This window comes from Pseudomonas fluorescens (assembly GCF_902497745.1).
Lineage (GTDB): Bacteria > Pseudomonadota > Gammaproteobacteria > Pseudomonadales > Pseudomonadaceae > Aquipseudomonas > Aquipseudomonas fluorescens_BM.
This window is the reverse complement of sequence record NZ_CABVHJ010000007.1, coordinates 2,501-107,772: the sequence shown is the minus strand read 5'-3', so window position 1 is coordinate 107,772 and position 105,272 is coordinate 2,501. Positions and strand designations below refer to the sequence as shown.

General features: G+C 58.7%; 99 protein-coding genes, 6 tRNA genes and 1 pseudogene (1 of these 106 cut by a window edge). 56 read left to right on the top strand and 50 right to left on the bottom strand.

The features are described 5' to 3' along the window. Positions 1 to 265, top strand: a 265-nt coding sequence (locus tag F8N44_RS31705; protein ID WP_224794760.1) for a hypothetical protein, incomplete at its 5' end; no start/stop codon positions are given. Positions 266 to 457: 192 nt separating this feature from the next. Here F8N44_RS31705 and F8N44_RS12910 read toward each other — a convergent pair. The 4 genes from F8N44_RS12910 to F8N44_RS12895 are packed head-to-tail and all read right to left on the bottom strand — an operon-like array spanning position 458 to position 5,937. Then, entirely contained in the window at positions 458 to 856 is a 399-nt protein-coding gene (locus tag F8N44_RS12910; protein ID WP_150650565.1) for a hypothetical protein, read from the bottom strand. A 2-nt stretch (positions 857 to 858) separates the two neighbouring features. After that, entirely contained in the window at positions 859 to 3,093 is a 2,235-nt protein-coding gene (locus F8N44_RS12905) for a hypothetical protein (RefSeq protein ID WP_054997657.1), read from the bottom strand. After that, positions 3,086 to 4,675 (bottom strand): site-specific integrase, encoded by a 1,590-nt coding sequence (locus F8N44_RS12900; RefSeq protein ID WP_054997656.1) that lies wholly within the window; start codon positions 4,673 to 4,675, stop codon positions 3,086 to 3,088. The genes F8N44_RS12905 and F8N44_RS12900 overlap by 8 nt, the downstream gene beginning before the upstream one ends. Next, on the bottom strand, positions 4,675 to 5,937 hold the full coding sequence (locus F8N44_RS12895) for a site-specific integrase (RefSeq protein WP_054997655.1): 1,263 nt from the start codon (positions 5,935 to 5,937) through the stop codon (positions 4,675 to 4,677). Before F8N44_RS12895 ends, F8N44_RS12900 begins: the two co-directional genes overlap by 1 nt. Positions 5,938 to 6,084: 147 nt before the next feature. On the opposite strand from F8N44_RS12895, the gene ettA reads away from it, so the two are divergent. Further along, a complete protein-coding gene (ettA, locus tag F8N44_RS12890; RefSeq protein ID WP_150650564.1) occupies positions 6,085 to 7,776 on the top strand; it encodes an energy-dependent translational throttle protein EttA in 1,692 nt (563 codons plus the stop codon). 349 nt (positions 7,777 to 8,125) lie between these two features. After that, positions 8,126 to 9,463, top strand: coding sequence for an NADP-specific glutamate dehydrogenase (gene gdhA / locus F8N44_RS12885; RefSeq protein WP_150650563.1), 1,338 nt, complete (start codon positions 8,126 to 8,128; stop codon positions 9,461 to 9,463). Here gdhA and F8N44_RS12880 read toward each other — a convergent pair. The 4 genes from F8N44_RS12880 to F8N44_RS12865 form a co-directional block, all read right to left on the bottom strand. Continuing rightward, positions 9,460 to 9,954, bottom strand: coding sequence for a GreA/GreB family elongation factor (locus F8N44_RS12880; RefSeq protein ID WP_150650562.1), 495 nt, complete (start codon positions 9,952 to 9,954; stop codon positions 9,460 to 9,462). The genes gdhA and F8N44_RS12880 overlap by 4 nt on opposite strands. Before the next feature lie 70 nt (positions 9,955 to 10,024). After that, complete coding sequence (locus F8N44_RS12875) at positions 10,025 to 10,381, bottom strand: hypothetical protein (protein WP_016986195.1); 357 nt, start codon at positions 10,379 to 10,381, stop codon at positions 10,025 to 10,027. 157 nt (positions 10,382 to 10,538) lie between these two features. Further along, positions 10,539 to 12,392 carry a DUF4105 domain-containing protein gene (locus F8N44_RS12870; protein ID WP_150650561.1) on the bottom strand — a complete coding sequence of 618 codons (1,854 nt, stop codon included), beginning with the start codon at positions 12,390 to 12,392 and terminating at the stop codon, positions 10,539 to 10,541. Between the two features lie 94 nt (positions 12,393 to 12,486). Next, the gene (locus F8N44_RS12865) at positions 12,487 to 12,975 is read right to left on the bottom strand and encodes a DUF3015 domain-containing protein (RefSeq protein WP_007909797.1); all 489 of its coding nucleotides are present in this window, start codon (positions 12,973 to 12,975) and stop codon (positions 12,487 to 12,489) included. Positions 12,976 to 13,252: 277 nt separating this feature from the next. On the opposite strand from F8N44_RS12865, the gene F8N44_RS12860 reads away from it, so the two are divergent. Both F8N44_RS12860 and F8N44_RS12855 read left to right on the top strand, forming a co-directional pair. After that, complete coding sequence (locus F8N44_RS12860) at positions 13,253 to 15,691, top strand: Lon protease family protein (protein ID WP_150650560.1); 2,439 nt, start codon at positions 13,253 to 13,255, stop codon at positions 15,689 to 15,691. Positions 15,692 to 16,002: 311 nt separating this feature from the next. Then, positions 16,003 to 16,317, top strand: a complete 315-nt coding sequence (locus tag F8N44_RS12855; protein ID WP_007909799.1) for a hypothetical protein — start codon at positions 16,003 to 16,005, stop codon at positions 16,315 to 16,317. Positions 16,318 to 16,353: 36 nt separating this feature from the next. Here F8N44_RS12855 and F8N44_RS12850 read toward each other — a convergent pair whose 3' ends face one another. Continuing rightward, positions 16,354 to 18,183, bottom strand: a complete 1,830-nt coding sequence (locus F8N44_RS12850; RefSeq protein WP_150650559.1) for a hypothetical protein — start codon at positions 18,181 to 18,183, stop codon at positions 16,354 to 16,356. Between the two features lie 161 nt (positions 18,184 to 18,344). Between F8N44_RS12850 and F8N44_RS12845 the strand changes: the two genes are divergently transcribed. The 3 genes from F8N44_RS12845 (at position 18,345) to F8N44_RS12835 (ending at position 20,014) form a co-directional block, all read left to right on the top strand. Continuing rightward, positions 18,345 to 18,833 carry a TIGR00645 family protein gene (locus tag F8N44_RS12845; RefSeq protein ID WP_007909801.1) on the top strand — a complete coding sequence of 163 codons (489 nt, stop codon included), beginning with the start codon at positions 18,345 to 18,347 and terminating at the stop codon, positions 18,831 to 18,833. Positions 18,834 to 18,968: 135 nt separating this feature from the next. After that, positions 18,969 to 19,274, top strand: coding sequence for a DUF6482 family protein (locus F8N44_RS12840; protein WP_077574605.1), 306 nt, complete (start codon positions 18,969 to 18,971; stop codon positions 19,272 to 19,274). A gap of 122 nt (positions 19,275 to 19,396) precedes the next feature. Beyond that, the gene (locus F8N44_RS12835; RefSeq protein WP_008078561.1) at positions 19,397 to 20,014 is read left to right on the top strand and encodes an FKBP-type peptidyl-prolyl cis-trans isomerase; all 618 of its coding nucleotides are present in this window, start codon (positions 19,397 to 19,399) and stop codon (positions 20,012 to 20,014) included. A gap of 110 nt (positions 20,015 to 20,124) precedes the next feature. Here the strand turns inward: F8N44_RS12835 and F8N44_RS12830 are convergent, their stop codons facing one another. From F8N44_RS12830 to F8N44_RS12820, 3 genes are all read right to left on the bottom strand, one after another. Further along, a complete protein-coding gene (locus F8N44_RS12830) occupies positions 20,125 to 20,382 on the bottom strand; it encodes a hypothetical protein (RefSeq protein WP_034153845.1) in 258 nt (85 codons plus the stop codon). A gap of 205 nt (positions 20,383 to 20,587) precedes the next feature. Continuing rightward, the gene (locus tag F8N44_RS12825; protein ID WP_016986200.1) at positions 20,588 to 20,929 is read right to left on the bottom strand and encodes a zinc ribbon domain-containing protein YjdM; all 342 of its coding nucleotides are present in this window, start codon (positions 20,927 to 20,929) and stop codon (positions 20,588 to 20,590) included. 196 nt (positions 20,930 to 21,125) lie between these two features. Next, positions 21,126 to 22,094, bottom strand: a complete 969-nt coding sequence (locus tag F8N44_RS12820; protein ID WP_150650558.1) for a polyprenyl synthetase family protein — start codon at positions 22,092 to 22,094, stop codon at positions 21,126 to 21,128. A gap of 239 nt (positions 22,095 to 22,333) precedes the next feature. Here F8N44_RS12820 and rplU point away from each other — a divergent pair, with 239 nt between their 5' ends. The 5 genes from rplU to F8N44_RS12795 all read left to right on the top strand — a co-directional run bounded on the left by rplU (position 22,334) and on the right by F8N44_RS12795 (position 26,174). After that, entirely contained in the window at positions 22,334 to 22,648 is a 315-nt protein-coding gene (rplU, locus tag F8N44_RS12815; RefSeq protein WP_003176051.1) for a 50S ribosomal protein L21, read from the top strand. A gap of 34 nt (positions 22,649 to 22,682) precedes the next feature. After that, entirely contained in the window at positions 22,683 to 22,940 is a 258-nt protein-coding gene (gene rpmA / locus F8N44_RS12810; protein WP_003176049.1) for a 50S ribosomal protein L27, read from the top strand. 193 nt (positions 22,941 to 23,133) lie between these two features. Continuing rightward, positions 23,134 to 24,357 carry an Obg family GTPase CgtA gene (gene cgtA / locus F8N44_RS12805; RefSeq protein ID WP_150650557.1) on the top strand — a complete coding sequence of 408 codons (1,224 nt, stop codon included), beginning with the start codon at positions 23,134 to 23,136 and terminating at the stop codon, positions 24,355 to 24,357. Positions 24,358 to 24,577: 220 nt separating this feature from the next. After that, the gene (gene proB, locus F8N44_RS12800) at positions 24,578 to 25,696 is read left to right on the top strand and encodes a glutamate 5-kinase (RefSeq protein WP_141126409.1); all 1,119 of its coding nucleotides are present in this window, start codon (positions 24,578 to 24,580) and stop codon (positions 25,694 to 25,696) included. Between the two features lie 10 nt (positions 25,697 to 25,706). Continuing rightward, a complete protein-coding gene (locus tag F8N44_RS12795; protein WP_150650556.1) occupies positions 25,707 to 26,174 on the top strand; it encodes a CreA family protein in 468 nt (155 codons plus the stop codon). Between the two features lie 183 nt (positions 26,175 to 26,357). Here F8N44_RS12795 and rpsT read toward each other — a convergent pair whose 3' ends face one another. After that, positions 26,358 to 26,630 (bottom strand): 30S ribosomal protein S20, encoded by a 273-nt coding sequence (gene rpsT, locus F8N44_RS12790; protein ID WP_003228351.1) that lies wholly within the window; start codon positions 26,628 to 26,630, stop codon positions 26,358 to 26,360. 252 nt (positions 26,631 to 26,882) lie between these two features. Between rpsT and murJ the strand changes: the two genes are divergently transcribed. The 6 genes from murJ (at position 26,883) to ispH (ending at position 34,396) form a co-directional block, all read left to right on the top strand. Next, positions 26,883 to 28,421: a murein biosynthesis integral membrane protein MurJ gene (gene murJ / locus F8N44_RS12780; RefSeq protein ID WP_150650555.1), complete on the top strand. Its 1,539-nt coding sequence runs from the start codon at positions 26,883 to 26,885 to the stop codon at positions 28,419 to 28,421. A gap of 129 nt (positions 28,422 to 28,550) precedes the next feature. Further along, positions 28,551 to 29,489: a bifunctional riboflavin kinase/FAD synthetase gene (gene ribF / locus F8N44_RS12775; RefSeq protein ID WP_008078544.1), complete on the top strand. Its 939-nt coding sequence runs from the start codon at positions 28,551 to 28,553 to the stop codon at positions 29,487 to 29,489. 13 nt (positions 29,490 to 29,502) lie between these two features. Further along, entirely contained in the window at positions 29,503 to 32,334 is a 2,832-nt protein-coding gene (gene ileS / locus F8N44_RS12770) for an isoleucine--tRNA ligase (RefSeq protein ID WP_150650554.1), read from the top strand. Then, positions 32,327 to 32,839 carry a signal peptidase II gene (lspA, locus tag F8N44_RS12765; protein ID WP_007909836.1) on the top strand — a complete coding sequence of 171 codons (513 nt, stop codon included), beginning with the start codon at positions 32,327 to 32,329 and terminating at the stop codon, positions 32,837 to 32,839. The genes ileS and lspA overlap by 8 nt, the downstream gene beginning before the upstream one ends. 7 nt (positions 32,840 to 32,846) lie before the next feature. Next, positions 32,847 to 33,284 carry an FKBP-type peptidyl-prolyl cis-trans isomerase gene (fkpB, locus tag F8N44_RS12760; RefSeq protein WP_177325639.1) on the top strand — a complete coding sequence of 146 codons (438 nt, stop codon included), beginning with the start codon at positions 32,847 to 32,849 and terminating at the stop codon, positions 33,282 to 33,284. Between the two features lie 167 nt (positions 33,285 to 33,451). Next, on the top strand, positions 33,452 to 34,396 hold the full coding sequence (gene ispH / locus F8N44_RS12755; protein ID WP_007909838.1) for a 4-hydroxy-3-methylbut-2-enyl diphosphate reductase: 945 nt from the start codon (positions 33,452 to 33,454) through the stop codon (positions 34,394 to 34,396). Here ispH and F8N44_RS12750 read toward each other — a convergent pair. Next, positions 34,368 to 34,922, bottom strand: coding sequence for a GspH/FimT family pseudopilin (locus tag F8N44_RS12750; RefSeq protein WP_150650553.1), 555 nt, complete (start codon positions 34,920 to 34,922; stop codon positions 34,368 to 34,370). The genes ispH and F8N44_RS12750 overlap by 29 nt on opposite strands. Before the next feature lie 130 nt (positions 34,923 to 35,052). Between F8N44_RS12750 and F8N44_RS12745 the strand changes: the two genes are divergently transcribed. From F8N44_RS12745 to thiO, 7 genes are read left to right on the top strand one after another with little or no spacing between them, the layout of a single operon-like run. Continuing rightward, entirely contained in the window at positions 35,053 to 35,526 is a 474-nt protein-coding gene (locus F8N44_RS12745) for a GspH/FimT family pseudopilin (protein WP_150650552.1), read from the top strand. Further along, positions 35,523 to 35,972 carry a type IV pilus modification protein PilV gene (gene pilV, locus F8N44_RS12740; protein ID WP_150650551.1) on the top strand — a complete coding sequence of 150 codons (450 nt, stop codon included), beginning with the start codon at positions 35,523 to 35,525 and terminating at the stop codon, positions 35,970 to 35,972. Before F8N44_RS12745 ends, pilV begins: the two co-directional genes overlap by 4 nt. Beyond that, positions 35,969 to 36,682: a PilW family protein gene (locus F8N44_RS12735; RefSeq protein WP_150650550.1), complete on the top strand. Its 714-nt coding sequence runs from the start codon at positions 35,969 to 35,971 to the stop codon at positions 36,680 to 36,682. Before pilV ends, F8N44_RS12735 begins: the two co-directional genes overlap by 4 nt. 10 nt (positions 36,683 to 36,692) lie before the next feature. Beyond that, positions 36,693 to 37,172, top strand: coding sequence for a PilX N-terminal domain-containing pilus assembly protein (locus tag F8N44_RS12730; RefSeq protein ID WP_150650549.1), 480 nt, complete (start codon positions 36,693 to 36,695; stop codon positions 37,170 to 37,172). Further along, a complete protein-coding gene (locus tag F8N44_RS12725) occupies positions 37,159 to 40,248 on the top strand; it encodes a pilus assembly protein (RefSeq protein WP_150650548.1) in 3,090 nt (1,029 codons plus the stop codon). The genes F8N44_RS12730 and F8N44_RS12725 overlap by 14 nt, the downstream gene beginning before the upstream one ends. A 15-nt stretch (positions 40,249 to 40,263) precedes the next feature. Beyond that, on the top strand, positions 40,264 to 40,665 hold the full coding sequence (locus tag F8N44_RS12720; RefSeq protein ID WP_150650547.1) for a type IV pilin protein: 402 nt from the start codon (positions 40,264 to 40,266) through the stop codon (positions 40,663 to 40,665). A gap of 57 nt (positions 40,666 to 40,722) precedes the next feature. Then, positions 40,723 to 41,823, top strand: a complete 1,101-nt coding sequence (gene thiO, locus F8N44_RS12715) for a glycine oxidase ThiO (protein WP_150650546.1) — start codon at positions 40,723 to 40,725, stop codon at positions 41,821 to 41,823. 89 nt (positions 41,824 to 41,912) lie between these two features. On the opposite strand, the gene F8N44_RS12710 is transcribed toward thiO, so the two are convergent. From F8N44_RS12710 to F8N44_RS12695, 4 genes are all read right to left on the bottom strand, one after another. Then, the gene (locus F8N44_RS12710; protein ID WP_150650545.1) at positions 41,913 to 43,259 is read right to left on the bottom strand and encodes a sigma-54-dependent transcriptional regulator; all 1,347 of its coding nucleotides are present in this window, start codon (positions 43,257 to 43,259) and stop codon (positions 41,913 to 41,915) included. Next, positions 43,256 to 44,845: a sensor histidine kinase gene (locus F8N44_RS12705; protein ID WP_150650689.1), complete on the bottom strand. Its 1,590-nt coding sequence runs from the start codon at positions 44,843 to 44,845 to the stop codon at positions 43,256 to 43,258. The genes F8N44_RS12710 and F8N44_RS12705 overlap by 4 nt, the downstream gene beginning before the upstream one ends. Continuing rightward, the gene (locus F8N44_RS12700; protein ID WP_150650544.1) at positions 44,835 to 45,077 is read right to left on the bottom strand and encodes a PP0621 family protein; all 243 of its coding nucleotides are present in this window, start codon (positions 45,075 to 45,077) and stop codon (positions 44,835 to 44,837) included. The genes F8N44_RS12705 and F8N44_RS12700 overlap by 11 nt, the downstream gene beginning before the upstream one ends. A 126-nt stretch (positions 45,078 to 45,203) precedes the next feature. Next, the gene (locus tag F8N44_RS12695) at positions 45,204 to 46,220 is read right to left on the bottom strand and encodes an outer membrane protein assembly factor BamD (RefSeq protein ID WP_122592796.1); all 1,017 of its coding nucleotides are present in this window, start codon (positions 46,218 to 46,220) and stop codon (positions 45,204 to 45,206) included. A gap of 151 nt (positions 46,221 to 46,371) precedes the next feature. Here F8N44_RS12695 and rluD point away from each other — a divergent pair, with 151 nt between their 5' ends. The 11 genes and pseudogenes from rluD (at position 46,372) to F8N44_RS32180 (ending at position 53,508) form a co-directional block, all read left to right on the top strand. Then, positions 46,372 to 47,334 carry a 23S rRNA pseudouridine(1911/1915/1917) synthase RluD gene (gene rluD / locus F8N44_RS12690; RefSeq protein WP_016986220.1) on the top strand — a complete coding sequence of 321 codons (963 nt, stop codon included), beginning with the start codon at positions 46,372 to 46,374 and terminating at the stop codon, positions 47,332 to 47,334. Further along, complete coding sequence (pgeF, locus tag F8N44_RS12685) at positions 47,331 to 48,053, top strand: peptidoglycan editing factor PgeF (RefSeq protein WP_150650543.1); 723 nt, start codon at positions 47,331 to 47,333, stop codon at positions 48,051 to 48,053. The genes rluD and pgeF overlap by 4 nt, the downstream gene beginning before the upstream one ends. 130 nt (positions 48,054 to 48,183) lie before the next feature. Next, positions 48,184 to 50,748: an ATP-dependent chaperone ClpB gene (gene clpB / locus F8N44_RS12680; protein WP_064118713.1), complete on the top strand. Its 2,565-nt coding sequence runs from the start codon at positions 48,184 to 48,186 to the stop codon at positions 50,746 to 50,748. Between the two features lie 298 nt (positions 50,749 to 51,046). Then, positions 51,047 to 51,122, top strand: a tRNA-Asn gene (locus tag F8N44_RS12675). 9 nt (positions 51,123 to 51,131) lie between these two features. Beyond that, positions 51,132 to 51,208: transfer RNA gene (locus tag F8N44_RS12670), tRNA-Pro, on the top strand. 5 nt (positions 51,209 to 51,213) lie between these two features. After that, a tRNA-Lys gene (locus F8N44_RS12665) sits at positions 51,214 to 51,289 on the top strand. Between the two features lie 97 nt (positions 51,290 to 51,386). After that, a tRNA-Pro gene (locus tag F8N44_RS12660) sits at positions 51,387 to 51,463 on the top strand. 5 nt (positions 51,464 to 51,468) lie between these two features. Then, positions 51,469 to 51,544: transfer RNA gene (locus F8N44_RS12655), tRNA-Lys, on the top strand. A 97-nt stretch (positions 51,545 to 51,641) separates the two neighbouring features. Continuing rightward, positions 51,642 to 51,718 (top strand) — tRNA-Pro (locus F8N44_RS12650). Positions 51,719 to 51,882: 164 nt separating this feature from the next. Continuing rightward, positions 51,883 to 52,653: pseudogene (locus tag F8N44_RS32185) on the top strand (MCP four helix bundle domain-containing protein); the annotation flags it as partial. Beyond that, entirely contained in the window at positions 52,645 to 53,508 is an 864-nt protein-coding gene (locus F8N44_RS32180; protein ID WP_412071513.1) for a methyl-accepting chemotaxis protein, read from the top strand. The pseudogene F8N44_RS32185 and the gene F8N44_RS32180, both read left to right, overlap by 9 nt. Before the next feature lie 62 nt (positions 53,509 to 53,570). Here F8N44_RS32180 and F8N44_RS12640 read toward each other — a convergent pair whose 3' ends face one another. The 5 genes from F8N44_RS12640 to F8N44_RS12615 form a co-directional block, all read right to left on the bottom strand. Beyond that, entirely contained in the window at positions 53,571 to 53,978 is a 408-nt protein-coding gene (locus tag F8N44_RS12640) for an EF-hand domain-containing protein (protein WP_127929823.1), read from the bottom strand. A gap of 286 nt (positions 53,979 to 54,264) precedes the next feature. Next, positions 54,265 to 55,563 (bottom strand): NAD(P)/FAD-dependent oxidoreductase, encoded by a 1,299-nt coding sequence (locus F8N44_RS12630; protein ID WP_016986237.1) that lies wholly within the window; start codon positions 55,561 to 55,563, stop codon positions 54,265 to 54,267. A 63-nt stretch (positions 55,564 to 55,626) separates the two neighbouring features. Then, positions 55,627 to 55,800: a DUF3094 domain-containing protein gene (locus F8N44_RS12625; RefSeq protein WP_007909875.1), complete on the bottom strand. Its 174-nt coding sequence runs from the start codon at positions 55,798 to 55,800 to the stop codon at positions 55,627 to 55,629. Positions 55,801 to 55,851: 51 nt separating this feature from the next. Then, entirely contained in the window at positions 55,852 to 56,379 is a 528-nt protein-coding gene (locus F8N44_RS12620; RefSeq protein ID WP_150650541.1) for an MOSC domain-containing protein, read from the bottom strand. Further along, complete coding sequence (locus F8N44_RS12615) at positions 56,376 to 57,002, bottom strand: DUF1780 domain-containing protein (RefSeq protein WP_007909887.1); 627 nt, start codon at positions 57,000 to 57,002, stop codon at positions 56,376 to 56,378. The genes F8N44_RS12620 and F8N44_RS12615 overlap by 4 nt, the downstream gene beginning before the upstream one ends. 117 nt (positions 57,003 to 57,119) lie before the next feature. Between F8N44_RS12615 and F8N44_RS12610 the strand changes: the two genes are divergently transcribed. Together F8N44_RS12610 and F8N44_RS12605 are read left to right on the top strand one after the other, a co-directional pair. Beyond that, positions 57,120 to 57,809, top strand: coding sequence for an energy-coupling factor ABC transporter permease (locus tag F8N44_RS12610; RefSeq protein ID WP_150650540.1), 690 nt, complete (start codon positions 57,120 to 57,122; stop codon positions 57,807 to 57,809). A 65-nt stretch (positions 57,810 to 57,874) separates the two neighbouring features. Then, positions 57,875 to 58,090: a hypothetical protein gene (locus F8N44_RS12605; protein ID WP_007909901.1), complete on the top strand. Its 216-nt coding sequence runs from the start codon at positions 57,875 to 57,877 to the stop codon at positions 58,088 to 58,090. Positions 58,091 to 58,095: 5 nt separating this feature from the next. On the opposite strand, the gene yacG is transcribed toward F8N44_RS12605, so the two are convergent. From yacG to pilB, 5 genes are read right to left on the bottom strand one after another with little or no spacing between them, the layout of a single operon-like run. Beyond that, positions 58,096 to 58,296 carry a DNA gyrase inhibitor YacG gene (gene yacG, locus F8N44_RS12600; RefSeq protein ID WP_150650539.1) on the bottom strand — a complete coding sequence of 67 codons (201 nt, stop codon included), beginning with the start codon at positions 58,294 to 58,296 and terminating at the stop codon, positions 58,096 to 58,098. After that, positions 58,293 to 58,916 (bottom strand): dephospho-CoA kinase, encoded by a 624-nt coding sequence (gene coaE / locus F8N44_RS12595; protein ID WP_150650538.1) that lies wholly within the window; start codon positions 58,914 to 58,916, stop codon positions 58,293 to 58,295. The genes yacG and coaE overlap by 4 nt, the downstream gene beginning before the upstream one ends. Continuing rightward, positions 58,913 to 59,785, bottom strand: a complete 873-nt coding sequence (locus F8N44_RS12590; RefSeq protein WP_150650537.1) for a prepilin peptidase — start codon at positions 59,783 to 59,785, stop codon at positions 58,913 to 58,915. The genes coaE and F8N44_RS12590 overlap by 4 nt, the downstream gene beginning before the upstream one ends. A gap of 1 nt (position 59,786) precedes the next feature. Further along, a complete protein-coding gene (locus F8N44_RS12585) occupies positions 59,787 to 61,004 on the bottom strand; it encodes a type II secretion system F family protein (RefSeq protein WP_016986242.1) in 1,218 nt (405 codons plus the stop codon). 2 nt (positions 61,005 to 61,006) lie between these two features. After that, positions 61,007 to 62,707, bottom strand: a complete 1,701-nt coding sequence (pilB, locus tag F8N44_RS12580; RefSeq protein WP_150650536.1) for a type IV-A pilus assembly ATPase PilB — start codon at positions 62,705 to 62,707, stop codon at positions 61,007 to 61,009. Positions 62,708 to 62,933: 226 nt separating this feature from the next. Between pilB and F8N44_RS12575 the strand changes: the two genes are divergently transcribed. Further along, positions 62,934 to 63,365: a pilin gene (locus tag F8N44_RS12575; RefSeq protein WP_038369043.1), complete on the top strand. Its 432-nt coding sequence runs from the start codon at positions 62,934 to 62,936 to the stop codon at positions 63,363 to 63,365. Positions 63,366 to 63,662: 297 nt separating this feature from the next. Beyond that, complete coding sequence (locus F8N44_RS12570; protein WP_150650535.1) at positions 63,663 to 64,016, top strand: BON domain-containing protein; 354 nt, start codon at positions 63,663 to 63,665, stop codon at positions 64,014 to 64,016. A 271-nt stretch (positions 64,017 to 64,287) separates the two neighbouring features. Here the strand turns inward: F8N44_RS12570 and F8N44_RS12565 are convergent, their stop codons facing one another. The 16 genes from F8N44_RS12565 to dksA form a co-directional block, all read right to left on the bottom strand. Then, a complete protein-coding gene (locus tag F8N44_RS12565; RefSeq protein WP_150650534.1) occupies positions 64,288 to 64,584 on the bottom strand; it encodes a DUF2845 domain-containing protein in 297 nt (98 codons plus the stop codon). Continuing rightward, the gene (locus tag F8N44_RS12560) at positions 64,584 to 67,535 is read right to left on the bottom strand and encodes a DUF748 domain-containing protein (RefSeq protein ID WP_150650533.1); all 2,952 of its coding nucleotides are present in this window, start codon (positions 67,533 to 67,535) and stop codon (positions 64,584 to 64,586) included. Before F8N44_RS12560 ends, F8N44_RS12565 begins: the two co-directional genes overlap by 1 nt. Before the next feature lie 219 nt (positions 67,536 to 67,754). Continuing rightward, on the bottom strand, positions 67,755 to 68,771 hold the full coding sequence (locus F8N44_RS12550; protein ID WP_150650532.1) for a class I SAM-dependent rRNA methyltransferase: 1,017 nt from the start codon (positions 68,769 to 68,771) through the stop codon (positions 67,755 to 67,757). Positions 68,772 to 68,933: 162 nt separating this feature from the next. Next, positions 68,934 to 69,803, bottom strand: coding sequence for an oxygenase MpaB family protein (locus F8N44_RS12545; RefSeq protein ID WP_150650531.1), 870 nt, complete (start codon positions 69,801 to 69,803; stop codon positions 68,934 to 68,936). A gap of 51 nt (positions 69,804 to 69,854) precedes the next feature. Beyond that, the gene (gene acs, locus F8N44_RS12540; protein ID WP_150650530.1) at positions 69,855 to 71,792 is read right to left on the bottom strand and encodes an acetate--CoA ligase; all 1,938 of its coding nucleotides are present in this window, start codon (positions 71,790 to 71,792) and stop codon (positions 69,855 to 69,857) included. Between the two features lie 229 nt (positions 71,793 to 72,021). Next, the gene (pgi, locus tag F8N44_RS12535; RefSeq protein ID WP_102900508.1) at positions 72,022 to 73,686 is read right to left on the bottom strand and encodes a glucose-6-phosphate isomerase; all 1,665 of its coding nucleotides are present in this window, start codon (positions 73,684 to 73,686) and stop codon (positions 72,022 to 72,024) included. 231 nt (positions 73,687 to 73,917) lie between these two features. Further along, entirely contained in the window at positions 73,918 to 74,298 is a 381-nt protein-coding gene (gene panD / locus F8N44_RS12530; protein WP_003205654.1) for an aspartate 1-decarboxylase, read from the bottom strand. Between the two features lie 210 nt (positions 74,299 to 74,508). Further along, on the bottom strand, positions 74,509 to 75,369 hold the full coding sequence (panC, locus tag F8N44_RS12525; RefSeq protein ID WP_150650529.1) for a pantoate--beta-alanine ligase: 861 nt from the start codon (positions 75,367 to 75,369) through the stop codon (positions 74,509 to 74,511). Further along, the gene (gene panB, locus F8N44_RS12520) at positions 75,366 to 76,166 is read right to left on the bottom strand and encodes a 3-methyl-2-oxobutanoate hydroxymethyltransferase (protein ID WP_127929806.1); all 801 of its coding nucleotides are present in this window, start codon (positions 76,164 to 76,166) and stop codon (positions 75,366 to 75,368) included. The genes panC and panB overlap by 4 nt, the downstream gene beginning before the upstream one ends. Before the next feature lie 397 nt (positions 76,167 to 76,563). Beyond that, positions 76,564 to 77,049: a 2-amino-4-hydroxy-6-hydroxymethyldihydropteridine diphosphokinase gene (folK, locus tag F8N44_RS12510; RefSeq protein WP_150650527.1), complete on the bottom strand. Its 486-nt coding sequence runs from the start codon at positions 77,047 to 77,049 to the stop codon at positions 76,564 to 76,566. Between the two features lie 4 nt (positions 77,050 to 77,053). Further along, positions 77,054 to 78,457, bottom strand: coding sequence for a polynucleotide adenylyltransferase PcnB (locus tag F8N44_RS12505; RefSeq protein WP_038369032.1), 1,404 nt, complete (start codon positions 78,455 to 78,457; stop codon positions 77,054 to 77,056). 733 nt (positions 78,458 to 79,190) lie between these two features. After that, positions 79,191 to 80,627, bottom strand: coding sequence for a sigma-54-dependent transcriptional regulator (locus F8N44_RS12500; RefSeq protein WP_150650526.1), 1,437 nt, complete (start codon positions 80,625 to 80,627; stop codon positions 79,191 to 79,193). Positions 80,628 to 80,649: 22 nt separating this feature from the next. Further along, positions 80,650 to 83,604 carry a sensor histidine kinase gene (locus F8N44_RS12495; protein ID WP_161986513.1) on the bottom strand — a complete coding sequence of 985 codons (2,955 nt, stop codon included), beginning with the start codon at positions 83,602 to 83,604 and terminating at the stop codon, positions 80,650 to 80,652. Further along, positions 83,588 to 83,764, bottom strand: a complete 177-nt coding sequence (locus tag F8N44_RS12490) for a hypothetical protein (RefSeq protein WP_003176118.1) — start codon at positions 83,762 to 83,764, stop codon at positions 83,588 to 83,590. Before F8N44_RS12490 ends, F8N44_RS12495 begins: the two co-directional genes overlap by 17 nt. 77 nt (positions 83,765 to 83,841) lie before the next feature. Then, the gene (gene gluQRS / locus F8N44_RS12485; RefSeq protein WP_150650525.1) at positions 83,842 to 84,738 is read right to left on the bottom strand and encodes a tRNA glutamyl-Q(34) synthetase GluQRS; all 897 of its coding nucleotides are present in this window, start codon (positions 84,736 to 84,738) and stop codon (positions 83,842 to 83,844) included. 188 nt (positions 84,739 to 84,926) lie between these two features. Then, complete coding sequence (gene dksA, locus F8N44_RS12480; protein WP_064118688.1) at positions 84,927 to 85,370, bottom strand: RNA polymerase-binding protein DksA; 444 nt, start codon at positions 85,368 to 85,370, stop codon at positions 84,927 to 84,929. Between the two features lie 334 nt (positions 85,371 to 85,704). Here dksA and F8N44_RS12475 point away from each other — a divergent pair, with 334 nt between their 5' ends. Further along, positions 85,705 to 86,877 (top strand): pyridoxal phosphate-dependent aminotransferase, encoded by a 1,173-nt coding sequence (locus F8N44_RS12475; RefSeq protein WP_123593234.1) that lies wholly within the window; start codon positions 85,705 to 85,707, stop codon positions 86,875 to 86,877. Continuing rightward, on the top strand, positions 86,877 to 87,590 hold the full coding sequence (sfsA, locus tag F8N44_RS12470; protein ID WP_150650524.1) for a DNA/RNA nuclease SfsA: 714 nt from the start codon (positions 86,877 to 86,879) through the stop codon (positions 87,588 to 87,590). Before F8N44_RS12475 ends, sfsA begins: the two co-directional genes overlap by 1 nt. Here sfsA and F8N44_RS12465 read toward each other — a convergent pair. Continuing rightward, positions 87,587 to 87,904, bottom strand: a complete 318-nt coding sequence (locus tag F8N44_RS12465; protein WP_150650523.1) for a Rieske (2Fe-2S) protein — start codon at positions 87,902 to 87,904, stop codon at positions 87,587 to 87,589. The genes sfsA and F8N44_RS12465 overlap by 4 nt on opposite strands. A gap of 165 nt (positions 87,905 to 88,069) precedes the next feature. Between F8N44_RS12465 and F8N44_RS12460 the strand changes: the two genes are divergently transcribed. Genes F8N44_RS12460 through F8N44_RS12445 form a run of 4 tightly spaced genes read left to right on the top strand, consistent with a single transcriptional unit; the run spans position 88,070 to position 91,615 of the window. Further along, positions 88,070 to 88,942, top strand: coding sequence for a heme/hemin ABC transporter substrate-binding protein (locus tag F8N44_RS12460; RefSeq protein WP_150650522.1), 873 nt, complete (start codon positions 88,070 to 88,072; stop codon positions 88,940 to 88,942). Then, a complete protein-coding gene (locus tag F8N44_RS12455) occupies positions 88,939 to 89,976 on the top strand; it encodes a FecCD family ABC transporter permease (protein WP_095121802.1) in 1,038 nt (345 codons plus the stop codon). The genes F8N44_RS12460 and F8N44_RS12455 overlap by 4 nt, the downstream gene beginning before the upstream one ends. After that, positions 89,976 to 90,743, top strand: coding sequence for a heme ABC transporter ATP-binding protein (locus tag F8N44_RS12450; RefSeq protein WP_150650521.1), 768 nt, complete (start codon positions 89,976 to 89,978; stop codon positions 90,741 to 90,743). The genes F8N44_RS12455 and F8N44_RS12450 overlap by 1 nt, the downstream gene beginning before the upstream one ends. Positions 90,744 to 90,763: 20 nt before the next feature. Next, positions 90,764 to 91,615, top strand: a complete 852-nt coding sequence (locus tag F8N44_RS12445) for a ChaN family lipoprotein (protein WP_150650520.1) — start codon at positions 90,764 to 90,766, stop codon at positions 91,613 to 91,615. A gap of 234 nt (positions 91,616 to 91,849) precedes the next feature. Here the strand turns inward: F8N44_RS12445 and F8N44_RS12440 are convergent, their stop codons facing one another. From F8N44_RS12440 to F8N44_RS12425, 4 genes are all read right to left on the bottom strand, one after another. Continuing rightward, on the bottom strand, positions 91,850 to 92,644 hold the full coding sequence (locus tag F8N44_RS12440) for a Crp/Fnr family transcriptional regulator (protein WP_150650519.1): 795 nt from the start codon (positions 92,642 to 92,644) through the stop codon (positions 91,850 to 91,852). Positions 92,645 to 92,660: 16 nt separating this feature from the next. After that, positions 92,661 to 92,933, bottom strand: coding sequence for a TfoX/Sxy family protein (locus F8N44_RS12435; RefSeq protein ID WP_003228231.1), 273 nt, complete (start codon positions 92,931 to 92,933; stop codon positions 92,661 to 92,663). Positions 92,934 to 93,227: 294 nt separating this feature from the next. Next, positions 93,228 to 93,575: a pentapeptide repeat-containing protein gene (locus F8N44_RS12430; protein ID WP_150650518.1), complete on the bottom strand. Its 348-nt coding sequence runs from the start codon at positions 93,573 to 93,575 to the stop codon at positions 93,228 to 93,230. Between the two features lie 90 nt (positions 93,576 to 93,665). Continuing rightward, positions 93,666 to 95,222: an AAA family ATPase gene (locus F8N44_RS12425; RefSeq protein WP_150650517.1), complete on the bottom strand. Its 1,557-nt coding sequence runs from the start codon at positions 95,220 to 95,222 to the stop codon at positions 93,666 to 93,668. A 118-nt stretch (positions 95,223 to 95,340) separates the two neighbouring features. On the opposite strand from F8N44_RS12425, the gene mrcB reads away from it, so the two are divergent. Genes mrcB through F8N44_RS12410 form a run of 3 tightly spaced genes read left to right on the top strand, consistent with a single transcriptional unit; the run spans position 95,341 to position 98,766 of the window. Beyond that, positions 95,341 to 97,665, top strand: a complete 2,325-nt coding sequence (gene mrcB / locus F8N44_RS12420) for a penicillin-binding protein 1B (protein ID WP_150650516.1) — start codon at positions 95,341 to 95,343, stop codon at positions 97,663 to 97,665. A gap of 16 nt (positions 97,666 to 97,681) precedes the next feature. After that, complete coding sequence (locus F8N44_RS12415) at positions 97,682 to 98,431, top strand: tetratricopeptide repeat protein (RefSeq protein WP_150650515.1); 750 nt, start codon at positions 97,682 to 97,684, stop codon at positions 98,429 to 98,431. Then, on the top strand, positions 98,431 to 98,766 hold the full coding sequence (locus F8N44_RS12410) for a YqcC family protein (RefSeq protein ID WP_053123861.1): 336 nt from the start codon (positions 98,431 to 98,433) through the stop codon (positions 98,764 to 98,766). The genes F8N44_RS12415 and F8N44_RS12410 overlap by 1 nt, the downstream gene beginning before the upstream one ends. Positions 98,767 to 98,871: 105 nt before the next feature. On the opposite strand, the gene F8N44_RS12405 is transcribed toward F8N44_RS12410, so the two are convergent. Continuing rightward, a complete protein-coding gene (locus tag F8N44_RS12405; RefSeq protein ID WP_150650514.1) occupies positions 98,872 to 99,288 on the bottom strand; it encodes a DUF4124 domain-containing protein in 417 nt (138 codons plus the stop codon). 399 nt (positions 99,289 to 99,687) lie between these two features. Here F8N44_RS12405 and F8N44_RS12400 point away from each other — a divergent pair, with 399 nt between their 5' ends. The 6 genes from F8N44_RS12400 to msrQ all read left to right on the top strand — a co-directional run. Beyond that, positions 99,688 to 101,412, top strand: coding sequence for an acetolactate synthase 3 large subunit (locus F8N44_RS12400; RefSeq protein ID WP_093434972.1), 1,725 nt, complete (start codon positions 99,688 to 99,690; stop codon positions 101,410 to 101,412). A gap of 2 nt (positions 101,413 to 101,414) precedes the next feature. Further along, positions 101,415 to 101,906 (top strand): acetolactate synthase small subunit, encoded by a 492-nt coding sequence (gene ilvN / locus F8N44_RS12395; protein ID WP_003176102.1) that lies wholly within the window; start codon positions 101,415 to 101,417, stop codon positions 101,904 to 101,906. Positions 101,907 to 101,954: 48 nt separating this feature from the next. Further along, positions 101,955 to 102,971: a ketol-acid reductoisomerase gene (ilvC, locus tag F8N44_RS12390; RefSeq protein WP_007909969.1), complete on the top strand. Its 1,017-nt coding sequence runs from the start codon at positions 101,955 to 101,957 to the stop codon at positions 102,969 to 102,971. A gap of 148 nt (positions 102,972 to 103,119) precedes the next feature. Then, complete coding sequence (pssA, locus tag F8N44_RS12385) at positions 103,120 to 103,977, top strand: CDP-diacylglycerol--serine O-phosphatidyltransferase (protein ID WP_016983477.1); 858 nt, start codon at positions 103,120 to 103,122, stop codon at positions 103,975 to 103,977. Between the two features lie 63 nt (positions 103,978 to 104,040). Beyond that, on the top strand, positions 104,041 to 105,054 hold the full coding sequence (msrP, locus tag F8N44_RS12380; RefSeq protein ID WP_150650513.1) for a protein-methionine-sulfoxide reductase catalytic subunit MsrP: 1,014 nt from the start codon (positions 104,041 to 104,043) through the stop codon (positions 105,052 to 105,054). After that, positions 105,054 to 105,272: the beginning of a protein-methionine-sulfoxide reductase heme-binding subunit MsrQ gene (gene msrQ / locus F8N44_RS12375; protein ID WP_150650512.1), read on the top strand. The gene runs 405 nt beyond the window's last position; the window shows 219 of its 624 coding nt (coding positions 1–219); it begins with the start codon at positions 105,054 to 105,056; the stop codon falls past the right edge of the window. Before msrP ends, msrQ begins: the two co-directional genes overlap by 1 nt.

Below are 105,272 nucleotides of genomic sequence, written 5' to 3'. Positions count from 1 at the left end.
AATAAAGAACGTAACCGATATTTCTGCAGCTCTGAAAAGCGTTGAGTCATTCAGTACTCTTGTAAAGTTTAAAGAGGGCATGATAGACGGCTTTTCGAGAGAACCAATTACGGAGTTGGGGGAGGACAAGGTTCAATCAATTCCAAATGGCGTACTGATAGTTTTGAAAGATCTGCCTCGTGTAGAAAAAAATATTCCATCTCCTAGAGTGCAGATTACATTTTTACCATCTATACAGTTCCATAAAGATAATGTTGATATTTGAAATTATATTCTATGAAGCTTAAGTGGAAGAGTATGATTAGCTCGATAAAAAAGGCTGCTCAGCGGCGCTTATTTTTGTTGGGCTAAAATTCTGGTTGCGGCACGAATAGCAGTCATCCCCCGCACAAATCCGTACGTGCGGAACCGCGCATAGGCGCCTGCATTGGGTAAGGTAGTTATCTTTCAAATGAGATCAGGTCCTCTTCTGAAGCTGTGAAACCGGCCGCTCCAACATTGATTGCGTTAGCCCGTGCATATCTGCATTGGCTTGCCAGATCAAAAATCGGCTATGCATATCTCGAACAGCGGCTAACAGCTTCTGGTTGGACGCTGTCACTTTCTCAATGTGCTCGTTGGCTGCGTGAATATCGCTAATCCAGCCAGGCTTAAGCTTCTGAGCCTTCAATGCCGCCTTGCAGTTCTTCATCGCTAAATCCACGGCAGGTAGATTCATCAGCGACTGGCGAGCACGACTGATACCCAGTTTTTGTTTGCAGGCCTCAACGAGCAAAGGCCAGGTCAGCTTCGGCTCTGACCATTCCTCAATCAGCTTTATGATGCGCTTCTCATCCTTTGGCGTTAAATGCCCCATCTTTAACCCTCAATCTCATTCAGCAAAGCCAAGACGTCATCTAACGATGATAACGCCTCTTGCGCTGGGTGCTCTTCAATGACTTTGACTGCGATCAGACCTGACATTGCGACGGCGTTCTTGGTCAGCGTCCAACCGTTATCAGCGTTCCACACAATGGCACCCTTTTCGAGTCCGGGGTTTTCCAGCATTTGGATGAGCTCCTCGCACTTAAAGAGCTTCTCACCCAGTTTCTTGGCCCACTCCGATGCCCCAAACACGTCCCGAGACTGCGCATCCAGGGCTTTATCGAGGCGTCGTTTAAGATCGTCGCGTTCTTCCTTAAGGTTGCCAAGCTTCACGTCATCCCCTTTGACGCATCCGAGCCGCCCGCAGTCCAAGCAGGCGCCCATTTTCGGGCAGGGCTCGGAAGCAAAGTTGTGCACACAAACGCCGAGATGGGTTTGATGGATAATGCGATCCTGCTCACCCTCGCGCAGTTCCCTTACATCTGCAAGACTCAGAGGCTGATTGGTTTTAACCTTGTCCAGACGCAGGGCAGCGGTGCCGTGCTTCGTTTTGGGGTGATAATCCGCAACCCCTTGGGTGCGTTCCTCGACTGTTTCATGGTTGTAGACCGATCCCATCGACGAGCGCCCGGAGAAAGCATCAATCAAGAGCTGCGACAGACCGGCCTTGCGCATCTGCGTGTTCAATTCGTGCCGAAACGCATGCGTGTTGACCTTGACGCCGGGGTAACCATAGCGTTCGAACAGGCTTTTCACTGCTGGGTTGTTACTACCTCCTAACTGCGCATTCATTCGGCCAGTGCTCGCCGCGATCTCCACGCCAAACCCGTGTTGCGCACCAGATGTACCTGAGTCTCCAGCCAGTGCTCCCGTGCGCATGGTGAACAACGCATCACGGTACTTCAACCGAGCTTTGCCCTCCGTGTACGGCGTGGTGTATGGAAAATCCTTTGGAAGATACTTCTCCCGCAACAGCATATTGAGTCTGCGTAGCGTGATCACACATCGGTCGTCGAACTCCCAACCCTGGACCCCAAGCTTTCCCTTAACATGTATTCTCTTCCCTTTGCTGGAATCCCACCCGTCACGGATCTCTGCCAAGAGCGCTCGGACGGCGGGGCTCAACGCCTTTTGCTTCTCAAGGCTTTTCAGTAACTTGACATTGAATACTGATCGCGCGTGCCCCTTATGAGCGGCGAGTTTCAGCGCGGCACAAGCTTCGACGTATGTGAGCGGTTCATCAGCTCCCTTGGGTGGCACTCCTGCGTGGGGGGGGAACTCATCGGGATGGTCTTCCAGCCAGGCGGCGTAAGCCCGCGCTTCATCGGTGATCGGTTTCAGTAACATGATGACCCGCTCGACGACCGGCTCCATCTCAGGGATAACGACGGGCTTCGCCGTCATCTGGTTCATCTTTTCCGCGTACCAGCGCAGGAACATGCGCCGATTGCCCTGGGCATCCTCTTTGAATAGCAGGAAATTCAATGGAAGATCCGCCAATTCACCCACGCGACTGGGTACACTCAGTAACAGCGCACAGGCGGATGTCACTACGATGTCGAGGTGGCTGGTCAATTCGTTTGTGAACACTTCCCCGAGGGCTCTGATCGCTTCAGGGTTAGGCAGCTTCTTTTCCCGATCCTCTCTTTGCTGCTTGAGCGTGCCTCTCTGGCTCTGCCTCAGCGGAGATGTCCACCGGAAATCCGACTTGAGCAGTTTTTTGGCCAGCATCAGGGCGATGATGGCCTCAAGTGACTTACTGTAAACGTATGCGGTGTTTCCTTTCGTCCAGTGACGTCTCATGTGCTCGCACGCATTATTACAGACAGCGGCGGACACCCGCGTCACATCCAGCGTGCCGGTCAACTCGAACAGGGCGACTTCCAGCCCCCTAAGAGCGTTCATCCAGTCACTCATCCCCTTTTTCTGCAAATACACCCTTCGGTACACCAGTATGGCTTTGGTAAATTCCGTGAAGGGTGCCTGCATCGTCTTTCGGGCAGATAAGGTCGATCCGAGCGCCGTGAAGCTACAGCTTGAGAGGCCATGCGGGTGCCAACTGCCGTCTTCCCAGCGAATACTCGCGTTCACTCGATTGGGAATGCCTTTGGGCAGAGTGTTTTTTGCCCATTCGATAAACGCCACGAGGTGAGCCTCCGCATCCAGCTGGCTCTTGGGATTAAAATCAACAATGTTATTCGGCGGTTCAGAATCAAACGCTTCAGTCATTCTTCTGTGCCCTTGAGTCCGATGATCGGCGCATGGCCTCGCAATCCAGAATAACCTTTCGGCAAGCGAGAATGGCCCGATCCCATAGCACGCCGGTCGTTTTATCCGTGGCAATGGTTTGCTCCCGGCGACGCTCCAATCGCTCAAGGACCTCGCGGTGATTGGCGTGCAAAAGGGGCTGGAATTTTCCGCATGCATAACAGGTATACGGCGCATCGAGAAGGCAGGCGGTCGTGGCACCGCACACTGCCACATCCTCGATTAGGCGATCCGCTCGATCCCCGTTTATGGCTGAGGTGAGATCTGTGACGATGATCCCGGTGAACGCATTCACAATCAAGGCCATATGGTTGTTCATCTTCGCGTCGATCAACGCCAGCAACTCCGTCGACACGGCGCGGTACTTTCGCACTGTTCGAGTATCGCTATGCATCAATGCGCGGGCTATCGCAAACTCACTCAGCCCCGCATTGGAAAGGTCCGTGCCGAGGGTGTGCCTGAACCGGTGCCCCGTCACTTTCAGCGGCTGATGGGTGCGAGGCGAAATTGGAAAACTCTCCATCCGCTCGATGTGACGAAGCCATTGCTTGACCGTGCCTGATCCGACATGAAAGAGGGGCTGCGGCGCGTCTTCGAGGGCTTTTTGAAGGGGGCTATCGAGCAACACAGGGGGATTCCACCGCCGTTTCCAAGCTTCTGCTGCATCACGATCCAGCTTCTTACGAAAGAGCGGCACATTCTGGATGGCTACATTCCAATCGACACCGCTTGGGTACGTTTGCCAAAGTTGCGCCAGAATCATTGCCTTGTAGGCCTGCACTGTGTTGTAGAGGTCCTCATCCAGCCTAAATCTTTCGGATTTTTTTCGCCAACCCGCCTCGTCGCCTTTTTGCTTTGCCCAATGAAACTTGACCTCGCTCTCCGTGAAGTCACCAAAAACCATCATTCGCACCTGATAGCCACGCTGTCCGTAAATCATCAACATGCGCAGGTAAATGTACTGCTCGAAATCTAACTGCCCGTGACAAAACTGCTCATGTATCCATTGATGCAGCGCGTCCTGCTCGACCTGTGTGAGCGGGCCTTCTTCGGGGTCTAGGCTAAGGATCACATCGTTGCTGGAATTCTTTTTCCTGGGCAATTCCTTGTAGGCATCGATCAGGGATTGCGACGGGCGCTGTTCCAGGGATTCGCAATCGTGCCAAAACGCTATGAAGGAGGCCATGACACTAAACTCTTTATCGCTAAAGCGCTCCCGCAGTGCGATCAGTTGATCCTCGTTGAGCGGGTCAAGCCCAGCCTGAGCAGCCCGCGACAACACACTGGCAGTGTTAGCAACCGTGCGCGCTGCCACATCGCCCATTCGGTACACCAGGGCGGCGTGCAACCAAGGCCGCCAGTCCGGCGAGACGCAGGCAATAGCCGCTTTCCAGTTAACTGAATCACTAGTCGACTTATCCGGTTTCCACATGGGGTCAGCGGGCGTGAACACCTCCCCACATTTCGCCAGGCGAGGCGTGTTCAGCCACGCATCTAGGGTGCTCTGCTTTGGTGCCTGAAGTGCTTCGACGGGAATGTTCACTATGAACCTCCTCGTGTCGTGTCGGCTTTCTGACGGCTGGCCGTAAACCGCTCGGCCCGTTTCTGAATTGCTTTGTCTGCCTCTTCCTTCCAGAATTTCGCGCCGTAGTGGCCGGGCATGTTCGAGTCGGGACTCCAGCCGAACATCCAGGTTAGGGTCTTTTGGACTTGCGTGATGCGGTCCTCCGGCGTGAGCAGTGCAAGTTCCTCACGCATGCTTTCCAGCATCGTGCAAACCGCGTCATGCCTCAGAATATGCGGGTGCACATGAGCCAGTTCCGGCGCTATTTCGCGGACTCTGGACAGAACGCCATCCACTGCCTTGATGGTCAGAGGTCCGCCCTCATTTCGCTTGTGCGCCACCAGCAAAAACGGATGCCTTCTCGCTAGCGATGCACCGCTACGGAGCTTTCTGTGGCGATATTTCGATTCGTACTCAGTTATTGCGTCATACAAGTCATCGGTCATCACCAGCATGCGCTCGTTGGTTTTGAATTGCGGGGCCATCGTTCGTGGATCGAGGCTCTCATCCTCAAGGTTGACCACCGCTAGTTGACGACTGTGCCAGTGAATATCGCTAGTCTTGATCAGCAGCATCTCGGAGCGTCGCAGCCCCATGTCGAGGCCCAGCAGCAAAATGATGTAGTTACGCAGTCTGATGGCTTCATCTGAAAAGGGGTTCTCGGCGTGATCTGGATGCATGATTTCCAGCAATCGAGTTCGCTCTTGACTCGTAAGCCCCTTCATTTCTTTCGTTCGCGTTTTTTTCCACGCAGGTCTGGCCGCTTTGATCTTGCGGTTGATGCGCTTCTTCAGATCGTCAACCGCCTCATATCGTGTTGAGTGATCACCCAGCTTGTCATAGAGAAAGGCTAGATAGTCGCGTACAGCCTCGATTCGCTGCTGTGCGTGGACCTTGCCAACGGATTTGTAGGCAGTCGGATGCAAACGCATCCCCGCATATTTCATGGCCAAGGTTTGCTTGCTGAACCCCGCGTCCGACACAAATCTGGAAAGCTCACTGTCTGTCAGGTACCTGCTGTGAGGGCGCTGTTCGAGGTGAGAAATCAGATCAATGGAGGAAAACGCCAGAAACTCCTCAAACACAGCCAGATGCTCAAGGTACTTCTTGGTTGTTTCGAGGGCTCTGCCCGAGTGCTCCATGGTGATGTATAGGTTGGGGTAGTACGCAGGAATGTAGTCTTGCACCAACAGCTTTCTTCGAGCAGCATTCACCACCTGCTCTATGACCTGGAAACCCATGTAGCTCCCTCATAAAACATAACTTTTCTAAGTATAGTCAGGGGTATCGGACGGTCAGCGCAAAACTTAACGTTTTATTTCCAGAGTTTAAGCGCCTGTCTCTACCCTCAAAGCACTGAAAATACAGGATTAAAGGCGAATCAAACCATGTCCAAAACTGACAAAGCAGGAAAAACAGGCTCTTACGTCTTCACCATGCATCGGCTGGGCAAAGTTGTTCCGCCGAAGCGGGAAATTCTCAAAAACATTTCGCTGTCGTTCTTCCCCGGCGCCAAGATCGGCGTACTCGGCCTCAACGGTTCGGGTAAATCCACGCTGCTGAAAATCATGGCCGGCGTCGACACCGAGTTCGAGGGCGAAGCCCGTCCGATGCCGGACCTGAACATCGGTTATCTGCCGCAAGAGCCGCAACTTGATCCGACCAAAACCGTGCGTGAAGTGGTCGAGGAAGCGGTCAGCGTGATCAAGGATGCGCAAGCGCGTCTGGACGAGGTCTACGCGGCCTACGCCGATCCGGATGCCGACTTCGACAAGCTCGCTGCCGAGCAAGCCAAACTCGAAGCGATCCTGCAGGCCAGCGATGGTCACAACCTTGAGCGCCAGCTGGAAGTCGCCGCCGATGCGCTGCGTCTGCCGGCCTGGGACGCGAAAGTTGAACACCTGTCCGGTGGTGAAAAACGTCGTGTGGCCCTGTGCCGTTTGCTGCTGTCCGCCCCGGACATGCTGCTGCTCGACGAACCGACCAACCACTTGGACGCTGATTCGGTGGCGTGGCTGGAGCATTTCCTGCACGACTTCCCGGGCACCGTGGTAGCGATCACGCACGACCGTTACTTCCTCGACAACGTCGCTGGCTGGATTCTGGAACTCGACCGCGGCGCAGGCATTCCGTACGAAGGCAACTACTCGGGTTGGCTCGAAGCCAAGTCCGATCGTCTGGCTGCCGAATCCAAGCAGCAGTCGGCTCACGAAAAAGCCATGAAAGAAGAACTGGAGTGGGTGCGCAAAGGCGCCAAGGCCCGCCAGTCGAAATCCAAGGCTCGTCTGCAACGCTTCGAAGAAATGCAATCGCAGGAATTCCAGAAGCGTTCGGAAACCAACGAGATCTACATCCCGGCCGGCCCACGTCTGGGCGACAAGGTCATCGAGTTCAAGAACGTCAGCAAGGGTTACGGCGATCGCGTGCTGATCGACAACCTGTCGTTCTCGATGCCGAAGGGCGCCATCGTTGGCGTGATCGGTGGTAACGGTGCCGGTAAGTCGACCCTGTTCCGCATGCTTATGGGCAAGGAAACACCGGATTCGGGCAGCATCGAAGTCGGCGAAACCGTGCAACTGGCCTGCGTCGATCAGAGCCGCGAAGACCTCGACGGCAGCAAGACTGTGTTCCAGCAGATCTCCGAAGGTTCCGACCAGATCCGCATCGGCAACTACGAGATCCCGTCGCGTACCTACGTCGGTCGCTTCAACTTCAAGGGCGGCGATCAGCAGAAGTTCGTCAAGGATCTGTCCGGTGGTGAGCGCGGTCGTCTGCACCTGGCGCTGACCCTGAAGGAGGGCGGCAACGTCCTGCTGCTCGACGAACCGTCCAACGACCTCGACGTTGAAACCCTGCGTTCCCTGGAAGAGGCCCTGCTGGACTTCCCGGGCGCCGCCATTGTGATCTCTCACGATCGGTGGTTCCTTGACCGCGTGGCGACTCACATCCTGGCGTACGAAGACGACTCGCAAGCGGTGTTCTTCGAAGGCAACTACACCGAGTACGAAGCCGATCGCAAAAAGCGTCTCGGCGAAGCGGCTGCCCAGCCACACCGGGTACGTCACAAGAAACTGGCCTGATATCGGGTTGGTTGCATAAAAAGAACGGAGCCTTCGGGCTCCGTTTTTTTTTGCCTGGTTTTTCGGGAGTGCCGAGATGACCACTTCGCGAGCAGGCTCGCTCCCACCTTTGAAATGCATTCCCCTGTGGGAGCGAGCCTGCTCGCGAAAGCGGTATAGCTTTTGGTGCAGATCTCAAATTTGGTCTCACCATTCAGGTGCAAAACTGGCTAAAAAACCTTCTGATTTATATCCTGTGCACCATTTAATTTCATAACTGCGACATTTTGCTCTGTTCCTGTGCGCATTTCGTTTGTTACAGTCCGGCCCAATCTCCTCCAACGACAATAAATTTGCCGAGACTTTTCCCATGATCGAATCCGTCGAATCCTTCCTTGCCCGTCTGAAAAAACGCGACCCGGATCAACCTGAATTCCACCAGGCTGTCGAAGAAGTGCTGCGCAGTCTGTGGCCATTTCTCGAAGCCAATCCGCATTACCTGACTTCGGGGATTCTGGAACGTATCTGCGAACCAGAACGCGCGGTGGTGTTTCGCGTGTCATGGGTCGACGATCAGGGCAAAGTCCAGGTCAATCGCGGTTTCCGTATCCAGATGAACAGCGCCATCGGCCCGTACAAGGGCGGCTTGCGGTTCCATCCTTCGGTGAACCTGGGCGTGTTGAAATTCCTCGCCTTCGAACAGACCTTCAAAAACTCGCTGACCTCGCTGCCCATGGGTGGCGGCAAGGGCGGTTCCGACTTCGATCCGAAGGGCAAGAGCGACGCTGAAGTCATGCGTTTCTGCCAGGCGTTCATGAGCGAGCTGTATCGCCACATTGGCGCCGACGTTGACGTACCGGCCGGTGATATTGGCGTCGGTGCGCGCGAGATCGGCTTCCTGTTCGGCCAGTACAAACGCCTGAGCAACCAGTTCACCAGCGTCCTCACCGGCAAAGGCATGACCTACGGTGGCAGCCTGATTCGTCCGGAAGCCACGGGTTTCGGTTGCGTGTACTTCGCTGAAGAAATGCTCAAACGCCGCGAGCAGACCGTCGAAGGTAAACGCGTGGCGATCTCCGGTTCCGGCAACGTGGCGCAATACGCGGCGCGCAAGGTCATGGATCTGGGCGGCAAGGTGATTTCCTTGTCCGACTCCGAAGGCACGCTGTATTGCGAAGCTGGCTTGAGCGAAGAACAATGGCTGGCGCTGCTGGAACTGAAAAACGTCAAGCGTGGGCGCATCAGCGAACTCGCCACAGCCTTCGGTCTGGAATTCCGCGCCGGTCAGTTGCCGTGGTCGTTGCCGTGCGACATCGCGCTGCCGTGCGCCACGCAGAACGAACTCGACGCCGAATCCGCACGCACGCTGCTGCGCAATGGCTGCGTATGCGTGGCTGAAGGCGCGAACATGCCGACCACGCTGGAGGCTGTGGATATCTTTATCGAGGCCGGCATTCTGTTTGCCCCGGGCAAAGCGTCCAATGCTGGGGGCGTGGCGGTGAGTGGTCTGGAGATGTCGCAGAACGCCATGCGCCTGCTGTGGACGGCGGGAGAGGTGGACAGCAAGCTGCACGCGATCATGCAGTCGATCCACCACGCGTGCGTGCATTACGGCGAAGAGAACGGGCGGATCAACTACGTCAAAGGCGCGAACATCGCCGGCTTCGTCAAAGTCGCCGACGCAATGCTCGCGCAGGGCGTGGTTTAAGCCGGTTCGATGCGGATCACTTCAATCATTTGATCACCGGCGGGGCGCTGCCACAGCACCTCGTCGTTGAGTCGGGCACCGAGTAGAGCGCGGCCCAGCGGTGAACCCCAATTGATCAGGCCTTTGCTGGCATCGGCCTGATCTTCGCCGACCAGTTGCACTCGGCGTTCGGTGTCGTGCTCATCGGCGTAGGTCACCCAACTGCCGATCTGCACTTTGTCGGTGGAGGTCGCGGCAACCGCGACTTGTGCGCTGCTCAGGCGTTGATTGAAATAACGCAAATCACGTTGCAGATCTGCCAGCCGCTGCTTGTCGGCCTGCTCGCCTTTGGCTGATTGTTCGGCGTGCAGGGTTTGCAGTTCGGTGACTTTCGCCTGCAACTGCGCCAAGCCTTGCGCCGTGACGTAATTGGGCTGATCACTGACCTGTCGTTCAACCGGCTGATCGGCTTGCGCGGCGGCGTTGTCTTCGTTGACGAAAGCACGGCTCATGGTGTCCTCCTCGTATGAGGTTTGGGCCATGCTCGCAGGCATTTGGTTTCACTGGATGTCTGGGAGCGACCTATTGCGAGCGATAAGCCCGCCCGGCGTCCTGATCTTTCTGTTGCTGCCAGGCGCGCTCGCGTTCGTCCCAGTGTTCGTTGCGGTACTCTTCGCGTCCCTTGTTTTCGAGCATTGCCTGACACTGGCGGAAGCCGTCGGTCCAGCCTTCGGCGTATTGCTTGTCTTTAAGATAACGCGGCACGTTCTTGCGGAATTCGCCGCTGATCGAACCGGCCGCCTGGCGGCCGCTGATGCAGCCGTCATCGAAGCCGTCGGCGAAGGCCGGTGGATAACCCTTGGCGATCAGATCTTCGTGGGTGGTCTGGCAACCGCCCAGCAACAGCACAACACCCAGCAATCCCGCACACCGCCACATCGCACTCTCCCGCGCCGGTTGTCCGGCTTATGGGGAAAGTCTAGAAGGGGATTCATGAGGCGGCTGTCGAAGCCCTGTGAAAAAACCATTAACACCACAAATCCAATGTGGGAGCGAGCAGGCTCGCTCCCACAGGGGGAATTTGTCGGGCTTCAGCTCAGTAGTGATACCACTTCACTTCAAGCATGACTTCCGTTTCCGGCGTAGCAAGGTGGCTGAACTCACGCTGCGCACTCAGGCGCAAACCCAGATTGCGCGACAACTCCCACTGCTGATTCAAACTCAGGCTCCGGCGCACTTCGCCATTGAAAAAGTAATCGCCCTTGGCTTCCAGGCTCAGGTTGCCCAGCGGGTTTTTCCACAACACGCCGGTATTGAACCCGCCGGCGGGGGACACGAACTCGGCGAAATCATTGTTGTGCTCAACGCGCACGGTGCCGAGGGCAAAACCCAGCACATCGTCACCCAGCGCCCACGTGCCGCCACCGCCACCGTTGACGTGGCTGACCAGCGTTTCGTCATCATGCTTGCCCGGCACTCGCTCCAGGCCGCCAGTGACCTGCCACGACAGCGGCTGTAGCAGCTCATTGCGCGGTGTCAGCGAACGAATCGTCGCCAGATCCAATTGCTGGAACTGCCAGTGATTACCCTCGTACTGACGCAACTTCATCTGCAGGATTTCGATCTGCGCGCCGAGCGGGAAGCTTTCGGCGTTGTCGTTGAGATCGTGATAGGCCATGCGCAAGCCGTATTCGCCGAACGCACGATCGCCACGGGTGCCGAGACCGGCCTGCCAGGTGCGTGATTCATGGCCGTCTTCAGGCAGGCCCGGTTGTGGAATTTCCAGCTCGGGGGCGGGGTTCTTGTTGATCGCCCGCAGCAGTTCAAAACTGCGCTGCGCCCGTTGTGGATCGCGTTCCTGACCGTTGGCGCGGTAACGCTCCAGGCGATACGCCGCGTCGATGATCAAAGCTTGACGGTCGCGGGGCAGGGCTTTGAATGTCGGATCCTGCAACACTTGCTGATCGGCGCTGACGTTCAGCACCCATTGCTGTTCTTCGTCGCTCAACGGTTCGGCACGGCTGAGCAATTCGCGCTCACGGGACGGGCGATATTCGATGCTTTCCACCAGTCCGGCTTCTTTCACCGCTTTGACGGTATCGGTGGGGATCGCGGTCAGCGGGAATTGTTCGGTCAGGCGCAGGCTCGGCCGTGCGACTTGCAGCAGCTCCAGTAAACGATACGAGCAGTTTTCATCGAAGAAGAAATAGTCGAACTGGATCTGCTTCAGCTCCCACACATGCTCGACCATGCGCGCGGTTTCTTCCTGGGTCAGGTTAAGTCGGTATTCCCACAGATCACGGTTTTCCAGGCTGCGGTATTCCGAGAGTTTCTCCTGATATGGCACCAGTGCGAACAACCCCGGATAGCCACCCATCAAGCCTTTCCAGGCGTAAAGAATGCTGTTGTCCGAACCTTCGATGTAGGCGCCGAAATTGATCGCGTAACTGAGCAGCGACGTTTTGTCGGCTTGCACGTCAGCCTGATCGATACGCAGCAGGGTATGGCCGAACATCGACGACGGACTGTTCAAGTACGCCGCCGGGAAGATCATCACCGCGCTGTGCGGCGAAACATCCTTGAACCACTTCTTGTATTCGGCGCATGCAGGTGTCGGCAGATCTCTGAGATTGAGCTGTGCTTTCAGCCAACGGGTGCGCGCCGGATAAACGCATTGCGCATGTTGCTCGCCAAGACTGGTCGGGGCGTACAGCGCTTGCACGGTGGCCGCCAGTTCATGATCGGGGTGTTCATTGCCATCGGGCGCAAGAAAGAATTTCTTGTCGCTGACATAGCTGCGCCAGCCGCCAAGCTTGGCGGTTTCGTAGTGACCGAGGGAAATCCAGAAACGGTCGTTGGCCAGTTGCTGCAAACGTTGAGGGTCGATGGTTGGCGCGGCGGACAGCGGGGCGCAGACACAGAGCGCCAGCCAGGCAAGGCGTTTGAGCATAGTCGGCAACTTGAACAGGAAAGAAATAAAGACCCAAGGAGGGCGGGCCGAAAAAACAAAACCCGCTTCCCGAAGGAAGCGGGTGGGGTCGAGCTTAAGCCTGAGTTGCGTACTTGGCCAGACGAGGATCCGATTTCAGTACGGCCAGGGTGTTGGTATGCACGTCTTCAGCGGTCACGTCAGCCTTGCTGAAGATCTGCTGGAAGTGCTCGTGAGTCACAGCGGCGAAGTGCGCACGGTCTTCCGGCGCCACACCCAGTACCACGGCATAAGTCGTCAGCGCTTCGCCGTTGCCTTTGGCCATGTCTTCGGACAGCTCGTTCATCATGCCATTCATGGCAAACCAGGATTTGCCGCCGTAGGTCAGCGAAGCGTTGGTCGAGCAACCGTTGGTGCCGGACGTCATCCCGAAGGTGGCGTTGCCGGAAGTACCGTTGGTGGTAGAAGCGAGGAAGTGAGCAGGGGTGCCACGCTGACCTTCAAACAGCATGTTGCCCCAACCGCAATCCGGGCCGCCTGGAGCTTGCGCCATTGCGTTGATGGATACAGCGGTGAAGAGAGTACCGAGAAGAATCCGTTTCATAGCTTTGTTCTCTTTATGTGCATACCAATGGACAGGGTTCTGACACCTGACGGTGCCAGTGGGCCAGTATTAGTTCCAGCCGCGCAGTTTGGAGTTTAGGCACGTTCCTGGGGTTCCGTGAGTTTTTACAAAAGATTTGGCGATAACCCCGATTTCACGGGTGCCGGGGCAGGGGCGGGCAGTTGTCTATGCTTTGTCGTGTGGCGCGCCTTGCCAGTGGGGCACGGGCAGCGCCAGAATGCCGCTATCTGCCCCGCCTGATTGTTAAGGAAGCCCGATGCCTGATTCTGTTGCTGCCAGCTTGCGTCTTGCGCCCGAAGCGCTGACCCGTCCGTTTTCCGCTGAACAGTTCAGCTTCACTACCACCAATGATCTGGAGCCCTTTCGCGGTGTGCTCGGCCAGGAACGCGCGGTCGAAGCCTTGCAGTTCGGTGTGGCGATGCCACGCCCCGGTTACAACGTCTTTGTCATGGGCGAACCCGGCACCGGCCGCTTCTCGTTCGTCAAACGCTACCTGAAGGCCGAAGGCAAACGCCTGCAGACCCCGGCGGACTGGGTCTACGTCAATAACTTCGATGAGCCACGCGAACCACGCGCCCTGGAACTGCCATCGGGCACGGCCGGCGCCTTTATCGGTGACATCAACGGTTTGATCGACAACCTGCTGGCGACGTTTCCGGCGGTGTTCGAGCACCCGTCCTACCAGCAAAAGAAAAGCGCCATCGACCGCGCCTTCAACCAGCGCTACGACAAGGCCCTCGACATCATCGAGCGTCTGGCCCTGGAAAAAGACGTCGCCCTGTATCGCGACGCCAGCAACATTGCCTTCACGCCGATGCTCGACGGCAAAGCGCTGGATGAAGCGGAATTCGCTCAGTTGCCGGAAGCCGATCGTGAGCGTTTCCACGATGACATTTCCGGCCTCGAAGAACGCCTGAACGAAGAACTCGCCAGCCTGCCGCAATGGAAGCGCGAGTCGAACAATCAATTGCGCTCGCTCAACGAAGAAACCATCACCTTGGCGCTGCAGCCGTTGCTGTCGCCGCTGTCGGAGAAGTACGCGGAAAACGCTGCGGTCTGCGGTTACCTGCAAGCGATGCAGGTGTACCTGCTGAAGACCGTGGTCGAGCAATTGGTCGATGACAGCAAGACCGACGCCGTCGCGCGCAAGCTGCTGGAAGAGCAATACGCGCCGAGCCTGGTGGTCGGGCATCCGGCCAGCGGCGGTGCGCCGGTGGTGTTCGAGCCGCACCCGACTTACGAAAACCTCTTCGGTCGTATCGAATACACCACCGATCAGGGCGCGCTCTACACCACGTATCGCCAGTTGCGTCCGGGTGCCTTGCACCGCGCCAACGGCGGTTTCCTGATTCTTGAAGCGGAAAAAATGCTCAGCGAGCCGTTCGTGTGGGATGCGCTGAAACGCGCCCTGCAATCGCGCAAGCTGAAAATGGAATCACCGCTAGGCGAGATGGGCCGGTTCGCCACTGTGACGCTCAACCCGCAACACATTCCGTTGCAGGTCAAAGTCATCATCATCGGTGCGCGGTCGCTGTACTACACGCTGCAAGACCTCGATCCGGACTTCCAGGAGATGTTCCGCGTTCTGGTGGACTTCGACGAAGACATCCCGATGGTCGACGAGAGCCTGGAGCAATTCGCCCAGCTGTTGAAAACCCGTACCTCGGAAGAGGGCATGGCACCGCTGACTGCCGATGCGGTGGCGCGTCTGGCCACTTACAGCGCACGTCTGGCCGAACACCAAGGGCGTCTGTCGGCGCGCATCGGCGATCTGTTCCAACTGGTCAGTGAAGCGGATTTCATCCGTCATCTGGCTGGCGATGATATGACCGATGCCGGTCATATCGAACGTGCGCTGAAGGCCAAAGCCACGCGCACCGGGCGTGTCTCGGCGCGGATTCTCGACGACATGCTCGCCGGGATCATCCTGATCGACACCGATGGCGCGGCGGTCGGCAAGTGCAACGGTCTGACCGTGCTGGAGGTCGGCGATTCGGCGTTCGGTGTGCCGGCGAGGATTTCCGCCACGGTGTACCCGGGTGGCAGCGGTATCGTCGACATCGAGCGTGAAGTCAACCTCGGGCAGCCGATTCACTCCAAAGGCGTGATGATCCTCACCGGGTATCTGGGCAGCCGTTACGCTCAGGAATTCCCGCTGGCGATTTCCGCGAGCATCGCACTCGAGCAATCCTACGGTTACGTCGATGGCGACAGTGCGTCGTTGGGCGAGGCGTGCACGTTGATTTCGGCGCTGTCGAAAACGCCGTTGAAGCAGTGCTTCGCGATTACCGGTTCGATCAACCAGTTCGGCGAAGTGCAGGCGGTGGGCGGAGTCAACGAAAAGATCGAAGGCTTCTTCCGCCTCTGCGAAGCACGCGGCTTGACCGGCGAGCAGGGCGCGATCATTCCGCAGGCCAACGTCGCCACGCTGATGCTCGATGAGAAAGTGCTGGCGGCGGTGCGTGCCGGGCAGTTCCACGTTTACGCGGTGCGTCAGGCGGATGAAGCGCTGAGCCTTCTGGTCGGTGAACCGGCCGGTGAGCCGAATGCCGATGGCGAATTCCCGGAAGGCAGCATCAATGCACGGGTGGTCGAGCGCTTGCGCGACATCGCCGAGATGATCAGCGAAGAAGACCTCAAGGAAGCGGAGAAGGAGTTGGCACAAGAGGCTTTGGCCGAAGCCAAGCCGGCCTGAGCCTAAACGCGGTCAAAAACTGTGGGAGCGAGCCTGTCGCGAAAGCGGTGTATCAGACGACGAATAAGTTGCCTGACACTCCGCATTCGCGAGCAGGCTCGCTCCCACATTTGTTTGGTGTGAATCCAGCGAAAATTCGCCACAACTCTGACGCCAATATTCACACAATGACCATTCGGCGCCTTCTGGTTCCATTCGGCTTGCGGAGCAGACTTTTCTTCTATTCTCAGCTCAAGGATATCGACAGTATCACTGGATCGAGCCAGTCCTCCCGTGGGGACTGAATACCGGCTTCACCGAGGGTCGCCGCCATGTCGCGCAACCTCTGCCTCACCCGTCAATGCCTGGGTCTCGTGACCCGTATCGAATGCGCCATCAAGCCGTTGGCCGGCGATAACGGCATGTGGACGCTGCTCTTCGCTGCCGGCATGGCCGGCGAACAACCTTCCGCCATCAAAGCCCAAGGCCCGTTTCATGGGCCGGTCGCCGCTGAATCGATACTCGACACGATCGTTGAAAGCCTGACCTTGCATGGCTACGAACTGGCCGACGATCCGCAGATCTGGAGCCTGCACCTGCAAGCCCAACTGCGGCAGATCAACGGTGGCCGTGGCCGCGCCCTGTAGGAGCTGCCGCAGGCTGCGATCTTTTGATCTTGCTCTTCAAGGGGCAGTATCAGGCAGCTGCGCCTTGTCGAGTTTGACTTCAAAGCCATATTGCACGGTGGCGAGGTCGGTTCGCTGATAGGTTTCCACGTGGCTCGGGTGGCCATAAAAGTAATGCACGCCAAACAACGCCGGGCCTTCTGTGCCCGCGTCGTGGCTGACCGAAAGGATCTGCTTGAGGTAATTGCCGCTGTCATCCTTGACGAAGAAACGCCATTCGTTGGGCGGAAACAGTTTCAGGTCCACCACCAGCATGTTGTTCTTGATCTCCAGGCCTTTGGGCAGGGACTTGGCGTCGTACGTCTGTTTGGCTACCGTGGCGAGAAACAGCGGCATTGAGCCGACGGCAATCGCCGGGGTTTCCGGGAACAGGTTCAGGTCGTAAGTGATCGTCGCGCGCAGCGGATCGACCTGGTACGCCTCGGGCGGCAGTTCGATCGGTTCATCGAGCTTGCCACCGCGCTTTTCGGTGAAAAACGTGACCGGGCTGACACCCGGACTGAAATCATCGCCAAGCAATTCATCATTGAACGTGCGGCGATGAGAAAACTCGATGCGTGCGGCGCTTGGTTCTTCTACGGATTGATGAATGCGGATGCCGGCCTTCAGTTGTTCTTCGGTCAGGCTCGCGCCCTTGAGCCAGTTGCCTGCCAGGTCGTCGTAAACCGTCACTGATGGATCCAGTGGCTGGATGGTTTTCTCCGTGGTGTGCTGATTGAACGTGCGAATCGGCAGGTCCAGCGGTTTACGCGTCACGGTCGCCGAGGAAAAATCCAGCACGCTGACTTCCAGGGTATCGATCGGACCGTTGAAATAGACCTTGTTGTAGCGACGCGGGTGTTTCTGCTCGAAATCCTGTTGTTCCCGGGTGAGCTGTTTTTCCAGCGTATCGCTCCAGCTTTTCTGCTGTTGCAGGTACGTCAGTTGTTTCTCGTAAAAGGCTACTTGCTCCGGACTCTCGTTGATCGAGCCGGCACGCACTAGGTACTGTCCGGTGTTATCGCGGGCCTGGACGATCAGCGGATTGAGCTGGGCATCGGCGACTTCCGCCGCCAGCGGCAGGTTGTTGCTGAATTCGACCTCTGCGTAGTCCTTTTCAAGCTTCAGCAGTTTGACGCTGAGGTTGTCATTGGTGCGGGTTTGGCCGACGTCCTTTTGCGTCAGGTCGAAGCTGTACAAGCGGCGCGGCGCGATGACTTCGATCTGGCCTTGCAGGCTGACCGGTTGCGGCAGGGTCTTCTTGTCCACGTCCAGCCCGTCAATGAATGGGTAGGTTACGGTCAGGTCATCGGGGTTGGTGACATTGGAGCTGGACGGGCTGAGCTGGATGCCCGGATCGGTTTCCGACCATTCCGGCTGATAAGCGATCACGCGTTTGTTGCTCAATGTTACCGACTGCCACTCCACGCCATGGGGGAACAGGAAGCCGCCGGGAATGTTCAGGTTGAACGGGAACACCGGTTGCAGGTCGGTGAGGTAATCGGAGCTGGCGTCCTTGTGCAGCACGAACAGGCCATTGATAAAGGTATCAACCAGTGTCTGCGGGGCGGGGTAGTGCTTGAGTACGGCGAGGGCGTCTTCGCCGTATTCGGTGCGCGTTGGATTGTCGCTGAGCTTGAGTTGCGCCCGTTCAAGCAACAGCAGTGAGCCGCCAAGTTCGGTAATGGCGTCCTTGAGTTTCGGATCGGTGATGGCGTCCAGCGACTGTTCGAACTTTGCCGTCTTTTGTTCAAGGCTGGCGGCGTGCTTCTCGTCGCCAGGCGAGCAACCGCTGATCAACAGTGCAAGGCAGATTCCGGCCGTCGTTATCGGTAATCGCACATCCATTTCCACGCGTCCTGTCTACAGTCACTGGGCTGTCAATGGTTTGGACACTAGCAGAAAAAAAATCACTCACACACGCAGGTGGCGGATTTTTCGGCGGTTTCTGGCTGTCATAGGTGGCTGTTATACTCGCCGCCATTTCCAGCCCCCCTGTGTGAGACTCAATGGAACGCTTTATCGAAAACGCAATGTACGCCTCGCGCTGGCTGCTGGCGCCAATCTATATCGGGCTATCCCTCGGACTGCTGGCGCTGGCACTGAAATTTTTCCAGGAAGTTTTCCACATCCTGCCCAACGTGTTCTCGATGGCCGAGTCGGAACTGATTCTGGTGCTGCTGTCGCTGATCGATATGGCGCTGGTTGGCGGCCTGCTGGTGATGGTGATGATTTCCGGCTACGAGAACTTCGTCTCTGAACTGAACATCGATGAAGGCAAGGAAAAGCTCAGCTGGCTCGGCACCATGGACTCCTCGTCGCTGAAGATGAAAGTGGCGGCTTCGATCGTGGCGATCTCCTCGATCCACTTGCTGCGCATCTTCATGGACGCCAAGAACGTCGATCCCGAGCACTTGATGTGGTACGTGATCATCCACATGACCTTCGTCGTCTCGGCGTTCGCCATGGGTTACCTGGACAAGGTCACCAAGCACTGATCAACCGTTGATCGCTGCAATAACACCGCCTGTCTGTTGCGAAACAGACGGGCGGTGTCGTTTGTGGCTTGTGCTTTGATGCTCTTGGGCATATCCCTGTAGAGGTCCTGACTCGCCACTGTCTGAGGTGCGTTCATGAACCTGCAAGAGTTGAATGCGTTTGCCATCGCCAGGAAGGTTGATGAGCTGAATCTGATCTCCATGGAAGGCGGGATTTATCTGCTCGAAGCACGGATGCATGGGGCGGCGTATCCGTTGAGTGACCTCAAGGGTGGGATGCTGACATTGCGCTCGGTGGAACATGCACGGGATTTGCTGCACAACTTTCCGGTGCTGCCGTTCAATCTCGTGCACACCTCGGTACACGATGAAATGTGTGGCCTGGGCGCCAGTGGCGAGGAAAGCCTGAAGGTGCCGCTCGCCTGGCGTTCTGCCCTGTAGGCCTTGCGCGCCATCGCCTGAGCATCTGTGCTAGTCTGCTCGCCCTTTTGGTTCCGGGCGCGCCGGGACGCGCTGTGCACGCACGGCAAGTCTTGTGGCCGTCCGCACAGCGGAGCAGTGTCATGTCCGAAGTAAATCTGTCCACCGACGAAACCCGCGTCAGCTACGGCATCGGCCGTCAGCTGGGTGATCAGCTGCGCGACAACCCGCCACCGGGCGTTAGCCTGGACGCGATCCTGGCTGGCCTGACCGACGCGTTCGCCGGTAAGGAAAGCCGTGTTGGCCAGGAAGAAATGTCCGCCAGCTTCAAGGTTATCCGCGAAATCATGCAAGCCGAAGCGGCTGCCAAAGCTGAAGCCGCTGCTGGCGAAGGCTTGGCCTTCCTCGCTGAAAACGCCAAGCGTGACGGCATCACCACTCTGGCTTCCGGCCTGCAATTCGAAGTGCTGACTCAGGGCGAAGGCGCCAAGCCGACCCGTGAAGATCAAGTACGTACTCACTACCACGGCACCCTGATCGACGGCACTGTGTTCGACAGCTCCTACGAGCGTGGCCAGCCTGCAGAATTCCCGGTTGGCGGCGTGATCGCTGGCTGGACCGAAGCCCTGCAACTGATGAATGCCGGCAGCAAATGGCGTCTGTACGTGCCGAGCGAACTGGCTTACGGCGCTCAAGGCGTTGGCAGCATCCCGCCGCACAGCGTTCTGGTATTCGACGTCGAGCTGCTGGACGTTCTGTAAGACCTTTGTGGGAGCGAGCCTGCTCGCGAATGCAGGCGACTGGATCTAACTTGAGATTCGAGTTGAAGCCTTCGCGAGCAAGCTCGCTCCCACAGGTTTTGTATTGCTGCTCATAGTTCTATCTTGTGATGCAATTCACTGGTCGGGCGCAAGGCCCGGGCATAGCAGAACAGAAACAGATTGCGCACCAGCTCCTTGAGCACCAGCGGCTCGCTGGAATTCAGGCTGCTGACGTCCAGATCCCCTTGGTCTTGCAGCTCATGCAGGGCTTCTTCTTCAAGCACCGCACAGACTTCGCCGGTTTCCCGATGGAGGATTCTGAGGTAAGGGTGTGGGCGGTCCAGCCAGGCGTCGATCAAATAAGTCATGGTTCTCATCTCCTTGAAAGGTTTCAATGAGAATAATTCTTATTCATCAAATAGCAAGCGCCTATTGGCGGTTTGTGGATTTTTCCGGGTAAAGATTGCGTAAGGTCAAAACGGCTGACGCTTGGCTATCGTCTGGTTTTTCTGGGGCAGAGCGGAGAGGGCGAAGCTCCATCCCACGGCTGGCGCGGGATGGATGACAAGCGATTCAGACCTTTCTGACGAACTCGGATTTGAGTTTCATCGGGCCGATGCCGTCGATCTTGCAGTCGATGTCGTGGTCGCCATCGCACAGACGGATGTTCTTGACCTTGGTGCCGACCTTGACCACCAGCGAAGTGCCCTTGACCTTCAGATCCTTGATCACGGTGATGGTGTCGCCGTCCTGCAGGACGTTGCCGACCGAATCTTTCTTCACGGCATCATCGGACGCCACTTCGGCTTCGCCGCTGGCGGACCACTCGTGGGCGCACTCCGGGCACACCAGTTGGGTGCCGTCTTCGTAGGTGTATTCGGAATTGCATTTCGGGCAGGGTGGCAACGTGCTCACTAAGGCTCCTTGGGTGTGGATCGCTAAAAGTCGCACATTGTATAGGGTTTTACGCGAGGGAGGGCATAGCGCAGAAACAACTGTGGGAGCGACGGTGCGACGATTCGACCTGCTCGCGAAGGCGTCAGGTCAGTCAACATTGAAGTCGACTGGCAGATCGCTTTCGCGAGCAGGCTCGCTCCCACGGTGGGCAGAATCAGTGCGTACGGGCGACCGCAAACTCACTCAGTTCAACCAGCGCATCGCGGTATTCGCTGGCTGGCAGCGCCTCAAGGCACTTGATCGCACGGGCCACGTAATCACGGGCCAGTTGCGCGGTGTACTCCAGCGAACCGGAAGCTTCCACGGCAATGCGGATGCTTTCCAGATCTTCGATCCCGCCTTTCTGGATCGCCTGACGCACCAGTGCAGCCTGTTCCGGTGTGCCTTCGCGCATGGTGTAGATCAGCGGCAGGGTCGGCTTGCCTTCGGCCAGATCGTCACCGACATTCTTGCCCAGGGTTTCCGCGTCGCCCTTGTAGTCGAGCAGGTCGTCGACCAACTGGAACGCCACGCCGAGGTGATCACCGAAAGTACGCAACGCTTCGCTCTGGTCGGCGGTAGCACCGGCCAGTGCCGCAGCACTGTGAGTCGAGGCTTCGAAGAGCATCGCGGTCTTGCCGCGGATGACTTCCATGTAGGTTTCTTCGGTGGTGCTGGCGTCGCGTACCTTGGACAGTTGCAGCACTTCGCCTTCGGCGATGATGCGCGTGGCCTGGGAGAGGATCTTCATCACCGGCATCGAGCCCAGTTCGACCATCATTTCGAACGAGCGCGAGTACAGGAAATCGCCGACCAGCACGCTTGGAGCGTTGCCCCACATGGCGTTGGCGGTCGAACGGCCACGGCGCATGCCGGACATGTCGACCACGTCGTCATGCAGCAGAGTGGCGGTGTGCAGGAATTCGATGGTGGCGGCCAGCAGACGCATGTCGTCGCCTTCGCGACCCAGGGCCTTGCCACACAGCAACACTAATAAAGGACGCAGACGTTTGCCGCCGGCCGAGGTGATGTAATCGCCGATTTTCGATACCAGCGGTACTCGGGAAGTCAGCTGCTTCTTGATGATGCCGTCGACGGCGCTAAAATCGTCCGCCACCGCGCGGTAGAAAGCTTGGGGTTGCATCAGCGAGAGTCGCTCCAGAAGGGTTGCGCGGCATGCTAGGACTCACATCCAGAGCTGTCAAGGCGCGATGGACGGCTACTTGCGCGTCTCTTGCAGCTTGCGTACAATCGCGCACCCTGAACTTCCTGGGCAGCACCTGCCTTACGCAATTGCAACGGGCCTTCCAGCCTTATGCAGCCATGCCAGCCAATACCTCTTCTTATAAAGAGCTGGGTGAGCAGGATTATCGGAGAAATACCATGTCTTATGCAGTAATCGTTACTGGCGGCAAGCAGTACAAAGTCGCCCCAGGTGAATACCTGAAGATCGAAAAACTGGAAATCGCTACCGGCGAATCCGTTACCTTTGATCGCGTTCTGTTGGTTGCCAATGGCGACGACGTGAATATCGGCGCTCCAGTTGTTGCTGGCGCTACCGTTGTGGCTGAAGTGATCTCCCAAGGTCGTCACGATAAAGTTCGCATCATCAAGTTCCGTCGTCGTAAGCACCACATGAAGCGTATGGGCCACCGCCAGTGGTACACCGAGATCAAAATCACCGGTATTCAGGCTTAATTTCAGCCTAATTCCTCACTAGGAGAATTGACTCATGGCACACAAAAAAGCTGGTGGTAGTACCCGTAACGGTCGCGACTCAGAAGCCAAACGCCTTGGCGTTAAGATGTATGGCGGCCAGAAAATCATTCCGGGCAACATCATCGTGCGTCAGCGCGGCACCCAATTCCACGCTGGCTACGGCGTTGGCATGGGTAAGGATCACACCCTCTTCGCGAAAATCGAAGGCGTGATCAAGTTTGAAGTAAAAGGCGCGTTCAACCGCCGTTACGTGAGCGTTGTCGCCGCTTAATTGCGCGATCGCTGGAAAAGCCCTGTCTCGCGACGGGGCTTTTTCGTTTGTGGGGTGAGTCTCTTGCAAAGCTGTTTGTATGGGCTGTCGGCGTGCGATGCAGGTCGTGTTTTGGGGTCGCTGCGCTCATTTTTGCAAGAGTCTTATGTCTTGATTGTTTTTCGGCTCGTCCGTACGGCGAGAGGCGTTGGTTATGAAGTTTGTTGATGAAGTATCGATTCGCGTAAAGGCTGGTGATGGCGGCAACGGTGCCATGAGTTTCCGTCGGGAAAAATTCATCGAAAACGGTGGCCCGAACGGTGGTGATGGTGGTGACGGCGGTTCCATCTACATGATGGCTGACGAAAACCTCAACACCCTGGTCGACTACCGTTACACCCGGCACTTCGATGCCGAGCGTGGTTCCAACGGCGGCAGCACTGACTGCACCGGTAAAAAAGGCGAGGACCTGATCCTGCGCGTGCCGGTCGGCACCACGGTGATCGACTCAGCTACCCAGGAAGTGATTGGCGACCTGACCAGGGCTGGCCAGAAGCTGATGGTCGTGCAGGGCGGCTGGCACGGTCTGGGCAACACCCGTTTCAAATCCAGTACCAACCGTGCGCCGCGTCAGACCACTCCGGGTAAGCCGGGTGAGCAGCGTGATCTGAAGCTGGAAATGAAAGTACTGGCTGACGTCGGTCTGCTGGGCTTGCCGAACGCCGGTAAAAGTACCTTTATCCGTTCGGTATCGGCCGCCAAGCCGAAAGTAGCCGATTACCCGTTCACCACGCTGGTGCCGAACCTCGGTGTGGTCAGCGTCGATCGCTGGAAGAGCTTCGTCATTGCCGACATTCCGGGTCTGATTGAAGGTGCTTCCGACGGTGCCGGTCTGGGTATTCGCTTCCTCAAGCACTTGGCGCGTACGCGTCTGCTGCTGCACCTCGTCGACATGGCGCCGCTGGATGATTCCAGTGCACCGGATGCCGCTGAAGTGATCGTCAACGAGCTGATCAAGTTCAGCCCGTCCCTGGCTGAGCGTGATCGCTGGCTGGTGCTGAACAAGTGCGACCAGATCCTTGAAGAAGAGCATGATGAGCGCGTCAAGGAAATCGTTGAGCGCCTGGAGTGGACCGGTCCGGTCTACGTGATCTCGGCCATCGCCAAGATCGGCACCGAGCGTCTGTGCCATGACATCATGCGTTACATGGAGGACCGTGCTGATCGTCTGGCCAATGACCCGGCTTACAAGGAAGAGCTGGCCGATCTCGATCAGCGCATTGAAGACGAAGCCCGCGCGCAACTGCAGGCGCTGGATGACAAGCGTGCCCTGCGTCGCAGCGGCGTGAAGTCGGTCCATGACATCGGCGACGATGATTGGGACGAAGAAGATGTGGATGACGAAGACGGTCCGGAAATCATTTACGTGCGTGACTGATTCGTCGGGTAGGAGCTGTCGCAGGCTGCGATCTTTTGACCTTCAGAAGATCGCTGGTGTGTGCTGAGTCTTCATCTCGGGGCGGTGTTATCATCGCCGCAAGCCGTTTTTCTAAGGCGCCGCTCAATCGAGCGGCGTTTTAGTATCTGGAAATCGCAAGTCACAAATAACGTCATGGGCGGCGCTGGGTCGCGCTGCCCTCAAGCTAAGGTTGAAGATGATGCGGAGCAAGGTGACAGGTGCGCAGCGTTGGGTCGTGAAGATCGGCAGCGCTTTGCTGACAGCTGATGGCAAGGGGCTGGATCGCGCGGCAATGAGTGTCTGGGTCGAGCAGATGGTGGCCTTGCATGAGGCTGGCGTCGAGTTGGTGCTGGTGTCCTCCGGGGCGGTGGCGGCCGGCATGAGTCGTTTGGGCTGGACCGCACGACCCAGTGCGATGCACGAGCTCCAGGCGGCCGCAGCTATTGGCCAGATGGGTCTGGTGCAGGCGTGGGAATCGAGCTTCGCCGAGCATGGGCGTCACACTGCGCAGATTCTCCTGACCCACGACGACCTGTCCGACCGCAAGCGTTACCTCAACGCCCGCAGCACCCTGCGCGCATTGGTTGAGCTGAAAGTCATCCCGGTGATCAACGAAAACGACACCGTGGTCACTGACGAAATCCGTTTTGGCGACAACGATACGCTGGCGGCGCTGGTGGCTAACCTGGTCGAGGCGGATCTGCTGGTGATCCTGACTGATCGCGATGGCATGTTCGACGCCGATCCGCGTAATAACCCCGATGCGCAGATGATTTACGAGGCGCGTGCAGATGACCCTTCTCTCGATGCGGTCGCCGGCGGTACCGGTGGTGCGCTGGGGCGCGGCGGCATGCAGACCAAGTTGCGTGCAGCTCGATTGGCTGCGCGTTCCGGTGCGCACACCATTATTGTCGGTGGGCGTCTTGAGCGCGTGCTTGATCGTCTGAAGGCGGGTGAGCGCATCGGCACATTGCTGTCGCCTGAGCGCGGCATGCTCGCGGCGCGCAAGCAATGGCTGGCCGGGCATCTGCAAACGCGTGGCACGCTGGTGCTGGATGAGGGGGCGGTGTCGGCGTTGTCCAAGGGCAACAAAAGCCTGCTGCCCGTCGGTGTGAAGTTGGTGCAGGGCAGTTTCCGCCGCGGCGAAATGGTGGTCTGTGTGGCGCCGGATGGTCGTGAGATTGCTCGTGGCCTGGCCAACTACAGCGCGCTGGAGGCACAAAAAATCATCGGTCAGTCGTCGGATGCGATTGTCGGTTTGCTCGGTTACATGGCGGAGCCTGAGTTGGTTCACCGTGACAACCTGATTCTGGTGTAAGGAAAACTCGATGCGTTTAGCAAAAGGATTGTTGGGCTTGCTGGTGGCGATGCCATTGCTGGCCTCGGCCGAGGAAATCGGTCAGGTGTCGACGGTGTTCAAGTTTGTCGGTCCGAACGACCGCATTGTCGTTGAGGCTTTCGATGATCCGAAAGTCGAAGGCGTGACCTGCTACTTGTCGCGTGCCAAAACCGGCGGCGTGAAGGGTGGTCTGGGTCTGGCTGAGGATCGCGCCGAGGCGTCGATCGCTTGCCGCCAGGTCGGCCCGATCAAGTTCAAGGGTGATCTGAAGGATGGCGATGAGGTGTTTAAGGAGCGCACTTCGCTGGTATTCAAGACCATGCAGGTGGTGCGTTTCCTCGACAAGAAGCGCAATACGCTGGTGTACCTGGTCTACAGCGACCGCTTGATCGAAGGCAGTCCGCAGAATGCCGTGACCGCCATCCCGATTCTGCCATGGGTGCCGGTCCAGCAATAACACCGCAAATCTAATTGTGGGAGCGAGCCTGCTCGCGAAGAGGTCGTGTCAGTCGATAGAAGTATCAACAGGCAGATCGTATTCGCGAGCAGGCTCGCTCCCACATTTTTTTGCTGTGCATTTGTTAAATCACAGGCAATAAAAAACCGACCCTAAGGTCGGTTTTTTAATGACTACGTCGGATTAAGCAGCTTCTTTCAGTGCTTTGACGTGGCCATTCAGGCGGCTCTTATGGCGAGCAGCCTTGTTCTTGTGGATGATGCCTTTATCGGCCATACGGTCGATAACTGGCACAGCCAGAACGTATGCAGCTTGAGCTTTTTCAGCGTCTTTTGCGTCGATGGCTTTAACTACATTCTTGATGTAGGTGCGAACCATGGAACGCAGGCTGGCGTTGTGGCTGCGACGCTTCTCAGCCTGTTTTGCACGTTTTTTGGCGGAAGGTGAGTTGGCCACCGTCGAGCTCCTCGAAAGACTTTTTAGGAAATAGCAAACAAAATAGGCCGCGAATCATGCCGATGAGTTGAAGTCTTGTCAAGGGCACTTGAAACGTTCCGCTAAGTGGTAGGTATAAAGAGGCGGGATATTTATTTCCGGCGCTTGACCTGTAAACTCGCGAGCTTTGGCTCTGTGCTGCTGCGGCGCGGAGTATCGCACAAGTAGGCGCTTTGTTCGCCTGCTGTTTATCGACAGGCACAAATTCCCTCAATGAATCTGCTCAAATCGTTGGCCGCCGTCAGCTCTATCACGATGCTTTCCCGGATTCTCGGGTTTGTTCGTGACACGCTCATTGCCCGTACATTCGGCGCCGGGATGGCGACGGACGCCTTCTTTATTGCCTTCAAACTGCCCAATCTGTTGCGGCGTATCTTCGCTGAAGGCGCGTTCTCTCAGGCATTTGTGCCGATTCTCGCTGAATACAAAAGCCAGAAGGGTGAAGAGGCGACCCGAACCTTTATTGCCTATGTGTCGGGTCTGCTGACGCTGGTGTTGGCGGTAGTTACGGCTTTGGGCATGATCGCCGCACCCTGGGTGATCTGGGCGACGGCCCCGGGTTTTACCGATACGCCGGAAAAATTCCAGCTCACCTCCGATCTGTTGCGGGTGACGTTCCCCTATATATTGCTGATCTCCCTGTCCTCACTGGCGGGCGCGATTCTCAATACCTGGAACCGTTTCTCGGTGCCGGCCTTCGTGCCGACGCTGCTCAACGTCAGCATGATCGTGTTCTCTCTGTTCCTCACGCCGTATTTCGATCCTCCGGTGATGGCGCTGGGCTGGGCAGTACTGGTCGGTGGACTGGCGCAGTTGCTCTATCAGCTGCCGCACCTGAAAAAGATCGGCATGCTGGTGTTGCCGCGCCTGAACCTGCGCGATACCGGTGTGTGGCGGGTGATGAAACAGATGCTACCGGCGATTCTCGGCGTGTCGGTCAGCCAGATCTCGCTGATCATCAACACCATCTTCGCCTCGTTTCTGGTCGCAGGCTCGGTGTCGTGGATGTATTACGCCGACCGCTTGATGGAGTTGCCATCCGGTGTGCTCGGCGTGGCATTGGGCACGATTCTGCTGCCGACGCTGGCCAAAACCTACGCGAGCAAGGATCGCCACGAATACTCGCGAATCCTCGATTGGGGCCTGCGTCTGTGCTTTGTGCTAGTGCTGCCGTGTGCGCTGGCGTTGGGGATTCTCGCTGAGCCGCTGACTGTTTCGTTATTCCAGTACGGTCAGTTCAGTGGATTCGACGCCGAAATGACTCAGCGCGCATTGATTGCTTACTCTGTCGGTCTGCTCGGGATTATCGTGATCAAAGTCTTGGCGCCGGGCTTTTATGCGCAACAGAACATCCGTACACCGGTAAAAATCGCAATTTTCACCTTGGTGGTCACTCAGCTATTCAACCTGGTGCTGATTGGCCCGTTGGCGCACGCGGGGCTGGCACTGGCGATCAGTGCCGGTGCCTGTCTCAACGCCGGACTGCTGTTCTATCAACTGCGCAAACAGCAGATGTATCAGCCGCAGCCGGGTTGGGCAAAGTTTGGTTTCAAACTGGTGATCGCGGTGGCGGTGATGTCGGCAGTGCTGCTGCTTGGCATGCATTTCATGCCTGCGTGGGATCAGGGTCACATGCTTGAGCGCTTCCTGCGTCTGGGCGCTTTGGTGGCTGCCGGCGTAGTGGCGTATTTCGGTATGTTGCTGCTGCTTGGTTTCCGCCTGCGTGACTTCAATCGCAAGGCCTTGAGCTAAGGTTTTACCCTTTATAAACAGGCGCGGGCCGGCAGTTTTGTCGGCTCGTTCACTTTGCGTTACGGTGTTGCCTGTCGTCGACCGTCGGGTGTGGTTATAATCGACCACTTTATGAGCAAGAAGCGCGTTATGCAGCTGGTTCGAGGCCTCCACAACTTGCGCCCCCAGCATCGGGGCTGCGTCGCCACTATTGGCAACTTTGACGGTGTTCACCGTGGTCACCAGGCTATCCTGGCCCGACTGCGTGAGCGTGCGCTCGAGTTGGGCGTACCCAGCTGCGTGGTGATTTTCGAGCCGCAGCCACGGGAGTTCTTTGCCCCCGAGACCGCGCCGGCACGTCTGGCGCGTTTGCGCGACAAGCTGCAACTGCTGGCCGCCGAAGGCGTTGACCGTGTGTTGTGTCTGGCTTTCAACCAGCGTCTGAGCAAACTCAGCGCCAGTGAGTTCGTCGATACCATCCTGGTTGATGGTCTGGGCGTGCAGCATCTGGAAGTCGGCGACGATTTCCGCTTCGGTTGCGACCGCCTCGGCGATTTCGACTTCCTGCTGCAAGCCGGGCAGATGCACGGTTTCACCGTTGAAGCGGCACAAACCGTCGAGCTGGACGGCATTCGCGTCAGCAGCACACAAGTGCGCAACGCGTTGGCCGCCGCCGATTTCGCCTTGGCCGAACGTTTGCTCGGACGCCCGTACCGCATCGCCGGTCGCGTGCTGCATGGCCAGAAACTGGCCCGGCAACTGGGTACGCCCACTGCCAACATTCAACTCAAGCGTCGTCGCGTGCCGTTCACCGGGGTGTACCTGGTGGATGTCGATATCGACGGCAAGACCTGGCCCGGTGTCGCCAATATCGGCGTACGGCCCACGGTACAAGGTGATGGCAAGGCCCACCTTGAAGTCCATCTTCTAGATTTTGCCGGCGATCTGTATGACCGGCGTTTGACGGTGGTTTTCCACCAAAAGCTGCGTGAAGAGCAGCGCTTCGCCTCCCTGGAGGCATTGAAAACGGCGATCAATGCGGATGTCGCCACCGCCCGTGCACTAGCCGCACCTAGCGCCCATCGCTAATGAAGAGCCTTAAATGACCGACTATAAAGCCACGCTAAACCTTCCGGACACCGCCTTCCCAATGAAGGCCGGCCTGCCACAGCGCGAACCGCAGATCCTGCAGCGCTGGGACAGTATTGGCCTGTACGGAAAGTTGCGCGAGATTGGCAAGGATCGTCCGAAGTTCGTTCTGCACGACGGTCCTCCGTATGCCAACGGCACGATCCACATCGGTCACGCACTGAACAAGATTCTCAAGGACATGATCATCCGCTCGAAGACCCTGTCGGGTTTCGACGCGCCTTATGTTCCGGGTTGGGACTGCCACGGCCTGCCGATCGAGCACAAGGTTGAAGTGACCCACGGCAAGAACCTGGGCGCGGACAAGACCCGCGAACTGTGCCGTGCCTACGCCACCGAGCAGATCGAAGGGCAGAAGTCCGAATTCATCCGTCTCGGCGTGCTGGGCGACTGGGCCAACCCGTACAAGACCATGGATTTCAAGAACGAGGCCGGTGAAATCCGCGCCCTCGCCGAAATCGTCAAGGGCGGTTTCGTGTTCAAGGGCCTCAAGCCTGTGAACTGGTGCTTCGACTGCGGTTCGGCCCTGGCTGAAGCGGAAGTCGAGTACGAGACCAAAAAGTCCTCGACCATCGACGTGGCCTTCCCGATCGCTGACGAAGCCAAACTGGCTGCCGCGTTCGGTCTGCCGTCGCTGGGCAAACCTGCCTCGATCGTGATCTGGACCACCACCGCGTGGACCATCCCGGCCAACCAGGCGCTGAACGTTCACCCGGAATTCAACTACGCCCTGGTCGACATCGGAGACAAGTTGCTGGTGCTGGCTGAAGAGCTGGTCGAAGCTTGCCTGGCGCGCTATGGCGTTGAAGGTTCGGTCATCGCCACCACCACCGGTAAAGAGCTGGAGCTGATCAACTTCCGTCACCCGTTCTACGACCGTCTGTCGCCGGTATACCTGGCCGACTACGTTGAACTGGGTGCTGGCACCGGCGTGGTTCACTCCGCTCCGGCTTACGGCGTGGATGACTTCGTGACCTGCAAGAAGTACGGCATGGTCAACGACGACATCCTTAATCCAGTGCAGAGCAACGGTGTTTACGTGCCGTCGCTGGAATTCTTCGGCGGCCAATTCATCTGGAAGGCCAACCCGGCGATCGTCGACAAGCTGACCGAAGTCGGTGCGCTGATGCACACCACCGTCATCGAACACAGCTACATGCACTGCTGGCGCCACAAGACCCCGCTGATCTACCGCGCGACTGCGCAGTGGTTCATCGGCATGGACAAAGAGCCAACCAGCGGTGACACCCTGCGTGTGCGCTCGCTCAAAGCCATCGAAGACACCAAGTTCGTCCCGGCCTGGGGCCAGGCGCGTCTGCACTCGATGATCGCCAACCGTCCGGACTGGTGCATCTCGCGTCAGCGCAACTGGGGCGTGCCGATTCCGTTCTTCCTCAACAAGGAAAGCGGCGAACTGCACCCACGCACCGTCGAATTGATGGAAGAAGTCGCCAAGCGCGTTGAAGTCGAAGGCATCGAAGCCTGGTTCAAGATGGACGCTGCCGAGTTGCTCGGTGACGAAGCGCCGCTGTACGACAAGATCAGCGACACCCTCGATGTCTGGTTCGATTCGGGCACCACGCACTGGCACGTTCTGCGCGGTTCGCACCCGATGGGTCACGAGAGCGGCCCGCGCGCCGACCTGTACCTGGAAGGTTCCGACCAGCACCGTGGCTGGTTCCACTCGTCGCTGCTGACCGGTTGCGCCATCGACAACCACGCGCCGTACCGCGAACTGCTGACTCACGGTTTCACCGTCGACGAAGCCGGCCGCAAGATGTCCAAGTCGCTGGGCAACGTGATCGCCCCGCAGAAAGTCAACGACACCCTCGGCGCAGACATCATGCGTCTGTGGGTCGCTTCGACCGACTACTCCGGTGAAATGGCGGTCTCCGACCAGATCCTGCAACGCAGTGCGGACGCCTATCGTCGTATCCGCAACACTGCACGCTTCCTGCTCTCGAACCTGAGCGGTTTCAACCCGGCCACCGACATCCTGCCGGCGGAAGAAATGCTCGCGCTGGATCGTTGGGCGGTCGACCGCACCTTGCTGCTGCAACGCGAGCTGCAAGAGCACTACGGCGAATACCGTTTCTGGAACGTTTACTCGAAGATCCACAACTTCTGCGTGCAGGAGCTGGGCGGTTTCTACCTCGACATCATCAAGGACCGTCAGTACACCACTGGCGCCAACAGCAAGGCCCGCCGTTCGGCACAAACCGCGCTGTTCCACATCTCCGAAGCGCTGGTGCGCTGGATCGCGCCGATCCTCGCCTTCACCGCCGACGAATTGTGGGAATACCTGCCGGGCGAGCGCAATGAATCGGTCATGCTCAACACCTGGTACGAAGGTTTGACCGAACTGCCAGCAGACGTTGAACTGGGTCGCGACTACTGGGAACGCGTGATGGCGGTCAAGGTAGCGGTCAACAAAGAAATGGAAATCCAGCGCGCAGCAAAAGCCGTCGGTGGCAACCTGCAAGCCGAAGTGACGCTGTACGCCGAAGACGCCCTGAGCGCCGATCTGGCCAAGCTGAGCAACGAACTGCGCTTTGTCCTGATCACTTCGACTGCCAGCGTTGCGCCGTTCGTTCAGGCTCCGGCCGATGCGGTAGTGACTGAAGTCAGCGGCTTGAAGCTGAAGATCGTCAAATCGGCCTTCCCGAAGTGCGCCCGTTGCTGGCATTGCCGTGAAGACGTTGGCGTGAACCCGGAGCACCCGGAAATCTGCGGTCGTTGCGTCGACAACATCAGCGGCGCTGGCGAGGTTCGTCACTATGCCTAATGCCGTTGGCCGTTTCGGACGGTTGAGCTGGCTGTGGTTGAGCTTGCTGGTTCTGGTCATCGACCAGGCCAGCAAGTTCTACTTCGAAGGCAAGCTCGAAATGTTCCAGCAGATCGTGATCATTCCCGATTACTTCAGCTGGACTTTGGCCTACAACACCGGCGCTGCCTTCAGCTTCCTCGCTGACAGTTCCGGCTGGCAGCGCTGGTTGTTCGCCCTGATCGCGATTGTGGTCAGTGCCGTGCTGGTGGTCTGGCTCAAGCGCCTGGGCCGCAACGAAACCTGGCTGGCCGTCGCGCTGGCGCTGGTATTGGGCGGCGCGCTGGGCAATCTGTATGACCGCATTGCCTTGGGCCATGTGATCGACTTCATTCTGGTGCACTGGCAGAACCGCTGGTACTTCCCGGCGTTCAACTTCGCCGACAGCGCGATTACCGTTGGCGCGGTGATGCTGGCACTGGATATGTTCAAAAGTAAAAAGACCGGAGAAGCCGTTCATGACTGAACAGGTATTGGCTGAGCAACGCATCGGCCAGAACACGGAAGTCACTTTGCACTTTGCATTGCGCCTGGAGAACGGCGACACCGTCGACAGTACGTTCGACAAGGCCCCGGCGACCTTCAAGGTCGGCGACGGCAATCTGCTGCCGGGTTTCGAAGCCGCGCTGTTTGGCTTCAAGGCCGGTGACAAGCGTACGCTGACCGTCGAGCCGGAAAACGCTTTCGGCCAGCCAAACCCGCAGAACGTGCAGATCATTCCGCGTTCGCAGTTCGTCGATATGGAGTTGTCGCCGGGTTTGCTGGTGATCTTCAACGATGCGGCCAATACTGAGCTGCCGGGCGTGGTGAAAGAGTTCGATGACGCGCAAGTGACCATCGACTTCAACCACCCGCTGGCGGGCAAGACGCTGACCTTTGACGTCGAGATCATCAACGTTAAAGCGATCTGACTGACTCTATGAAGTCAAATGTGGGAGCGAGCTTGCTCGCGAATGCGGTGTGTCAGCCAACAGTAATGTTGCAGGTGATGGCCTCTTCGCGAGCAAGTCGAATCGTCGCTCCCACAATGTTTTCTACCGTTTTCGCTATTTCTTGCGCGCAAGACACGAGGCACAGCATGCAAATCAAACTCGCCAACCCCCGTGGCTTCTGCGCCGGTGTGGACCGGGCGATCGAAATCGTCAACCGTGCCCTGGAAGTCTTCGGGCCACCGATCTATGTGCGCCATGAAGTGGTGCACAACAAGTTCGTCGTTGAAGACCTGCGCAGCCGCGGGGCGATCTTCGTCGAAGAGCTGGATCAGGTGCCGGATGACGTCATCGTGATTTTCAGTGCTCACGGCGTATCTCAAGCCGTGCGCACCGAAGCCGCCGGCCGTGGCTTGAAAGTATTCGACGCCACTTGTCCGCTGGTGACCAAGGTGCACATCGAAGTGGCGAAATACAGCCGCGACGGTCGTGAGTGCATCCTGATCGGCCACGCCGGTCACCCGGAAGTCGAAGGAACCATGGGCCAGTACGACGGCAGCAATGGCGGCGCGATTTACCTCGTCGAAGACGAGAAAGACGTGGCCGAGTTGCAGGTGCATAACCCGGACAAACTGGCCTTCGTCACCCAGACCACGCTGTCGATGGACGACACCAGTCGCGTTATCGATGCCCTGCGTACACGCTTCCCGGCTATCGGTGGCCCGCGCAAGGACGACATCTGCTACGCCACACAAAACCGTCAGGACGCGGTCAAGCAATTGGCCGACGAGTGCGACGTGGTGTTGGTGGTCGGCAGCCCGAACAGCTCCAACTCCAATCGTCTGCGTGAACTTGCCGAGCGCATGGCCACACCGGCCTACCTGATCGACGGTGCCGAAGACCTGCAAAAGAGCTGGTTCGATGGCGTTGAGCGTATCGGCATCACCGCCGGTGCCTCTGCACCGGAAGTGCTGGTGCGCGGCGTGATTCAGCAATTGCAGGCCTGGGGCGCGACCGGTGCCGATGAACTGGCCGGGCGTGAGGAGAACATTACGTTCTCGATGCCTAAAGAGTTGCGCGTACGTTCGATCTGACGCTTTTGGCTTTTTGACACAACGCCTGCTCAGCTTCTTCGCTGCTCAGGCGCACGCGACCGGTCGCCGCCAGCACTATCTGGCGCTGGCTGACCGGCTCGCGAGCCGAGCAGACATGTAATGTCCCTGCCTGAAAAGCCCGCCCGGGCATCAGCGGCTGTCCCAGGCTGCTGAACCTCACGTAACGGCTTACCAGCCAATTACCGACAATCGGTACCTGTGAGTCACTCACACTTTCCTGCAGTAGCGGATTGCTGCTGTCCGCAGGCCCTTTGCCGCTGATATCCAGAATTATTCGCCAGCCCTGACTCCAGTCGCCGTTGATGCCGTGGATCACCACAGCCTGATTTCGTGTGATCGCCATGGTGCGCGCATTGCGGATGCCATCGAGCAGTGAGTGCGCCGCCTGATCCCGGTGGTTCGATTCGCGCAGCGTTGCAAATGCCGGACTGACCAACAGTAGAACAATTGCGCCAATCGCCAGTCCCATAAGCAGTTCGATCAGGCTGAAACCCTGTTGCGGCATGAAAACTCCCTCCGTGGAATGTGATGAACGGCGCGCTCCGTGCGCCGGGCAGGGCAAATCAACCGACGCGGGTCGGTTGAATGTTCTAGCGTGTAGAAGCAGGTATAGCCGACGGCAACGGAGGGCATCGATGGATCTTCGTACAAAAGGTTTCACGCTGATCGAGTTGTTGGTCGCACTCGCGATCTTCGTGATCCTGATCACGTTGGCCGTGCCGGCGTTCACCCGATCGATACAGGGCAGCAAGGCTGATACCGAGATGGGTGACCTGCAACGGGCGATCAATTTCACCAGGCTCGAGGCCATCGACCGTGGCACCACCCTGCGCCTGCGCCCAACCGCTGGCGGCAGCGTCTGGACCGGTGAGTTATCGGTATACGACAGTACTGGCAATCCGGCCAATGTGTTGCGGGTTGTTCCCGCGATGAGCAGCGGCGCGACTCTGACGCTACCCTCAGGAGTGACCGCACTGGATTTCAACAACCTTGGCGGTCTCGCGGCACCGTCGACGGCGGTGCTCATCAGTTACACGCTGGGAACGCAAAGCAGGACGCTGAACGTGTGCTTGAACGGACGAATTCAATTGGGTGGAAGTTGCGGATGAGGGCAGGGAGTCAATACACACAGCAGGGCATGACGCTGATCGAGGTGCTGGTCGCGTTGCTGATTCTGACGGTCGGGTTGCTGGGGGCGGCGGCGGTGCAACTGAATGCGCTGAAGTACACCGACAGCTCGCGGATGACCAGCCAGGCCAGTTTCATCGCCTACGACATGATGGACCGCATTCGCGCCAATTCCGGCGCCGACTACACCGTCACGCCGCCGACTTCGGGCAACTTGAGCGTTGCGCGTGATCAGGATCTCTACGATTTCACCACCAACATCGTCAACTTCGGTGGCCCCACCGCGACTGGCAGCATCACCCTCAATCAGCGCGTCTACACCATCACCATCAACTGGAGCGATGCGCGAGCCGCCAACACCGCCAGTGCTCAACGCAGCTTTGTCCTGACCAGTCGCGCTGCGGTTGATCCGGTGGCCACGCCATGAAGCAGCAAAACCGTGGATTCGGTCTGATCGAATTACTTATCGCTTTGGCATTGGGGCTGATCGTGGTGCTGGGCGTGGTGCAGATTTTCATCGCGGCGAAAAATACCTATGTCAGCCAGAACACTGCCGCCGCGATGCAGGAAGACGCACGGTTTGTGTTGAGCAAAATGATTCAGGAAATTCGCATGGTCGGGATGTTCGGTTGTCTGGGCACTATCCTCGATTCGAGCTCCGCGGGCGACTTCAACGCTGCGCAGGTCATGCCGATCAGTTGGGACAATGCCAACCTGAAACTGACGCTGGTGACCGCCGATATCGGCAGCGGCGGGGGCACGCCAACCTGGACGGTGCTCTCCGACTGCCGCAATAGCGCAACGGCCTATACCGGCTTGCGCTCCCCGGCGAGCGGGCAAATCGCGTTCCCGATCCGGCGTCTGATCTACAGCTTCAGCAACAATCAGATTCTCATGGGCACCGGCAGCGGAACGCCGACCCAGCAAGTGCTGGTGAACAACGTCAGTGCGTTCAACGTCACCTTCGGTCTGGCCAGTTCTGCGACGGATGTGGCGGCCTCGACGTATAGCGCCAACCCCAGCGATCCGGCGCGCATCCGCAGTGTGCGCCTGAGCCTGACCCTCACCGACCCGAACAATCGGGTGCGCAATCAAACCTTCAACGTGGTTGCCGCTTTGCGCAACCGCTTGCAGTGAGGGCGCGCTGATGAGGATTTCTCTTCACACCCGTCAGGCGCAGCACGGCATGGTCTTGCTGGTCAGTCTGGTATTCCTCTTGTTGCTGACCCTGATTGGTCTGTCGTCGATGCAGAGCGCCAACCTGCAGGAAAAAATGGCCGGCAGCGTGAGTCTGCGTAATCAGTCGTTTCAGACTGCCGAGGCGGCGTTGCGCATTGGCGAAAGTGCGGTGCAACTGGACAGTTATTCGCTGGCTGTGTGCAGCGGTATCACGCAATGCGCGCCGCCAGCGGAGTCGTCAGTGGTCAGCGCGGCGGGGCTCAACTCGACTTCCGGGGTGACCTGGATCTCCGCCGGCAATGGTTTCTATGGTGTGCAGAATATCGGCACCACGCTCACGGCGGTGAACGTGCCGAGCAACACCTCGGCGACGTTGTATCGGGTTACAGCGGTCGGCATCGCCGGCAATTCGCGTAGCGTGGTGGAGAGTGTTTATGCGAAGTATTGAGCGCTGCATGCCTCTGTTGATCGGCATGCTGCTGAGCTTTTATCTGGCCGCGCCGGCGTATGCGTTCACGCCTTCCGATTCGCCGCTGTTGAGTGCGGCGGCGGTACCACCCAACGTCATGCTGCTGATCGACGATTCGGGGAGTATGAACAGCATCATTTATGCGGCCGGATTCGATCCGACGGCTGATCGCACCCCGGCCCGGCAATGCAACGCGTTTCTCGGGTTATGCACCCCTCTGAACGCGCCAACGATCACAGGCGATCCTGTGTTTTTATCAAGCCTTCCGACCTCCGGGTGTTCGGGTGGCGCGTACGCGTTTTACAACAACAGTGTCGCGCCACTGTGTCTGAAACTGCCGGACCCTGTGGGTGGCGGCAATACGCGATATACAGGCGATTACATTTCCTACGTCGTCAGTCTGGCCATCAACAATGGCACGCGCGATTTCACCACAGGGGCGATTCCCAACGACTACCGCATCAACGTTGCTCGCAACGTGTCGACGGCACTGGTCACCAGCAATCGCACTTTGCGTATTGGCCTGTCGACGTTCAACCCGGTCACCAACAACGACTCTGGTAATGGCGGTTATATCGCCCGCTCGATCAGCGACTTGGCGCCGGTGTCCGGGAGCGTCACGCAGGCGCAGGCAGACACCAACTACAACGCGCTGATCTCATCGATCAATGGTTTGAGTGCCGTGGCCAACACCCCGTTGGCAGAAACCTACTATGAAATCACCCGCTACATGCGCGGCATGGCGCCGTACTACAACAGCACGCCCGCGACCTACACCAGTCCGATCCAGTACCGCTGCCAGAAAAATTATGGCGTGGTGATAACCGATGGCTTGCCGACCTTCGACCGAACCTTTCCGAGCAACGACCCATTGGGCGGCAGCCGGTTACCGAACTGGGACGGTGTCAGCAATGACGGTAACAACCTCTTTGGCGACAAAGAAGGGGATACGTTGTATCTGGATGACATCGCCAAGTTCGCCTTCGATATCGACATGCGCTCGACCGGTACCGACGCGGCGGGCAAGAGTTGGAACGCGGTGGATTTTCCCAAGCAGAATATGAACACCTATACCGTGGGCTTCACCGCCGACAATGACATGCTGTCGGACGCGGCCAGTTACGGACAGGGCCGGTATTACCAGGCGACTGACAGCACCGGGCTCAACGCCGCGTTGTCATCGGCGTTGAGTGATATCACTTCCAAGGCCGGTTCCGGCGGTAGTGGTGTCACCAGCGGCACCACACTGGCGAGCGGCACCAGTTACTTTCAGACTAGTTACGACCCCAAGGACTGGCGCGGTACGATCAAGTCCTTCGGCTTCAATGCATCCGGAGCGGTGAATACCTCTGCGGTGCTCTGGACCACTGACACCACTATCGTACCGAGTGCGACCGCACCGACCTATCAGTCGTGGAACACTACAAGCAACGCCGCCGTTGCGCTGGCCTACGGTAATTTCTCCGCGCCCCAGCAGACGACACTCAGCCAAGGCCTGCCCACCGGCATCTCCGGCAGTGATCTGCTGGAGTGGAGCAAAGGCACCAACAAGAACGGGCTCAAAGTGCGTAGCGTGCTGCTCGGCGACATCATCAACTCGCCGTTGGTGCTGGCCTCACCGACGGACAAGACAGCCTCCGATCTGTCGGGCGACACCACGTACACCGCTTACCTGACCACCAAAGCGGCAAACATGAATGCCAGTCTGGTGGTGAACGCCAACGACGGTTTCGTCAACGTCATCAACTCGGCCAACGGCAGCCGTCGTTACGCTTATATGCCCTCCAGCGTATTGCCGTCGCTGCGGCTGATTGCCGATCCGAACTACATCAACGGTGTCAGCCACAAGTTTCTGGTCGACGGCCAAGTGGGCGTGTATGACGCCCAGCTCAATAGCGCATGGAAAACCCTGGCCATCGGCGGAACCGGTGCCGGAGGTAAGACGTTCTACGCGCTGCAACTGTTCGACGCTTCGGCGGGTAACGTTTTGCGTGCGTTGTGGGAGGTCAGTGCGCCGGCGACTGCAAGCACCGCCAACGCTTTCAATGATCTGGGTTATGCCTACGCACGCCCGGAAGTGGCACGCTTGGCCGATGGTCGCTGGGCGGCTTTCATTGCCAACGGTTACGGCAGCAACTCCGGCGTGGCGGCGTTGTATGTGCTGGACGTACGTGATGGTTCGCTGATCAAGAAAATCGTCATCGACAGCACGGAAACCACCAATGGCTTGTCGTCGGTAAAACTCAAGGTCAATTCTTCGAACGTGGTGCAGGCCGCTTATGGCGGCGACTTGAAAGGGCGCCTGTGGAAATTCGATCTGAGCGCGACATCGACGGATAGCTGGGGCGTGGCATTTTCCGGCAAGCCGCTGTTCACGACGGCGGGTGGGGCGACTCAACCGATCACCGCGCAACCGCTGCTGGCGGACAACTCGCTCGGCGGCAAACAGATCTTCGTTGGCACCGGTAAATTCAACGAGACGGCTGACAAGACCAACAAGGATTTGCAGGCGTTCTATTCGGTGTGGGATGCCGATGGCGGCTCCGGGCAGCTCACCGTCAGCAGTTTGCAGGCGCAGGCGGTTACTGGCGTGTTCTCCGGCAGTACCGGGCAGTTCGTGACGACGACGCAGAACGACACGACCTATCCGGGAGAGAAGGGCTGGTACCTGCCCTTGGTGTATAACAACGCGCTGACTGGCGAGCGCGTTATCAATCAGGCCAGTCTGGTGCTTGGGCGGATCATCTTTACCACCGCGAGCGTCGATACCACCGACCCCTGTTCCAGTTTTGGCACCGGCAAACTGGTCGAACTCGATGCGTTCAGCGGTAAGATGCTCAACTACGCGGTGCTCGACACCAACGCCGATGGCGTGGTCGACAGCAATGACACGATTTCCAGTGGCGTGGTGTTCACCGGCGGCATTCCGACCCTGAATGCCATCGTCAACGGTGCCACACGCAAGATTGTCAACGATTCCAGCGGTGGCATTACCACACTAGTGGAAAAATCCGGCGGTGGCAGCCGTCGTATCATGTGGCGACAAATACAGTAAGCGAGAGTTTGAGGCATGCGCAGATCCAACCGAGGCTTCACCCTGATCGAAATCATGATCGTGATTGCGATCATCGGGATCGTCATCACCATCGTCGCACCGAGCTATACCGAGTACCTGAAAAAGGGCCGTCGCGCCGAAGTGGTGTCTCTGCTTTCGGAGCAGGCGCAGACCCTCGAGCGGTTCTACACCCGAAACAATACCTACACCAATGTCACCGGACTCAGCACGGGCAATGATTTCTACACCCTCACCCCGACCATTGCCGACCAAACCTTCCTGCTGACCGCTACCCGTAAAGTGGGTACCTCCATGGCCACCGACAAGTGCGGGGACTTCACCCTGACCAACACCGGTGTCAGAAGCATGAACAACGCGACTACCGGGCTGACCACCAAGGATTGCTGGGGCCGCTGAGACGCTTTCTTTCGGGCGCCTTTTGCGCCCACTGTCTTTTTTACGGTTGGATCAAACATGACCAGGCAACAGCAAGTGGTGATTGTCGGTGGCGGGGTGATTGGCCTGCTGACCGCCTACAATCTCGCCTCCGAAGTGCGCAGTGTGGTGCTGCTCGATCGTTCGAACCTCGGCCAGGAATCGTCCTGGGCCGGCGGCGGTATCGTTTCGCCGTTGTATCCGTGGCGCTATAGCCCGGCGGTTACCGCGCTGGCGCACTGGTCCCAGGACTTTTATCCACAGCTCGGCGAGCGTTTGTTCGCTGACACCGGGGTGGATCCTGAAGTACACACCACCGGCCTGTACTGGCTGGATCTGGACGATGAAGCCGAAGCGCTGGCCTGGGCCGAGCGGGAAAACCGCCCGTTGCGGGCTGTGGATATCTCGGCGGCGCATGATGCGGTACCGGTCCTCGGTGGCGGTTTCTCCCGGGCGATCTACATGGCGGATGTCGCCAACGTGCGTAATCCGCGTCTGGTCAAGTCGCTGAAAGCGGCGTTGCAGGCACTGCCGAACGTGACCATTCACGAGCAGTGTGAGGTCAGCGGGTTTGTCGGCGAGAACGGGCGAGTTATTGGCGTCGAGACGTCGAGGGGCGTGATCAACGGTGATCAGGTCGTACTGACCGCGGGGGCGTGGAGCGGGGATCTGCTCAAGACGCTGGACCTGACGCTGCCGGTCGAACCGGTCAAAGGCCAGATGATTCTCTACAAGTGTGCGGCGGATTTTCTGCCGAGCATGGTATTGGCCAAGGGCCGTTATGCGATCCCGCGCCGAGATGGCCATATTCTGATCGGCAGCACGCTGGAGCACGAAGGCTACGACAAGACGCCAACCGATGTGGCGCTGGAAAGCCTCAAGGCTTCGGCAGTGGAGTTATTGCCAGCGTTGGCCGATGCCGAAGTGGTCGGGCACTGGGCGGGGTTGCGTCCCGGCTCGCCGGAGGGCATTCCGTATATTGGCCGGGTGCCGGGGTTCGACGGGTTGTGGTTGAACTGCGGGCATTACCGCAATGGGCTGGTGCTGGCGCCGGCGTCGTGTCAGTTGTTTGCCGATGTGATGCTTGGGCGCGCGCCCATTATTGATCCGGCGCCGTATGCGCCTGAGGGTCGCATTTAAAGCAAGATCAAAAGATCGCAGCCTTCGGCAGCTCCTACATTGGAATGCGTTTCCTGTAGGAGCTGCCGAAGGCTGCGATTTTTTAGGATTTAATCCAGACCGAGTTTTTTCAGTCTGTAGCGCATCGACCGAAACGACAGACTCAACCGCTGCGCCGCCGCCGTACGATTCCAGCGCGTCTCCTCCAGCGCCTGCAAGATGAGTTTGCGTTCGACGTTCTCCAGATAATCTTCCAGATTATCGATCTGGGTCAGATCGGCAATGCCGCCATCTGCCGCGCAGTTGCCTTCGCTCAAGCGCAAATCCTCTGCCTCGATCGTACGGTTTTCACACAAGGTGTGCGCCCGTTCGAGAACGTTCTCCAGCTCCCGCACATTCCCCGGAAACCGGTAATTCTTCAGCGCTTCCAACGCCTGCGGATGCAAGCGTGCTGCCGGTTGGCCGGTGTCGTTGGCCAAACGCTTGAGCATATGCGCTGCCAGCACTTCAATGTCATCACGGCGCTCACGCAGCGACGGCACGCGCAGTTCGATCACGTTCAAGCGGTAATAAAGGTCCTGACGAAAACGCTCGGCCGCGACTTCGGCATCAAGGTCTTTGTGCGTGGCGCAGAGAATTCGCACATCGACCACGCTTTCCTGTTGCCCGCCGACGCTGCGCACGGCTTTTTCCTGAATCGCGCGCAGCAGTTTTACCTGCATCGACAGCGGCAAATCCGCCACTTCATCGAGAAACAGGGTGCCGCCATGGGCCGCCTGAAACAGCCCGGGTTTGTCCTCGACTGCGCCGGTGAAACTGCCTTTGCGATGACCAAAAAACTCGCTTTCCATCAGTTCCGAGGGAATCGCCCCGCAGTTCACTGGTACGAACGGCTGGCTGGCGCGCGGCCCCTGTTCGTGGATCAGTCGCGCGACCAGTTCTTTACCGCTGCCGGATTCGCCGCTGATGTACACCGGTGCCTGGCTGCGGGCGAGTTTGTCGATCTGTTTGCGCAGGTTGCGCATCGGCGCTGAATCGCCGAGCAAGCGTCGATCAATCGAGGTAGAGCTGCCTCCTGCCGCCGACATGCGCAGGGCCGTGCCGACCAGTTCGCGCAAGCGCGTGAGGTCCACTGGTTTGGTCAGGAAGTCGAATGCGCCTGCCTTCAAGGCGTTGATCGCCGTTTCCAGGCTGCCATAGGCGGTGATCATCGCCACGGGGAGTTGTGGATAACGCTGCTGAATATGCTGCACCAGTTCCAGCCCCGTGCCGTCGGGCAGGCGCATGTCGGTCAGGCACAGGTCGAATGTTTCGCGATGCAACAGCGCTTGGGCTTCAGCCAGATTGCGCGCGCTGTAGGTGTCGAGTTTCATCCGTCCCAAGGTGATTTCCAGGAGTTCGCGGATATCCGGTTCGTCGTCGACGATAAGAATTTTTTGCCGTGGGCTGGTATTCAACTTTGTTTCCGTCCGTGAGCAAAGGTGATGCGAAAGCAGCCGCCGCCTTGGCGTGATTGAAAGTCTAGGCGCGCTTGGTTGCTTTCGCACAGCTCACGGGACAGATAAAGCCCAAGGCCGGTGCCCTGGCTGCTGGTGGTGAAAAACGGTTCGAACAGATGCGCCTGTTCATCGGCAGGGACGCCGGGGCCGTTGTCTTGCACTTCGAGGACCGCCAGCTGGCTGTCGGGATCGCTGAACAGGGCCAGCCAGACTTGCGCCTGATCGTGCAGCAGCGCGCTGTGGCGCCAGCCGTTGCGTAACAGATTGTCGAGAATCTGCGTGAGCTGGTTGGGGTCCATCAGCGTGGTGAAGTCCCCTGAATTGATCCGCAGATGAATCTGCTGGCGCTCGCCGGCCTGTTCGCGGCTTTCGGCAACGAAGTTCTCCAGCCACGGTTTGAGATCCAGCCGTTGCGGCGCGCTCTGTTGGCGCCGGGACAGTTGCAGGACGTTTTCGATGACTCGGTTCATGCGCTGGGAGTGGTCTTGAATGATCTGTGTCAGACGCCGATCCGCGCCGTCGAGTTCCTCGGACTCCCCCAATAGCTGTGCCGCGTGACTGATGGCACCCAGCGGATTGCGGATTTCGTGGGAGATCCCGGCGGTCAAGCGCCCGAGCGCGGCGAGTTTCAATTGCTGGGCCTGCTGGGCGATTTGCGCGAGGTCTTCGAGAAATACCAGGGTTTGCTGGTTGGGGCTTTGCTCGAGGGCAATGAAGCTCGGCTGCAGTTCGACGCCGTTACCGGGGATTTTCAGGCTTTGCGGGCGCAGGGTCGGGTTGTTCATCCACAGTTGCAGGCGATCGACCAGCGCACTGGAATAGTCGTCGATCAAATGTCCCTGAAGGTGAGATTGCGCGAGCAGGGTTTGTGCGCTGTGGTTCGCCAGTTGCACCCGGCGCTCCTCGTCGAGGACCAGAATCCCGGTGCGCATGCGTTGCAGGATCAGCGCATTGAGTGCTTCGAGCCCGACCACTTCGCTGGCACGTTGTTCGGCCAGTGTTTCGCTGACCTCCAGGCGCCGTATCAGTCCCTGCACCAACAACGAGGCGGCAAAGCACAGGGCGCCGAGGGTGCCGGCTTGCAGGTATTCATTGGCGCTCAGCGGATGGTTGAAGCTCAGCAGGAAACTCGAACCGACGATGCCCAGCGCGCCGATGGCGGCGATCAACAGGCCGATGCGCCGGCGTAGCAAGGTGTTGCTGATCGCCACCGAGACAATCAGCAAATTGCCCAACGCACTGCCAACACCGCCTGCCGCAAAGAACAAACCGCATAAAAGCAGGACATCGACGAGGGCCAGGCTGAACAGCTGCGCCGGCCGTCGGGTGTTCTCAAGGAACACTACCAGCAAAATGTTGAGGATCAGGTACAGCCAACTGCCGCCGCGCAGCAGTTCGTCGTTTGCCGACGTCAGCAGGCGATTGTCCATGTTGCTGGAGATCAGCAGCACCAGTGTGATGCCGACGCTTAGGCGGTAAAGATGATAAAGGCGCAGCAGGCGCTGCGCCTGTTTGCTGTTGGCGCTGGCGGCCTCAGCGATCACTGGCACCCGGGCCTTGCTCAAGGTGAGCCTGGCTGCAATACCACTGTTGTTGCACGCTCAGTGCGCGGTCGCGCGGCAGATGCACGCCGCAATGGGCGCAGCGCACCATCGGTGGAGCGTCCTGTTCGCGAGGGGTGCGATTGGACTGAGAGGACGCGGCGGGTGCCTTGAATTTACGCCACAACCATATGGCGGCGAAAATCACGACGATCCAGAACAATAAACGAAGCATGATGAGCGGCTTTCCGACTGATGATCCGGCAGTTTAGCCAAGCTCCCGACCAGCGCACAGCCTATTAATGCGCGGCAATAAAAAAGGGAGATCCGCAGATCTCCCTTTTCTGTACTGCCGGTGCGATCAGTCGAACACGCCGAAAGTCATGTAGCTGAACCACGAGCGGTCGGTGCTGCTCGACTCAGGCTCTGGTTCTTCGATCACGTCACCGTTTTCGTCCTTAGGCTTGAGCTCGTTCGGGATCGCGTCTTTCGCGTCCTGGAACTGCTTCTGCACGTCCTGGTTGGCGCGGGTTTCACCCGGCGGCAGCGGTGGACGCGACTCGATCAGACCCAAAGTCGCCTTGCTCAGGAACGAACGGTTATCGGCTTCGGCAACCCGTGGCACGAACTGGCCGTCTTGCAGGCTTGGGTGGTTCGGGTAGTTGAGCTTCAGGGTTTCCAGGCTAGTGGTCGCCAGTTCGTCCAGGTGCAGACGCTGATAGGCTTCAGTCATCACCGCCAGACCGTCGCCGACCGATGGGGTTTCCTGGAAGTTTTCCACCACGTAACGACCACGGTTGGCAGCGGCTACATAGGCCTGACGGGTCAGGTAGTAGTCGGCCACGTGAATTTCGTAGGCCGCCAGCAGGTTGCGCAGGTAGATCATGCGCTGCTTGGCGTCCGGCGCGTAGCGGCTGTTCGGGTAGCGGCTGGTCAGCTGGGCGAACTCGTTGTACGAGTCGCGCGCGGCGCCCGGGTCACGCTTGGTCATGTCCAGCGGCAGGAAGCGCGCCAGCAGGCCGACGTCCTGGTCGAAAGAGGTCAGACCTTTCAGGTAGTACGCGTAATCCACGTTCGGGTGCTGCGGGTGCAAACGAATGAAACGCTCGGCGGCAGACTTTGCAGCTTCCGGCTCGGCGTTCTTGTAGTTGGCGTAGATCAGCTCCAGCTGTGCCTGATCGGCGTAGCGACCGAACGGATAACGCGACTCCAGAGCCTTCAGCTTGGCTGTGGCGCTGGTGTAGCTATTGTTGTCCAGGTCAGTCTGAGCCTGCTGATACAGCTCGGCTTCGCTGAGGTTTTCGTCTACGACTTCCTTCGATGAGCAAGCAGCGGTCAATGCGAGGATGGCGATCAGCAGCAGGTGTTTCACTTGCATGGCGGCTTGCGTCCCTATGACGGCCGCTGTCTTGGGCGGGGCCGTCCTGTTATGATGAGCGCCCCGTTGAAAAGCCTCGGGGCAAAAGACGCCGTATTTAACCACAAGCGCGCAGCCGAAACCAAAAGCTGTGCCGACGCACAGTCAGAGCATGTCCGATAAAATTGAACTTCGCGCAGAGGTGCCGTCCGAATTGGGCGGCCAACGCCTCGATCAAGTCGCTGCCCAACTCTTCGCTGAGCACTCTCGCTCGCGCCTTTCCGCCTGGATCAAAGAAGGTCGCCTGACTGTGGACGGGGCGGTCATCCGCCCGCGCGACATCGTGCACGGCGGTGCCATCCTTGAGCTGACTGCCGAGCAGGAAGCCCAGGGCGAGTGGATCGCCCAGGACATCGAACTCGACATCGTCTATGAAGACGACGACATTCTGGTGATCAACAAGCCTGCGGGCCTGGTGGTGCACCCGGCTGCCGGTCACGCCGATGGCACGCTGCTCAATGCTTTGCTGCACCACGTGCCGGACATCATCAATGTCCCGCGCGCCGGTATCGTGCATCGTCTGGACAAGGACACCACCGGTCTGATGGTGGTGGCCAAGACCATTCAGGCGCAGACCAAACTGGTTACTCAGTTGCAGAGTCGCAGCGTCAGCCGTATCTATGAGTGCATCGTGATTGGTGTGGTCACCGCCGGTGGCAAGATCAACGCCCCGATCGGTCGCCATGGCCAGCAGCGCCAGCGCATGGCGGTGATGGAAGGCGGCAAGCCTGCCGTCAGTCACTACCGCGTGCTGGAGCGCTTCCGCTCGCACACCCACGTACGGGTGAAGCTGGAAACCGGTCGTACTCACCAGATTCGCGTGCACATGTCGCACATCAACTTCCCGTTGGTCGGCGACCCGGCGTACGGCGGTCGTTTCCGCATTCCGCCAGCCGCGAACCCGACGATGGTTGAATCCCTCAAGCATTTCCCGCGTCAGGCCCTGCACGCGCGCTTCCTTGAGCTGGATCATCCGACGACCGGTGAGCGCATGAGCTGGGAATCGCCGCTGCCGGAAGATTTCGTCTGGCTGCTGACCCTGCTCAAGCAGGATCGCGAGGCATTCGTCGGATGAACTGGCTGACGCCGGACTGGCCTGCGCCGGCCAGCGTCAAAGCCTGCGTCACCACCCGCGAGGGCGGTGTCAGCGAGGCGCCGTTCGACAGTCTCAATCTGGGCGATCATGTTGATGATCGTCCTGAGGCTGTGGCCGAGAACCGTCGGCGCCTGACCGAGCACTTCTCTATACAGCCTGCCTGGTTGCAGCAAGTACACGGGATTGCCGTGGCGCATGCGGATCCGGGCATTGTTGCGACCGCAGACGCCAGCTGGACAGCAACGCCGGGTATCGCCTGCGCGGCGATGACGGCGGACTGTCTGCCGGCATTGTTCTGCGATCGTGCCGGCACCCGTGTCGCGGCGGCTCATGCCGGTTGGCGGGGGCTGGCGGCGGGTGTGCTGGAAGCTACCCTCGACAGTCTCGATGTTCCGGCCGCAGAAGTGCTGGTCTGGCTCGGCCCTGCCATCGGCCCGCAAGCCTTTGAGGTCGGCCCGGAAGTTCGAGAAGTCTTCGTCAAGCAATTGCCGGAAGCGGCATCAGCCTTCGTGCCAAGCCACAATGCTGGCAAGTTCATGGCTGACATCTATCTGCTGGCGCGTCTGCGTCTGGCTGAGCGGGGTGTCACAGCTGTTTATGGTGGCGGTTTCTGCACCGTGACTGATCCACGCTTCTTCTCTTATCGCCGTGCGTCGCGCTCTGGCCGCTTTGCCTCCCTCGTTTGGCTCACCCGCTAGACTTGCCTGACCTGAATCAACTCTCTGACGCTTGAATCTCCCAGAATCGACCGCATCTATAGGGGTATCTGGCAGGTTTCTTTATTCAGGATGGTTTTTAGGTCCGGCCTGCTCAAAAGGAAGGTGACTTATGCGAATAGACCGTTTAACCAGCAAATTACAGTTGGCCTTGTCCGACGCCCAGTCGTTGGCCGTCGGCCACGATCATCCGGCCATCGAGCCGGCGCACTTGATGCAAGCCATGCTTGAACAGCAGGGTGGTTCGATCAAACCTCTGCTGATGCAGGTGGGCTTCGACGTCAACAGCTTGCGTAAAGAGCTGACCAAAGAGCTCGACCAATTACCGAAAATCCAGAACCCCACTGGCGACGTCAACATGTCGCAGGATCTGGCGCGCCTGCTCAATCAGGCTGACCGTCTGGCCCAGCAGAAGGGCGACCAGTTCATCTCCAGCGAACTGGTGCTGCTCGCGGCGATGGACGAGAACAGCAAGCTCGGCAAGTTGCTGCTCGGCCAGGGCGTGAGCAAGAAAGCCCTGGAAAACGCGATCAACAACCTGCGTGGCGGCGAAGCGGTGAATGACGCCAACCACGAAGAGTCGCGCCAAGCGCTGGATAAATACACCGTCGACCTGACCAAGCGCGCCGAAGACGGCAAGCTTGATCCGGTGATCGGTCGTGATGACGAAATCCGTCGCACCATTCAGGTTCTGCAACGCCGCACCAAGAACAACCCGGTGCTGATCGGCGAACCTGGCGTGGGTAAAACCGCGATTGCCGAAGGTCTGGCCCAGCGCATCATCAACGGCGAAGTGCCGGACGGCCTTAAAGGCAAGCGTCTGCTCTCGCTGGACATGGGCGCGCTGATTGCCGGTGCCAAGTATCGCGGTGAGTTCGAAGAACGCCTGAAATCGCTGCTCAACGAGCTGTCGAAGCAGGAAGGGCAGATCATTCTGTTCATCGACGAACTGCACACCATGGTCGGCGCCGGTAAAGGCGAAGGCTCGATGGACGCCGGCAACATGCTCAAGCCAGCACTGGCTCGCGGCGAGTTGCACTGCGTCGGCGCGACCACGCTTAACGAGTATCGCCAATATATAGAGAAGGACGCGGCGCTCGAGCGGCGCTTCCAGAAAGTATTGGTGGATGAGCCGAGCGAAGAAGACACCATCGCTATCCTGCGCGGCCTTAAAGAGCGTTACGAGGTTCACCACAAGGTGGCGATCACTGATGGCGCGATCATTGCGGCAGCGAAGCTCAGCCATCGCTACATCACTGACCGGCAGTTGCCGGACAAGGCCATCGACCTGATCGACGAGGCCGCCAGCCGCATTCGCATGGAAATCGATTCCAAGCCGGAAGTGCTCGATCGTCTGGAGCGTCGCCTGATTCAGTTGAAGGTCGAATCCCAGGCGCTGAAGAAAGAAAGCGACGAAGCGGCGATGAAACGTCTGGAAAAACTCCAGGAAGAAATCGTCCGTCTCGAACGCGAGTATTCCGATCTGGAAGAAATCTGGAACTCGGAAAAAGCCGAGGTGCAGGGTTCTGCGCAGATTCAGCAGAAGATCGAACAGTCGCGTCAGGAGCTGGAGGCCGCGCGCCGCAAAGGCGACCTCAATCGCATGGCCGAATTGCAGTACGGGGTGATCCCGGATCTGGAACGCAGCCTGCAAATGGTCGATCAGCACGGCAAGAGCGAAAACCAGCTGCTGCGTAGCAAGGTGACTGAAGAAGAAATCGCCGAAGTCGTATCGAAGTGGACCGGCATTCCCGTGTCGAAAATGCTCGAAGGCGAGCGCGACAAGCTGATGAAGATGGAGAGCCTGTTGCACAAACGGGTGATCGGTCAGGAAGAGGCAGTGGTCGCTGTGGCCAATGCAGTTCGGCGTTCGCGTGCCGGGTTGTCCGACCCGAATCGTCCGAGCGGCTCGTTCATGTTCCTCGGCCCGACCGGTGTCGGTAAAACCGAGCTGTGCAAGGCGCTGGCCGAATTCCTCTTTGATACTGAAGAAGCGATGGTGCGAATCGACATGTCCGAGTTCATGGAGAAACACTCCGTGGCTCGCCTGATCGGTGCGCCACCGGGATACGTCGGCTACGAAGAGGGCGGTTACCTGACTGAGGCGGTACGTCGTAAGCCTTATTCGGTGATCCTGCTGGACGAAGTCGAGAAGGCGCACCCGGATGTGTTCAACATCTTGCTGCAAGTGCTTGAAGATGGTCGTTTGACCGACAGCCATGGCCGCACGGTGGATTTCCGCAATACCGTGATCGTCATGACCTCGAACCTCGGCTCTGTGCAGATTCAGGAACTGGTCGGTGATCGTGAGGCTCAACGTGCTGCCGTAATGGATGCGCTGACGTCGCACTTCCGTCCGGAGTTCATCAACCGGGTCGACGAAGTGGTGATCTTCGAGCCATTGGCGCGGGATCAGATCGCGGGCATTACCGAAATCCAGTTGGGCCGTCTGCGCAGCCGTCTGGCCGAGCGCGAACTGAAGCTGGAACTCAGTCCGGAGGCGATGGACAAGCTGATCGCTGTTGGTTACGACCCGGTGTATGGCGCACGTCCTTTGAAACGGGCGATTCAGCGCTGGATCGAAAACCCGTTGGCGCAGTTGATCCTTTCGGGTCACTTCATGCCAGGCGACACGGCAACCGGCAAGGTCGAGAACGACGAAATCGTTTTCAACTGAGTCCAAGCGCCAATGAAAAATTGGGAGGCCCTACATCGTAGGGCCTTTTTTTTCGTTAGGCTGTTGAACTCAAAGGAAAAGGCTTGTAAAGTGCGCCCCGCAGTCAGTCGCCAAGACGGTCTCAGCTCACTGAGTTGAAATCTGAAATAAGTTGCAAATCATTAACTTGAAAGCAATTTAGGGGGTTGACAGAGGTGTTCTAGGTTGTAGAATAGCGCGCCTCAGACACACGAACGCAGCGATGCGAACGAGTGACTGGAAGCAGTAAGTTTCACCGTTGTAAATTGAAATATGTAGTTCCGTGATAGCTCAGTCGGTAGAGCAAATGACTGTTAATCATTGGGTCCCAGGTTCGAGTCCTGGTCACGGAGCCAATTTCAAGCCGGGGTATAGCGCAGTCCGGTAGCGCGCCTGCTTTGGGAGCAGGATGTCAGGAGTTCGAATCCCCTTACCCCGACCATTTTTGGGTCGTTAGCTCAGTTGGTAGAGCAGTTGGCTTTTAACCAATTGGTCGTAGGTTCGAATCCCACACGACCCACCATTTTTGAAACCAGTTAGCGCTGGGATCGAATCTTAAGATCAGAGGCCAAAAGCGCTGATCGAAGAAGGCGATCTTTGAAAGGTCGCCTTTTTTTTACCGGGGTATAGCGCAGTCCGGTAGCGCGCCTGCTTTGGGAGCAGGATGTCAGGAGTTCGAATCCCCTTACCCCGACCATTTTTGGGTCGTTAGCTCAGTTGGTAGAGCAGTTGGCTTTTAACCAATTGGTCGTAGGTTCGAATCCCACACGACCCACCATTTTTGAAACCAGTTAGCGCTGGGATCGAATCTTAAGATCAGAGGCCAAAAGCGCTGATCGAAGAAGGCGATCTTTGAAAGGTCGCCTTTTTTTTACCGGGGTATAGCGCAGTCCGGTAGCGCGCCTGCTTTGGGAGCAGGATGTCAGGAGTTCGAATCCCCTTACCCCGACCATATTAAAAATCCTCGTATCGAAAGATACGGGGATTTTTTTTGTCCGACAAAAACTCATTTCTCCTTCAAGTCGTCATACAACCTGCCGATAGCCCGCTAACAAGAGGGGACTGCCATGGCTTCGCCCCTTGAATCTGGCCAATACAAGAATAAGGGCGTTCGTCATGTTGCTTCGTCAGTTGAATATTGCTCCCCGGGCTGCTCTGGGATTTGCCCTGATCGCGGTGTTGGTGGCATTGCTCGGCGTTTTTGCGCTCGGGCAGATGTCGAGTATTCGCGACAGTGAAGTCGCGGTAGAAAACCAGTGGCTGCCGAGTATTCGTGGTGGCGACGAGATCCGCGAGATCATGCTGCGCATCCGCACCATCTCGCTGCGCATGGCGCTGGATCAGGATCCGGCCAACATTGCGACTTACCGCAGCCAGATGGACACCCGCGACAAGGAGCTGAGCGAGAAAATCGCCGCCTACGACAAACTGGTCGACACCCCGGAAGGCCAGCAGCTATACGACCAGTTCAAAAAGACCTTCGCCGCGTATCGCAGTGGTATTGCTCAATCCTTCACCCTCGCCGAGCAAGGCAAGCGTGATGAGCTGACCAGATTGTTGCTGGTCGACATGAAAACCGTCGTCGATGGCTCCGGCAAACAACTTAACGACCTGGCGGACCTGTTCGCCAAACAGGTCGCCGCCGAAAGCCAGAAGTCCGCTGCGCACTACGAAAATTCGCGGACGATTGTCAGCTTGTTCATTGCCTTGGCCGCGCTGGCCACGGTGGCACTGGCGATGATGCTCACGCGCAGTATCGTTCGTCCGCTGAGCAGCGCCGTCAGCGCAGCAGAAAGTGTCGCGCAGGGCGATCTGACCCGGCCGATCGAAACCCATGGCAACGATGAAGTCAGCCGTTTGCTCAAAGCCTTGGCGACCATGCAGCAAAACCTGCGTGAGACGCTGCAAGGCATCAGCGGCTCGGCCACGCAACTGGCGACCGCTGCCGATGAACTCAATGCGGTGACGCTCGACAGCACACAGGGGCTGCAACAACAGAACAATGAAATCGAACAGGCCGCGACCGCCGTCAACCAGATGACGGCAGCGGTGGAAGAGGTCGCACGCAATGCGGTGTCGACCTCTGACGCGACTCGTCAGTCCAGCGAGTCGGCGCATTTGGGGCAGGTGCGTGTCAGTGAGACCGCCACCGCCATCAACGCACTGGCCAGTGATGTGCAACAGACCGGCGAGTTGGTGAAATCACTGGCCAACCAGTCGCAGGACATCGGCAAAGTGCTGGACGTGATCCGGGCGATTGCCGAGCAGACCAACCTGCTGGCGCTTAACGCGGCGATTGAAGCGGCGCGCGCCGGTGAGAGCGGGCGAGGCTTTGCCGTGGTCGCCGATGAAGTGCGGGCGCTGGCTTATCGTACGCAGCAATCGACGCAGGAGATCGAGCAGATGGTCCAGGGCATGCGCAGCGGTTCGAGCCTGGCGCTGGATTCGATGCACGCCAGCACGGCGCGGGCGACGACCACGCTGGCGTTGGCTGAGCGCGCCGGTGAGGCGCTGCAAACCATCACCGCGTCGGTGCATGAGATCCATGAGCGCAATCTGGTGATCGCCAGTGCCGCCGAAGAGCAGGCGCAAGTTGCCCGCGAAGTGGATCGCAACCTGGTGAACATTCGTGATTTGTCGGTACGCTCGGCCGCGGGTGCCGACCAGACCAGCGCGTCCAGCCATGAGTTGTCGCAACTGGCCAACGCCTTGCAGGGCATGGTGCGGCGCTTCCAGTTGTAAGCGAGCACATATAAAAAAGCCGCGCTTCTCACGGGAGAGCGCGGCTTGGTTTTTTCTGCTGATCAGGCGCCGTCTTGATCCTTCAGGTGTTCGAACAGGCCTTTTGGCATCTTCTTGCCGTTGGCTTCAAAGTTGGCCTTCACGTTGTCGTAGGCCTCTTGCTCGTCAATGAAACCGTCATGGTTGGTGTCGATCTTGTCGAAATCGGACTTCGGCGCGACTTTGAGGAATTCGGCGCGGGAGACCTTGCCGTCGCCATCGCTGTCAGTCTTGGCCATCGAAGCATCGCCACATTTGCCTTCACCGCATTTGCCTTCCGGCGCTTTCACCGAGGTTTCCGCCGAGGCGACCATGTAGCCCTGTGCCAGTGGCTGGGCGGCAAACACCGAACCGGACAACATCAGGCCGCCAGCCAGTGCGGCGCCGATCAGGCCAATGGATTTTTTACCGAGGGTCGAAGTACGGGACATTTACATTCTCCTGGCTGCGCAACGCAACCACACGTTAAGGACGATTGCCTGAGCAGGTGTCGCTCGGGTGTGGCCATTAGGCGGTGGCGGTGTATCGCGACTGTGTCGCGCAGCGGGGGAGTTTGTAAGCGAAGGTGGGGAAAGCGAGGCGGGATACAGTACGAAACAGATCTTTCGATCAACACAAAATAATGTGGGAGCGAGCCTGCTCGCGAAGAGGTTGTATCAGTCGACATTTTTGTCGTGTGACACACCGCATTCGCGAGCAGGCTCGCTCCCACAGGTTTTAGTGCAGTTTCAGACGCGGCTCAGTGCCACGGCCAATCTTGCTGCCCAGCATCAACATCGCCGTGCGGAACGGCCCGTACAGCGCCATCTGGTGCATGCGATACAGCGACACATAAAACATCCGCGCCAGCCAGCCTTCGAGCATCACACTGCCGGTCAGGTTGCCCATCAAGTTACCCACAGCCGAGAAACGCGACAGCGAGATCAGCGAGCCGTAGTCGGTGTACTTGTACTCCGGCAGGGTCTTGCCTTCGATGCGCAGCTTCAGCGATTTGGCCAGCAACGATGCCTGTTGGTGCGCTGCTTGCGCCCGTGGCGGCACATTCCGGTCGGTGCCCGGTTGCGGGCACGCGGCGCAGTCACCGAAAGCGAAGATATTCTCGTCGCGGGTGGTTTGCAGAGTCGGCAGTACTTGCAGTTGATTGATGCGGTTGGTTTCCAGGCCATCGATGTCCTTGAGGAAACCCGGTGCGCGAATACCGGCAGCCCAGACTTTCAGGCTGGCCTTGATCTCGTTGCCGTCGGCGGTGATCAGGCTGTCGGCGGTCACTTCGCTGACCGAAGCGTTGGTCATCACATTGACCCCGAGTTTCTCCAGGGTCTTGTGCACCGGCCCGCTGATGCGCTCCGGCAGGGCTGGCAGTACCCGTGGGCCGGCTTCGATCAGGGTGATGTGCATGTTTTCCGGTTTGATCCGGTCCAGGCCATAAGCCGCCAGTTCGTGCGCGGCGTTGTGCAGTTCGGCCGCCAGCTCGACGCCAGTGGCGCCAGCGCCGACGATCGCCACGCTGATCTGCTCAACCACATCGGTTTGCCCGGCGTGCGCACGCAGATAGTGGTTGAGCAGTTGCTGGTGGAAGCGCTCGGCCTGTTTGCGGGTATCGAGGAACAGGCAATGCTGCGCCGCGCCCTGCGTGCCGAAATCATTGGTGGTGCTGCCGACGCTGATCACCAGCGAGTCGTATTGCACTTCCCGTGCAGGCACCAGTTCTACGCCGTTTTCGTCGTAGGTCGCTGCCAGCTGGATTTTCTTCTGTGCGCGATCGAGCCCGCTCATGCGCCCCAACTGAAACTCGAAGTGGTTCCATTTCGCTTGGGCAACATAGTTGAGTTCGTCTTCGGAGGAGTTCAGCGATCCGGCGGCCACTTCGTGCAACAGCGGCTTCCAGATGTGCGTCAGGTTGGCGTCGACCAACATCACACTGGCTGTGCCGCGCTTGCCCAGAGTCTTACCCAGGCGGGTAGCCAACTCCAGACCGCCGGCGCCGCCGCCGACAATAACAATACGATGGGACATGGGGATAACTCGCAAGGTTTTTAAAGGAAATCGGTGTCGTTGCCCAAGCGAGCGCGAGGCAGCTCATAGCGTCAGGTAACTGATAAATCGGCTCAACAGGCCCAGACCAATGGTCACTGCCAGCACCAGCACGAGGAGCATCCACGGCCGGAAAGGTCGGCGCTCGACTCGGTGTTGGGACAGTTGCAGGTACTCTTCGACATGTTTCTGGTCTTCAGGGTTCAGGCGGCTGGTCATATTTGCCTCGTCAGGTAGACGTTGCTGAATGGGCAGAAGCTACAGCGGTTTTTATCCGGGGTTGAACGCAGCATAGCCGCTGTCCGGAACCGGCTCGACGCTGACCCGGTCTTCGAGGCGAATAATCCCGCTTTGTAACACCCGCGCAGTAATTCCGCCATGCCCGCGCACGGCTTGAAAGGTGCCGGGGCCAAGGTTGTTCTGCAAACGTGCGCAAGGCTGACACCAGCCCGTGGTTTCGAATATTGCCTGACCGATGCGAAAGCGCCGACCCTTGAGGCTAAACAAATTGATACCGCTGATAACGAGATTGCGCCGCAGGTCTTCAGGTTTCACCGGTTGATTGTCGGGGCGCCCCATCAAGGCGTTGATCACCGCCAGATGTTCCCACTGGATCAGGGTCACCTGCCGTGCGTTGCGCACACCGGGGCGAGCGTGATCGCCGGTCAGTCCCGCTTCCAGCCGTGCCTCCACTGCATCGAGTTCGATCATCGGCCCACGGGATTCAGGGCGCACGCCGATCCAGCGCACTCGACCGGTCTGTGGCACATGGGCGATCAATTGCTGCAGCGGCGTCACAGGCTGATCCCGACGTCAAAGACAATGCTGCGACCGAGGTTGCTGCGCAGAAAATCCGGCGCATCCGGGTGGGCGAACAGCACACGGGCAAAGGTCGGGCCGACCAGAGACAATGAACGCCAGCCCTGGCGCAGATATTCGGTCGGCGGCGGGAAATGGCTATTCAGATCAAGCACCTCACGTTTAAGACTGGCGAAGGCGATGATGTCCAGTTCGCCCAGGTCCATTCCGCGTTCTTTGTAGTTGTGCGCTTTCTTGCGCAGGGTCGGCGCCAGTCGCAGCAAAAACTCGTTGGCCGGGATCCGTTTAGGCTTGGCTTCGCGACGCACCAGTTGGCTGAGGGAAAAAGCGCTGCGGCGTCGCTGCAATTCATCGCGCCATTCGTCGTTGAGCCGGCGCCCCTCGTCGAGCACGAAGAACACCTCGAAATTGGCATCGCGAAACAGCACGTCCGGCGGTTCGCCGGCCGGCGCGAATTCGTCGGCGCGGTAGGGAATGTTCAGGCCTTGCAGCAGGCGCTGGCAGACCCAACGCTCACGCTCCCATTTGCGGGCATTGGACAGAAAGGCGTTGGCCTGCTCGGCCGCGATGGTCAGCAGGCGTAAATAATCTGAGTCATCCATAGGCCCAAGCTTAGCGTTCAAATGCGACAAGCAGATAGCTTTGCTTGGCTGATGCTCATCGGGTGGCGGTGTAGACTGCGGCGAAGGACATCAACCCACGGATAAAGTGAGGGAATCATGATCGGTGCCGAACTGTTGTCCTCGGCGAGCCTGACGCTCGGCTGGCTGATTTATGTGCCGGTGCTGCTCTGGGCGATTGTGCGTGCGCCGTGGGTCGAGTTGTTCAGTGACAGTCGGCGTCAGCATCTGTTGTTTGGCACCGTGTTCGCGTTGTTTCTGTTGTGGCTGGTGCGCAGGGATTTCGACACGGGCGTGTCTTATCACTTCATCGGCATGACGGCGGTAACGTTGCTGCTGGACTGGCCGCTGGCGATTGTCGGTGGCATGGTCGCGCAGATCGGTCTGGTGCTACTGGGCCGTCAGGATCTGCTGGCCGTCGGGGTCAATGGTTCGCTGCTGATTCTGTTACCGGTGTTGATCACCGAATGTGTAGCGATCGTCGTCGAGCGCGCACAGCCACGTAATCCGTTCGTTTATATCTTCTGCTCCGGTTTTTTTGCCGCCGCGCTTTCAGCGTTGCTGTGCCTGATCCTGAGCCTGACGTTGCTGTGGTACGACGGTCTCTTTGCCATGCCGGAATGGCTGGAAGATTTCGTCGGTTATCTGTGGCTGCTGCTGTTTCCCGAGGCGTTCATCAACGGCATGGTCGTCAGCGCGCTGGTGGTGTTCTGCCCGGAATGGCTGGAGACCTTCAACCGCACGCGCTACCTTTCGGCGCCGTGGAAGGACGACGATCCGAAGTCTTGATCCATATCAAACCCGCCGCGCGCGGGAAATTTCATGCTCGCGCAAATCTCTTCAGGAGCAGCGGCATGAGTGTTTACGAGTGGGCAAGGCAGGAAACCCGGCAGAGTCTGGACATGGCGCAGGAGGTGGGCTTTGACCCGGGGTTGAGTTTGCGTGCCTTGCTCAGTGCGGTGGTGCAGCAGAGCAAGGCGGTGCGCAACGCCGAAGACCTGGCCGACGAGTTGCGCTTTCTGGCGGAAAACCTCGACGACGATCAGGACTACGGCTTTATGCGGCCCTGATCGGATCAGTGGCGCGGATCGAAGTCGCCGGAAAACAGTTCGTCCTCGGCATCCGGTGCGACCGGGATCTTGTGTTCTTCCGACGCCCAGGCGCCGAGGTCGATCAGTTTGCAGCGATCGGAACAGAACGGCCGAAACTTGTTCTCGGGAGTGTATTCCACGGGGGCGCCGCAGGTCGGGCATTCAACGGTGGGGATCTGGCTCATGCTTGGCCTCCGGATAAAGTCAGGTAAAAGTGATGCAGGCGTTCGACTTCGCTGTGCAACCAGGCGAGGTCGCGGTCATTGACCACCACGTCGTCGGCACGGCTCACACGGTCTTCGCGGCTCGACTGAGCCTTGAGGATCGCCTGAACCTGCTGCTCGCTGGTCTGGTCGCGCTGTAAGGTGCGTTCGATTTGCAGTTGTTGCGGAGCGTCGATCACCAGGATGCGCTGGGTGATTGCGTATTGCCCGGATTCGATCAACAGCGGCGAAACCAGTATCGCGTAAGGCGATTTTGCCAGCGCCAGGTGATGAGCGATTTCCTCGGCGATCAACGGATGCAGCAGGGCTTCGAGCCAGCGGCGTTCTTCCGGCACCTCGAAGATCAGCTTGCGCAGGGCCGCGCGGTCCAGTGTGCCATCGGCCTGCAAAACACCAGGGCCGAAGTGCTCGGCAATCTTCGCTAGCGCCGGACGCCCAGGCTCAACCACCCAGCGCGCCGCATGATCGGCATCTACTACGTGCACGCCGAGGTCGATGAAGTGCTGGGCCGCCGCGCTTTTGCCGCTGCCGATGCCGCCGGTGAGGCCGAGAATCCAGGGTTTTTCCACAGGGGTATTCATTTCAAACCGACAAACTGCCAATAGAAGTCGGTTATTTGACCACCCCAGAGCAAGGCAATCCAGCCGGCAATGGCCAGATAGGGGCCGAAGGGGATCGGCGTCGAGGTTTTCTGCTCGCGCAGACGCAGCAGAATCACCCCGATGATGGCGCCGACCAGCGATGACAACAGGATCGTCAGCGGCAGAATCTGCCAGCCGCCCCATGCCCCGAGCAGCGCCAACAGCTTGAAATCACCGTGGCCGATGCCGTCCTTGCCGGTCAGCAGCTTGAATAGCCAGAACACTGACCACAGCGCCATATAGCCCGCTACCGCGCCCCACAACGCATCGTGCAACGGCACGAAGACGCCGAAACTGTTGACGATCAACCCCAGCCACAGTAGCGGCAGCACCAGCACATCGGGCAGCAGTTGATGTTCGGTGTCGATCAGACTCATCGCCAGCAAACCCCAGGTGAGGACGATCAGCAGGCACGCCGGCCAGCCAAACCCCAGATGCCATGCAATGAATGCCGAGAGCAGCCCACAGGCCAGCTCGGTCAGCGGATATCGTTTGCTGATAGGTGCAGCGCACGCGGAACAGCGCCCCCGCAGCCACAGGTAACTGAGCAGAGGAATGTTTTCCCAGGGGCGGATCCGGTGGGCGCAATGCGGACATTCGGAGTGCGGCAGCATCAGGTTGTAGGTGGGCAACGGCGCTTCGCCGGACAAACCGAGCACGTCGTGGGCTTGCTGGCGCCAATCGCGCTCGAGCATTTTCGGCAGGCGCCAGATCAGCACGTTAAGGAAGCTGCCGACCACCAGACCCAGCAGCAGGGCGGTAAAGACAAAGGCCAGCGGATACAGGGCAAACAATTCGTCGATAGGCATGTCAGATCGCTGAGCCGAGCTGGAAGATCGGCAGGTACATGGCCACCACCAGCCCGCCGACGATAACGCCTAGTACCACCATGATGAACGGCTCCATCAGGCTGGTGAGATTGTCGACCATGTTATCCACTTCTTCCTCGTAAAAGCCTGCAACCTTGTCGAGCATTTCATCTAGCGCCCCCGACTCTTCGCCAATCGCGGTCATCTGCACGGCCATGTTGGGAAAGACCCCGGTGCTGCGCATCGAAAAATTCAGCTGCATGCCGGTAGAGACGTCCTGGCGAATGCGCAGCACGGCACGCTTGAAGACAACGTTACCGGTGGCGCCGGCGACCGAGTCGAGTGCTTCCACCAATGGCACACCGGCAGCAAACGTAGTGGAAAGGGTTCGGGCGAAACGGGCTACCGCTGACTTGTACATCAGCGTGCCGACCAAGGGCAGTTTCAACAGCCAGGTGTCTTTGCGATCACGTAGCGCCTGGGAGGTTTTCAGTGCGTGACGGGTGCCGAAAATCGCCGCGACCAGCGCGCCGAGAATCGCCCACCACCATTGCTGCATGAATTCCGAAAGGCTGATCACCATCAGGGTGAAGGCCGGTAACTCTGCACCGAACCCCGAGAATACCGACTGGAATTGCGGCACCACTTTAACCAGCAGAATTCCGGTCACGACCGCTGCGACCAGTACGACGGCGGTGGGGTAGGTCATGGCTTTTTTGATCTTGGCCTTGAGCCGTTCGCTTTTTTCCTTATAGGTTGCGACCCGTTCCAGCAACGTGTCGAGGGCGCCGGACTGCTCGCCGGCATCGACCAGGTTGCAATACAACTCGTCGAAATACTGCGGCTTCTTGCGCAGGGCTGTGGCGAAGCTGTTACCGGCCGCGACCTCCTGTTTGACCTCGTCCACCAGCTTGCGCATGGCCGGGTTTTCGAAGCCTTCGCCAATGATGTCGAACGACTGCAGGAGCGGCACGCCGGCCTTCATCATGGTCGCCATCTGCCGGGTGAACAGGGCGATGTCCTGGGCCTTGATGCGTTTGCCAAAACTCAACAACGACGCGGATTTTTTGCGCACCTTACCGGGATTGATCCCCTGTTTACGCAGTTGTGCCTTGATCAGTGCAGGGTTCTGTCCACTGAGTTCACCGGTGACCTTGCTGCCTTTCCTGTCCGTACCTTCCCAGGCATAAATACTGATTTTCGCTGCCTTGACCGCCATGTTCAGTCCTTGGTGACCCGGTTGATTTCTTCAAGGCTGGTGATGCCTTGCATGGCCTTGTGCAGCCCGGAGGTGCGCAGGTCGTCGAAGCCGTCACGGCGCATCTGCAGGTCGATTTCAAGCGAATTGCCTTCGGCCATGATCAAGCGTTGCAGCTCCGGTGTGTTTTTCACCACTTCATAAATCCCCACGCGTCCTTTGTAACCGCCGTTGCAGAGATCGCAACCGACCGGCTCGTAGATCGTGAAATGGCCGATGCGTTCCTCGGGGAAACCTTCCTTGATCAAGGTTTCGCGGGGGATCTCGATGGCTTTCTTGCAATGGCTGCACAGCTTTCGCGCCAGACGCTGTGCGATGATCAGGCTGACCGAGGTGGCAATGTTGAAGCCGGGAATGCCCATGTTGTGCAGGCGAGTCAGGGTTTCCGCGGCGCTGTTGGTGTGCAGGGTCGAGAGCACCAGGTGACCGGTTTGGGCGGCTTTGATTGCGATCTCGGCGGTTTCCAGATCGCGGATCTCGCCGACCATGATCACGTCCGGGTCCTGCCGTAGAAACGAGCGCAGCGCCTGGGCAAAGTCGAGGCCCTGTTTGGGATTGACGTTGACCTGGTTGATGCCTTCCATATTGATCTCCACCGGGTCTTCGGCGGTGGAAATGTTGATGTCGACGGTGTTGAGAATATTCAAGCCGGTGTACAGCGACACGGTTTTACCCGAACCGGTGGGCCCGGTGACCAGGATCATGCCCTGTGGCTGCTTGAGCGCGGCCATGTACAGGTCTTTCTGCACCGGCTCGTAGCCGAGCGCATCAATGCCGATCTGCGCACTGGACGGGTCGAGAATCCGGATCACCACTTTTTCGCCCCACAGGGTCGGCAGGGTGTTGACGCGGAAATCGATCGACTTGCTTTTCGACAGGCGCATCTTGATCCGCCCGTCCTGCGGTTTGCGCCGTTCCGAAATATCGAGACTGGCCATGACTTTCAGGCGTGCGGCGATGCGCCCGGCCAGTTGAATCGGTGGCTTGGCCACCTCGCGCAAGATGCCGTCAGTGCGCACCCGTACCCGGTAGTTCTTCTCGTAGGGTTCGAAGTGCAAGTCGGAAGAGCCGCTCTTGATCGCATCAAGCAGCATCTTGTGAACGAAGCGCACCACCGGCGCATCGTCGGCGTCGAGACCGGCGATGGCGTCCTGTTTGTTGTCGTCGACGGATTCGACATCGAGGCCATCAAGATCGACATCGGCCATGTCCTCCAGACCGCTGGCGTGGGTGTCGAAGAATTTTTCGATGGCATCGCTGAGCTTGTCGTCCTCGACCAGAATGGCTTCGGTGCTCAGCCCGGTGCTGAACTGAATGTCGTTGATCGCTTGATGATTGCTCGGATCGGAAATGCCCACGAACAGTTTATTGCCGCGTCGCCACAGGGGCAGGGCGTGATGCTGGCGCACGAGTTTTTCGCTGACCAGGCCTTTGGGCTGGGTTTCCTTGTCGAGACAGTTGAGATCAAGGTACGCCATGCCGAAATGTTCGCTGGCGATCTCGGCGACCTGTGAGCTTTTCACCAGTTTGTTTTGCACCAGATAGCTGACCAGCGACAGGCGATTGCGCTGGGCCTGTTGCCAAGCTAGCTGGGCAGCTTTTTCCGTGAGCAGTTCGGCCTGCACCAATTGCTTGGCCAGACCGCTCAGAGCGATGTCATTCATGGGGATTCCGCACGCTTGCAGTTCATGACTTATAGCCTAGTCAAGTGACAGCGCCAAACACGGCCAGTGCAGGTGACAAAAAGTGTCAGATAGTGCGGTTGCGGGTTGTAGGAAATGGCGTTGTATGTGGTTCGCGCCCAAGGGGCGGGGCCTCGAAGGCATTGGCATGGCCTATGCTGCTTCCCTTTCAGATCATGAGATTTCGACTCATGCATGGAGCGTGTCTATGAAAAAACAACAAGGTTTTACTCTGATCGAGCTGCTGATCGTGGTGGCGATCATCGGGATTCTGGCGACCATCGCCCTGCCACAGTATTCCAAGTATCAGGCGCGGTCGAAGGTAACGGCGGGGCTGGCGGAAATCAGTGCGCTGAAGGTGCCGTTTGAAGACACCATCAACCAAGGCACAAATCCTACCCTCGCAATCGTGAAGGGGGATGCGGTGACCACTACATCCAACTGTGCATTGTCGGCTACAGGTACCGCTGCTGACGGCGCGGGATCGATCGTGTGTACGATCGCCAATGCCCCGGCACCAGTGCTGGGTAAAACCATTACGCTGACGCGCTCTTCGGGTACCGGCGCCGGTGTCTGGAGCTGTGCTACCACGGTGGCACCGGACTATTCGCCAAAAGGCTGCACCGCCAGCGGTACATAAGTTGAATGTGTGCTGAACAGAATGCCCCGCCATGCGGGGCATTTTTCATTGCGCAGCCGTTCACAAAAGCTTCAATAATTTCAGCGTCTTAGGAACTTTCTAAAAAACCGCAACTTGCATGTGAATATTGCGCATGTCATGCAAATTGCATGATTTCGAAAATCTGGGTTAAACATAAGTCATTGATTTATAAGGATATTGGTCTGGTGGAAAAGTTGGCACAGCGTTCGCAACTACCTTGGTAACCCTGCTGACAAGACAACCAGCAGACTTTCCAGAAAAACAGGAGTTACTCGTATGAAGAAGTTCGCTATCACTGCCGCTGCTGCTACCGCGCTGACCCTGACCATGACCGGCGCTTTCGCACAAACCACCCAGGCTACCCAGGCTCCAATGACTCTGGCCGCCGGTGAAGTCACCAAGGCGAAAGAAGCTACTTCCGACACCTGGATCACCACCAAAGTCAAAAGCGACCTGGTAACCGAAAAAGGCATTCCTGGTACCGACATCAAAGTCGAAACCAACAAAGGTGTTGTGTCGCTGTCGTCGACTGTTGCGGTGACTGACGCTCAGAAAGCGACCGCTGTCGCAATCACCAAGAAAATCAAAGGCGTCAAAGCGGTTTCCGCTGACGGCCTGAAAGCCGAGTAAGGCATGACTTCTCGCCTGGACCGGGAGAAGACGCGACAGACGGGCCGAGCAATACGTCTGCCGCAACTTTAGAGTTCATGCGAACGGTCACACGGATGTGACCATTACAGGCCCCGCCACTTGTGTCGGGGCCTGTTCTATTTCAGAGACAACACAAAACAATTGTGGGAGCGAGCCTGCTCGCGAATGCGGTCTGTCAGCCGACGAAGATGTCGACTGATACAACGCCTTCGCGAGCAAGCTCGCTCCCACATGGGATAAGTGAGTTGGTTTAGTTACCGCGTTTGCTGTTGATCTGTCGCAGGCGATTGCCTTCGAAACGCAGGTATTGATACATGCCGTTGCTCGGGCCGTAAGTCCATTCCTCTACCTGGAACTCCTCGCGGCGATTGGCGCTGCGCTTGTAGCCCAACACATCGCGGCTGACCGGATCACCGCACTTTTGCAGGACTTCGCTGGAGCGGTCACCGAGGCTGATCAATTGACTGCCGCAGCGCAGGGTATCGGACGCAACGGCATGGCTGGCAGCGAGCGCCAGTGTCAGCGCGGCCAGCCATTGGCGCTTCATCACTCGGCATCCAGATGCATTTGCGTCACCACGCGGCCATCGCTCTCGGCTTCACCGAGATTGGCGTCGATGAAGTACACACGGTCGTCTGCGAGTTGGCCTTTATCGACCAGATAATCCTTGATGCTGCTGGCGCGGTCCTGGCCCAACTGACGCAGCAGCACATCGCTGCCACTCCAGAACTTGATCACGCCTTCGCGCATCTTAGCCGTGCGTTCTTCCTTGCCCAGATCCTTCCATTCGGCAGGCGGCTGGGTTTTCAGACGGGTCCGATAGATGCCTTCGAGCAGTGGGCCTTTCTCCCCGTCCGGGACCTGAATCAGTGACGCCTGAGCCGGAACTTTATCGCCGCGACGCTGGAGCATCTTGTAGTAGTTGTACTGGTATTCACGTTCCAGACGTTGCTCGGCGAGCAACGGGCCGTCACTGCTTTTGGCCGCGGTGCCTTCGATTTCCAGGCGCAGGGCCGGACGTTCCTTCAATGCCTGAGACAGTTTGACCAGCGCCGCTTCGGCATCCTTGCTCAACTCGCTGGAACCCGGTGCAAACGAAACAGTGCCAAGGTCTTGCGAACTGCCGCCACTGATCAGCCCGCCGATCATCTTGAACGGCGCAGCAGCCGCTTTGACGATCAGGTTGCGCAGGGTCTGCCAGACAATCGGCATCACACTGAATTGCGGGTTGTTGAGGTCGCCGGTCACCGGCAATTCGATGGAGATTTTGCCGTCGACGTCCTTGAGCAGGGCAATCGCCAGTTTCAACGGCAGGCTCACGGCATCCGGGCTGTCGACCTTCTCACCAAGTTGCAACTGCTCGACCACCACTTTGTTCTCGGCTTTGAGCTGGCCCTTGGTAATCAGGTAGTGCAGGTCGAGGTTGAGCCGGCCCTTGCGGATGCGGTAACCGGCGAATTTGCCGGAGTAGGGCGTCAACGTCGTCAGTTCGACGCGTTTGAAACTGGTGGCGATGTCGAGGCTGGCCATCGGGTCGAACGGATTGACCGCGCCCTTGATGGTCACCGGTGCATAACGGTCGACCTTGCCTTTGATGTCGACGCTGGCCGGTTTCGCCTGACGGCTGTCGATGGTGCCAATCTGGCCGTTGAGCTGCTGCACGGCAGTGGCGAAGTTCGGCGTCAGGCTGAAGTCGGCGAAGTTGGCCGAGCCGTCGTTGATGGCGATGCCACCGATGTGAATGCCCAACGGTTTCTCGTTGCTGGCCGGTTTCGCTGCGGTGGTTTTCGCGCCACTGTCGGCCGGTTGCGGGATCAGCAGGTCGTCGATGTTGGTGGTGCGATCGTCGTTGATCATGAACCGCACATAAGGCTGGAACAGGTTGACCTTGTCGATCGACAGACTGTCGCCGTGCTGATAGTTCAGGCCTTCGACCACCACTTGCTGCCATTTGAGGAAGTCGCGGGTTTTCAGGGTGTCGAGGGTGTGCAGTTGATCGATCTGCGCGCGCCCGGTGACGCTGAGCGCCAGCGGTTCGGTGCTCTTGAGGTTGACCTTCAGGTCACTGCCGAGCATGCCGCTGCGCAGTTCCAGACGAATGAACGGATTGATGTAGGACTGCGCGACGCGCAGGTCGATGTCCTGGGTTTTCACGTTGAGCTGGGCATTGACCGGGGCGAGATTGACCGTGCCGTCGGCCGTGATCTTGCCTTGCTTGCCCACGCCGCTGTCGAGCTTGAGCTGGAAGGGCGAACCGTTGAGGCTGTCGAAATCCTGCAGGTCGACGTTCAGTGGGGTGATGTCCAGTGCTACTGCCGGTTTGGCCGAGCGGTCGGCCAGATGCACGGTGTAGTTGCGCAATTGCACGTCTTTGAGCAGCACTTGCCAAGGCTTGCTCGGCGCAGTCGGTTCAGCTTTCGGCGAGTCGGCAGCGGCTGGCGTGTTCGCCGGTTCTGCGGCGGCTTTGGCGGCAGGTTTGGACGGTTGGCTGGCGAACAGTTTCTGCCAGTCCAGCTGGCCGTCGGCTTCAAGGGCAGCCCAGGTTTCCAGTTTGTTGCTGCGGATCTTGCCAACCACGACTTGTTGCTTGGCCAGATCCACCGAAGTTTCGCTGACGTCGAGGCGCTCGAGTTTCGCCAATGGACGCCCGTCCGGGGCTTTGATGGCAAACGGCGCGATGCTCACCGCCACGTTGTTCAGCAGCAGTTCGGTTTCTTTCGACAGATTGAGTTTGTAGTCGCTGCTGAGGCTGATCACGCCGTCTTCGAGCACCAACGGCACCGAGTCACGCACGTAGGGCCAGAAGGCTTTCATCTTGCCGTCAGTGACTTTCAGGGTGCCTTCGGACGTGAACGGGATCAGGCTGAAATTGCCGCTCCAGTCGATACGCCCGCCGGCCGGGCCGATGGCGACCAAGGTCATGTCGGCGCTGTCTTCGGGCAGGGTGCTGAGGTTTTTCAGTTCGAAGCTGAGGTCGTCGTAGAGAAACTCGATGGGCTCGCTCGGGCGCACGTCTTCAAAGTGCACGACACCGCCGGCCAGTTTGATGTTGTCGATGCGCAGCGGGAACGGTTTGGCATCCGGGTCGGCCGGTTTCGGCTCACTGGCCGGCACATTGAACAGGCCGAGCAGGTTGAGTTTGCCGTCTTTGGCGAAAAGGATTTCGGTTTTCGGCTTGTCCAGCTCGATGTTGGCCAGATGCAGGGCCTTGGTCCACAGGCTGTCGATTTGCAGGTCGGCGTACAGGCGATCGAAGCCGACCTGTTCCTTGCCCGGCTCGCCGATGACCAGTCCCCACAGGGTGACTTCAAGGCTGAACGGGTTGAGCTCGATACGCTGGATGTGCGCAGGCACCGTCGCGTAATTGGCCAGTTGTTGATTGGCCACACGCAGGGCGATGCCCGGCAAAATCAGAAACCCCAGCAGGCTGTAGAGGGCCAGAGCAGTCAACAAGGCGCCAATCGCGCGAATCAATCCTTTGGGCATGTGCGGCTTCATCTGTCTGAATCGGAGTGCCTTGGAGTATGGCACGCGATTCTGGTTCCGAAGTACCTCGCATGGGGCAGGATTGTTCAGATTTCTCTGTAATCACAAACACTGTGGGAGCGAGCTTGCTCGCGAAAGCGGTCGTTCAGTTGATAAATATGCCGACTGACATGACGCCTTCGCGAGCAAGCTCGCTCCCACAGGGGGATAGTTGTTAGCCGTACGCAAGTGTCACAGCTGCAGGATCAGGGTTTTCAGCGGCGGTTGCTGATCCATGGACGGGAAGTCCGCGCCGGGAGTCATCACGCTCCACTCACGCACCGGGCGTCCGGCCTTCTCGGCGCAGCGCAGCACCTGTTCGCGCCAGTCGTCCATGCTGACTTTCGCCAGGTTGTTGCAGCAGATCAGCACGCCGTTGTCGGCGGTGGTCAGCAAGGCCGGTTTGAGCAGGCTCTGATAGTCGCGCAGCAGGTCGACAGTGCCGAATGCGCTCTTGGCCCAGGCGGGCGGATCGAGCAGGACCAGGTCATATTGGCGCTGATCGAGGCGTTGGTAGCTCGGCAGTTTCTGCCCGCGGCGCTGGCTGATCGGCAGTCCGGCGAGTTGGCGGATGGCCGGGAAGTAGTCCGACTGGATGAACTGCATCTGCGGCAATTGCGGGTTGAGCAGACCGTTTTCGCGGCCCACCGCCAGATTGCCTTCAGCGAAATCCAGATTGCACACTTCACTCGCGCCACCGGCGGCTGCGCTGAGGCCGACGCCGCAGGTGTAAGCGAACAGGTTGAGCACGGATTTGCCCTTGGCGTGATCCTTGACCCAGCCACGGGTGTTGCGCAGGTCGAGGAACAGCAGCGGATCCTGCCCGGCATGACGCCCGCGCACACGGTAGTTCAAACCCCATTCGTGACCGACCAGATCGGCCAGCGCTGCGTCTTCGGCTTTGTAGACGCTGTCTTCACGATCAATGCGCGAATTGCCACGGGAGCGGTCGTTGTAAACCAGCAACGTTTCCAGGCCCAATGTTTGATTGACCATGGCGTGCAGTTGCAGCAGGTCATCGCGTTCGAGCGTCTGGTGGAAGCTCTGCACCAGCAGTTGCGGGCCGTAGCGGTCGATGGTCAGACCTCCAGCGCCTTCCTGGCTGCCGTGGAACAAGCGATAGCAATCGGTGCCTTGGCGGTGCAACTCGGCCAGCAGATCCTGGCGTTGATCGAGGGCGGCGCGCAGCGCCTGATTCAAGGAAGACATGCGGGCGCCTTGCTGGAGAGAATGGGGGCGCGGGAGTTTAGCAGCTTGGCGGGGAACCGAGTTGCTGCCTTCGCGAGCAAGCTCGCTCCCACAGGGGATCTATGCTGCAAATCATATCTCCTGTGGGAGCGAGCTTGCTCGCGAAGGCGTCCGACGAAGTTTTCAGCTCAAGCCCATCCTGCGTTTCGCTCGTTGCACCGAGCCATTGCGCATCGCCCAACGCAACATCGGTGCGCTGCGTCGAACGCTGGCGCGAATCAACTGGCGTTGCAGCGAACTCTGCCGCACATCGAGCATGTCGCTGGCCCAGTCTGGCAGCAGATCAATGCCAGCCTTCATCATCAGATCACCAAACGGTCGCGCCAGAACACTGGGTGCCGGTGCGTCGAGCAGCAGGCGCAAGACTTCGCGGCTGCGCTCATCGCACAGCAACTGTGGGCGCATGCGTTGCAGATAGTCGGCCACGGCTTGCCGTGATTTCGGCACATCCCGTGCGCCCAGGCGTTCGGCAATCACGGCGATTTCCGCGTAATAACGATCCTGATCCGCCCCCGACAACTGGGGATTGCGATAGCGCAAATGTGCTGCAAGAAAGTTACTGACCTCGGCCACGTGCACCCATGTCAGCAAATCCGGATCGCTGGCCGCGTATGGCCGACCATCCGGCGCGGTGCCGACCACTTGCAGGTGAATGGTGCGCACCTTCTCGATCAGCCAGTCGGCGTCCTTTCGCGAGCCGAACGTAGTGCCGGAAACAAACTGACTGGTGCGGCGCAAGCGCCCGAGCATGTCCTGACGAAAATTCGAATGATCCCAGACCCCGGCCAACGCCAGCGGATGCAAGGCTTGCAGCAACAACGCGCTGATGCCGCCGATCAACATGCTGCTGAAATCGCCGTGCACCTGCCAACTGACCGAATCCGGGCCGAACAGGCCGGGGTCGCCCTTGGGGTTTTCCAGGTCGAGTTGGCCGAGTGACAGCCCGGTCAGGCTCATCAGTTGGTTTTCGATACGACTACGGATGAATTCCATGACTACTCAGTGAAGAAGGGCGGGCGCGACCGGTTGACCGCGCCCGTAGTGTTACTGATTGAGGCGCTTGTCGATCAGGCCTTGCACCACGCTCGGATCAGCCAGAGTCGAGGTGTCGCCGAGGCTGTCGAGTTCGTTGCAGGCGATCTTGCGCAGGATGCGCCGCATGATCTTGCCTGAACGGGTTTTCGGCAAGGCCGGCGCCCACTGGATCAAGTCCGGTTTTGCGAAGCTGCCGATTTCCTTGCTGACGTGCGCCAGGAGTTCTTTCTTCAGCTCGTCATTCGGTTCGGTGCCGTTCATGGGGGTGACGAAGGCGTAGATGCCCTGACCTTTGACGTCGTGTGGGTAACCGACCACGGCGGCCTCGGCGATGCTGTCGTGCAACACCAGTGCGCTTTCCACTTCAGCCGTACCGATGCGGTGACCGGAAACGTTGATCACGTCGTCGATGCGCCCGGTGATCCAGTAATCGCCGTCCTCGTCGCGCCGTGCGCCGTCGCCGGTGAAATAGTAGCCGGGGTAGGGTTTGAAATAGGTATCGACCATCCGTTGCGGGTCGCCATAGACACTACGGATCTGCGCCGGCCAGCTGGATTTGATCGCCAGCACGCCGCTGCCGGCGCCTTTGATTTCCTTGCCTTGTTCATCGAGCAGCACCGGTTGCACGCCGAACATCGGTTGCGTGGCGCAGCCCGGTTTGATCCGCTGCGCACTGACCAGTGGGCTGAGCATGATGCCGCCGGTTTCGGTCTGCCACCAGGTATCGACGATGGGGCAGCGCTGTTCTCCTACGACATTGAAATACCATTCCCACGCCTCCGGGTTGATCGGCTCACCGACGCTGCCAAGTAGTCTTAGGCTGGCGCGCGAGGTTTCCTTCAACGGTTCGGCGCCTTCGCGCATCAACGCGCGTAAAGCGGTAGGAGCGGTGTAGAAAATGTTGACCTTGTGTTTATCGATGACCTGCCAGAAGCGTGAACTGCTCGGATAACTCGGCACACCTTCGAACATCAGCGTGGTCGCGCCATTCGCCAGCGGGCCGTAGACGATGTAGCTGTGGCCGGTGACCCAGCCGACGTCGGCGGTGCACCAGAACACTTCGCCGTCGCGGTAGTCGAGCACGTATTTGAAGGTCATCGCCGCTTGCAGCAAATAACCGCCGGTGGTGTGTAAAACTCCTTTCGGTTTGCCAGTGCTGCCGGAGGTGTAGAGGATGAACAGTGGGTCTTCGGCGTCCATTGGTTCCGGCGGGCAATCGTCGCTGACGTCGCGCACAGCCTGGTGATACCAGAGGTCACGGCCCTCAACCCAATCGACTTTGCCTTGGGTGCGCTCAACCACCACGACGGTGCTGACGTCCGGGCAACTCTGCAGGGCTTTGTCGACATTCTGTTTCAGCGGCACGAACTTGCCACCGCGCACGCCTTCATCCGCCGTGATCACCGTGCGGCAATCGGCATCGAGAATGCGGTCACGCAGGGAATCAGGGGAGAAACCGCCGAACACTACCGAATGGATCGCGCCGATCCGCGAACACGCGAGCATGGCGTAAGCGGCTTCGGGGATCATCGGCATGTAGATGCACACCCGGTCGCCTTTCTTCACGCCACGGCTTTTCAGCACGTTGGCCAGGCGGCAGACATGGTGATGGAGTTTTTTATAAGTGATTTGTGCCGATTCGGCCGGGTCGTCGCCTTCCCAGAGCAGGGCAGTCTGCTCGCCGCGCTGGTCGAGGTGGCGGTCGATGCAGTTGTAACTGACGTTCAGTTTGCCCCCGGCAAACCAGGCAGCTTCACCGGTTTTCAGGTCATAGCGCTGAACGGTCTGCCACGGTGTGCTCCAGTCGAGGAACCGCGTGGCCTGTTCGGCCCAGAAGGCCGTGGGGTGTTCAAGGGATTCGCGGTACAGGCGCCGATAGTCGTCCTGACTCAATTGCGCAGCCCGGCGGACGGCATCGGCTTTGGGGAACGTGCTGATATCGAACATGACGGTTCCTTATTCTTGTTGTGCGACAAGAGGGGAGCTGTACGACCCTCGTAGGAGCTGCCGAAGGCTGCGATCTTTTGATCTTGTTTTTAAGATCAAGAGCAAAAGATCGCAGCCTTCGGCAGCTCCTACAGGGATCGTTTACGCCACCGATTCTGCGATTGGCCCGGTGCCGTGGAACTGTCGATGTTGCAAGCTGTAGGGGCAGGCAAACCGCCCCTTCAGCCTATCACCCGCGGTGACGACCGCGGAAGTAGTTGATCAGGCCCTGGGTGGAAGGATCATCGGCAGTGGTCTCATCGCTGCCGACCAGACGGTTGTAAACGCCTTTGCCCAGTTCCTTGCCCAGTTCCACGCCCCATTGGTCGAAGGCGTTGATGCCCCAGACCACGCTCTGTACGAACACTTTGTGCTCATACATCGCCACCAGCGCGCCGAGACGACGCGGGCTGATGCGTTCGACCACGATGGTGTTGCTCGGACGGTTGCCCGGGATCACCTTGTGCGGCGCGAGTTTGTGCACTTCTTCTTCGCTCATGCCTTTGTCGCGCAACTCTTGCTCGGCTTCCGGCAGGGTCTTGCCGAGCATCAGCGCCTGGCTCTGCGACAGGCAGTTGGCGTACAGCCACTGGTGATGGTCGGAGACCGGATTGAAGCTGACGATCGGCACAATGAAGTCGGCCGGGATCAGCTGCGAACCTTGATGCAGCAACTGGTGGTAGGCGTGCTGACCGTTGCAGCCGACGCCGCCCCAGATCACCGGACCGGTATCGGTCGACACCGGCGTGCCGTCCTGACGCACGCTCTTGCCGTTGGATTCCATGTCCAGCTGTTGCAAGTGCTTGGTGATGTTACGCAGGTAGTGGTCGTACGGCAGGATCGCGTGGCTTTGCGCGCCCCAGAAGTTGCCGTACCACACACCGAGCAGGGCCAGCAGCACCGGCATGTTCTGTTCGAACGGCGCAGTCTGGAAATGCTGGTCCATGGTGTAGGCACCGGACAGCAATTCCTTGAAGTTGGACATGCCGATGGCCAGGGCAATCGGCAAACCGATGGCCGACCACAGCGAATAACGTCCGCCGACCCAGTCCCACATCGGGAAGATGTTTTCTTCGCGGATACCGAACGCCACAGCCGCCGCGTTGTTGCTCGAAACGGCGATGAAGTGCCGATACAACTCGGCTTCCGAACCGCCCTGCGCCAGGTACCAGGCACGTGCGGCCTGAGCGTTCTTCAAGGTTTCGAGGGTGTTGAACGACTTCGAGGAAACGATGAACAGCGTGGTCTCGGCGCGTAGTTTCTGCGTCAGCTCGTGGAACTCACTGCCGTCGATGTTCGCCAGATAGTGGCAACGCACGCCTTTCTGCGCGTACGACAGCAGCGCTTCGGAGACCAGTTCAGGGCCGAGGAACGAGCCACCGATGCCGATGTTGACCACGTCGGTGATCGGCTTCTCGGTGTAACCGCGCCACAGACCGTCGTGAATGCGGCCAACCAGATCGGTGATCTGGTTCAAAACCTTGTGGACTTCCGGCATCACGTTGACGCCATTGACCGACAGCTTGTCGCCCACCGGGCGACGCAGGGCGGTGTGCAGCGCAGGGCGGCCTTCGGACGTGTTGACGATTTCGCCTTCAAACAACGCTTTGATGGCGCCTTTGAGATCGACTTCATTGGCCAGACCGACCAGCAGGTTGCGGGTCTGGGCGTTGATCAAATTCTTCGAATAATCGAGAAACAGTCCGCAGCTGCTGAGGGTGAACTGGTTGAAGCGCTGCGGATCGGCGTTGAAGGCTTCGCGCATGCTGAAATCCTGCATGGCTTGGCGGTGATCTTTCAACGCTTGCCAGGCGGGCAGAGCGGTAACGTCTTGAGGAGTGAGGTAATACGCCATCGCTGCGGTTTTCCTTTTTACTTGAACGGCCTTTTGAACACTGAACAGACCCGGCACGCCAGGTTTGGGCATGGGATCAACTGCGTCGACACGATTTCTGGACACAGGGCGAATACAGTAAACCTCGCGCTGCGTTCTGTCTTGACTTTGTCTGACCAGATCCCTGTACTTTTTTAACATCAAGACCGGGAACTGGCCGACAAACGGAGGGGAAGCGGGGCGATTTCGCGATCAGGCGAGCTGAACCGGGATGGCGTTGCTGGTGTGGCTCAGCTCATTGCCCGGCGCCATGTAAAGCATGCGCGGCTTGAAATTGACCAGCTCGGCTTCGCTGTAATGGGCGTAGGCACAAATGATTACGCGGTCGCCGACCTTGGCCTTGTGCGCAGCGGCGCCGTTGACGGAGATCATCCGCGAGCCTTCTTCGCCACGAATCGCGTAGGTGGTGAAACGCTCACCATTGTCGACGTTATAAATCTGGATCTGCTCGTATTCACGGATGCCGGACAAGTCCAGCCACTCGCCATCAATGGCGCACGAACCTTCGTAATCGAGCACTGCATGAGTAACTTCGGCGCGGTGCAGTTTGGCCTTGAGCATGATCGCGTGCATGAGGGTTTTCCCGGGTTGGAATCGAACGGCGGGCAGTGTGCCCGAAGGCTTTGGGAGCGGCAATATGGCGTGAAATGCAATTTTCATAACACCGAAAACCACTGTGGGAGCGAGCCTGCTCGCGAAGGCGGTGTGTCAGTCAACATTTGTGCTGAATGACACACCGCCTTCGCGAGCAGGCTCGCTCCCACAGGAGGTATTGCGATGTTTTTAAGCGGGGGTGTCGAGATTCAGGTGCAGGTTATCGATCAACCGCGTAGTGCCGAGGAACGCCGCCACCAGAATCACCAGATCACGGTCTTCAGTCGTTGCCGGGCGCAAGGTCAGGGCGTGGCGTATTTCCAGGTAGTCCGGGCGCAGGCCTGCCGCTTCCAGCTGTTGCAACTGGGCACTGATCAGCGCCGGGAAATCCCGTTCACCTTGCTTGATCGATTCGGCAATGTTGCTCAGCGAGCGATAGACCACCGGCGCCACGGCACGTTGTTCTTCACTGAGGAAACCGTTGCGCGACGACAACGCCAAGCCATCGGCGGCGCGAACAGTTGGCTCGCCGATGATCTGGATCGGCATGTTCAGGTCATGCACCAGCGCACGGATTACCGCCAGTTGCTGGTAGTCCTTCTGGCCGAAAATCGCCAGATCCGGCTGGACCATGTTGAACAGCTTGCTGACCACGGTCGCCACGCCTTCGAAATGCCCCGGACGGCTGGCGCCGCACAGGCCTTCGGACAATTGCGGCACGCTGACCCGGGTCTGCCCGGCCATGCCGTCGGGGTACATTTCCTCGACAGTTGGCGCGAACAGCAGGGAGCAACCGGCTTCAAGGAGTTTTTCCTGATCTGCTGCCAACGTGCGCGGGTACTTGTCGAGGTCTTCGCCGGCGCCGAACTGCAGCGGGTTGACGAAAATGCTCGCGACCACGAAATCCACGCGTTGGGTGGCTTTGGTGATCAGCGCGACATGACCGCTGTGCAGGTTGCCCATGGTCGGCACGAAGCCGATGCGCTTGCCTTCACTGCGGGCGCGGGCTACGGCGGCGCGCAGTTCGCGTACGGTTTTAACGGTGTTCATGCAGAGAATCCGTGTTCGATGCCAGGGAACGTGGTGGCTTTGACTTCGTTGACGTAAGCCTTCAGTGCGGACTGGATGCTGTCCTGACCGTGCATGAAGTTCTTGACGAATTTCGGCACGCGGCCAGTGATCGACAGGCCAAGCATGTCGTGCAGCACCAGAACCTGACCGTCGGTGGCGTTACCGGCACCGATACCGATGACCGGAATCTTCACTGCCTGGCTGATTTCAGCGGCCAGTTCACTCGGTACGCATTCCAGCAGCAGCATCGCCGCGCCGGCCTGTTCCAGCGAGATCGCATCGGCACGCATCTGCCGCGCCTGGTTCTCGTTGCGTCCCTGCACTTTATAACCGCCAAGAATGTTCACCGCTTGCGGGGTCAGGCCCATGTGCGCGCAAACCGGCACACCGCGTTCGGCGAGCAGACGAATCGACTCGGCCAGCCACAACTGACCTTCGACCTTGATCATGTGCGCACCGGCCTGCATCAGCATGGCGCTGTTAGTCATGGTTTGTTCAAGGGTGGCGTTGGCCATGAACGGCAGGTCGGCGAGGATCAGAGCATCAGTGTTGCCGCGTTTGACGCAGGCAGTGTGGTAGGCCATTTCTGCGGTGGTCACCGGCAGGGTGCTGTCGTGACCTTGCAGGACCATGCCGAGGGAGTCGCCCACCAGCAGCACTTCGACACCGGCCTCATTGCAGGCGTGGGCGAAGGTCGCGTCATAGCAGGTCAGCATGGTGATCTTTTCACCTTTCTGCTTGAGGCTCTGGAGCGTGGTCAGGGTGATGGCTGGCATGTAAAAAATCCTCGTTCAGGCGCTCTGGAAACTACTGCGAGTAACGCGCGTGATTCTTCATCTACTCAGGCGCACGCTCTTTTGTCGTGCTTATAAGGCCTGGATTGCGCCCGTATGTGCCGGGTTGACGGCAGCGGGACGCCTATAGTCGTGATGAGCCAACAGGAAGTCAATTGCGTGTGTTACCGCATTGTTACGAGGGGAGTGTTACCGGCGTTACTGATGCGATTCAGCGGCGCGGCGGGGCTGATTCGGCGGGTTTTTGTCCGACAAGATCCAGCGTATGCAATAAACCAATGTGAGAGCGAGCCTGCTCGCGAAGGCGGCGGATCAGTCAACACAGTGTTGAATGACACACCGCTTTCGCGAGCAGGCTCGCTCCCACAGGGGATTGTAATCAATCTGTCGGGAGGCGTTCCAAGCCGACGAACGGGCAGGCTGCCAGAAGGTCGGGGAGGTTTCGGCCGTCGGCAAGACGCAGCTCTTGCGGCGCCAGTTCGGCAAGGGGATAGAGCACGAACGCGCGTTCCTGAATCTGGTAATGCGGGACTTTCAGGCGTGGCTCGTCGATCAGTCGATCACCGAACAGCAGGATGTCCAGGTCCAGCGTGCGCGGGCCCCAGCGTTCCAGACGCTCGCGGCCCTGATCGTTTTCGATAGCTTGCAAGGCATCAAGCATTTCAAGCGGTGCAAGTGAACTGTCCAGCGCCGCGACTGCGTTGGTGTAACGCGGTTGGCCCGGCAGCAACGAGTCGCTTTGATAGAAGGCAGAAACGCCAGCGAGGGTGGTTTGCGGCAATTGCCCCAGCGCCTCGACGGCGCTGCGCAATTGTTCGGCCGGGTCAGCGAGGTTGCTGCCCATGCCGATGTAGATGCGTTCCATGCCTTTACTCGCCGGTCGAAGCGCTCGGTGCGCCGGCGCGTTTGCGTTTGGAACCGCTGCTGCGGCGACGTTTGCGTGGCGCACCGCTGGCGTCATCACCCTTGCCGCTGAGGTCGCGGATCATGTCGCGACGTTCGCTGTCGTTGGCGTCCTGATAGTCCGTCCACCATTCGCCCAGACCATCCGTTTCCTCGCCAGCGCTTTCACGCAGCAGCAGAAAGTCGTAACCGGCGCGGAAGCGTGGGTTGTCCAGCAACAGGTCGGCGCGTTTGCCGCTGCGGCGTGGCAGACGCTCCTGCATGTCCCAGATCTCGCGGATCGGCATGGTGAAACGTTTCGGAATCGCAATGCGCTGGCATTGTTCGGCGATCAGTTCGTGAGCGCCTTCCTGCATTGCCGGGATCGGCGGCATGCCACGTTCTTGCAGGCGCAATACGCGGGCCGGCAGGGCTGGCCACAACAGCGCGGCAAACAGGAACGCCGGGGTCACCGGTTTGTTCTGCTTGATGCGCAGATCGGTGTTGGTCAGCGCTTCGCTGATCAGCGTGTGGGTGTATTCCGGGTTGTGTTCCAGCGCATCGGCACTGGCCGGGAACAGCGGGGCGAACAGTTGCAGATCGACCAGCATTTCGAAGGTGATCGCGCCGTGCCCCGAAAGGAACAGTTTGAGCACTTCTTCGAACAGACGCGCCGACGGGATCTCGCGCAGCATTGGCGCCAGTTCACGGATCGGCTGCACGGTGTGCTTCTCGATGCCGAAGTTGAGCTTGGCGGCAAAACGCACGGCACGCAGCATGCGCACCGGGTCTTCCTGATAGCGCTGTTTCGGATCGCCGATCAGGCGGATCAGGTGGTTGCGGATATCGTGTACGCCGTTGGCGTAGTCGAGGATGCGCTCGCTGACCGGATCGTAATACAGGGCATTGATGGTGAAGTCGCGACGTTGCGCGTCTTCTTCCAAGGTGCCGTAGACGTTGTCGCGCAAAATCCGCCCACTCTCGTTGCGCGAAGACTGATTGCTGTCTTCGTCGTCTTCGTTGACCGGGTGATTGGCGCGGAAAGTCGCGACTTCAATGATTTCGCGACCGAAATGGATGTGCACCAGTTTGAAGCGACGACCGATGATCCGCGCATTGCGGAATTCGGCACGGACCTGCTCAGGCGTGGCGCTGGTGGCGACGTCGAAATCCTTGGGCGTGATGCCCAGCAGCATGTCACGCACGCAACCGCCGACCAGATAAGCCTGGTAACCGGCACCTTGCAGGCGTTCGACGATATTCACCGCATAGCGGCTGAATTGCGTTTTCTGCAGCGAATGTTGGCCGCTGTTGAGCACTTCAGGGGTGCTGCGGATGTGTTGCGTACGACGCACGGGAGTTCGGAATGACTGGAACAACTTCTTCAGCATGGGATGCACTGTTTGAAGGAATGTTCGGCCATACCAAAGAATGACCGCATGATGGGCGCAGATTCTAGCATTTAGTCGGGGGATGGTGTAGGACACCGCCGATTTGAGCTGCAAGCCGCAGGCTACAGGCATCGCGGGCGATAAAAATGGAGGATTTTGCCGGGGGGAGAAACTACAAGGGGAGCCGAAGCTCCCCAAGAAGTAGTTGCGTGCTCTTTTTATTATTGATTCGGGCTTCTTGTTTTTGTTGAGTGCCCTCGCCACGAAGTGTTTCCTTCGTGACCCTCCCAATCGGGAGCCAAGAGCAAACGGATTGCTTTGGTCGCTGAATTGCAGTGATCTCTCGATCCAACCAGTACAGGCTCTGTCTTAGGACAGTTTTTGTTGTTCTCGGCCTGGTCGTGGGGCAAGCCCCAAATACAACGCCTCTCCAAAAGAATCAGTTAGCTGCGCCTCTCGCCGTCTTGTTTTTATTGTGCGTGAGTCGATTCGTCTTATTTTTATTGTCTTGTGCATTGCTTGTTATTGTTCTTGTACTAAACATATAGCAGGGGGCGTGCCAACTTTTGTGAAACCCAATAAAACAAGGGGTTAGGTCGATATAACCGTTTTGTCGGGGCGAAAAAAAGCCGGGGTTTCGTTACCGATAACCCCGGCTTCTGTTACGTGAAAGGACTGAGGTAACAGTTTTTTCACATCCTCAAGCGTTACCTGCACACTCGACAGGTAACGTTCAGCTCTCGCTGGCGACCCCGGTCTTGCGCCGAGGAATGCCCAGACGCTGACGGCGTTCCCACAGACATTTACGGCTGACGCCCAGTTTGCGCGCCAGTTCGGTCTCGGTCATGTGGTCCTGATGCTCAAGGACGAAATGCTGGAAATAGTCTTCCAGCGACAGGTCTTCGGTCGGCTCATGGCTGCTGTTGCTGGCGTTACCTGCCGTTTGTGGCGGCAGACCGATGAACTCGTCGTCTTCCAGGTCGCTCAGCTCGATGTCGATGCCGAGCAGATCGGCGGAGATTTCCGGGCTTTCGCTCAGAATCACTGCGCGCTCGACCGCGTTCTCCAACTCGCGCACGTTACCCGGCCAGGAATAATGCCGGATCGCCTGTTCGGCATCCGCAGCAAATTTCAGGTCGGTACGGTTAATGCGCGCACTTTGGCGAGCGAGGAAGGCGTTGGCGATTTCGTTGACGTCGGCACCACGTTCGCGCAGGGCTGGCAATTTCAGGGCGATCACGTGCAGGCGGTAATAAAGGTCTTCACGGAACTGGCCGATTTTCGCCAGACTCTTGAGGTCCCGGTGAGTGGCCGCAATCAGGCGCACATCGACTTTCTGCGACTGCACCGAGCCGACCCGGCGAATCTCGCCTTCCTGCAACACGCGCAGCAGGCGAGCCTGAGCTTCCAGTGGCAGTTCACCGATTTCGTCGAGGAACAACGTGCCGCCGTCCGCCGCTTCGACCAGACCGGCACGACCGGCGCTGGCGCCGGTGAACGCGCCTTTCTCGTGGCCGAACAGTTCGGACTCGATCAGGCTTTCCGGAATCGCCGCGCAGTTCACCGAAATCATCGGTGCCTTGGCGCGTTTCGACAGGTTGTGCAGGGCGCGGGCCACCAGTTCTTTACCGGTGCCGGACTCGCCCTGGATCAACACATTGGAATCGGTCGGCGCGACCTTGCGGATCTTGCTGTACAGATCCTGCATCGGTGGGCAGGAACCGATGATGCCGATTTCACCGTTACTGTTGTCGACGGCAGATTTGCCGCTGCCATTAGCCGGTTTGCTGGCAACCGCTTCGCCGGCAGCCGGTGCCGATTGGCGATCACGCAGGATCCGCGCGACAGCCTGGAGCATTTCGTCGTGGTCGAAAGGCTTGGCGATGTAGTCAACCGCGCCCATCTTCATCGAGTCGACCGCCGAGCGCAGGCTGGCGTAACTGGTCATGATCAGCACCGGTGTGCCCTGGCCGAGCTTGATCAGCTCGGTGCCCGGCGCGCCCGGCAAACGCAGATCGCTGACGATCAGATCGAACGTAGGAATGGTGAAGCGTTCTTGTGCTTCCTGCACTGAACCGGCTTCGCTGACCTGATACTGGTTGCGTTCCAGCAGGCGGCGCAAGGCGGAGCGGATAATTGTTTCGTCTTCGACGATCAAAATGTGCGGCATTGATTCGATACTCTCGACGGTCTCAGTTCACAGCGGACGTCGCTTCGACATGACGCGGTAAGGTCACCCGGATACGGGTGCCGCGTTGGCTTTGTACATCAGCCGGGCTGTCGATGGTGATTTGTCCATAATGCTCTTCAACGATGGAATAGACCAGTGCAAGGCCCAGACCGGTGCCTTCGCCAGGATCCTTGGTGGTGAAGAAGGGTTCGAACAATCTATCCATGATGTTCTTCGGAATACCACTGCCTTCGTCTTCGACGATCAGATCGACCGTGTGTTCGCCGGCTTCGCTCTTGACCCGTACCGCGCTATGCGGCGGCGAGGCGTCGCGGGCGTTGGAGAGCAGATTGATCAAGACCTGAGCGAGTCGCTGCGGATCGCCTTCGACCCAGTGATCGGGATCGCACAGGTTGTAGAACTGCACTTCAAAATTGCGTCGGTTCAGCGCCAGCAGGCCAATCGCATCCTGGGCCACTTCGGCCAGACAAACGGGCTCGTCACTGTGCTGGTGGCTGCCTGCGTGGGCGAAGCTCATCAGCGACTGCACGATGCGTGACACACGTTTGGTCTGTTCGAGAATCTGCCCGCTGATTTCCGTCAGTTCGCCGTCGTCTTCACGTTCTTCGCGCAGGTTTTGCGCCAGACAAGCGATGCCGGTGATCGGGTTGCCGATTTCGTGGGCCACACCGGCGGCAAGGCGACCAATGCTGGCCAGGCGCTCGGAGTGCACCAGTTTGTCTTCGAGCATCTGCGTTTCGGTCAAATCTTCGACCAGTAACACCAGACCACTGTTACCCGGTGCGAGCGGTTCATCAATTGCCGCTTTGTGCAGGTTCAGCCAGCGAGTCTGACCGTCGAGGGCCAGATGCTGTTTGTGCAAATGCTCGTCCGGCAGATCGATGAAGCCTTGCAGCAGGCCTTTCCACGGCTCGCCAATGGTGCTCAAACGCGAACCAACCACGCGTTGCGCGGCAATCCCGGTGAGTTCTTCCATGGCCTTGTTCCACATCAGGATCTCTTGATCCTTGGCCAGCGAGCAGACGCCCATCGGCAGTTCCTGCAACGTCTGCCGGTGATAGCGGCGCAAGGCATCGAGTTCGGCAGCCAGACCTGTGAGACGCGAGTGGTAATCCTCGAGGCGGCTTTCAATGAAGTGGATGTCTTCGGTCACATAGTTTTCGCCGCCGGCCTTGTACGGCAGGAAGGTTTCGACCATGTCCTGCGCCACGCTCGGGCCCATCAGGCCGGAGAGGTTGGCTTCAATGCGATCGCGCAAACGGCGCAAGGCGTACGGGCGGCGTTCGTCGAATGGCAGATAGAGGTCACGCAGCGCTTGTTCGACTTCCTTCTGCGCCGCCTTGGCACCCAACGGTTTCGCCAGTTGTGTAGCGAATTCCTGTGGCGAAGCGGCGTGCAGTTCACGTCGCTGCGGGCGACGAACGTTATCCACCGCGCAGGCTTCGGCAGCGCTGGCTTCTTCGGGGCTGGCGTTGGTGAACAGCGAGATCAGGGTGAACATCAAGACGTTGGCGGCGAGCGAGGCGATGGCCGCCATGTGCCAACTGGTGTCGTCGAGCACATAAATCATGTTCAGCAGCGGGATGTAGAAACCCTGCAGATTGCCGACCAGCGGCAACAGCATGGTCACCACCCAGACCAGAATCCCCGCCAGCAGACCGGCGATAAAACCGCGACGGTTGGCGGTCGGCCAGTACAGCACCGACAACACGCCCGGAAGAAATTGCAGGGTCGCCACAAACGCGACGATACCGAGGTTGGCCAGATCCTGCTCGGCGCCGAGCATCAGGTAGAAACCGAAACCGGCCATGATGATCGCGACGATCAATGCGCGGCGGGTCCATTTCAGCCAGCGGTAGATATTGCCTTCGGCCGGTGGCTGATAAAGCGGCAGCACCAGGTGGTTCAACGCCATGCCCGACAGCGCGAGCGTGGTGACAATGATCAGCCCGCTGGCTGCCGATAAGCCGCCGACATACGCGAGTAACGCCAGCGGTTTGCTGTTGGCGGCAATGCCGATGCCGAGGGTGAAATATTCCGGATTGGTCGTCGCGCCGAGTTTCAGGCCGGCCCAGAGGATCAGCGGCACTGCCAGACTCATCAGCAGCAGGAACAGCGGTAAACCCCAGCTCGCACTGACCAGTGAGCGCGGGTTGAGGTTTTCGGTAAAGGTCATGTGATACATGTGCGGCATCACGATCGCCGAGGCGAAAAATACCAGCAACAACGTACGCCACGGGCCTTCCTGCAGCGGCGTGTGCAGGGCGGCGAGGGCGGTCTGGTTTTGCAGCAGCCACAGCTCAAGTTGCTGCGGGCCGTCGAACACGCCGTACAGCGCATACAAACCGACGCCGCCGAGGGCAACCAGTTTGATTACCGATTCAAAGGCAATCGCGAACACCAGGCCTTCGTGCTTCTCGCGGGTGGCGATATGCCGGGAGCCGAAGAAAATCGTGAACAGGATGATCAGCGCACAAAACGCCAACGCCACGCGGCTCTGAATGGGCTCGCCGGTGAGGATGCCGATGGAGTCGGCCACCGCTTGAATCTGCAGCGCCAGCAACGGCAGCACACCGATCAGCATGAAAATCGTGGTCAGCGCGCCTGCCCAGGTGCTGCGAAAGCGGAAAGCAAACAGATCCGCCAGCGAGGACAGCTGATAGGTGCGGGTGATTTTCAGAATTGGATAAAGCAACACCGGCGCCAGCAGAAACGCGCCGGACACGCCGAGATAACTGGAGAGAAAGCCGTAGCCGTACTGATAGGCGAGGCCGACCGTGCCGTAAAACGCCCAAGCACTGGCGTAAACCCCCAGTGACAGGGTGTAGGTCAACGGGTGGCGAATGATCGCGCGCGGGATCATGCCCCGTTCGCTGATCCAGGCAACGCCGAACAGCACCGCCAGGTACGCGGCGCTGACCAGGATCATCTGGGTCAGGCTAAAGCTCATCGGCATCTTTTTGGCTCTGCAGGATGAAGGTTACGACAATCAGGATCAGCCAGAGCAGATAGGGGCGATACCAGGCGCCCGTAGCGTCGATCCACCAATCCATGATGGCGGGGGAAAACAGATAGATCCCCACGACTAAAAGCAGGACCAAGCGATAGATGTACATCCCGGCCTCTCTTTTTTATGCGCGTGCCCGAAAACGTGCGGCGATGGTAACGGATGGGCGCACGACTGCAAGTGTCGTCATAGCAGTTGCGCCTCGGGCAGGGTCAGTGTGCGCGGGATCTTGCTGGCATCCCAGTGCGCGCTGCCCCACTCAAGTAACTCTCGCGGCGAAGCGTGGGCCAGTTCGGCGCCGGGGTTTTGCCCGAGTGCGCGCAGGGCCCGCAACAGCAACGACGTGGCTTGATCAGCCTGCAGCGGCGGCGACCGGTAGGACTTGCCTAGCTTGTTGCCGTCCGGCTGGATGATCAGCGGCAGGTGCAGGTAGCGTGGTTGACGCAGGCCGAGCAGTTCTTGCAGATAGAGTTGACGCGGGGTCGAGTCGAGCAGGTCGGCGCCACGCACGATGTCAGTGATGCCTTGCCAGGCATCGTCGAGCACCACGGCCAATTGGTAGGCGTAGAGGCCGTCGCGGCGACGGATCACGAAATCGCCGACGTCGCGACCCAGATGCTGGCGGTACTCGCCCTGCACGCGGTCGATGAAGTGATATTCCAGTTCAGGCACACGCAGGCGGATGGCCGCGTCCTGCTGGTCGTGGCCGGCATTGCGGCACAGGCCCGGATAGATGCCGTTGTAAGGTTCGAGCTGTTTACGCGAACAGGTGCAGGCGTAAGCGAGACCGTGATTGAACAGACTATTGAGCACTTCGGCGTAGGCATCGTGCCGATCACTCTGGCGCACCATCTCGCCGTCCCATTCAAAGCCGTAGCTTTCCAGCGCCTTGAGGATCGCCGTTTGCGCACCGGGTTCTTCGCGGGGCGGATCGAGATCTTCCATGCGCACCAGCCAGCGACCGCCGACCGAACGGGCGTCGAGGTAGGAGGCGAGGGCGGCAACCAGCGAGCCGAAGTGCAGGTGGCCACTGGGGGTCGGGGCGAAGCGCCCGATGTAGGCGGGGGATGTTTTGGCAGTCATGAATGCGATAGTACTTTTGAGAGCTTGCGGCGGCCACTGTGGGAGCGAGCCTGCTCGCGAAAGCGCAGTGTCAGACGCTTGAATGCTGAATGACACACCGGCTTCGCGAGCAGGCTCGCTCCCACAAAGGCAAAAGGCAGAAACAAAAACGGAGCGTTCGCACGCTCCGTTTTCCGTTCAGATCGAGATTACTTGCCGACCTGCTTTTCCTTGATTTCCGCCAGGGTCTTGCAGTCGATGCACAGATCCGCAGTAGGACGGGCTTCGAGGCGCTTGACGCCGATCTCGATGCCGCAGGATTCGCACCAGCCGTATTCTTCGTCCTGGATCAGCTCCAGCGTCTTGTCGATTTTCTTGATCAACTTGCGCTCGCGGTCGCGGGCGCGCAGCTCGAGGGCGAATTCTTCTTCCTGGCTGGCACGGTCGGCCGGATCAGGGAAGTTGGCCGCTTCATCCTTCATGTGATCAACAGTACGGTCGACTTCCTGCATCAAGTCCTGTTTCCACTTGTTCAGGATCTTGGTGAAGTGCGCACGCATTGGGGCGCCCATGTACTCTTCACCGGCTTTCGGAACGTAAGGTTCGAAACCGCTGATCGTCGTTTGCTGCTGTTGCTTTGCTTGGGTGGGCATGAAATGGACCGCCTCTACTCTTGTAATCCATTGCGCAGGATTGCTCCATCACCGACACCTGCCGGCCCTGCGGCTGCAAGCGGGCGAACTTACCAGATCAAATCGGCCTGCGCTACTCCCGGATGTCGAGGCCCCGGCGGGTGGCGCTTGCAAATGTTTGGCAAGCCGTGTCTGGTGGTGTTGAAGACCTGTTCAATCACTGATTTTAGTCAATCCTGGAGCGTACGCTCATATCGTTACAGTCCAGCGTTCTTGAGGCTGTGACCGCTGAGGGTTCTCGCTCGTTCCGGCAGATGGGTAGAATCGTCTCTTTTTCCCTGCCGAAGGAAAACCAATGGCTCAGCCCTACAGTGCGCGCAGTCGTGCGATCGAACCGTTCCATGTGATGGCGCTGCTGGCGCGGGCCAATGAATTGCAGGCTGAAGGCCACGATGTGATCCATCTGGAGATCGGCGAGCCGGACTTCACCACCGCCGAGCCGATCATCCGTGCCGGGCAAGCGGCGCTGACGGCAGGCAAGACCCGCTACACCGCCGCGCGCGGCATTCCGGAGCTGCGCGAGGCGATTGCCGGGTTTTATCAATCGCGTTATGGCTTGAACATCGATCCGCGACGGATTCTGATCACGCCGGGTGGCTCCGGTGCATTGCTGTTGGCTAGCGCGCTGCTGGTCGACCCCGGCAAACACTGGCTGCTGGCGGATCCAGGTTACCCGTGCAACCGACACTTCCTGCGCTTGGTCGAAGGCGCGGCGCAGCTTGTTCCTGTCGGGCCGGACGTGCGCTATCAACTGACCCCGGATCTGGTCGAGCGCCATTGGGATCACGACAGCGTCGGCGCACTGGTCGCCTCGCCAGCCAACCCGACTGGCACGATTCTGACTCGCGATGAACTGGCCGGGTTATCCACAGCCATCAAGGCTAAGCATGGACATCTGGTGGTGGACGAGATCTATCACGGCCTGACGTACGGCACCGATGCCGCCAGCGTGCTGGAAGTCGATGACAGCGCTTTTGTCCTGAACAGTTTCTCCAAGTACTTCGGCATGACCGGCTGGCGTCTGGGCTGGCTCGTCGCGCCGGAGGCGGCGGTCAGTGATCTGGAAAAACTGGCGCAGAACCTCTACATCAGCGCCCCGAGCATGGCGCAATACGCTGCATTGGCATGTTTCGAACCGGACACCATCGCCATTCTGGAAGAGCGCCGCGCGGAATTCGGCCGTCGTCGCGATTTCCTCCTGCCGGCCCTGCGCGAGTTGGGTTTCAACATCGCCGTGGAGCCTGAAGGCGCGTTCTATTTGTACGCCGATATCAGCCAGTTCGGCGGCGATGCCTTCGCGTTCTGCCGTCATTTCCTCGAAACCGAACATGTCGCGTTCACTCCCGGACTGGATTTCGGTCGCTATCAGGCCAGCCATCATGTGCGTTTTGCCTACACGCAAAACCTCCCTCGCTTACAGGAAGCGGTGGAGCGAATCGCGCGTGGCTTGAAGAGTTGGCAAGGCTGATGCGTTTTTATCCTGCTCTGGAAGAGGCGCGACTGATCCGGCGTTACAAGCGTTTTCTCGCCGATATCGAAACCGTTAACGGCGAGTTGCTGACCATTCACTGCCCCAACACTGGTTCGATGCTCAATTGCCAGGTTGAGGGTGGGCAGGTCTGGTTCAGTCGCTCGAATGACCCCAAGCGTAAATTGCCCGGTACTTGGGAGATTGGCGAAACCCCGCAGGGTCGGTTGTTTTGCGTGAATACCGCCCGCGCCAACGGTTTGGTTGAGGAGGCGTTGCAGGCTGGCGTTATCACTGAGTTGAACGGCTTTACCGCGTTGAAGCGCGAAGTGGCGTACGGGCAGGAAAAAAGCCGTATCGATTTTCGCCTCGAATACCCGAGCGGGCCAGCTTACGTGGAAGTGAAAAGCGTCACCCTGGGCTTCGACGGTACGGCGGTGGCGGCGTTTCCCGATGCTGTGACCCAGCGCGGTGCCAAGCATTTGCGTGAACTGGCACATCTGGCGCGGGACGGGATCCGGGCGGTGCAGTTGTATTGCGTCAATCTCACCGGGATTGAAGCGGTGCGGCCGGCGAAGGAAATTGATTCGGCCTACGCCGATGCGCTTCTCGAAGCGGTCGCTTGTGGCGTTGAAGTTCTGGCGTATGGCGTGCGTCTGGACCATGAAGAGATGGTCATCGACCGGCGTCTCGACGTGCTGCTTAACGGTTAAACATCGATCCACAGCCCTTGTGCATCTTCCCGGCAAGGGATGGCGCTGAGTGCTTGCCCGGCGCAAGGCCCGGCAACGCATTCACCATCCTCGATCAGAAACAGTGCGCCGTGGGTGGCGCACTGGATCAGGCTGTTGCTCGGGTCGAGAAACTGGTCGGGTTGCCAGTCCAGCCCCACGCCCCGGTGTGGGCAGCGATTGAGGTAGACGAAGGCCTGCCCGTTGCGGCGCACGGCGAACAGGCTTTTCCCGTCGACGTCAAAACCCCGGCTGGTGGCTTCGGCGAGTTCGGCGCCCGTGCAGAGAAACTTCATGGCTATCCTCTAATGTCCGCTCGTGTCTGGATATGTCCGAGCTTGACGTTTAAATGCAAACAATTATCAAATGGCGGCCTTCGCCCGCAGGGCGGCTGGCAGGGGCGAGGATACTTGGCCTGTCATCCGGATGCCCGGGAAAAACTTCTTTCAAGGAAGCTGTGTATGCGCCTGAGTACTCGCGTTGTTGTGCTGTGTGCCGGACTGTTCGTCAGCCATCAGGCTGCAGCGGCCGATTTGCCGCAACGTTGGGTCAGCGCCGGCGGTGCGCTGTCGGAATGGGTCAGTGCGTTGGGCGGCGAGTCGAAGCTGGTCGGCGTTGACACCACCAGCCAGCATCCGGAGTCGTTGAAGGCGCTGCCGAGCATTGGTTATCAGCGCAGCCTTTCCGCTGAGGGCATTCTCAGTCTGCGCCCGGACATTCTTATCGGCACCGAAGAAATGGGCCCGCCGCCGGTGCTGTCACAGGTCAAGGCCGCCAAGGTTCAGGTGGAGTTGTTCTCGGCTCAGCCGGATCTGCCGACACTGGAGAAAAACGTCACCCATCTGGGCCAGTTGCTCGGCACAGAAGCCCAGGCAAAGCAGCTACTGCAAAGTTATCAACAGCAACTCGATGCGCAGAAGGTACGGGTGGTTCAGGTGCAAACCAAACAAAAAGCGCCGGGTGTGCTGTTGTTGCTTGGACATGCCGGAGGTAAACCATTAATCGCCGGCAAGGACACCGCCGCTGACTGGCTGCTGCAACAGGCGGGCGGACATAATCTGGCAACTCACACGGGTTACAAACCGTTCTCCGTGGAATCCCTCGCCAGTCTCGATCCTGAAGTGTTGGTATTCGCCGACCGTGCATTGACCGGAGACGCGGCGAAAGCGGCGCTGTTCAAGGAAAACCCGATTCTCGATTCAAGTCGCGCGGCCAAAGCCGGCCGAGTGCTGGAACTGGACCCGACCCTGTTGGTTGGTGGCCTTGGACCACGTTTGCCGGCAGCGCTGAAAACCCTGTCTGACGGTTTCTATCCGGCCAAGAGCGGCCAATGACCACATTGGTAAAACCCCGTGGCTTGTTCATTGGTCTGACGCTTCTGTGCTTATTGGCGATCTGGCTGTCGCTGGCATTGGGGCCGGTCAGCTTGCCGCTGTTCGATACATTGCGCGCCGCATTGCGCATGCTCGGCGTGCCGCTGGCGCCGGACGGTCTGGAGCAGGCAGAACTGATCCTCGGGCAGATTCGTCTGCCGCGAACCTTGCTCGGGTTGGCGGTTGGCGGTGTGCTGGCGCTGTCCGGTGTGGCGATGCAGGGCTTGTTCCGTAATCCACTGGCGGATCCAGGACTGGTGGGGGTTTCCAGCGGCGCAGCGCTGGGTGCGGCGATTGCGATTGTCGGTGGCTCGTTTTTTGGTGGCTTGCCGGAGTGGTTCGGGCCGTATCTGCTGTCGCTCTGCGCGTTTCTCGGCGGCCTCGGGGTGACGGCGCTGGTTTATCGCCTCGGTCGCCGTAACGGTCAGACCAATGTGGCGACCATGTTGCTTGCGGGTATTGCCCTGACCGCGCTGGCCGGTTCGGCGGTCGGCCTGTTCACTTATCTGGCGGATGACGCGACCCTGCGCACGCTGACGTTCTGGAACCTCGGCAGTCTCAACGGCGCCAGTTACGCGCGGCTGTGGCCATTGCTGATCATCAGCGCCGGCGTGGCGTTGTGGTTGCCACGTCGGGCGAAAGCGCTGAATGCCTTGCTGCTTGGAGAATCCGAGGCTGGGCATTTGGGCATTGATGTCGAGCGGCTCAAGCGTGAACTGGTTTTCTGCACGGCGCTGGGGGTTGGCGCAGCAGTGGCGGCCGCTGGGATGATCGGTTTTGTCGGGCTGGTGGTGCCGCATCTGGTGCGGTTGCTGGCGGGGCCGGATCACAAAGTGCTGCTGCCGGCATCGGTGCTGGCCGGGGCGAGTCTGTTGTTGCTGGCTGATCTGGTCGCGCGTTTGGCCCTGGCGCCGGCGGAGTTGCCGATCGGTATTGTCACCGCGTTTATCGGTGCGCCGTTCTTCCTTTATCTGCTGCTGCGAGGACGCGCCTGATGTTGCGTGCGCAAAATTTGCACATCCAGCGTGGGCGCAAGGCAGTGCTCAGCGATGTAACGCTGCAACTTGAACCGGGCGAAGTGCTCGGTGTGCTCGGACCGAACGGCGCTGGCAAAAGTACTTTGCTGGGCGCCTTGTGCGGTGAGTTGGCGGCGAGTGCGGGCGAGGTTTCGCTCGACGGGCAGGCATTGAGTCAATGGACTGGCCCGCAGCGTGCGCAACGATTGGCGGTGTTGCCACAAGTGTCGACCCTGGATTTCGCCTTTCGCGTTGAAGAAGTGGTCGGCATGGGCCGCTTGCCTTGGCAAAGCGGTCGGGTACGTGACGACGAAATCATTGCGGCGGCTTTGGCGGCGGCGGATGCCGGACACTTGAGCGGGCGCAGTTATCTGGCGCTGTCCGGTGGCGAACGGCAGCGTGTGCATCTGGCGCGGGTGCTGGCGCAATTGTGGCCGGGCAAGGCCGGGCAGACGTTGCTGTTGGATGAGCCAACATCGATGCTTGATCCGCTGCATCAGCACACTACGCTGCAGGCTGTGCGCGAGTTTGCCGATCGTGGCGCGGCGGTGTTGGTGATCCTGCATGATCTGAATCTGGCGGCGCGTTATTGTGATCGCATTCTGCTGCTGGAAGGTGGGCGTCCGGTGGCGTTGGATACACCGCAGCAGGTTTTGCGTCCGGACAGGCTCCAAGCCGTGTTCGGTCTCGAAGTCTTGGTGCAGCCGCACCCGGAGCGTGGGCATCCGCTGATCATCGCCCGCTGATTTCTCATCGAGGTGATTGCATGCGTGGCTTGTGGCTGTTGGCGGTGGTGTTGCTTGCGGGGTGTCAGCATGCTGTGGCGCCACCGCCGGTCAGTGGCGAGATTCGCGACCTGCGCAGCGGTGAAGTGCTGACGGCGCAGCAGTTGTTGAAGCGCTTGGCTGAGCCTGAGCGGTTGATCATCGGCGAGCAGCATGACAATGCCGACCATCACGCAGCGCAATTGTGGTTGTTGCGCTCGCTCGGTGAGCAACGGCCGCAGGGCGGTCTGCTATTGGAAATGCTTACGCCGGATCAGCAGCCTCGCGTTGAGCAAGTGCGCCAGACGACAACGCCGCCCGCTGACCTCCCTGGCGCATTGGTCTGGCAGGATGGCTGGGACTGGAATCTCTATGGACCCATTGTCCGTTTTGCTCTCAAGCAACCGTATCCAATCCTGGCGGCGAATCTGACCAACGCCGAAATCCGCACCTTCTATCGTGATCCACCGGTGTTGAAGGGGAAGCGCAGCAATGCTGAATCGGTGAAAACTGTATTGCTGGAACAGATCAGCGATTCCCACTGTGGCCTGTTGCCCGAATCACAGATGCCGGCGATGCTCGCCGTTCAGCAACAGCGTGATCGGCGGATGGCCGAACGCTTGTTGGCTGCACCGAAACCTGCTCTGTTGCTGGTCGGTGCGTGGCATGCACGCAAGGATGTTGGCGTGCCGCTGCACGTTGTGGATTTGGGCGCCACTGAGTCACCGACAGTGCTGATGCTGGCAGAGCAGGGCGGCGAAGTGACCGCGGCGATGGCTGATTACGTTTGGTATACGCCTGCTACACCAAAGCAGGATTACTGCGAGCAGATGCGCAAACAGTTCGGCAAATGACTTTTCCACAGGCAAAAAAAGACCCGGTTAAAAAACCGGGTCAAATAACCGTGATTAGCCTGATGAGGAGATAATCTGAGAGTCCGAACCAAGGGCTTTTCAGAATATCGACTGATCTCGCGACCAGTTGTGATAATCATAGCGATTCTCATTACCGCGTCAACAATTGTTTTCTCATTTCTTTGAATCGGACTTGGAAACGGCCGCAATGGCCCGAAATCAAAGGGCTTGGTCTTAGCTTTTGTTTGCGCTCAATTGGCTGACTTGCTTGTTCAGTTGGCCGATTCTTCGCGCCATGCTCTCGATGAGGCTGTGTGCGATCTTTGGATTGGTGCGGGTCATGCTCAAGAATTGCTCACCGGGAATCAGCATCACCGTACTTGGCTCCCGGGCAATGACCGTGGCATTGCGCGGCTCGCCGGTGAACACGGCCATGGCACCGAAGATCTCGTCCTTGACCACGTCTCCCACCTTAAGTCCGTCCACAAACGCCTCGGCATGCCCGTCGATGATCACAAACACATGGTCAGCAGCGTCACCCTGGTCAATCAGTGTTTCCCCTGCTTCAACCCGTTTGAAGCCATTGGTACTGCGAAACTCTCGCGGCTTCAGTTCCGCGACAGCATGGACAAGGATCGCCACTTGCCCCAGCAGATACTCGAGAAACTGTTCTGCCCGACGAGAGTCAGCGAATAAATGCTGGAAGACTTCCGGACGTCGATAGGGCGTCAGGCGTAACGCGCCCTCACTGCATAAGCGGCAATCCGCCCAGTCGTCACCTTGCTGAAGGCCGATCAAATCGCCCTCCTGCCAATAAAACAGTGGGCGGGTTCCGATGCAGCCATTGATCACACCGTCATTGAGCAGAAACAACTGATCAGCGGGTAACTGCGGTATCAGATCGTCCGTCGCTTCAAGTTGCAGAACCGGCCCGCAAGGCAACAGATCGCGCAGCCACAGCGCGGGCAAGCTTTGCAAACGGTTGATCAAGGCATCGACGCGAGCCGATTGTTCCCCCAGTAAATACATAACGGTCTATGCCCGTTCAGTTCTTGTGGCGCGAGGAGATGGCTTCAAGCTGTTTGTTCAGGGCGTCCTTGCGTTCGGCGGGGATGTCGTTCCAGTGAACATCCATCAGCGCGCCTTCGATCGCATACAACAACACCTTCGATGCGCGAAACCCGCGGGTACGCACGGCCCGGTAGGCGTCCACCGCGCCCAGGCGACGCAAGTCGGAGGCGCTGTGGATGCCCACGGCATGCAGCCATTGCGCCGACGTCTTGCCAAGATTCTTCAGGTGTTGCAGTTCATCATTCATCAAGCCTCCTTGCGACGGCCGAATGGTGCGTGGGCGAGCTTCTCAGGAGTGTAGCCATCAGTAGGAAAAGCGTGGTTGTTTGGTCGGATTCAACGCAAACGCTTCTAAGAAAGGGCGCTGTATAAGGTTGCGAAAGCTCTGCTGACGCAGGGAGACGGGGAGAAAAACTGATAAATGTGGGAGCGAGCTTGCTCGCGAAAGCGGTCTGACTCTGACGTAGGGTCACTGACACTACGCCTTCGCGAGCAAGCTCGCTCCCACAGGAGGGAAGCGTTGTGTCAGAGAGGCAAAGAACTATCCGCGAGTGCGATAACGCAAACGCGTACCAAAATTCATCGACATCAGAATTTCGTCGGCACTCAGTTCCGGCGGAAAGTACGCCCCGGAAATCTGCGCGTGGGCCAGGCTCGCACCTTCCAGCGATGCATTACGGAAATCGATGCCACGCAAATCGGCGGAGCGGAAGTACGCGTCGCGGAAATCCACGCCATCGGCATTCAGTTCACGCAAATCGAGCCCACGAAAATCGCCACCGACCATATCGATCGGGCCATCCTGTGGACGCTCCTTGTTGAAGCCTGTGATGTCGTCTTTGTGCAGCAAGGCATACAGCGGGGTGTCGAGAAGTTTCGGCTGGCTCATGTCATATCACCGTTGGTTTTATGACGCCAGTATAGTGCCACTATTTGACGGCCGTGAAGCAAGCGAGGGCTTCACGGCCGAAATAGTTTCTTACAGGCCTGGCAGGCGCTGACGAATCTGCGCAACCACGGTGTCCAGCGTGCCGGACTCATTGGTCTGCACGCGTTTGCTGCGCAGGATTTCTTCCGGCGTCAGCGCTTCGCGGTTGGCCTGCTGCGCTTCGATCACGGCCAGCGTAGCGTCGGACGGATCCTGTTTGTCCGCCTGACGAATCGCCAGCCAGCTTTCGATCACCGCTTGCGGCGCGTTGCAGTCGAGGATCAGGAATGGCGTGCCGGTGGCTTCGGCAATTTTTGCCGCGTTGTCGCGTTGTTCGCGCTTCAGATAAGTCGCGTCGATCACCACCGGGAAACCGGCGTGCAGGATCACTTCAGCGATTTCATGCAGCCGCGCATAAGTGGCGGCGCTGGCGTCGGCGCTGTAAATGCCGGCCTGCACATCATTGGCAACAGTCTGCTCACCGAACAGACGCTTGCGTTCTACGTCCGAACGCAGACGAATCGCGCCCAGCGCTTCGACCAGGCGCATGGCCACGTGGCTCTTGCCGACAGCGGAAACGCCGTGAGTGATGGCCATGAAACGCGAAGGAATGGTGCTGTAGCTTTCGGCCAGGTTGGCGTAGTTGCGGTATTGGCGCAGGGTGGTGGCGCGCTGCACCGGGGACGCGTCCGCCGGCATACTGAACAGTGCAACCTTGGCGCGAACCAGTGCGCGGTAGGCTTTATAGAAGTTCAGCACTTCCAGACCTTGATAATCGCCGGTCTGCTCCAGGTATTGGCTGATGAAACGGCGCGCCAGGGATTTCAGGCCACGGTCTTCCAGGTCCATCGCGAGGAAACCGGTGTCGGCCCAGACGTCAGTGAAGCGGAAGGGTTCGTTGAACTCGATGCAGTCGAAGATCACCACTTTGCCGTCGATGACCGTGGCGTTGCCCAGGTGAATATCGCCGTGGCATTCACGGGTGAAACCTTCGGCCTTGCGTTGCGCGAACAGTGGCTTGAGACGCTCGAAGCTGCTTTCGGCCCAGGCTTTCAGCGCCTCGAGTTGCAGCAAATCGTTTTTGTCGCTGAGGAACGGCAGGATCTGCTCGAAGTTTTGCGAGACCGGCGCCATCACACTGTCCGGGGTGCCTGCGTCGTGTTCGGCGGGGACTTTTGGCGCCGTGAGGTGGAAGTGAGCGATCTGCTGCGCCATCTCGTCGATGTGCTGGGTGGTCAGTTCGCCGTTGGCTTGCAGGGTGCTGAGCAAACCGGTCTGCGGGAACTGGCGCATTTTCAGCACATATTCGATGGCCGGACCGTCGCCGCCCAATTGCGGTGCTTCGACGCTGCCGGTCACCGGCAACACTTCCAGATACAAATCATCAGTCAGACGCTGGTTCAGACGCAGTTCTTCGGCGCAGAAATGCGCACGCGAGTCGAGACCGGTGAAATCGAGAAAGCCGAAGTTGACCGGTTTCTTCACTTTATAAGCAAAGGGGCCGGTGAGGATCACCCACGAGATATGGGTTTCGATGACCTGGAACCCTTCAACGGGGTGCGGGTAGAGGGCCGGGTTTTGCAGGGCAGCGATCAGTGACTGGCTCACGGGCGATCCTTCAGAGACTGGGGGAAATTCGAGGTCGCCATTATGGCCGCTCGCCAGCCTGACGCAAACCTCGGAGCGCTCCTGTTGAGTATGAATAAAGTGCGTATAATCCGCCGCCATGACTCGAACTCGATCTCCCCGTACCAAGAAAAAACCACCCTCCAAGGGCCTCAGCCCATGGTTGAGCTGGGCCATTAAACTCAGTCTGGTCGGCCTTGTCGTGCTGGCCGGCTTCGCCGTTTACCTCGATGCCGTGGTGCAGGAGAAATTCTCCGGCAAGCGCTGGACCATCCCGGCCAAGGTTTACGCGCGGCCGCTCGAGCTGTTCGTCGGACAAAAGCTCAGCAAGGACGATTTCCTCACCGAACTCGATGCCCTCGGCTATCGTCGCGAAGCCGTGAGCAATGGCCCCGGCGCTGCAGCCGTCAGTGGCAATACGGTCGATCTGAATACCCGTGGCTTCCAGTTCTATGAAGGCCTGGAAAAACCGCAGCCGGTGCGCGTGCGTTTCTCCGGCGACTATGTGGCTGAACTGTCGGCGACCAACGGTTCGAAATTGTCCGTGGTGCGTCTTGAGCCGCTGATGATTGGCGGCATTTATCCAAAAAATCTCGAAGACCGCATTCTGATCAAACTAGATCAGGTGCCGCCGTATCTGCTCGAAACACTGGTCGCCGTGGAAGACCGCGATTACTACAGCCACTGGGGCGTGTCGCCGAAGTCGATTGCCCGCGCTGTCTGGGTCAACACCTCGGGCGGCAAGATGACTCAGGGCGGCAGTACGCTGACCCAGCAGCTGGTGAAAAACTTCTACCTGACCAGCGAACGCAGCCTGACCCGCAAGCTCACTGAAGCGATGATGGCGATGCTGCTGGAGCTGCATTACGACAAGAGAGAAATCCTTGAGGCCTACCTCAACGAAGTCTTCGTCGGACAGGACGGCCAACGTGCGGTGCACGGTTTCGGTCTGGCCAGTCAGTTCTTCTTCGGCCAGCCATTGTCCGAGCTGAAACTGCATCAGGTGGCGTTGCTGGTCGGCATGGTCAAAGGCCCGTCCTATTACAACCCGCGTCGTAATCCCGAGCGTGCGCTGGAGCGTCGTAACCTGGTGCTCGATGTGCTTGAGCAGCAAGGCGTGGCGACGGCCGAACAGGTCGAAGCGGCGAAGAAAATGCCGCTGGGTGTGACCACACGCGGCAAGCTCGCCGACAGCTCGTTTCCGGGCTTTATCGATCTGGTCAAACGCCAGCTGCGTGAAGACTACCGCGACGAAGACTTGACCGAAGAAGGCCTGCGCATCTTCACCAGCTTCGACCCGATCCTGCAGATGAAAGCCGAAGCGTCGGTCAACGACACCTTTAAACGTCTGTCCGGGCGTAAAGGCTCCGATGATGTGGAAGCGGCGATGGTCGTGACCAATCCGGAAACCGGTGAGGTACAGGCCATGATTGGCAGCCGTCAGGCCAGTTATGCCGGTTTCAACCGCGCGCTGGATGCGGTGCGGCCAATTGGTTCGTTGATCAAACCGGCGGTGTATCTGACCGCGCTGGAAAAACCGAGCCAGTACACACTGACCAGTTGGCTGTCGGACGACCCGTTGTCGGTCAAAGGCGCTAACGGGCAAGTGTGGAAACCACAGAACTATGACCGCCGCTCCCACGGTACGGTGTTTCTCTATCAAGGCCTGGCGCATTCCTACAACCTGTCGACCTCGCGTCTGGGTCTGGAAGTCGGCGTACCTAACGTGCTCAAGACGTTGGGCCGTCTGGGCGTGACGCGTGAGTTTCCGGCGTTCCCGTCGATGTTGCTCGGTGCTGGCGGCATGACCCCGATCGAAGTGGCGACCATGTACCAGACCCTCGCCAACGGTGGTTTCAACACGCCGATGCGCGGGATTCGCAGCGTACTGACCGCTGAGGGCGAGCCGCTCAAGCGTTATCCGTTCCAGATCGAGCAGCGCTTCGATCCGGCGTCCATTTATCTGATCCAGAACGCCATGCAGCGCGTGATGCGTGAAGGTACCGGCAGCTCGGTTTATAACGTGCTGCCCAAGACTCTGACGCTGGCGGGCAAAACCGGCACCAGTAACGATTCCCGCGACAGCTGGTTCGCCGGCTTCAGTCAGGATCTGCTGGCGGTGGTCTGGCTGGGCCGCGATGACAACGGCAAGACGCCGTTCACCGGTGCCACCGGTGCACTGCAGGTCTGGACCAGTTTCATGCGCAAGGCCGATCCGCTGCCGCTGGACATGCCGCAACCGGATAACGTCGTGCAGGCGTGGGTCGATTCGCGTACCGGACAAGGCTCCGATGCCAACTGCCCAGGGGCGGTGCAGATGCCGTATATTCGCGGCAGCGAACCGCCACCCGGCGCCGCGTGTGCGGGCGAAACGCCCGCTTCCGGCGAGTCGGTGATGGATTGGGTCAAGGGCTGGATGAATTAAGCAAAGAGGGTTTCAAGTGAACAAGTGGTTGATTCCAGCGGTGACCGCCGTGGCTTTGCTCAGCGGCTGCTCTACCGTACAGCGTGGTTCGATTCCGGTGGTTGACTCCGGTACTGCGGTGTCCAACAGCGAACGTATTTCGGCCAATGGCGGTTTCCGCCAAACGACGGTCAAGCGTCCTGCGCAGGGCCAGACTCAGGCGATCCCGCAAGGTGATACTGGCGTGGTGGTGATGGTGCCGGGTGGCGGCGCTGCCGTTTCGACTCCGATCAGCTCTTCTCCAATCGTCCCGGGTCCGGCACCCGGTGGTATCACGTCGGGGCCGTACAATCCTTCTTCGGTTGAATCGACGCCGATCAACTCCGGCAGCTACAGCATGCCGTCGACCCCGAGCGGCATTCCTTCGGCCAGCAGTGGCGGTGGTCTGTCGGCCGACGAGCAACTGGACGGTCCGGTGCTTGCCTTGCTGACGACGGCTCAACAGCAACAGGCCGGCGGCGACCTCAACGGTGCCTCGTCCAGCCTTGAGCGCGCACAACGCGTCGCTCCGCGTGAGCCGCAAGTGCTTTATCGCCTGGCGCAGGTGCGCATGGCTCAAGGTGATGCGCCGCAAGCCGAACAGTTTGCTCGTCGTGCGCTGACCATGGCCAACGGTCGTCCGGACCTGCAAGCCAGCCTGTGGGAAATCATCGCCCAGTCCCGTGAGAAACAAGGCGATTCCGCCGGCGCCGCTCAGGCCCGTCAGAAGGCCAAGGTTTCGCTGTAATGGATGCTCGCTTCCCGAAAATCGCCGATCAGCTGTTGCTGATCGAGCGTGAACTGCGCACTCAGGGCTGGTGGGATGAAGTTCAGCCGTCAGCAGAAGCGTTGAGCAGTGTCGAGCCGTTTTCGGTCGATACGCTGGACTTCGAGCAATGGCTGCAATGGATCTTCCTGCCACGCATGAAGATGATCCTCGAACAGGATCTGCCATTGCCGAATGCCTCGGGTATTCAGGAAATGGCCGAAATGGTCTTCGCCCAGCGCAACCTGGGTGGCAAGGATCGTCAGTTGCAGGTGCTGCTCAAAGAGTTTGACCTGCTGATCACTGCCTCGCGCTGATACCGAATCTGTGTAGGAGCTGCCGAAGGCTGCGATCTTTTGATCGTTAAAGTCAAAAGATCGCAGCCTCGTTTCACTCGACAGCTCCTACAGTCCTGCAGATGCCTATTGGCAATTCTCGGCTATCTGTTTCTGAGCCTCGACAATGCGCTCCTGCCGCTGCGCATCATCCAGCCTCCGCAACTGTCCCTCCACTTCCTCCCTCAATCGTGGATTGTTCTGCAATTGCGCCAGATTCGTGCGTGCCTGCTCGCAAAACTGCTTGAGCTGTGCCTGTTGGTCGGCGACCTGTTTCTTCACCTTGTCATCAATCGCCTTCTGATCACCAAGCACGCCACTGCCCGGCATTGCCGCCGGTCTCGGTGGAGGCGAGGAGGGCGTCTGGATTGTCGTCGATGGCTGACCCTGCGGCGGCTGCGCATCAAAGTGCGTGACGCCCTGGGCATCGACCCATTTGTAGATTTGAGCGGCCGTGCAACATGGGCTGAGGCCGATCAGCAGAGTGAGGAGGAGCGTTCGCATGCTGATTCCTTGGCAAAATTGCGCAATTGACACTAACAGAGTAGCGGTTTTCAGGTTTTTTCTTGCGTTCTCATGTGCTTACCCACAATTAACCACACAGACGACTTGACTTGGAGAGGGCGAAACAGAAGAATCCAAAGTCCGCTGTAGAGGGACTGCCAGAAGCAGACCCACTCGGTAGATCATGAGGCGCACATCCGCGCCGACCTGTTACACCCGCAACGCGTTACCTCGCGCTGGGTGGGAAAGGCCCGCAACACTTGGGACGATCCCAATACTTGCTCAGTCAGTGCTGACGTAGTCGGCGACCACCGTCGCTCATGCTCTGCCGAGAAGTAAACCTATTAAGACCCGCCCCTTTTTTGTGGACGGTATTCTGGCGTTTTAGAGGTGAACAACGTGGAGCTTTTATCTGGCGGTGAGATGCTCGTCCGCTTTTTGCGTGACGAAGGCGTCAAATATATCTACGGGTACCCGGGTGGTGCTCTCCTGCATGTTTACGATGCCCTGTTCAAAGAACCGGAAGTGACTCACATCCTGGTTCGTCACGAACAAGCGGCAACCCATATGGCTGACGGTTATGCCCGTGCCACCGGTAAAGCCGGCGTGGTATTGGTGACGTCCGGTCCTGGCGCCACAAACGCCATCACCGGTATCGCGACCGCCTATATGGACTCGATTCCAATGGTGATCATTTCCGGTCAGGTGCCAAGCACCATGGTCGGCACCGACGCGTTCCAGGAAACCGACATGATCGGTATCTCCCGGCCGATCGTGAAGCACAGCTTCATGATCAAGCACGCTTCGGAAATCCCGGAAGTCATGAAGAAGGCCTTCTACCTGGCGCAATCCGGTCGTCCGGGCCCGGTCGTGGTCGATATCCCGAAAGACATGACCAATCCGGCCGAGAAATTCGAATACATCTTCCCGAAGAAAGCCAAGCTGCGTTCCTACAGCCCGGCCGTTCGCGGTCACTCCGGGCAAATCCGCAAGGCAGCAGAAATGCTTCTGGCGGCCAAGCGTCCGGTCATGTACTCCGGTGGCGGCGTGATCCTCGGCAACGGTTCCGCACCGCTGACCGAACTGGCGAAAATGCTCAACTTGCCTGTGACCAACACGTTGATGGGCCTGGGCGGTTTCCCTGGCACTGATCGTCAGTTCATCGGCATGCTCGGCATGCACGGCAGCTACACCGCCAACCTGGCAATGCACCATGCTGACGTGATCCTCGCGGTCGGCGCGCGTTTCGACGATCGTGTGATCAACGGCGCGGCGAAGTTCTGCCCGAACGCCAAGATCATCCATATCGACATCGACCCGGCTTCGATTTCCAAGACCATCAAGGCTGACGTGCCAATTGTTGGCCCGGTGGAGAGCGTCCTGACCGAAATGGTCGCGATTCTCAAGGAAATCGGCGAGACCCCGAACAAGGAGTCCGTGGCCAGTTGGTGGAAGCAGGTGGATGAATGGCGCGGTGATCGCGGCCTGTTCCCTTACGAGAAGGGCGACGGCAGCCTGATCAAGCCGCAGACCGTGATCGAAACCCTCTGCGAAGTGACCAAGGGCGATGCCTTCATCACTTCCGACGTGGGCCAGCACCAGATGTTCGCGGCGCAGTACTACACGTTCAACAAGCCGAATCGCTGGATCAACTCCGGTGGTCTGGGCACCATGGGCTTCGGTTTCCCGGCGGCCATGGGCATCAAGTTGAGCTTCCCGGATGACGACGTTGCCTGCGTCACCGGCGAAGGCAGTATCCAGATGAACATCCAGGAACTGTCGACCTGCCTGCAATATGGCTTGCCAGTCAAAATCGTCATCCTGAACAACGGTGTTCTGGGGATGGTTCGTCAGTGGCAGGACATGAGCTACGGCAGCCGTCACTCGCACTCCTACATGGAATCGCTGCCTGACTTCGTCAAGCTGGCTGAAGCCTACGGTCACGTTGGCGTACGCATCACCGAATCGAAAGATTTGAAGTCGAAGATGGCAGAAGCGTTCGCCATGAAGGATCGCCTGGTCGTGATCGATATTTCGGTCGACACCAGCGAGCACGTCTATCCGATGCAGATCAAAGACGGCTCGATGCGCGATATGTGGCTGAGCAAGACGGAGCGTACTTAATCATGCGGCACATTATTTCCTTGCTTCTGGAAAACGAACCCGGCGCTTTGTCTCGCGTAGTCGGCCTGTTCTCGCAGCGCAACTACAACATCGAAAGCCTGACCGTGGCCCCGACCGAAGACCCGACTTTGTCGCGTCTGACGCTGACCACCGTTGGTCACGATGAAGTCATCGAGCAGATCACCAAAAACCTGAACAAGCTGATCGAAGTGGTCAAGCTGGTGGACCTGTCGGAAAGTGCTCACATCGAGCGCGAACTGATGCTGGTCAAGGTCAAGGCCACTGGCGCCCAGCGCGCCGAGATCAAACGCACCACCGATATTTACCGTGGACAGATCGTCGACGTCAGTGCCAGCGTGTATACCGTTCAACTGACCGGTACCAGCGACAAGCTCGACAGCTTCATTCAGTCCATCGGCACCGCATCGATTCTGGAAACCGTCCGTAGCGGCGTGACCGGCATTGCCCGCGGCGACAAAGTACTCAGCATCTAAACCAAATTAGCGAATGGCCTGAACGGCCTGGATATAAAGGGGAAATTCATGAAAGTTTTCTACGATAAAGACTGCGACCTGTCGATCATCCAGGGCAAGAAAGTTGCCATCATCGGTTACGGTTCCCAGGGCCACGCCCAAGCGTGCAACCTGAAAGACTCCGGTGTCGACGTTACCGTTGGTCTGCGTAAAGGTTCGGCCACCGTTGCCAAAGCTGAAGCTCACGGCCTGAAAGTGACCGACGTTGCTTCCGCTGTTGCGGCTGCCGACCTGGTCATGATCCTGACCCCGGACGAGTTCCAGTCCTCCCTGTACAAAAACGAAATCGAGCCGAACATCAAGAAAGGCGCCACCCTGGCCTTCTCCCACGGCTTCGCGATCCACTACAACCAGGTTGTTCCGCGTGCCGACCTCGACGTGATCATGATCGCGCCGAAAGCTCCGGGCCACACCGTGCGTTCCGAGTTCGTGAAAGGCGGCGGTATCCCTGACCTGATCGCGATCTACCAGGACGCCTCGGGCAATGCGAAAAACGTTGCACTGTCCTACGCTGCTGGCGTTGGTGGCGGTCGCACCGGCATCATCGAAACCACTTTCAAGGACGAGACCGAAACCGACCTGTTCGGCGAACAAGCCGTTCTGTGCGGCGGTACCGTTGAACTAGTCAAAGCCGGTTTCGAAACTCTGGTTGAAGCTGGCTACGCGCCGGAAATGGCCTACTTCGAGTGCCTGCACGAACTGAAGCTGATCGTTGACCTCATGTACGAAGGCGGTATCGCCAACATGAACTATTCGATCTCCAACAATGCCGAATACGGCGAGTACGTGACTGGTCCGGAAGTGATCAACGCCGAATCCCGTCAGGCCATGCGCAACGCCCTGAAACGTATTCAGGACGGCGAATACGCCAAAATGTTCATCAGCGAAGGCGCAACCGGCTACCCTTCGATGACCGCCAAGCGTCGCAACAACGCCGCTCACGGTATCGAAGTCATCGGCGAGCAACTGCGCTCCATGATGCCGTGGATCGGTGCCAACAAGATCGTCGACAAAGCCAAAAACTAAGTCGTCGTTCCTTGTACGAAAAACGCGGCCTCGGCCGCGTTTTTTCGTTTGAGGCGGTGGTTCTGGTATAAAGCTGCAGCGTTTGTGGCCGAACTGTCGTCCTCAAGCATCTGTCGAATTTTCTTCAAACCGTTGCAAGGTAATGTCCATGAGCGAACGTCCCGAAGAGCCGAACAAGGCTTCTGACGCCGAAAGCCTGCTGCCCATCGATGAACATATCGAAGAAGGGCACGACGCAGAAGGTCGTAAAGTCCGGCATCGTGGTATCTATCTGCTGCCGAATCTGTTCACCACTGCGAACCTGTTCGCAGGGTTTTACTCCATCATCAACTCAATGAGCGCCCAAGCGGCCTTGAGTGCCGGTGATTCCGCCAACGCGAGCAAGTATTTTGCTTTTGCCGCGATCGCGATCTTCGTCGCTATGGTCCTCGACGGCCTCGACGGTCGTGTCGCGCGCATGACCAATACGCAAAGTGCCTTTGGTGCCGAGTACGACTCGCTGTCGGACATGGTCGCGTTCGGTGTCGCACCCGCGTTGCTGGCCTTCGGCTGGGCGTTGGGTGACATGGGCAAGGTCGGCTGGATGGTCGCCTTTATCTATGTAGCAGGCGCGGCGTTGCGTCTGGCGCGCTTCAATACTCAGGTCGGTACGGCTGACAAGCGCTATTTCATCGGTCTGGCCAGTCCTGCGGCTGCCGGTGTGGTGGCGGGTATCGTCTGGGCGTTCAGCGATTACGGCATTCAGGGTTCGAAGATGTCGTTTCTGGTCGCGCTGATGGTGGCGGCTGCCGGCATGCTGATGGTCAGTAATATCAAGTACAACAGCTTTAAAGAGCTGGATCTGAAAGGTCGCGTGCCGTTCGTGGCGATCCTTGCGGTGGTGCTGGTGTTCGCCGTGGTCTTCAGCGATCCGCCGCGCATTCTGCTGCTGGTGTTCCTCGCCTACGCCGCTTCTGGCCCTGTGCAGTACCTGTTGCATCTTCGTCGCCACAAAAAAGCCGAGTGATGTAATTTCCCGCATACTCCGCAGTCTATGGGTGCATCTGTCCTCCAAAGCTGCGGAGTTGCCATGTTGATCAAAGTCCCCAAAGCGTCCGATTGCCATGAGTCGGATGTCACGCCTGAAGCCATTTATCTCTCTCGCCGCCAATTGCTGGGGGTCACTGCTGCCGGTATCGCCGTCAGCAGCCTGCCGCGCTGGGCCAGTGCCGACGATGCGGCGCGGTATGCCGATGTCGAGCCGGGCAAAGCACCTGCCTGGTTTGGCGAGAAGCTGTCCTCTACTAAATGGGGGGCGGTCAACGTCAAGGATGAGGCGATCACGCCTTATAAAGACGCCACTCACTACAACAACTTCTATGAGTTCGGTACCGACAAGGGCGACCCGGCAGCTAATGCCGGCTCACTGAAAACCGAACCATGGAGCGTAGTGATCGATGGGGAGGTGGGGAAGCCAGGGCGCTATGCGCTGGAAGACTTCATGAAGCCTTACCAGCTGGAAGAGCGTATTTATCGTTTGCGCTGTGTCGAGGCGTGGTCGATGGTCATTCCGTGGATTGGCTTTCCAATCTCGGCGCTGCTCAAGCAGGTCGAGCCAACGTCCAAAGCCAAATACATTCGCTTCGAAACCTTGCAGGATCCCAAGAGCATGCCCGGCCAGCGCTCCGGTTTTGCCTTGATCGACTGGCCTTATGTAGAAGGCTTGCGACTGGATGAGGCGATGAACCCCTTGGCAATTCTGGCAGTGGGCATGTATGGCCGCGAGCTGCCGAATCAGAATGGCGCGCCGCTACGTCTGGTGGTGCCGTGGAAGTATGGCTTCAAGAGCGTCAAATCCATCGTGCGTATCAGTCTGGTCAGCGAGCAGCCGAAAACCACTTGGCAAAGCATTGCGGCAGATGAGTACGGTTTTTACGCGAACGTTAACCCGACAGTTGATCACCCGCGCTGGACGCAGGCACGGGAGCGGCGTCTGCCGAACAGTCTGTTCAAGCCGAATGTGCGTGATACGCAGATGTTCAACGGCTATTCGGATGAAGTCGCTTCTTTATATACAGGGCTAGATCTGCGGAAGAACTACTGATGCGATTTCCGTACTGGCGTATAGGCGTTTTCATTGCTTCGGCTGTCTGGCCGATGTTGTGGTTGTATCAGGCGCTTGAGGATTTGCTTGGGCCGGATCCCGGTAAAGTGTTGGTCGATCGGCTGGGGTTGGGAACATTAGTATTGTTGCTTATCACCCTGAGCATGACGCCGCTACAGAAGCTCACTGGTTGGGCGGGGTGGGTTGCGGTTCGCCGG

What these genes read in the sequence shown, in the direction of transcription:
- F8N44_RS12700 (WP_150650544.1), bottom strand. Translation starts at nt 45,077, where the DNA reads ATGCTTCGTTTATTGTTCTGGATCGTCGTGATTTTCGCCGCCATATGG.
- F8N44_RS12565 (WP_150650534.1), bottom strand. Translation starts at nt 64,584, where the DNA reads ATGAAGCGCCAATGGCTGGCCGCGCTGACACTGGCGCTCGCTGCCAGC.
- sfsA (WP_150650524.1), top strand. Translation starts at nt 86,877, where the DNA reads ATGCGTTTTTATCCTGCTCTGGAAGAGGCGCGACTGATCCGGCGTTAC.
- F8N44_RS12570 (WP_150650535.1), top strand. Translation starts at nt 63,663, where the DNA reads ATGAAGAAGTTCGCTATCACTGCCGCTGCTGCTACCGCGCTGACCCTG.
- murJ (WP_150650555.1), top strand. Translation starts at nt 26,883, where the DNA reads ATGAATCTGCTCAAATCGTTGGCCGCCGTCAGCTCTATCACGATGCTT.
- F8N44_RS12430 (WP_150650518.1), bottom strand. Translation starts at nt 93,575, where the DNA reads ATGAGCCAGCCGAAACTTCTCGACACCCCGCTGTATGCCTTGCTGCAC.
- F8N44_RS12625 (WP_007909875.1), bottom strand. Translation starts at nt 55,800, where the DNA reads ATGACCAGCCGCCTGAACCCTGAAGACCAGAAACATGTCGAAGAGTAC.
- ileS (WP_150650554.1), top strand. Translation starts at nt 29,503, where the DNA reads ATGACCGACTATAAAGCCACGCTAAACCTTCCGGACACCGCCTTCCCA.
- F8N44_RS12750 (WP_150650553.1), bottom strand. Translation starts at nt 34,922, where the DNA reads ATGCCGCAACAGGGTTTCAGCCTGATCGAACTGCTTATGGGACTGGCG.
- ettA (WP_150650564.1), top strand. Translation starts at nt 6,085, where the DNA reads ATGTCCAAAACTGACAAAGCAGGAAAAACAGGCTCTTACGTCTTCACC.
- F8N44_RS12405 (WP_150650514.1), bottom strand. Translation starts at nt 99,288, where the DNA reads ATGCGAACGCTCCTCCTCACTCTGCTGATCGGCCTCAGCCCATGTTGC.
- F8N44_RS32180 (WP_412071513.1), top strand. Translation starts at nt 52,645, where the DNA reads ATGCAGCAAAACCTGCGTGAGACGCTGCAAGGCATCAGCGGCTCGGCC.
- thiO (WP_150650546.1), top strand. Translation starts at nt 40,723, where the DNA reads ATGACCAGGCAACAGCAAGTGGTGATTGTCGGTGGCGGGGTGATTGGC.
- pssA (WP_016983477.1), top strand. Translation starts at nt 103,120, where the DNA reads ATGAGCGAACGTCCCGAAGAGCCGAACAAGGCTTCTGACGCCGAAAGC.
- F8N44_RS12445 (WP_150650520.1), top strand. Translation starts at nt 90,764, where the DNA reads ATGCGTGGCTTGTGGCTGTTGGCGGTGGTGTTGCTTGCGGGGTGTCAG.
- F8N44_RS12410 (WP_053123861.1), top strand. Translation starts at nt 98,431, where the DNA reads ATGGATGCTCGCTTCCCGAAAATCGCCGATCAGCTGTTGCTGATCGAG.
- rpmA (WP_003176049.1), top strand. Translation starts at nt 22,683, where the DNA reads ATGGCACACAAAAAAGCTGGTGGTAGTACCCGTAACGGTCGCGACTCA.
- F8N44_RS12745 (WP_150650552.1), top strand. Translation starts at nt 35,053, where the DNA reads ATGGATCTTCGTACAAAAGGTTTCACGCTGATCGAGTTGTTGGTCGCA.
- F8N44_RS12735 (WP_150650550.1), top strand. Translation starts at nt 35,969, where the DNA reads ATGAAGCAGCAAAACCGTGGATTCGGTCTGATCGAATTACTTATCGCT.
- F8N44_RS12830 (WP_034153845.1), bottom strand. Translation starts at nt 20,382, where the DNA reads ATGACTTATTTGATCGACGCCTGGCTGGACCGCCCACACCCTTACCTC.
- F8N44_RS12500 (WP_150650526.1), bottom strand. Translation starts at nt 80,627, where the DNA reads ATGCCGCACATTTTGATCGTCGAAGACGAAACAATTATCCGCTCCGCC.
- rluD (WP_016986220.1), top strand. Translation starts at nt 46,372, where the DNA reads ATGTCCGATAAAATTGAACTTCGCGCAGAGGTGCCGTCCGAATTGGGC.
- F8N44_RS12590 (WP_150650537.1), bottom strand. Translation starts at nt 59,785, where the DNA reads ATGCCTATCGACGAATTGTTTGCCCTGTATCCGCTGGCCTTTGTCTTT.
- panC (WP_150650529.1), bottom strand. Translation starts at nt 75,369, where the DNA reads ATGAACACCGTTAAAACCGTACGCGAACTGCGCGCCGCCGTAGCCCGC.
- F8N44_RS12730 (WP_150650549.1), top strand. Translation starts at nt 36,693, where the DNA reads ATGAGGATTTCTCTTCACACCCGTCAGGCGCAGCACGGCATGGTCTTG.
- ispH (WP_007909838.1), top strand. Translation starts at nt 33,452, where the DNA reads ATGCAAATCAAACTCGCCAACCCCCGTGGCTTCTGCGCCGGTGTGGAC.
- F8N44_RS12615 (WP_007909887.1), bottom strand. Translation starts at nt 57,002, where the DNA reads ATGGATGACTCAGATTATTTACGCCTGCTGACCATCGCGGCCGAGCAG.
- F8N44_RS12835 (WP_008078561.1), top strand. Translation starts at nt 19,397, where the DNA reads ATGTCCGAAGTAAATCTGTCCACCGACGAAACCCGCGTCAGCTACGGC.
- F8N44_RS12575 (WP_038369043.1), top strand. Translation starts at nt 62,934, where the DNA reads ATGAAAAAACAACAAGGTTTTACTCTGATCGAGCTGCTGATCGTGGTG.
- F8N44_RS12895 (WP_054997655.1), bottom strand. Translation starts at nt 5,937, where the DNA reads ATGGGTTTCCAGGTCATAGAGCAGGTGGTGAATGCTGCTCGAAGAAAG.
- F8N44_RS12435 (WP_003228231.1), bottom strand. Translation starts at nt 92,933, where the DNA reads ATGAATGATGAACTGCAACACCTGAAGAATCTTGGCAAGACGTCGGCG.
- F8N44_RS12855 (WP_007909799.1), top strand. Translation starts at nt 16,003, where the DNA reads ATGTCGCGCAACCTCTGCCTCACCCGTCAATGCCTGGGTCTCGTGACC.
- F8N44_RS12495 (WP_161986513.1), bottom strand. Translation starts at nt 83,604, where the DNA reads ATGCCGATGAGCTTTAGCCTGACCCAGATGATCCTGGTCAGCGCCGCG.
- acs (WP_150650530.1), bottom strand. Translation starts at nt 71,792, where the DNA reads ATGTTCGATATCAGCACGTTCCCCAAAGCCGATGCCGTCCGCCGGGCT.
- F8N44_RS12880 (WP_150650562.1), bottom strand. Translation starts at nt 9,954, where the DNA reads ATGAGCCGTGCTTTCGTCAACGAAGACAACGCCGCCGCGCAAGCCGAT.
- pgi (WP_102900508.1), bottom strand. Translation starts at nt 73,686, where the DNA reads ATGGCGTATTACCTCACTCCTCAAGACGTTACCGCTCTGCCCGCCTGG.
- F8N44_RS12465 (WP_150650523.1), bottom strand. Translation starts at nt 87,904, where the DNA reads ATGAAGTTTCTCTGCACGGGCGCCGAACTCGCCGAAGCCACCAGCCGG.
- F8N44_RS12605 (WP_007909901.1), top strand. Translation starts at nt 57,875, where the DNA reads ATGAGTGTTTACGAGTGGGCAAGGCAGGAAACCCGGCAGAGTCTGGAC.
- F8N44_RS12545 (WP_150650531.1), bottom strand. Translation starts at nt 69,803, where the DNA reads ATGGAATTCATCCGTAGTCGTATCGAAAACCAACTGATGAGCCTGACC.
- F8N44_RS12870 (WP_150650561.1), bottom strand. Translation starts at nt 12,392, where the DNA reads ATGCTCAAACGCCTTGCCTGGCTGGCGCTCTGTGTCTGCGCCCCGCTG.
- F8N44_RS12875 (WP_016986195.1), bottom strand. Translation starts at nt 10,381, where the DNA reads ATGTGGCGGTGTGCGGGATTGCTGGGTGTTGTGCTGTTGCTGGGCGGT.
- F8N44_RS12450 (WP_150650521.1), top strand. Translation starts at nt 89,976, where the DNA reads ATGTTGCGTGCGCAAAATTTGCACATCCAGCGTGGGCGCAAGGCAGTG.
- F8N44_RS12860 (WP_150650560.1), top strand. Translation starts at nt 13,253, where the DNA reads ATGCCTGATTCTGTTGCTGCCAGCTTGCGTCTTGCGCCCGAAGCGCTG.
- F8N44_RS12725 (WP_150650548.1), top strand. Translation starts at nt 37,159, where the DNA reads ATGCGAAGTATTGAGCGCTGCATGCCTCTGTTGATCGGCATGCTGCTG.
- F8N44_RS12695 (WP_122592796.1), bottom strand. Translation starts at nt 46,220, where the DNA reads ATGCAAGTGAAACACCTGCTGCTGATCGCCATCCTCGCATTGACCGCT.
- pilB (WP_150650536.1), bottom strand. Translation starts at nt 62,707, where the DNA reads ATGAATGACATCGCTCTGAGCGGTCTGGCCAAGCAATTGGTGCAGGCC.
- F8N44_RS12550 (WP_150650532.1), bottom strand. Translation starts at nt 68,771, where the DNA reads ATGTCTTCCTTGAATCAGGCGCTGCGCGCCGCCCTCGATCAACGCCAG.
- F8N44_RS12630 (WP_016986237.1), bottom strand. Translation starts at nt 55,563, where the DNA reads ATGTCCCATCGTATTGTTATTGTCGGCGGCGGCGCCGGCGGTCTGGAG.
- F8N44_RS12585 (WP_016986242.1), bottom strand. Translation starts at nt 61,004, where the DNA reads ATGGCGGTCAAGGCAGCGAAAATCAGTATTTATGCCTGGGAAGGTACG.
- F8N44_RS12475 (WP_123593234.1), top strand. Translation starts at nt 85,705, where the DNA reads ATGGCTCAGCCCTACAGTGCGCGCAGTCGTGCGATCGAACCGTTCCAT.
- F8N44_RS12610 (WP_150650540.1), top strand. Translation starts at nt 57,120, where the DNA reads ATGATCGGTGCCGAACTGTTGTCCTCGGCGAGCCTGACGCTCGGCTGG.
- proB (WP_141126409.1), top strand. Translation starts at nt 24,578, where the DNA reads ATGCGGAGCAAGGTGACAGGTGCGCAGCGTTGGGTCGTGAAGATCGGC.
- F8N44_RS12795 (WP_150650556.1), top strand. Translation starts at nt 25,707, where the DNA reads ATGCGTTTAGCAAAAGGATTGTTGGGCTTGCTGGTGGCGATGCCATTG.
- F8N44_RS12505 (WP_038369032.1), bottom strand. Translation starts at nt 78,457, where the DNA reads ATGCTGAAGAAGTTGTTCCAGTCATTCCGAACTCCCGTGCGTCGTACG.
- F8N44_RS12850 (WP_150650559.1), bottom strand. Translation starts at nt 18,183, where the DNA reads ATGGATGTGCGATTACCGATAACGACGGCCGGAATCTGCCTTGCACTG.
- dksA (WP_064118688.1), bottom strand. Translation starts at nt 85,370, where the DNA reads ATGCCCACCCAAGCAAAGCAACAGCAGCAAACGACGATCAGCGGTTTC.
- panD (WP_003205654.1), bottom strand. Translation starts at nt 74,298, where the DNA reads ATGCACGCGATCATGCTCAAGGCCAAACTGCACCGCGCCGAAGTTACT.
- gluQRS (WP_150650525.1), bottom strand. Translation starts at nt 84,738, where the DNA reads ATGACTGCCAAAACATCCCCCGCCTACATCGGGCGCTTCGCCCCGACC.
- folK (WP_150650527.1), bottom strand. Translation starts at nt 77,049, where the DNA reads ATGGAACGCATCTACATCGGCATGGGCAGCAACCTCGCTGACCCGGCC.
- F8N44_RS12865 (WP_007909797.1), bottom strand. Translation starts at nt 12,975, where the DNA reads ATGAAACGGATTCTTCTCGGTACTCTCTTCACCGCTGTATCCATCAAC.
- gdhA (WP_150650563.1), top strand. Translation starts at nt 8,126, where the DNA reads ATGATCGAATCCGTCGAATCCTTCCTTGCCCGTCTGAAAAAACGCGAC.
- F8N44_RS12845 (WP_007909801.1), top strand. Translation starts at nt 18,345, where the DNA reads ATGGAACGCTTTATCGAAAACGCAATGTACGCCTCGCGCTGGCTGCTG.
- ribF (WP_008078544.1), top strand. Translation starts at nt 28,551, where the DNA reads ATGCAGCTGGTTCGAGGCCTCCACAACTTGCGCCCCCAGCATCGGGGC.
- F8N44_RS12840 (WP_077574605.1), top strand. Translation starts at nt 18,969, where the DNA reads ATGAACCTGCAAGAGTTGAATGCGTTTGCCATCGCCAGGAAGGTTGAT.
- F8N44_RS12905 (WP_054997657.1), bottom strand. Translation starts at nt 3,093, where the DNA reads ATGACTGAAGCGTTTGATTCTGAACCGCCGAATAACATTGTTGATTTT.
- cgtA (WP_150650557.1), top strand. Translation starts at nt 23,134, where the DNA reads ATGAAGTTTGTTGATGAAGTATCGATTCGCGTAAAGGCTGGTGATGGC.
- F8N44_RS12460 (WP_150650522.1), top strand. Translation starts at nt 88,070, where the DNA reads ATGCGCCTGAGTACTCGCGTTGTTGTGCTGTGTGCCGGACTGTTCGTC.
- coaE (WP_150650538.1), bottom strand. Translation starts at nt 58,916, where the DNA reads ATGAATACCCCTGTGGAAAAACCCTGGATTCTCGGCCTCACCGGCGGC.
- F8N44_RS12640 (WP_127929823.1), bottom strand. Translation starts at nt 53,978, where the DNA reads ATGTCCCGTACTTCGACCCTCGGTAAAAAATCCATTGGCCTGATCGGC.
- F8N44_RS12910 (WP_150650565.1), bottom strand. Translation starts at nt 856, where the DNA reads ATGGGGCATTTAACGCCAAAGGATGAGAAGCGCATCATAAAGCTGATT.
- ilvN (WP_003176102.1), top strand. Translation starts at nt 101,415, where the DNA reads ATGCGGCACATTATTTCCTTGCTTCTGGAAAACGAACCCGGCGCTTTG.
- panB (WP_127929806.1), bottom strand. Translation starts at nt 76,166, where the DNA reads ATGCCAGCCATCACCCTGACCACGCTCCAGAGCCTCAAGCAGAAAGGT.
- lspA (WP_007909836.1), top strand. Translation starts at nt 32,327, where the DNA reads ATGCCTAATGCCGTTGGCCGTTTCGGACGGTTGAGCTGGCTGTGGTTG.
- F8N44_RS12440 (WP_150650519.1), bottom strand. Translation starts at nt 92,644, where the DNA reads ATGTATTTACTGGGGGAACAATCGGCTCGCGTCGATGCCTTGATCAAC.
- pgeF (WP_150650543.1), top strand. Translation starts at nt 47,331, where the DNA reads ATGAACTGGCTGACGCCGGACTGGCCTGCGCCGGCCAGCGTCAAAGCC.
- clpB (WP_064118713.1), top strand. Translation starts at nt 48,184, where the DNA reads ATGCGAATAGACCGTTTAACCAGCAAATTACAGTTGGCCTTGTCCGAC.
- F8N44_RS12720 (WP_150650547.1), top strand. Translation starts at nt 40,264, where the DNA reads ATGCGCAGATCCAACCGAGGCTTCACCCTGATCGAAATCATGATCGTG.
- yacG (WP_150650539.1), bottom strand. Translation starts at nt 58,296, where the DNA reads ATGAGCCAGATCCCCACCGTTGAATGCCCGACCTGCGGCGCCCCCGTG.
- F8N44_RS12455 (WP_095121802.1), top strand. Translation starts at nt 88,939, where the DNA reads ATGACCACATTGGTAAAACCCCGTGGCTTGTTCATTGGTCTGACGCTT.
- F8N44_RS12560 (WP_150650533.1), bottom strand. Translation starts at nt 67,535, where the DNA reads ATGAAGCCGCACATGCCCAAAGGATTGATTCGCGCGATTGGCGCCTTG.
- F8N44_RS12820 (WP_150650558.1), bottom strand. Translation starts at nt 22,094, where the DNA reads ATGCAACCCCAAGCTTTCTACCGCGCGGTGGCGGACGATTTTAGCGCC.
- msrP (WP_150650513.1), top strand. Translation starts at nt 104,041, where the DNA reads ATGTTGATCAAAGTCCCCAAAGCGTCCGATTGCCATGAGTCGGATGTC.
- mrcB (WP_150650516.1), top strand. Translation starts at nt 95,341, where the DNA reads ATGACTCGAACTCGATCTCCCCGTACCAAGAAAAAACCACCCTCCAAG.
- pilV (WP_150650551.1), top strand. Translation starts at nt 35,523, where the DNA reads ATGAGGGCAGGGAGTCAATACACACAGCAGGGCATGACGCTGATCGAG.
- F8N44_RS12490 (WP_003176118.1), bottom strand. Translation starts at nt 83,764, where the DNA reads ATGTACATCTATCGCTTGGTCCTGCTTTTAGTCGTGGGGATCTATCTG.
- rplU (WP_003176051.1), top strand. Translation starts at nt 22,334, where the DNA reads ATGTCTTATGCAGTAATCGTTACTGGCGGCAAGCAGTACAAAGTCGCC.
- ilvC (WP_007909969.1), top strand. Translation starts at nt 101,955, where the DNA reads ATGAAAGTTTTCTACGATAAAGACTGCGACCTGTCGATCATCCAGGGC.